The sequence below is a fragment of the Streptomyces fructofermentans genome (genome assembly GCF_014651055.1).
Classification (GTDB): Bacteria; Actinomycetota; Actinomycetes; order Streptomycetales; family Streptomycetaceae; genus Streptomyces; species Streptomyces fructofermentans.
On sequence record NZ_BMWD01000001.1, the window covers coordinates 606,635 to 720,922 of the forward strand.

The 114,288-nt window shown below is 72.5% G+C and carries 102 protein-coding genes, 1 tRNA gene and 2 pseudogenes (1 of these 105 running past the window's edge); 63 read left to right on the forward strand and 42 right to left on the reverse strand.

Annotated features, from left to right (window positions below; translation table 11 throughout):
• Positions 1-123: 123 nt before the first annotated feature.
• Positions 124-801 (reverse strand): GNAT family N-acetyltransferase, encoded by a 678-nt coding sequence (locus IE265_RS02545; RefSeq protein ID WP_190033599.1) that lies wholly within the window; start codon positions 799-801, stop codon positions 124-126.
• 174 nt (positions 802-975) lie between these two features.
• Here IE265_RS02545 and lon point away from each other — a divergent pair, with 174 nt between their 5' ends.
• Entirely contained in the window at positions 976-3,393 is a 2,418-nt protein-coding gene (gene lon, locus IE265_RS02550; protein WP_190033600.1) for an endopeptidase La, read from the forward strand.
• Positions 3,394-3,619: 226 nt separating this feature from the next.
• A complete protein-coding gene (locus tag IE265_RS02555) occupies positions 3,620-4,150 on the forward strand; it encodes a MarR family winged helix-turn-helix transcriptional regulator (protein ID WP_190033601.1) in 531 nt (176 codons plus the stop codon).
• Positions 4,151-4,433: 283 nt separating this feature from the next.
• Here the strand turns inward: IE265_RS02555 and IE265_RS02560 are convergent, their stop codons facing one another.
• Positions 4,434-5,219, reverse strand: a complete 786-nt coding sequence (locus IE265_RS02560) for a protein phosphatase 2C domain-containing protein (protein ID WP_190033602.1) — start codon at positions 5,217-5,219, stop codon at positions 4,434-4,436.
• Positions 5,220-5,576: 357 nt separating this feature from the next.
• Here IE265_RS02560 and IE265_RS02565 point away from each other — a divergent pair, with 357 nt between their 5' ends.
• The 5 genes from IE265_RS02565 to IE265_RS02585 are packed head-to-tail and all read left to right on the forward strand — an operon-like array spanning position 5,577 to position 11,415.
• Positions 5,577-8,555, forward strand: coding sequence for a nitrate- and nitrite sensing domain-containing protein (locus IE265_RS02565; RefSeq protein WP_190033603.1), 2,979 nt, complete (start codon positions 5,577-5,579; stop codon positions 8,553-8,555).
• On the forward strand, positions 8,552-9,052 hold the full coding sequence (locus tag IE265_RS02570) for a roadblock/LC7 domain-containing protein (protein WP_190033604.1): 501 nt from the start codon (positions 8,552-8,554) through the stop codon (positions 9,050-9,052). Before IE265_RS02565 ends, IE265_RS02570 begins: the two co-directional genes overlap by 4 nt.
• A gap of 5 nt (positions 9,053-9,057) precedes the next feature.
• Complete coding sequence (locus IE265_RS02575) at positions 9,058-9,459, forward strand: DUF742 domain-containing protein (RefSeq protein ID WP_190033754.1); 402 nt, start codon at positions 9,058-9,060, stop codon at positions 9,457-9,459.
• Complete coding sequence (locus tag IE265_RS02580; protein WP_373302892.1) at positions 9,440-10,111, forward strand: GTP-binding protein; 672 nt, start codon at positions 9,440-9,442, stop codon at positions 10,109-10,111. Before IE265_RS02575 ends, IE265_RS02580 begins: the two co-directional genes overlap by 20 nt.
• Before the next feature lie 50 nt (positions 10,112-10,161).
• Positions 10,162-11,415 carry a styrene monooxygenase/indole monooxygenase family protein gene (locus IE265_RS02585; protein WP_190033605.1) on the forward strand — a complete coding sequence of 418 codons (1,254 nt, stop codon included), beginning with the start codon at positions 10,162-10,164 and terminating at the stop codon, positions 11,413-11,415.
• Between the two features lie 411 nt (positions 11,416-11,826).
• Here the strand turns inward: IE265_RS02585 and IE265_RS02590 are convergent, their stop codons facing one another.
• Positions 11,827-12,420: an MBL fold metallo-hydrolase gene (locus tag IE265_RS02590; protein ID WP_190033606.1), complete on the reverse strand. Its 594-nt coding sequence runs from the start codon at positions 12,418-12,420 to the stop codon at positions 11,827-11,829.
• Positions 12,421-12,559: 139 nt separating this feature from the next.
• On the opposite strand from IE265_RS02590, the gene IE265_RS02595 reads away from it, so the two are divergent.
• Positions 12,560-13,468 (forward strand): GlxA family transcriptional regulator, encoded by a 909-nt coding sequence (locus tag IE265_RS02595; protein ID WP_190033756.1) that lies wholly within the window; start codon positions 12,560-12,562, stop codon positions 13,466-13,468.
• A gap of 13 nt (positions 13,469-13,481) precedes the next feature.
• Here the strand turns inward: IE265_RS02595 and IE265_RS02600 are convergent, their stop codons facing one another.
• The 4 genes from IE265_RS02600 to IE265_RS02615 all read right to left on the reverse strand — a co-directional run bounded on the left by IE265_RS02600 (position 13,482) and on the right by IE265_RS02615 (position 16,963).
• On the reverse strand, positions 13,482-14,654 hold the full coding sequence (locus tag IE265_RS02600) for a C40 family peptidase (RefSeq protein ID WP_190033607.1): 1,173 nt from the start codon (positions 14,652-14,654) through the stop codon (positions 13,482-13,484).
• 102 nt (positions 14,655-14,756) lie between these two features.
• Positions 14,757-15,068 (reverse strand): DUF8847 domain-containing protein, encoded by a 312-nt coding sequence (locus IE265_RS02605; protein ID WP_190033608.1) that lies wholly within the window; start codon positions 15,066-15,068, stop codon positions 14,757-14,759.
• Positions 15,069-15,117: 49 nt separating this feature from the next.
• Entirely contained in the window at positions 15,118-15,843 is a 726-nt protein-coding gene (locus tag IE265_RS02610) for a TetR/AcrR family transcriptional regulator (protein WP_190033609.1), read from the reverse strand.
• Positions 15,844-16,033: 190 nt separating this feature from the next.
• Complete coding sequence (locus IE265_RS02615) at positions 16,034-16,963, reverse strand: AurF N-oxygenase family protein (protein WP_190033610.1); 930 nt, start codon at positions 16,961-16,963, stop codon at positions 16,034-16,036.
• Positions 16,964-17,101: 138 nt separating this feature from the next.
• Here IE265_RS02615 and IE265_RS02620 point away from each other — a divergent pair, with 138 nt between their 5' ends.
• From IE265_RS02620 to IE265_RS02630, 3 genes are all read left to right on the forward strand, one after another.
• Entirely contained in the window at positions 17,102-18,208 is a 1,107-nt protein-coding gene (locus IE265_RS02620; protein ID WP_190033611.1) for a ferritin-like domain-containing protein, read from the forward strand.
• 79 nt (positions 18,209-18,287) lie between these two features.
• Entirely contained in the window at positions 18,288-19,250 is a 963-nt protein-coding gene (locus tag IE265_RS02625) for an ADP-ribosylglycohydrolase family protein (RefSeq protein WP_190033612.1), read from the forward strand.
• A 311-nt stretch (positions 19,251-19,561) separates the two neighbouring features.
• The gene (locus IE265_RS02630) at positions 19,562-20,188 is read left to right on the forward strand and encodes a hypothetical protein (RefSeq protein WP_229915975.1); all 627 of its coding nucleotides are present in this window, start codon (positions 19,562-19,564) and stop codon (positions 20,186-20,188) included.
• On the opposite strand, the gene IE265_RS02635 is transcribed toward IE265_RS02630, so the two are convergent.
• The 7 genes from IE265_RS02635 to IE265_RS02665 all read right to left on the reverse strand — a co-directional run bounded on the left by IE265_RS02635 (position 20,173) and on the right by IE265_RS02665 (position 27,107).
• Positions 20,173-20,694, reverse strand: a complete 522-nt coding sequence (locus tag IE265_RS02635) for a DUF3291 domain-containing protein (RefSeq protein WP_190033613.1) — start codon at positions 20,692-20,694, stop codon at positions 20,173-20,175. The genes IE265_RS02630 and IE265_RS02635 overlap by 16 nt on opposite strands.
• Positions 20,695-20,738: 44 nt before the next feature.
• Entirely contained in the window at positions 20,739-22,196 is a 1,458-nt protein-coding gene (locus IE265_RS02640; RefSeq protein WP_190033758.1) for a penicillin-binding transpeptidase domain-containing protein, read from the reverse strand.
• 17 nt (positions 22,197-22,213) lie between these two features.
• Positions 22,214-23,584, reverse strand: a complete 1,371-nt coding sequence (locus IE265_RS02645) for an FtsW/RodA/SpoVE family cell cycle protein (RefSeq protein WP_190033614.1) — start codon at positions 23,582-23,584, stop codon at positions 22,214-22,216.
• A gap of 46 nt (positions 23,585-23,630) precedes the next feature.
• Positions 23,631-24,074, reverse strand: coding sequence for an SH3 domain-containing protein (locus IE265_RS02650; RefSeq protein WP_190033615.1), 444 nt, complete (start codon positions 24,072-24,074; stop codon positions 23,631-23,633).
• A gap of 103 nt (positions 24,075-24,177) precedes the next feature.
• On the reverse strand, positions 24,178-25,512 hold the full coding sequence (locus IE265_RS02655; protein ID WP_190033759.1) for an ATP-binding protein: 1,335 nt from the start codon (positions 25,510-25,512) through the stop codon (positions 24,178-24,180).
• A gap of 104 nt (positions 25,513-25,616) precedes the next feature.
• Positions 25,617-26,411 (reverse strand): hypothetical protein, encoded by a 795-nt coding sequence (locus tag IE265_RS02660; RefSeq protein WP_308434766.1) that lies wholly within the window; start codon positions 26,409-26,411, stop codon positions 25,617-25,619.
• A gap of 189 nt (positions 26,412-26,600) precedes the next feature.
• A complete protein-coding gene (locus IE265_RS02665) occupies positions 26,601-27,107 on the reverse strand; it encodes a protein-tyrosine phosphatase family protein (RefSeq protein ID WP_190033616.1) in 507 nt (168 codons plus the stop codon).
• A 91-nt stretch (positions 27,108-27,198) separates the two neighbouring features.
• On the opposite strand from IE265_RS02665, the gene IE265_RS02670 reads away from it, so the two are divergent.
• Entirely contained in the window at positions 27,199-28,002 is an 804-nt protein-coding gene (locus IE265_RS02670) for a nuclease-related domain-containing protein (protein WP_190033617.1), read from the forward strand.
• A 9-nt stretch (positions 28,003-28,011) separates the two neighbouring features.
• Here the strand turns inward: IE265_RS02670 and ligD are convergent, their stop codons facing one another.
• Entirely contained in the window at positions 28,012-28,914 is a 903-nt protein-coding gene (ligD, locus tag IE265_RS02675) for a non-homologous end-joining DNA ligase (RefSeq protein ID WP_190033618.1), read from the reverse strand.
• Positions 28,915-28,966: 52 nt separating this feature from the next.
• Here ligD and ku point away from each other — a divergent pair.
• Positions 28,967-29,890: pseudogene (ku, locus tag IE265_RS02680) on the forward strand (non-homologous end joining protein Ku); the annotation flags it as partial.
• A 532-nt stretch (positions 29,891-30,422) separates the two neighbouring features.
• Here ku and IE265_RS02685 read toward each other — a convergent pair.
• Positions 30,423-31,358, reverse strand: coding sequence for an AraC family transcriptional regulator (locus tag IE265_RS02685; protein WP_268255777.1), 936 nt, complete (start codon positions 31,356-31,358; stop codon positions 30,423-30,425).
• A gap of 508 nt (positions 31,359-31,866) precedes the next feature.
• On the opposite strand from IE265_RS02685, the gene IE265_RS02690 reads away from it, so the two are divergent.
• The 5 genes from IE265_RS02690 (at position 31,867) to IE265_RS02710 (ending at position 36,196) form a co-directional block, all read left to right on the forward strand.
• The gene (locus IE265_RS02690; protein ID WP_229915976.1) at positions 31,867-33,393 is read left to right on the forward strand and encodes an ATP-binding protein; all 1,527 of its coding nucleotides are present in this window, start codon (positions 31,867-31,869) and stop codon (positions 33,391-33,393) included.
• Positions 33,390-33,803: a roadblock/LC7 domain-containing protein gene (locus tag IE265_RS02695; RefSeq protein WP_190033621.1), complete on the forward strand. Its 414-nt coding sequence runs from the start codon at positions 33,390-33,392 to the stop codon at positions 33,801-33,803. The genes IE265_RS02690 and IE265_RS02695 overlap by 4 nt, the downstream gene beginning before the upstream one ends.
• Positions 33,800-34,159: a DUF742 domain-containing protein gene (locus IE265_RS02700; protein WP_190033622.1), complete on the forward strand. Its 360-nt coding sequence runs from the start codon at positions 33,800-33,802 to the stop codon at positions 34,157-34,159. The genes IE265_RS02695 and IE265_RS02700 overlap by 4 nt, the downstream gene beginning before the upstream one ends.
• Positions 34,137-34,820 carry a GTP-binding protein gene (locus IE265_RS02705; RefSeq protein WP_190033623.1) on the forward strand — a complete coding sequence of 228 codons (684 nt, stop codon included), beginning with the start codon at positions 34,137-34,139 and terminating at the stop codon, positions 34,818-34,820. The genes IE265_RS02700 and IE265_RS02705 overlap by 23 nt, the downstream gene beginning before the upstream one ends.
• Positions 34,821-34,882: 62 nt before the next feature.
• A complete protein-coding gene (locus IE265_RS02710; protein ID WP_190033761.1) occupies positions 34,883-36,196 on the forward strand; it encodes a cytochrome P450 in 1,314 nt (437 codons plus the stop codon).
• Between the two features lie 84 nt (positions 36,197-36,280).
• On the opposite strand, the gene IE265_RS02715 is transcribed toward IE265_RS02710, so the two are convergent.
• Entirely contained in the window at positions 36,281-37,534 is a 1,254-nt protein-coding gene (locus IE265_RS02715) for a cytochrome P450 family protein (RefSeq protein ID WP_190033624.1), read from the reverse strand.
• A 197-nt stretch (positions 37,535-37,731) separates the two neighbouring features.
• Between IE265_RS02715 and IE265_RS02720 the strand changes: the two genes are divergently transcribed.
• The 6 genes from IE265_RS02720 (at position 37,732) to IE265_RS02745 (ending at position 46,109) form a co-directional block, all read left to right on the forward strand.
• A complete protein-coding gene (locus IE265_RS02720; RefSeq protein WP_190033625.1) occupies positions 37,732-38,109 on the forward strand; it encodes a hypothetical protein in 378 nt (125 codons plus the stop codon).
• 478 nt (positions 38,110-38,587) lie between these two features.
• A complete protein-coding gene (locus IE265_RS02725; RefSeq protein ID WP_190033762.1) occupies positions 38,588-39,793 on the forward strand; it encodes an MFS transporter in 1,206 nt (401 codons plus the stop codon).
• 166 nt (positions 39,794-39,959) lie between these two features.
• Positions 39,960-41,735, forward strand: a complete 1,776-nt coding sequence (locus tag IE265_RS02730; protein ID WP_190033763.1) for a glycoside hydrolase family 35 protein — start codon at positions 39,960-39,962, stop codon at positions 41,733-41,735.
• Positions 41,735-44,215, forward strand: a complete 2,481-nt coding sequence (locus IE265_RS02735; protein ID WP_190033626.1) for a beta-galactosidase — start codon at positions 41,735-41,737, stop codon at positions 44,213-44,215. The genes IE265_RS02730 and IE265_RS02735 overlap by 1 nt, the downstream gene beginning before the upstream one ends.
• Before the next feature lie 191 nt (positions 44,216-44,406).
• A complete protein-coding gene (locus IE265_RS02740) occupies positions 44,407-45,498 on the forward strand; it encodes a LacI family DNA-binding transcriptional regulator (protein WP_190033627.1) in 1,092 nt (363 codons plus the stop codon).
• 77 nt (positions 45,499-45,575) lie between these two features.
• On the forward strand, positions 45,576-46,109 hold the full coding sequence (locus IE265_RS02745; protein WP_190033628.1) for a MarR family winged helix-turn-helix transcriptional regulator: 534 nt from the start codon (positions 45,576-45,578) through the stop codon (positions 46,107-46,109).
• 101 nt (positions 46,110-46,210) lie between these two features.
• On the opposite strand, the gene IE265_RS02750 is transcribed toward IE265_RS02745, so the two are convergent.
• From IE265_RS02750 to IE265_RS02770, 5 genes are all read right to left on the reverse strand, one after another.
• Positions 46,211-46,981 carry a DUF4142 domain-containing protein gene (locus IE265_RS02750; RefSeq protein WP_190033629.1) on the reverse strand — a complete coding sequence of 257 codons (771 nt, stop codon included), beginning with the start codon at positions 46,979-46,981 and terminating at the stop codon, positions 46,211-46,213.
• 259 nt (positions 46,982-47,240) lie between these two features.
• Positions 47,241-47,648, reverse strand: a complete 408-nt coding sequence (locus IE265_RS02755) for a hypothetical protein (protein ID WP_190033630.1) — start codon at positions 47,646-47,648, stop codon at positions 47,241-47,243.
• 87 nt (positions 47,649-47,735) lie between these two features.
• Positions 47,736-49,238: a hypothetical protein gene (locus tag IE265_RS02760; protein WP_190033631.1), complete on the reverse strand. Its 1,503-nt coding sequence runs from the start codon at positions 49,236-49,238 to the stop codon at positions 47,736-47,738.
• Between the two features lie 207 nt (positions 49,239-49,445).
• On the reverse strand, positions 49,446-50,231 hold the full coding sequence (locus IE265_RS02765) for a DUF3592 domain-containing protein (protein WP_190033632.1): 786 nt from the start codon (positions 50,229-50,231) through the stop codon (positions 49,446-49,448).
• A gap of 239 nt (positions 50,232-50,470) precedes the next feature.
• Positions 50,471-50,542 (reverse strand) — tRNA-Arg (locus tag IE265_RS02770).
• Between the two features lie 177 nt (positions 50,543-50,719).
• Between IE265_RS02770 and IE265_RS02775 the strand changes: the two are divergent.
• The 25 genes and pseudogenes from IE265_RS02775 to IE265_RS02895 all read left to right on the forward strand — a co-directional run.
• Positions 50,720-51,205 (forward strand): annotated as a pseudogene (locus tag IE265_RS02775) (response regulator); the annotation flags it as partial.
• A 525-nt stretch (positions 51,206-51,730) separates the two neighbouring features.
• Positions 51,731-52,783 (forward strand): ArgS-related anticodon-binding protein NrtL, encoded by a 1,053-nt coding sequence (gene nrtL / locus IE265_RS02780; protein WP_190033633.1) that lies wholly within the window; start codon positions 51,731-51,733, stop codon positions 52,781-52,783.
• Between the two features lie 16 nt (positions 52,784-52,799).
• Positions 52,800-54,191, forward strand: coding sequence for a diaminopimelate decarboxylase (lysA, locus tag IE265_RS02785; RefSeq protein ID WP_190033634.1), 1,392 nt, complete (start codon positions 52,800-52,802; stop codon positions 54,189-54,191).
• 159 nt (positions 54,192-54,350) lie between these two features.
• On the forward strand, positions 54,351-55,649 hold the full coding sequence (locus IE265_RS02790; protein ID WP_190033764.1) for a homoserine dehydrogenase: 1,299 nt from the start codon (positions 54,351-54,353) through the stop codon (positions 55,647-55,649).
• A 6-nt stretch (positions 55,650-55,655) separates the two neighbouring features.
• Positions 55,656-56,714 carry a threonine synthase gene (thrC, locus tag IE265_RS02795; RefSeq protein WP_190033635.1) on the forward strand — a complete coding sequence of 353 codons (1,059 nt, stop codon included), beginning with the start codon at positions 55,656-55,658 and terminating at the stop codon, positions 56,712-56,714.
• A gap of 306 nt (positions 56,715-57,020) precedes the next feature.
• Positions 57,021-57,938 carry a homoserine kinase gene (gene thrB / locus IE265_RS02800; protein ID WP_190033636.1) on the forward strand — a complete coding sequence of 306 codons (918 nt, stop codon included), beginning with the start codon at positions 57,021-57,023 and terminating at the stop codon, positions 57,936-57,938.
• 387 nt (positions 57,939-58,325) lie between these two features.
• Positions 58,326-60,374: a transcription termination factor Rho gene (gene rho, locus IE265_RS02805; RefSeq protein WP_190033637.1), complete on the forward strand. Its 2,049-nt coding sequence runs from the start codon at positions 58,326-58,328 to the stop codon at positions 60,372-60,374.
• 695 nt (positions 60,375-61,069) lie between these two features.
• The gene (locus IE265_RS02810) at positions 61,070-62,206 is read left to right on the forward strand and encodes an LCP family protein (protein WP_190033638.1); all 1,137 of its coding nucleotides are present in this window, start codon (positions 61,070-61,072) and stop codon (positions 62,204-62,206) included.
• A 137-nt stretch (positions 62,207-62,343) separates the two neighbouring features.
• Positions 62,344-62,565: a 50S ribosomal protein L31 gene (gene rpmE / locus IE265_RS02815; RefSeq protein ID WP_100595864.1), complete on the forward strand. Its 222-nt coding sequence runs from the start codon at positions 62,344-62,346 to the stop codon at positions 62,563-62,565.
• Between the two features lie 173 nt (positions 62,566-62,738).
• Positions 62,739-63,815, forward strand: coding sequence for a peptide chain release factor 1 (gene prfA, locus IE265_RS02820; protein WP_190033765.1), 1,077 nt, complete (start codon positions 62,739-62,741; stop codon positions 63,813-63,815).
• Between the two features lie 57 nt (positions 63,816-63,872).
• Complete coding sequence (gene prmC, locus IE265_RS02825; RefSeq protein WP_190033639.1) at positions 63,873-64,718, forward strand: peptide chain release factor N(5)-glutamine methyltransferase; 846 nt, start codon at positions 63,873-63,875, stop codon at positions 64,716-64,718.
• 84 nt (positions 64,719-64,802) lie between these two features.
• Complete coding sequence (locus IE265_RS02830) at positions 64,803-65,450, forward strand: L-threonylcarbamoyladenylate synthase (RefSeq protein ID WP_190033640.1); 648 nt, start codon at positions 64,803-64,805, stop codon at positions 65,448-65,450.
• A gap of 52 nt (positions 65,451-65,502) precedes the next feature.
• Positions 65,503-66,147: an arsenate reductase/protein-tyrosine-phosphatase family protein gene (locus tag IE265_RS02835; RefSeq protein ID WP_190033641.1), complete on the forward strand. Its 645-nt coding sequence runs from the start codon at positions 65,503-65,505 to the stop codon at positions 66,145-66,147.
• A gap of 99 nt (positions 66,148-66,246) precedes the next feature.
• Positions 66,247-67,497: a serine hydroxymethyltransferase gene (gene glyA / locus IE265_RS02840; RefSeq protein ID WP_190033642.1), complete on the forward strand. Its 1,251-nt coding sequence runs from the start codon at positions 66,247-66,249 to the stop codon at positions 67,495-67,497.
• 229 nt (positions 67,498-67,726) lie between these two features.
• Positions 67,727-69,124 carry an MraY family glycosyltransferase gene (locus tag IE265_RS02845; RefSeq protein WP_190033643.1) on the forward strand — a complete coding sequence of 466 codons (1,398 nt, stop codon included), beginning with the start codon at positions 67,727-67,729 and terminating at the stop codon, positions 69,122-69,124.
• Positions 69,125-69,419: 295 nt separating this feature from the next.
• Positions 69,420-69,857, forward strand: a complete 438-nt coding sequence (locus tag IE265_RS02850) for a Cg1360 family ATP-synthase-associated protein (RefSeq protein ID WP_190033644.1) — start codon at positions 69,420-69,422, stop codon at positions 69,855-69,857.
• A gap of 210 nt (positions 69,858-70,067) precedes the next feature.
• Positions 70,068-70,904: a F0F1 ATP synthase subunit A gene (gene atpB / locus IE265_RS02855; RefSeq protein ID WP_190033766.1), complete on the forward strand. Its 837-nt coding sequence runs from the start codon at positions 70,068-70,070 to the stop codon at positions 70,902-70,904.
• Positions 70,905-70,979: 75 nt separating this feature from the next.
• Positions 70,980-71,219: an ATP synthase subunit C-like protein gene (locus IE265_RS02860; protein ID WP_005311859.1), complete on the forward strand. Its 240-nt coding sequence runs from the start codon at positions 70,980-70,982 to the stop codon at positions 71,217-71,219.
• 44 nt (positions 71,220-71,263) lie between these two features.
• Positions 71,264-71,815: a F0F1 ATP synthase subunit B gene (locus IE265_RS02865; protein ID WP_190033645.1), complete on the forward strand. Its 552-nt coding sequence runs from the start codon at positions 71,264-71,266 to the stop codon at positions 71,813-71,815.
• Complete coding sequence (locus IE265_RS02870) at positions 71,812-72,627, forward strand: F0F1 ATP synthase subunit delta (RefSeq protein WP_190033646.1); 816 nt, start codon at positions 71,812-71,814, stop codon at positions 72,625-72,627. Before IE265_RS02865 ends, IE265_RS02870 begins: the two co-directional genes overlap by 4 nt.
• A 127-nt stretch (positions 72,628-72,754) precedes the next feature.
• Positions 72,755-74,347: a F0F1 ATP synthase subunit alpha gene (atpA, locus tag IE265_RS02875; RefSeq protein ID WP_190033647.1), complete on the forward strand. Its 1,593-nt coding sequence runs from the start codon at positions 72,755-72,757 to the stop codon at positions 74,345-74,347.
• A gap of 20 nt (positions 74,348-74,367) precedes the next feature.
• Complete coding sequence (locus IE265_RS02880) at positions 74,368-75,285, forward strand: F0F1 ATP synthase subunit gamma (RefSeq protein ID WP_190033648.1); 918 nt, start codon at positions 74,368-74,370, stop codon at positions 75,283-75,285.
• Entirely contained in the window at positions 75,285-76,721 is a 1,437-nt protein-coding gene (atpD, locus tag IE265_RS02885) for a F0F1 ATP synthase subunit beta (protein ID WP_190033649.1), read from the forward strand. The genes IE265_RS02880 and atpD overlap by 1 nt, the downstream gene beginning before the upstream one ends.
• A gap of 112 nt (positions 76,722-76,833) precedes the next feature.
• Entirely contained in the window at positions 76,834-77,208 is a 375-nt protein-coding gene (locus IE265_RS02890) for a F0F1 ATP synthase subunit epsilon (protein WP_190033650.1), read from the forward strand.
• 129 nt (positions 77,209-77,337) lie between these two features.
• The gene (locus IE265_RS02895) at positions 77,338-77,784 is read left to right on the forward strand and encodes a DUF2550 domain-containing protein (RefSeq protein WP_190033651.1); all 447 of its coding nucleotides are present in this window, start codon (positions 77,338-77,340) and stop codon (positions 77,782-77,784) included.
• A 91-nt stretch (positions 77,785-77,875) separates the two neighbouring features.
• Here IE265_RS02895 and IE265_RS02900 read toward each other — a convergent pair whose 3' ends face one another.
• The 3 genes from IE265_RS02900 to IE265_RS02910 form a co-directional block, all read right to left on the reverse strand.
• Positions 77,876-79,699, reverse strand: a complete 1,824-nt coding sequence (locus IE265_RS02900; protein WP_190033652.1) for a glycoside hydrolase family 18 chitinase — start codon at positions 79,697-79,699, stop codon at positions 77,876-77,878.
• A gap of 106 nt (positions 79,700-79,805) precedes the next feature.
• Entirely contained in the window at positions 79,806-80,447 is a 642-nt protein-coding gene (locus IE265_RS02905) for a response regulator (protein WP_190033653.1), read from the reverse strand.
• Positions 80,444-81,619: a sensor histidine kinase gene (locus IE265_RS02910; RefSeq protein ID WP_190033654.1), complete on the reverse strand. Its 1,176-nt coding sequence runs from the start codon at positions 81,617-81,619 to the stop codon at positions 80,444-80,446. The genes IE265_RS02905 and IE265_RS02910 overlap by 4 nt, the downstream gene beginning before the upstream one ends.
• Positions 81,620-81,772: 153 nt before the next feature.
• On the opposite strand from IE265_RS02910, the gene IE265_RS02915 reads away from it, so the two are divergent.
• Positions 81,773-82,351: a hypothetical protein gene (locus tag IE265_RS02915; RefSeq protein WP_190033655.1), complete on the forward strand. Its 579-nt coding sequence runs from the start codon at positions 81,773-81,775 to the stop codon at positions 82,349-82,351.
• Between the two features lie 1,087 nt (positions 82,352-83,438).
• On the opposite strand, the gene IE265_RS02920 is transcribed toward IE265_RS02915, so the two are convergent.
• From IE265_RS02920 to IE265_RS02930, 3 genes are read right to left on the reverse strand one after another with little or no spacing between them, the layout of a single operon-like run.
• Complete coding sequence (locus tag IE265_RS02920; protein ID WP_190033656.1) at positions 83,439-84,011, reverse strand: cob(I)yrinic acid a,c-diamide adenosyltransferase; 573 nt, start codon at positions 84,009-84,011, stop codon at positions 83,439-83,441.
• Positions 84,012-84,024: 13 nt separating this feature from the next.
• The gene (locus IE265_RS02925; RefSeq protein ID WP_190033657.1) at positions 84,025-84,774 is read right to left on the reverse strand and encodes an ABC transporter permease; all 750 of its coding nucleotides are present in this window, start codon (positions 84,772-84,774) and stop codon (positions 84,025-84,027) included.
• Positions 84,775-84,781: 7 nt separating this feature from the next.
• Complete coding sequence (locus tag IE265_RS02930; RefSeq protein WP_190033658.1) at positions 84,782-85,564, reverse strand: ATP-binding cassette domain-containing protein; 783 nt, start codon at positions 85,562-85,564, stop codon at positions 84,782-84,784.
• Between the two features lie 90 nt (positions 85,565-85,654).
• Between IE265_RS02930 and IE265_RS02935 the strand changes: the two genes are divergently transcribed.
• The 4 genes from IE265_RS02935 (at position 85,655) to IE265_RS02950 (ending at position 90,486) form a co-directional block, all read left to right on the forward strand.
• Positions 85,655-86,296 (forward strand): TetR/AcrR family transcriptional regulator, encoded by a 642-nt coding sequence (locus tag IE265_RS02935; protein ID WP_190033659.1) that lies wholly within the window; start codon positions 85,655-85,657, stop codon positions 86,294-86,296.
• A gap of 125 nt (positions 86,297-86,421) precedes the next feature.
• Complete coding sequence (locus tag IE265_RS02940) at positions 86,422-87,270, forward strand: 3-hydroxyacyl-CoA dehydrogenase family protein (protein ID WP_190033660.1); 849 nt, start codon at positions 86,422-86,424, stop codon at positions 87,268-87,270.
• Positions 87,271-87,423: 153 nt separating this feature from the next.
• Positions 87,424-87,747: an STAS domain-containing protein gene (locus IE265_RS02945; RefSeq protein WP_190033661.1), complete on the forward strand. Its 324-nt coding sequence runs from the start codon at positions 87,424-87,426 to the stop codon at positions 87,745-87,747.
• 258 nt (positions 87,748-88,005) lie between these two features.
• On the forward strand, positions 88,006-90,486 hold the full coding sequence (locus tag IE265_RS02950; protein ID WP_190033662.1) for an ATP-binding protein: 2,481 nt from the start codon (positions 88,006-88,008) through the stop codon (positions 90,484-90,486).
• 84 nt (positions 90,487-90,570) lie between these two features.
• Here the strand turns inward: IE265_RS02950 and nucS are convergent, their stop codons facing one another.
• On the reverse strand, positions 90,571-91,242 hold the full coding sequence (gene nucS, locus IE265_RS02955; protein WP_190033663.1) for an endonuclease NucS: 672 nt from the start codon (positions 91,240-91,242) through the stop codon (positions 90,571-90,573).
• Between the two features lie 299 nt (positions 91,243-91,541).
• Between nucS and IE265_RS02960 the strand changes: the two genes are divergently transcribed.
• Positions 91,542-91,934 carry an SCO5389 family protein gene (locus IE265_RS02960; protein WP_190033664.1) on the forward strand — a complete coding sequence of 131 codons (393 nt, stop codon included), beginning with the start codon at positions 91,542-91,544 and terminating at the stop codon, positions 91,932-91,934.
• A 225-nt stretch (positions 91,935-92,159) separates the two neighbouring features.
• On the opposite strand, the gene IE265_RS02965 is transcribed toward IE265_RS02960, so the two are convergent.
• Positions 92,160-93,188, reverse strand: coding sequence for an LLM class flavin-dependent oxidoreductase (locus tag IE265_RS02965; protein WP_190033665.1), 1,029 nt, complete (start codon positions 93,186-93,188; stop codon positions 92,160-92,162).
• Between the two features lie 219 nt (positions 93,189-93,407).
• On the opposite strand from IE265_RS02965, the gene IE265_RS02970 reads away from it, so the two are divergent.
• Positions 93,408-93,740 carry an Rv1322 family protein gene (locus IE265_RS02970; protein WP_190033666.1) on the forward strand — a complete coding sequence of 111 codons (333 nt, stop codon included), beginning with the start codon at positions 93,408-93,410 and terminating at the stop codon, positions 93,738-93,740.
• 31 nt (positions 93,741-93,771) lie between these two features.
• Here IE265_RS02970 and IE265_RS02975 read toward each other — a convergent pair whose 3' ends face one another.
• The 7 genes from IE265_RS02975 to mce form a co-directional block, all read right to left on the reverse strand.
• Positions 93,772-94,617, reverse strand: a complete 846-nt coding sequence (locus IE265_RS02975; RefSeq protein WP_190033667.1) for an ABC transporter permease — start codon at positions 94,615-94,617, stop codon at positions 93,772-93,774.
• Complete coding sequence (locus tag IE265_RS02980) at positions 94,614-95,816, reverse strand: ABC transporter ATP-binding protein (protein ID WP_190033668.1); 1,203 nt, start codon at positions 95,814-95,816, stop codon at positions 94,614-94,616. The genes IE265_RS02975 and IE265_RS02980 overlap by 4 nt, the downstream gene beginning before the upstream one ends.
• 110 nt (positions 95,817-95,926) lie before the next feature.
• Complete coding sequence (locus tag IE265_RS02985) at positions 95,927-96,697, reverse strand: ABC transporter permease (protein ID WP_190033669.1); 771 nt, start codon at positions 96,695-96,697, stop codon at positions 95,927-95,929.
• Positions 96,698-96,702: 5 nt separating this feature from the next.
• Positions 96,703-97,773, reverse strand: coding sequence for an ABC transporter ATP-binding protein (locus IE265_RS02990; RefSeq protein WP_229915978.1), 1,071 nt, complete (start codon positions 97,771-97,773; stop codon positions 96,703-96,705).
• 134 nt (positions 97,774-97,907) lie between these two features.
• Positions 97,908-98,843 carry a coiled-coil domain-containing protein gene (locus IE265_RS02995; RefSeq protein WP_190033670.1) on the reverse strand — a complete coding sequence of 312 codons (936 nt, stop codon included), beginning with the start codon at positions 98,841-98,843 and terminating at the stop codon, positions 97,908-97,910.
• 183 nt (positions 98,844-99,026) lie between these two features.
• A complete protein-coding gene (gene scy / locus IE265_RS03000; RefSeq protein ID WP_190033671.1) occupies positions 99,027-102,875 on the reverse strand; it encodes a polarized growth protein Scy in 3,849 nt (1,282 codons plus the stop codon).
• A gap of 231 nt (positions 102,876-103,106) precedes the next feature.
• On the reverse strand, positions 103,107-103,547 hold the full coding sequence (gene mce / locus IE265_RS03005; protein ID WP_190033672.1) for a methylmalonyl-CoA epimerase: 441 nt from the start codon (positions 103,545-103,547) through the stop codon (positions 103,107-103,109).
• Between the two features lie 146 nt (positions 103,548-103,693).
• Between mce and IE265_RS03010 the strand changes: the two genes are divergently transcribed.
• Positions 103,694-104,896, forward strand: a complete 1,203-nt coding sequence (locus IE265_RS03010; protein WP_190033673.1) for an acetyl-CoA C-acetyltransferase — start codon at positions 103,694-103,696, stop codon at positions 104,894-104,896.
• 43 nt (positions 104,897-104,939) lie between these two features.
• Positions 104,940-105,896: a methylmalonyl Co-A mutase-associated GTPase MeaB gene (meaB, locus tag IE265_RS03015; protein WP_190033674.1), complete on the forward strand. Its 957-nt coding sequence runs from the start codon at positions 104,940-104,942 to the stop codon at positions 105,894-105,896.
• 226 nt (positions 105,897-106,122) lie between these two features.
• Here meaB and IE265_RS03020 read toward each other — a convergent pair whose 3' ends face one another.
• Positions 106,123-106,824 (reverse strand): PepSY domain-containing protein, encoded by a 702-nt coding sequence (locus IE265_RS03020; protein ID WP_190033675.1) that lies wholly within the window; start codon positions 106,822-106,824, stop codon positions 106,123-106,125.
• Positions 106,825-106,957: 133 nt separating this feature from the next.
• On the opposite strand from IE265_RS03020, the gene IE265_RS03025 reads away from it, so the two are divergent.
• Positions 106,958-107,620, forward strand: a complete 663-nt coding sequence (locus IE265_RS03025) for a response regulator transcription factor (RefSeq protein ID WP_190033676.1) — start codon at positions 106,958-106,960, stop codon at positions 107,618-107,620.
• Positions 107,617-109,140 carry a sensor histidine kinase gene (locus IE265_RS03030; protein ID WP_190033677.1) on the forward strand — a complete coding sequence of 508 codons (1,524 nt, stop codon included), beginning with the start codon at positions 107,617-107,619 and terminating at the stop codon, positions 109,138-109,140. The genes IE265_RS03025 and IE265_RS03030 overlap by 4 nt, the downstream gene beginning before the upstream one ends.
• Positions 109,141-109,166: 26 nt before the next feature.
• Here IE265_RS03030 and IE265_RS03035 read toward each other — a convergent pair whose 3' ends face one another.
• The 4 genes from IE265_RS03035 to IE265_RS03050 form a co-directional block, all read right to left on the reverse strand.
• Positions 109,167-109,643 (reverse strand): MarR family winged helix-turn-helix transcriptional regulator, encoded by a 477-nt coding sequence (locus IE265_RS03035; RefSeq protein ID WP_190033678.1) that lies wholly within the window; start codon positions 109,641-109,643, stop codon positions 109,167-109,169.
• Between the two features lie 92 nt (positions 109,644-109,735).
• Entirely contained in the window at positions 109,736-110,533 is a 798-nt protein-coding gene (locus tag IE265_RS03040; protein WP_190033679.1) for an AIM24 family protein, read from the reverse strand.
• A complete protein-coding gene (locus IE265_RS03045) occupies positions 110,530-111,180 on the reverse strand; it encodes an AIM24 family protein (RefSeq protein WP_190033680.1) in 651 nt (216 codons plus the stop codon). The genes IE265_RS03040 and IE265_RS03045 overlap by 4 nt, the downstream gene beginning before the upstream one ends.
• A gap of 1 nt (position 111,181) precedes the next feature.
• Positions 111,182-111,814, reverse strand: coding sequence for an AIM24 family protein (locus IE265_RS03050; RefSeq protein WP_190033767.1), 633 nt, complete (start codon positions 111,812-111,814; stop codon positions 111,182-111,184).
• Between the two features lie 197 nt (positions 111,815-112,011).
• On the opposite strand from IE265_RS03050, the gene IE265_RS03055 reads away from it, so the two are divergent.
• From IE265_RS03055 to IE265_RS03065, 3 genes are all read left to right on the forward strand, one after another.
• Positions 112,012-112,356, forward strand: coding sequence for a DUF3817 domain-containing protein (locus tag IE265_RS03055; protein ID WP_190033681.1), 345 nt, complete (start codon positions 112,012-112,014; stop codon positions 112,354-112,356).
• Positions 112,353-112,652, forward strand: coding sequence for an MTH1187 family thiamine-binding protein (locus tag IE265_RS03060; protein WP_190033682.1), 300 nt, complete (start codon positions 112,353-112,355; stop codon positions 112,650-112,652). The genes IE265_RS03055 and IE265_RS03060 overlap by 4 nt, the downstream gene beginning before the upstream one ends.
• Before the next feature lie 250 nt (positions 112,653-112,902).
• On the forward strand, positions 112,903-114,288 hold the 5' portion of the coding sequence (locus tag IE265_RS03065; protein ID WP_190033683.1) for a glycosyltransferase family 2 protein. The gene runs 429 nt beyond the window's last position; 1,386 of the gene's 1,815 nt are visible here — the first part of the coding sequence; the start codon lies at positions 112,903-112,905; the stop codon falls past the right edge of the window.

The following is a 114,288-nucleotide window of genomic DNA, read 5'->3' on the forward strand; positions in this document are numbered from 1 at the left end:
GACCGGTTCCGTCGGCAGGGGTTCTCGCGGTGCGGCCCACCCGGACGCGGGGCACCCCGGTGGGGCCGCCAGGGGCGCCCGCACCCCGGTGGGGCCGCCCGGGGCGCTGTGCTCCCGCGCGGTTCAGCCGCTGCCGTCGGCCCCCGTGCCCTCGTCGGCGGTACCCCGGTACGCGGCGCTCGTCAGTCCCGCCTCCACCGTCCAGCCCAGCGACTCGTACAGCGCCCGGCCCTCGGGGGTCCCCGCGAGGACCCCCGTCACGGCCCCCCGGGCGGCGGCCGCGTGCGCGAGCGTGCCCATCACGAAGCGGCCGAGGCCCCGGCGGCGGTGGGCGGGGGCCGTCTCGATCATGTCGGCGACCGCGGTGCCGCCCGTCGGGGCGATCTGGCCGCGCGCGGCCCACGAGCCGTCCGGCGCGGCGACCAGGACGCGGGTGACGCCCGAACGGGTCCAGACGCGCACCCGGTAGCCGGCCGGAGCGGGCGGGACGGCGCTCCCGGTGAGCGGGGCGGACATCAGGTGGCCCGGTTCGGGGTCGACCCACCAGCCCGCGCCGAGCCAGGGCGCGACCCGGGACGGCTCGTCGAACACCTTCAGCCACACGCCGGCCCCGGTCACGGCGCCGGCGACCGCCCGGACGGCGGACTCCTCGACCGCGTGCCCGGTCGCGCCCACGACGTGCCGGCTGACGTGCCGCGGCTGCCCCACGTCCACGGTGACCCCCCAGGGCGTGGCCACCGGCGGGGCGGCCCCCCGGGAGACGACCCAGCCGTCGACCCAGGCACGCACGAGTGCGTCCATCCGGACTCCTGTAATAGTTGCCATGCGTATTGAGGTGTTACCTGCCGCACTTTACGGGGCTCTCGGGGTGCCGTGTCCCGGGTGATCGCTCAGAGCGAACAGGGCCTGGGGAACATTCAGGGGCTCATGTGCATTGAGTCGGCATAGCTCAACTTGAATGCCGAAGGGGAGATCATGGCTTTGACGTCCGAACCGCTCACTCTGCCTGTGCTGCCGCTCGACGACGAGGTCGTCCTGCCCGGCATGGTGGTGCCCCTGGATCTGAACGACGCCGATGTGCGCGCCGCGGTGGAGGCCGCACAGGCCGCCGCGCGTTCCACCGGGGGAAGCAAGCCGAAGGTGCTGCTTGTTCCGCGCATCGACGGCACGTACGCGAACACCGGGGTGCTCGGCACGGTCGAGCAGGTGGGGCGCCTCGCCGACGGCGACCCGGGCGCCCTGATCCGGGGCCGCGGCCGGGTTCGCGTGGGCGCCGGCACGACCGGGCCGGGAGCCGCGCTCTGGGTGGAGGGCGTCTCGGTCGAGGAGACCGTGCCCGACCCGCTGCCCGGTGCCGTGACCGAACTGGTCAAGGAGTACAAGGCGCTGGCCACGAACTGGCTGAAGAAGCGCGCCGCCTGGCAGGTCGTGGACCGCGTCCAGGCCATCGACGACGTGTCCGCGCTCGCCGACAACTCCGGATACTCGCCGTTCCTGACGACCGCCCAGAAGGTCGAGCTGCTGGAGACCACCGACCCGGTGGCCCGGCTGAAGCTCGCCACCGAGCAGCTGCGCGAGCACCTGGCGGAGCAGGACGTCGCCGAGTCCATCGCCAAGGACGTGCAGGAGGGCGTGGACAAGCAGCAGCGGGAGTTCCTGCTGAGGCGCCAGCTCGAAGCCGTCCGCAAGGAACTGCGCGAGCTGAACGGCGAGGCCGAGGGCGAGGAGTCCGACGACTACCGCGTGCGCGTCGAGGCCGCCGACCTTCCCGAGAACGTCCGAGAGGCCGCGCTCAAGGAGGTCGAGAAGCTGGAGCGCTCCAGCGACCAGTCGCCCGAGGGCTCCTGGATCCGCACCTGGCTCGACACCGTGCTCGAACTTCCGTGGAACGAGCGCACCGAGGACGCGTACGACATCCAGGGCGCGAAGGCGGTCCTGGACGCCGAGCACGCCGGCCTGGAGGACGTGAAGGAGCGGATCACCGAGTACCTGGCGGTGCGCAAGCGGCGCAACGACCGGGGGCTCGGGGTCGTGGGCGGCCGTCGCGGCGGCGCGGTGCTCGCACTCGTCGGCCCGCCCGGTGTCGGCAAGACCTCGCTCGGCGAGTCGGTCGCCCACGCCATGGGCCGCAAGTTCGTCCGGGTCGCCCTCGGCGGTGTACGGGACGAGGCGGAGATCCGCGGCCACCGGCGCACGTACGTGGGCGCGCTGCCCGGCCGGGTCGTGCGGGCCATCAAGGAGGCCGGGTCGATGAACCCGGTGGTCCTGCTGGACGAGATCGACAAGGTGGGATCCGACTTCCGGGGCGACCCGGCCGCGGCTCTCCTGGAGGTGCTCGACCCGGCCCAGAACCACACCTTCCGCGACCACTACCTGGAGGTCGAACTCGACCTCAGCGACGTGGTGTTCCTCGCCACGGCCAACGTCCTGGAGGCCATCCCCGAGGCGCTGCTCGACCGGATGGAACTCGTGCGGCTCGACGGCTACACCGAGGACGAGAAGGTCGTCATCGCCCGGGACCACCTGCTGCCGCGGCAACTGGAGCGGGCGGGCCTGGAGAAGAGCGAGGTCGCCTTCGACGAGGGCGCACTGCGCAAGCTGGCCGGGGAGTACACCCGCGAGGCGGGCGTCCGCAACCTGGAGCGGTCCGTGGCACGGCTGCTCCGCAAGGTCGCCGCGCAGCACGAACTCGGCGAGCGGGAACTCCCGTTCACGGTCGGCTCGGACGACCTGCGCGCACTGATCGGGCGGCCGCACCACGTGCCGGAGGCCGCCCAGGACCCCGCCGAGCGCCGTACGGCGGTGCCCGGTGTGGCGACGGGCCTCGCGGTCACGGGCGCGGGCGGAGACGTGCTGTTCGTCGAGGCGTCGCTGGCCGACCCCGAGACGGGTGCGGCCGGTCTGACCCTGACGGGTCAGCTCGGCGACGTGATGAAGGAGTCGGCGCAGATCGCGCTCTCCTTCCTGCGCAGCCACGGCGCGGAGCTGGAACTGCCCGTCGGCGACCTGAAGGACCGGGGCGTGCACATCCACTTCCCGGCCGGAGCGGTTCCGAAGGACGGCCCGAGCGCCGGCGTCACGATGACGACGGCCCTGGCCTCGCTGCTGTCGGGCCGGCTGGTCCGCACGGACGTGGCGATGACCGGTGAGGTGTCCCTGACGGGACGGGTGCTGCCGATCGGCGGCGTCAAGCAGAAGCTGCTCGCCGCGCACCGGGCGGGTGTCACGACCGTCGTGATCCCCAAGCGCAACGAGGCCGACCTGGACGACGTCCCGGCCGAGGTGCTGGACAAGCTCGACGTCCACGCGGTCACCGACGTCCGCCAGGTGCTGGAGATCGCCCTGTCCCCGGCGACCGGCGCGGCCGTCCCGGAGGTTCCGGTGGCGGCGTGACGGACGCCTCCGGACGAGGAAGGCCCGGGTCCCTCCCACGAGGGGCCCGGGCCTTTCGCGTACGGGCTCCCGGCCGTGCGCTTCGCTCGGTCGGCCGTGCCGGGGCGCGCCCCGACGGGCGGGCGGAGGGGGTGGAGGCTGCCGTCGGCCCCGACCTGCGAAATACTGGCCGAGCTGCGGCGATGGCGGATCGTGGCGGAAACTTTCGGGATCGGGAATCCGGGTCATGGGTGCTGATGTGCGCGAGGGCGGAAACGCCGACGAGGGCGACGAGGGCGACGGGGGCGACGGGGGCGGGAACGCCGGCGAGCCCGGCGGGGGCGGAGTGAGCGAGGAGTTCCTCGCACTGGAGCGAGAGCTGACCGTCCTCCTGCGGCGCGCCCGCGCCTCCTCCGGCGAGATGGTCCGCGAGGTGCACCCGGACCTGGAGTCCTCCGCGTACGGCCTCCTCGTGCGCCTGGAGGAGCGGGGCCGGCAGCGTGCGACGGAGCTGGCCGCCTACATCGGTGTCGGCAAGGCGACGATGTCCCGGCAGCTGCGTGCGCTGGAGGAGCTGGGGCTCGTCGCCCGCGAGCCCGATCCCGCGGACGGGCGGGCCTGGCTGGTCCACCTCACCGAGGAGGGGCGGGAGCGGTTCGGCAGGGTGCGGGATGCGCGGCGGGCGCGGTACGTGCGGGAGTTGGGGAGCTGGGAGCACGATGACGTGGCCACGTTGGCCCGGTTGCTGTACCGGTTGAACCGGGGGGTGGAGGGGTGAGGCGGCGCCTCCGGGGTTCGGCCGGTGGGGGGTTGCCCGGTGGGGCGGGTTGTCGGGTGCGGGTTGGTGGGGGCTTGTCGCGCAGTTCCTCGCGCCCCTGAGAGGGGGTGCCTCGGGAGGTTGCTCGTCGGGTGCGGGTTGGTGGGGGCTTGTCGCGCAGTTCCTCGCGCCCCTTAGAGGGGGGTGCCCCGGGGATGGGTTGTCGGGTGCCGGTTGATCGTGGCTGGTCGCGCAGTTCCTCGCGCCCCTGAGAGGGGGGTGCCCGGTGGTTGTGCTCCGGGGGTCAGAGTTCGATGTGGACCACCGTGGCGTCGTCGTGTCGTTTCGAGCGGCCGAGGAACTCGCGGTCCGTGTCGGCGGTCTCCAGGGCCCGCACGCGGTCGATCAGCGCCTGGCCGCCCTCCTCGCGTACGAGAGCGTGCAGATCGGCCCAGTCGCCGCGGCGGAACTTCTCGACCCAGCGGGTCGCGCCGTCCGTGAGGGCGGTCAGCGAACGGACCGCCGCCCGGGGCAGGGTGCCCGTGACGGCGCGTGCCGCGACCGACGGGTCCGCCGCCGCCGTGAAGAAGCCGCCCTCCTTGTTGCGCAGGGTCGCGTCGGTGACCGCGTGCGAGGTCAGCGCGGCGCGGGGGACGAGCGACAGGCGGTCGTCCAGCACCGGGACCACCGCCCCCGAGGGGGACTCCGTGAGCAGCACCGAGTCCGAGAGCACCAGGTACTCGACGGAATCGGGCGACCAGCGGGCCAGCACCACGGTTGCCTGAGGGGTCCGCGGGTGAGAAAGGTCACAGGTGGCCCGATGGGCGTCCGCGGTGCGGGAGATGGCACGCCCCAGCACCTCCTGGAGCGTCAAATCTCGTCGTGAAACGGACAGTTCGCTCAGTGCGCCTCCGAGCCGGGCGGTGAACCACGGGACGGAATGGAGACAGCCGGCCGGCTCCGGAGGAGGCGTGACGCCGTCCAGGACGACGAGTGAACCGCCCTGCCCCGAGGCCGGAAGCCCGACCGCCGCGTAGTCCTCGTCGGGGCGGGCGGGGTCACCGGCCACCGAGATCAGTTCCGAGCGCATCCGGCCAGTCTGCACGACCCCTTCACAAGGTCCGCCAAAGGCCCGCGACCGGTGCCGCTCCGCCCCGGACCAGCAGGTCAGACGCCTGTTTTGGGAGGTAATCACCGAGTCGGGCGCCGCGTGGCGGCGCATCTTGCCACCGGTCGTCGTGGACGTCCAACCGGCCCACCGCGGCGCCGTCCCGCGAGCGCCCCCGGAACTTGCCGGTCGGCTCCCCGGCGATGTTCACTCCTTCGTGTGGCGGGTCAGGCGTTGAACGGCCCCTGCCCACCGGCACTGGGAGGGTCGGGAGCCGTACCGGGACGACGCGTGAGCTGACGGATCGTCACCCGGGCCCATGGGGAGTACGAGTCAAGAATGCGAGCACCGGTGCAGAAGATGCGGCCTCGGCGCAAAGGCAGGCAGTCGGTCTCGGACGGAGCCTCCGGGCCCACTCCGAACCCTTCGGCGGCACAAGGACCTTCGGACCCCGCGGGACGCGGTCGCCCCGCCCACGTACGCAGTCGGCTGATCATCGCCGTCGCCGTCGTGGCAGCGGCCATCGCCGCCGCGGGCGCGCCGTCCGTACTGGCCGACTCGGGACGGCTGAACGATTCCCAGAACCTGGTGACTCTCGCCGAACGGACCCAGGACGCCCTGGCGCTGGCCCATTCGCTGGCGGACGAGCGCGACGAGGTCACCTCCTACCTGGCCGCCGGGCGCCCCGAGGGCAAGGGCCCCTCCGAGCGGCGCAGCGCACGGGTCGACCGGCAGGTCGACGAACTGCGCGCGGACGCAGTGGAGGCCGACGCCCCGGAGGCGTTCCGCAGCACGCTCGACGGCATCGCCACCGTGCGCAGGGCGGCGCTCACCGGCAAGAGCACGGCCCTTGAGGCGCACCGGGCCTACTCCGCCGTACTCACCGAACTGCACGCCCTCGCCGAGGAGCTGGCCGAGCGGCTGCCGCCCCGCGCGGGCGGCGGCACGCACGCCCTCGCCGAACTCGACAGCGCGGTCCAGCAGGCCGCAGCGACCCGCGGACTGCTCCTCGCGGCCCTGAACGTCCCCACCACGACACAGACGACCACGGACCCGATCACGGGCCTGCCCGTCACCAGCACCGTGTCGACGCCCGCCGCGACCAAGCAGCGCGACGCGCTCAGCGCCGCCGCGCAGCAGGCCAACGTGCGCGAGCAGGCGGCCGTCGCCGACTTCCGCGACGCCTCGCCGGCGGCGGGCCGCGCCTCGTTCGACTCCACGGTGACCGGGCCCGACGTCACCACCGCCGAGAAGTACCTCGCGGCCCTCGCCGACGGGCCCACGCTCTCCGAGTCGGAGCGGGACACCAGCACCAAGAAGCTGGACGCGGCGCTGTCCGCCCGCATCGAGCTGATGCGCGGTGTCGAGGCCTCGCTCAACTCGGGCCGGGTCAAGGACCTCGCCGGGATGCGCGACGACGACGTCACCGCGCTGGAGCTGCAGATCGCGATCCTCGGCGCCCTGATGCTGCTGGCCGTGGGCGTCGCGACCGCCATGGCCCGGACGCTCACCCGCCCGCTGGCCGTCCTGCGGCTGGGCTCCGCCCGCCTCGCGGCCGACCCGGAGACCGCGGAACCGGTCAAGTTCACCGGCCGCAACGACGAGTTCGCCCAGGTCGTACGCTCCGTCAACGCGCTCCACGCGCACGCCCGGGCGCTCCAGGACCGGCTGTCGTCCCTTGAGGGCGACCGCAAGCACCTGATCGGCCAGCGCCAGAAGATGGCCGACGAGCGCGACGCGCTGCGCACCGGACTCACCGAGACCACCGCGCACCTGGAGCAGGTCAGGCACAGCATCCACGGCACGTTCGTCAACCTCGCCCTGCGCACTCTCGGCCTGGTCGAACGGCAGCTCGGTGTCATCGAGGGACTCGAGGAGCGCGAGCAGGACCCCGACCGGCTCGCCACCCTGTTCCGGCTCGACCACTTCGCCACCGTCATGCGCCGCCACAGCGAGAACCTGCTGGTCCTCGCCGGCGCGGAGCACGGCCACCAGCACCGCGACCCCGTACCGCTCGTCGACGTCGTCCGCGCCTCGGTCAGCGAGATCGAGCGCTACGAGCGGGTGCGGATCGCCGCGCTGCCGCCGCACGCGCACATCGCCGGGTTCGCCGCGGACGACATCAGTCACCTGGTGGCCGAACTCCTGGAGAACGCCTCGTCGTTCTCGCCCCCCGACATCCCCGTCGAGGTCTCCGGCTGGCTGCTGGAGAGCGGCGAGGTCATGCTCTCCGTCCAGGACGAGGGCATCGGCATGACGGGGGAGCGGCTCGCGCAGCTCAACGCCCGCCTCGCGGAGTTCGACCCCGAGGACGCGTACGACCAGGAGAGCGGCGAGGGCCTCGGCCTCGGCCTGTACGTCGTGGCCAGGCTCGCCCACCGGCACGGTGTGCGGGTGCAGTTGCGCGAGCAGAAGCAGGGGGGCATCACGGCGGTCGTCGTGCTGCCCAGGACGCTGCTCGCCGCCGCGCCCGCCGTCGCGGTGCCCTCGCAGAGCACGGGCCGCACGGCAGGTGGCGCCGCCGCGATGTCCCTCCCCGGAGCGGACGCCGAGGTCAACTCCAACGTGCTGTACGGCCGTCCGGGCCGTGACCCGCTGATCGCGGCGGCGGAGGACTCCCTGCGCGACGCGGGCGGGGACACCGAGCCCGAGGCGGACACCGCCCCCGCGGAGCCCGTACGGGACGACTCGCCGGCCCGTGCCTCCGGGACCGACAGTTCCGCGACCCACGACTCCGCGACCCACGACTCCGGGACCGACGACTCCGTGCCCCGTGACTCCGCGGCGGACGGCGGCCGGACCGGACAGGCGGGCCCCGGGGAGCGGGCCGCGACGCCGGCCGAGGAGTCGCCGGAGCCCGCGGCCCCCGAGGCGCCCTCGGGGCCCGAGACGACCATGGTGCTCATGGCCCCGGTGCTCCCGGACGAGCACACCCCCGACCCCGGCGGAGCCCCCGCGCCAGGGGCCGGAACCCCGCCGGCCGCGCCGCACGCCGACCCGTACGCCATCGGCCCCGACGCCCATGAGCGGACCCCCGACGCGGCACAGGCGCCGCAGGAACCCGAGGACCGGGTCACCGACAAGGGACTGCCCAAGCGGACCCCGAGGGTCAGCGCGCCCACGACGGCCGCCAGACCGCGCCAGGGCTCCGTCGACGCCGAGGCGCTGCGGCGCCGGCTCGGCGGATTCCACCGGGGCGCGAACGACGGCCGCCGCGATGTCGAAGCGGAGATCGCCGAACAGACGTCGGAGCTCCAGACGGGCGCCGGACATGCCGTAGAAACCAAGGGGGACCCTGTCGAGGAGGCAAGCAGTTGACCGCGCCCAGTACCTTCGGACTGAGCAGTGAGGCCCGCAACCTGCACTGGCTGCTGACGAACCTCGTCGAGGAGGTGCCGGGACTGCTGTCGGTCGCGGTCGTCTCCTCCGACGGTCTGCTGCTGCTCTCCTCCGACCCCGGGAGAAACGCGCAGGAACGCGGCGGTACGGAGAAACGCACCGGGCCCAAGGGCTCCGCCGCGGACCTGGCGACGATCGTCTCCGGCATCGGCAGCCTGTCCATCGGCGCCGCCAAGCTGATGGACGGCGGCGGCGTCAAGCAGACGATGGTCGCGATGGAGGACGGCGGACTGTTCGTCATGTCGATCAGCGACGGCTCGCTGCTCGGCGTGCACGGCGCCCCCGACTGCGACATGAGTGTCGTCGCGTACCACATGGCGCTCTTCGTGGGCCGTGCCGGACACGTCCTGACGCCCGAACTCCGCAGTGAGCTGCGCCAGTCACTGGAAGCCCCGACGATGGAGGCGGCCAAGTGAGCGACGTGAGCGGCACCCCGAGGCTCCCGGTCCGCGGCGGCGACCGCAAACCCGCCCGGGTCCGCCCCTACTCGCTCACCGGCGGCCGCACGCGCTTCGGGCACGTCCTGCTCGTCGAGACGTTCGTGGCCGCGCTGGAGGCCCCGCAGGAGCGTCCGGAACTGGAGAACGGTTCCCTCTCGCCCCGGGGGATGCCCGAGCTGCGGGCCATCGTCGAACTCTGCCGCCGGATGCGGACGGTGGCCGAGGTCGCCGCCCTGCTGAAGATGCCGCTCGGCGTGGTCCGGGTCCTCCTCAGCGACCTGGCGGACCAGGGAAAGATCCGCGTGTACGGAACAGGGCACGGACCGGGACAGCCGGACCGCGCCCTGCTGGAAAGGGTGCTGAGTGGACTCCGTCGTCTCTGACGCCTCCCGCGTCGCCGATGGCTCTCGATCCTCCGACTCCCCGGCATCGCCCGAAGCGGCGATACCCGAAGAGGAGTTGAAGGCCTGGCAGAAGGACCGTACGCGCGCCCCCATCGCCACGAAGATCGTGGTGGCGGGCGGCTTCGGAGTGGGCAAGACCACCCTCGTGACGGCCGTTTCGGAGATCACTCCGCTGCAGACCGAGGCGTTGATGACCCGTGCGAGCGAGGACACCGACGACCTCAGCTCGACCCCGGAGAAGCTGACCACGACCGTGGCCATGGACTTCGGGCGCATCACGCTCGACGACGACCTGGTGCTCTACCTGTTCGGCACCCCGGGCCAGCAGCGGTTCTGGTTCATGTGGGACGACCTGGTGCGCGGGGCGATAGGCGCCGTGGTGCTGGCCGACACCAGGCGTCTGAAGGACTGCTTCCCCGCCCTCGACTACTTCGAGAGCTGCGGGCTGCCGTACGTCGTCGCCGTCAACCACTTCGACGGCAGCGACCGGTTCGAGCCGGCGGATGTGCGCGAGGCCCTCACGGTGCCCCCGCACATACCTGTCATGATCATGGATGCGCGGCACAGGTTCTCGGTGATCGAGACCCTGCTGGCGCTCGTCGGCCACGCGCTCGACGTCAGTCCCGAGTAGCCCGGGCGGCCGTTCCGCCCGAGCAGCACCGAGTAGGAGACACCAGCCGTATGCGGAAGATACTCGTCGTCGGAGCCGGCCAGTCCGGACTCCAACTCGCCCTCGGACTCCAGTCGCACGGGTACGAGGTCACCCTGATGTCCAACCGGACGGCGGACGAGATCCGTACCGGCCGCGTCATGTCCACCCAGTGCATGTTCGACACCGCGCTGCAGCACGAGCGCGACCTCCAGCTCAACTTCTGGGAGTCGCAGGCCCCGAGGATCGAGGGTCTCGGCGTCTCGGTGGCCGTTCCCGGCTCGTTCGACCCGGGCCCCTCGCAGCGCGCGATCGACTGGGTCGGCAGGCTCGACGGCTACGCCCAGTCCGTGGACCAGCGGGTGAAGATGGCCGGCTGGATGGAGACGTTCGCGCAGCGCGGCGGCCAGCTCGTCATCCACGGCGCCGCGGTCTCCGACCTCGACTACTTCGCCCGTACGTACGACCTCGTCCTGGTCTCGGCGGGCAAGGGCGAACTGGTCTCCATGTTCGGCCGCGACGCCTCCCGCTCCCCGTACACGGAGCCGCAGCGCGCCCTCGCCGTCGCCTACGTCCACGGACTCGGCCCGCGCCCGGAGCACCCGGACTACGACGCCGTGCGCTGCAATCTCGTCCCCGGTGTCGGCGAGCTGTTCGTCATGCCGACCTTCACGACCTCGGGCCGTGCGGACATCCTGTTCTGGGAGGGCGTGCCCGGCGGCCCGCTGGACGTCTTCCAGGGCGTCAAGGACCCGGCGGAGCACCTCTCGCTGACCCTCGAACTCATGGAGCGGTTCACGCCCTGGGAGTACGCGCGCGCCACCAAGGTCGAACTCACCGACGCGGGCGGCACGTTGGCCGGGCGCTACGCGCCCACGGTCCGCAACCCCATCGGCCGGCTGCCGGGCGGCGGCCTGGTCCTCGGAGTGGCCGACGTGGTCGTGGCGAACGACCCGATCACCGGACAGGGCTCCAACTCGGCCGCCAAGTGCGCGGCTTCGTACCTCGACTCGATCCTCGCGCAGGGCGAGAAGGAGTTCGACGAGGCCTGGATGACCGCGACGTTCGAGCGGTACTGGGACACGGCCCAGCACGTGACCAAGTGGACGAACGCCATGCTCGGCGCGCCGCCGGAGCACGTGCTCAACCTGATCGGCGCCGCCGGCCAGCTCCCCCCGGTCGCGAACCGGTTCGCCAACGGCTTCAACGACCCGTCGGACTTCGAGAACTTCTTCTACGACCCGGAGAAGACGGGCGCCTACCTGGAGTCGGTCACGGGCGCCTGACCTCGCTCCGACCCGAGGCCGGGCTCCCGGTACCCGTCGTCGTCCGGCCTGCCGGGTCCGGCTCCCAGCGGGCCAGGGCCCCGGCAGGCCGGCGCGCGATGCGGACCCTGGAGCGAAACCCGCGTGTGCCGGCGGGTCCACTGGGGGAGGAGGGGGCCCCGTCCGCACCTTCCGTGGACTTGAACCCCTCACGGGCCCGGTTCCGCCGAAGCCTCGCTGACCGAGCATCTTCGGCGCTGCCCCACTGACCCGCGGTCGAGTCGGCCCGTGCGGGGCGGCCCGCCCCACCCGGCGCCCGCGAACCAGCCCCGACAGCCCCTCACGGACCCCGGCGGACCCGGCGGACCCGTGCGCGCAGGCTGATCCGGCGCCCGGTGACGCCGCGCCGGCGGCCGGGCCCGCAGCCCGGGGCTAGCGGGGCGTCGTGGCGGTGGGTTCGAAGGGAGCGCCGTGGCCGGGCACGACCAGGTCCGCCGCGGCCAGCACCCGCAGCCGTGAGGCCCTCAGCACCTCGCGGTCCGGGGCCACCGGGTCGTCCGCCGGGCCGTCCGCGTGCCACCACAGGTCGCCGGCGAACGCCACCACGCCCGACGGCGTGCCCGCGAGCAGCGTGATGTCCTCCGGGCTGTGGCCGGGGGTGCGGATCAGCCGCAGGGACGGCGTGAGTTCGTAGCCCTCCGCGTCCCGGTTGGTCCACTGGTCGCCCCGGTACTCCACCTTGTGGTCGTGCACCCGGGCACGGCCGAACAGGCCGACGTTCATGGTGTTGTCCGGGTGGTGGTGGCTCAGCACCACGTCGGTGATGTCGTCGGGGCCGAGCCCCAGTTCGGCGAGCGGGGCCAGGATGTCGTCGTGGCTCGCCACCATGCCCGGGTCGAAGACCACGTGCCGTCCCGCGTCGGACACGTACGAGACGGTGGCGGCGACCCCCGGGCCGGTGGATCCCACGTAACCGGTGGTCAGAACCTTGTGCACGGCGCTGCGGCCGAGCGGTGCGTCTGTCATGACCAGGATCCTTCCGGGAACGGCGGCGCCCCACGAGTGGCACGGATGCCTGTCATCGCAGGATTCGTGCCAACCGTGCGAGACTGCGCCCGTGCCCGCCTTCGGAACCGTCGCCGCGTACGTCCCTCCCGGTGTCGGCATGCTCGCCGTCGGGATCGTCGCCGAGGTGTTCGGCCCGCACGGGGCGGGGCTGCCCGGCTTCGACCTCGCCCTGTGCGCGGACCGGCCCGGAGCGGTGCCCACGGACTGCGGTGTGCCGCTCTCCGTCGCGCACGGCCTGGACCGGCTCGCGGACGCCGATCTGCTGATCGCCCTGCCCGGGGCCGGATTCCGTGAGCCCTCGGCCCCCGCCGTGCTCGACGCGCTGCGAGCGGCGCACGCGCGCGGCTCGGTGGTCGCGGCCCACTGCGTCGGGGCGTTCACGCTCGCGCGGGCCGGACTGCTCGACGGCCGGCGGGCGACCACGCACTGGCGGTTCGCCGGCCTCCTCGCCGAACGCCACCCCGAGGTCGCCGTGGAGCCCGACGCGCTCTACGTCGACGAGGGCGGTGTCGTCACGGGCGCGGGCGCCGCCGCGGGCTTCGACATGTGCCTCCACCTGCTTCGGCGGGAGCACGGCGCCGCGCTGGCCAACGCGGTCGCCCGGGACGTGGTGCTGCCCTCGCACCGGGACGGCGGGCAGGCCCAGTACCTGGCCACGCCCGTGCCCGAGGACAGCCGGGACGAACGGCTGGCCGAGGTCCTCCAGTGGGCCCGCGGGCATCTGCACGAGCCGCTGCCGGTCACGGAACTGGCCGACCGGGCCCTGATGAGCAGGCGCTCCTTCGCCCGCCGCTTCACCGCCGCGACCGGGACCACCCCGCACGCGTGGCTGCGGAACCTGCGGCTGGGCAGGGCGGAGGAACTCCTGGAGACCACGGACCTCCCGGTCGAGGAGATCGCCCGCCGGGTGGGGTACGGCAGCGCCGCCGTACTGCGCGAACAGTTCGTACGGCGCCGGGGAGTGCCGCCCAGCTCCTACCGCCGCGCCTTCACCGGCTCCCCCTGAGGCACGCCCGCCGCTACCGCGGCGCGGGCAGGCCGTACCCCTCGTCCGAACCGTCCGTTGCGCCCGGGGGGAGCTCCGGTGCCGTGTACCGGAGCAGGGGCTCACCGTCCGGGTCCGGGCGGACGGCGCCCAGGACCGGATTCGCCGCGATCGGGGAGACCTTGACCTTCGCGCCGGGGCGGGGCGCCTGCACCACCATCCCGTCGCCCAGGTAGAGGGCCACGTGCGTCGCCTCGGGGAAGTAGACGACCAGGTCGCCCGGGCGCAACTCGTCCAGTCCCACGCGGGGCAGCCGCGCCCACTGCTCCTGGCTGGTCCGGGGGATGGGCCGCCCCGCGCGGTCCCAGGCCCGCGAGGTCAGCCCCGAGCAGTCGTAGGCCTCCGGGCCCTCCGCGCCCCACTCGTACGGCTTGCCGATCTGCTCGACCGCGTCGCGCACCGCCTCCCCGCCCGCCCGTGTGGGCGGCCTGGCACTGCTGAGCGCCCCCGACGCGACGAGCTTCTCCTGCGCCTCGGCGACCCCGGCCCGCTCCAGCTCCGCGACCCGGGAGATCTGCTCCGCACTGAGCGAGGCCAGCAGTTCCTGCACGTCCCCGAGCCGCTCCCGTACGCGGTCGCGGTCCTTCGCGCGCCGCTCGGACAGCGTGAGCTGGTCGTCGAGGGCCTTGCGGGCGGCGCGTGCCAGCCCGTCGGTCCGCCGCTCGCTCCCGGCCAGGCGCCGGACGGTGCCCGCCCGCTCCGTCGCGACCTGCCGGATCACATGCCCCTGGTCGAGGGCGTGCTGCGGGTCGCGGGCGAGCAGCAGGCGTACGTACGAGGAGATCTCGCTCGTGCCCTGGTACTGCTGCCGGGCGAGGCGCCCCGCGGCGCCGCGGCTGTCCTGGAGCGAGAGCCGGGCCGTGGCCAGCCGCCCGTTGAGCCGCGCGACCTCGGCGCGCTGCCGCTTCAACTCCTCCTCCGTGGCGTTGGACGCCTCGGTGGCCTTCTCCGCCTCCCGGTACAACCGCTGGAGTTCGCCGAGCAGTTCGGCGACGGAGCGTTCGCCGGCGGGCGCGGCGGCGCCGTCCGTCTCCCGTGCGGTGTCGCCGACGGGCTCGGGCGCGGCCGTGGTGGCCGGTGCCGGAACCAGGACCGCTCCGGCCGCGATCGCCGCCGTGCAGACCAGTCGCAGTAGCCTTCCTGACACGTCATCACCTCCGGGCGGGGCGGCGGGTCCGCTCCTTACCGCGAGCATCGGACGCGCGCGAGCGGTCCGCCCGGCGACCGTGGGCGGTTCGGCCCCACGAGGTCACCCGTGGGTGTCGTCCGGCCCGCGCGGCGGCGTGGCGCCTGGCCCGGAGCGCCGCCGGGACCACGGCCGGCGGCGCCCGCGGCTGTCGCCCTCGGGGTCGTAGACGTACTTCCATCCCAGGTGCAGTCCGAGCCGTCTGCTCGTGGCCGCCTGCACACGGCGGTACACGAGCACGGTCGGCGGACCGCCCGCGTGGTCGGGCACCGGGACGCGGTAGACCTTGGGCGGGTGCCCGGTCGGGCCGAGCAGCACGGGCAGCACCCGGCCGTCCAGGGGACCGCCCTCGAAGGTGGTGTCTTCGCTCTTCACCGGCCCAGTGTCACAAACGGGGGCCGGTCCGGCGGCACGGGCCGGGCCGTCACAGCAGGTGGGCCGCGCCGCTCACGACCGGCAGCACCCTGCGCGCCAGCGCGCCCATGGGGCCGTCCGCGGACTCCATCGCCAGCGCCGCCGTGACGACCGACGCGCTCTGCGCGTCCCGGCCCGCGGTCGCCACCAGGCAGGCCACGAACTGTTCGACGAGCCAGTCCCGCAGCTCGTCCAGCGGCGGTTCCTTCTCCTCGTCGAGCCAGATCAGCGAGGCGGCCTCGACGGCCGTGATCCACATCCTGACGGTCATCCGGAGCCGGGGCCCCGGCTCCGCCACCTCCAGATGCGTGAGGATGTGCTCGGCGGCGGCCCTGCGCACACCGTCCACGATGGCGGTGGTGCGGGAGGTCTCGATGACGCTGCCGCCCTGGAGCAGCGCGCTGAACCCGGCGTCGTGCTGGTCCACGAAGGCGAGGTAGCGGTCCAGGGCGTTGGACAGCCGCAGGGTCAGGGGCCCTTCGGGCGGTTCGGCGAAGCAGTGCTCCAGCTCGTCGGCCGCCGAGCGCAGGGCGGCCTCGTACAACTGCTGCTTGCCGCCCGGGAAGTACCGGTAGACGAGGGGCCGCGAGACGCCGGCCGTCTCCGCCACGTCGTCCAGGGAGACCTCCTCGGGCGCCCGTACCGCGAAGAGCGACAGGGCCGCGTCCAGCAGTTGGCTCCGCCTCTCCTCGACGCTGAGCCGCCGGTACGCGCGTGTGGGAGCCTGCGAGGTCATGCTTTGCAGCCTAACCGCCCGGGCCCGCTCCCCGCCCCGGTGCGTCGCGCGGGCGCTCCCGTCCGCCGCCCGCGTCCCTCGCGCGCCGGGCCGGCCGGAACGGCGGCGACCGGGCAGTGCCTGCGCCCGCGCCCGGGCACACGCCTGTGCCTGTGCCCGGGAAGGCGCCCGGCCCGGGCGCAGGCGCCGCTCAGGCCAGCAGCCCCGAGGCCTTCCACAGCCGTCGGCCGACGCCCCGCAGCACGCCGATGTCGTCCAGGAAGTCCGTCAGCCGCCTGGACCCGGTCTGCATGACCTCCCGCCGGTGCCCGCTCGCCCTCACCTGCGCGAGGGCCTCGCGCTTGTCGAGGCCGACGTTCGCGTACACCTCCGGGTTGACGAACGCGACCGAGAAGACGCGCGCGAACTCACCGGACGTGACACGGGTGAACTCCTGCGACCACCGCGGCGCGGTCGCCATCTGGCGCCGGAGCTCCTCCCGCGCGTAGCGCACGTGCCGCGCCTCCTCCACGACGTGGATCCGGGTCACTCCCCGGACGAGCGGCTGGACCCGCTCGTCGGGGAACGTCAGCCGCTGCATCCAGTCGAGGACCTCCTCGCCCAGCAGGGTCGCCGTGAACGAACCCGGCGTGGTGGACACGGTCTTGAAGAGGCGCGCGAGGTTGTGGTGCGCCCGGCTCACCGGGTAGTGGGGCGTCCCGCCGCGTGTGATCAGCCGCGCGAACATCTTCGAGTGCCGGCACTCGTCCTCGATCTCGGTCAGCGCGTAGCGCACGTGCGCGCTCGTCGCCGCCTTGTCGTAGATGTGCCGCACCAGGAGCTGCATCAGGATGATCTCGAACCAGATGCCCAGCGAGGCGAGGGCCGCCGCCTCGTGCCGCGACAGCAGGATGCGCTGCTCCTCGCCCATCCGCTTCCACAGCGGTGTGCCGTAGAGCGACACCAGCTCCGGCGGCCAGAACCACTTGCCGTCCTCGAAGGGGGCGTCCCAGTCCAGCTCCTTGTCCGGGTCGAACGAGTGCTTCGCGGAGGAGTCGAGCAGCCGCTCGGCCACCTGCTCCCGGTCCTTGAGCAGACCGAGTGCGTCGCGCAGCACCTCGGCCTCCGTCACGGTCGTCATGACTGTGTCCACCTCGTCGTGCCGAAGTCATCGGGGTTACCGCTGGTCACGTTTTATGAGACTGCCTGTCAGCAAGCCCGTCAATCCCTCGCGCGCAACTTGTTGACGAGTCGTCTACCGAGTAGGAGCCTGCGGGACATGCCGACCTACGACCTGTACGCGATGGACCCCGGAGACCCCCTGTGGCAGGTGCCCGCGAACGGCGCGGCGCGATTCAGCTGGGAGTACGACGAAGGGCGCGACCGACTGCTGGCCCTGTACCAGAAGGGCAAGGACAAGCAGTGGGACGGACAGAGGCGCATCGACTGGGACCTGGAGGTGGACCCGTACGATCCGCTGGGCACCCCGGACGAGTCCTTGTCGCTGTACGGCACCCGCCACTGGGCGGCGATGACCGACCGCGACAAGGGCGAACTGCGCAAGCACTACACCTCCTGGCAGTTCAGCCAGTTCCTGCACGGCGAGCAGGGCGCGATGGTCTGCGCGGCCCGCATCGTGGAGTCCGTGCCCGACCTGGACGCCAAGTTCTACTCGGCCACCCAGACCATGGACGAGGCACGGCACGCCGAGATCTACACGCGCTTCCTGCACGACAAGATCGGGATGGTCTACCCGGTCGACGACAACCTCCGGTCGCTGCTCGGGGACACCCTGCGCGACTCCCGCTGGGACATGCCGTACCTCGGTATGCAGGTCCTCATCGAGGGCCTGGCGCTGGCCGCCTTCGGCATGATCAGGGACACCACCGACAAGCCGCTGCCCAAGCAGATCCTGGCGTACGTGATGCAGGACGAGGCCCGGCACGTGGCCTTCGGCCGCATGGCCCTGCGCGACTACTACAAGCAGCTCACGGACGCCGAACTCCGCGAGCGCGAGGAGTTCGTCATCGAGGGCTGCTACCTGATGCGCGACCGGCTGCGCGGCGTCGAGGTCCTGGAGAACTTCGGCATCCCGAGGGCGGAGGCCGAGGAGTACAGCGAGCAGTCCGAATTCCTGGCCCTCTTCAGGAAGTTGCTCTTCTCCCGGATCGTGCCCTGCGTCAAGGACATCGGCCTGTGGGGCAAGCGCCTCCAGCAGGCCTACGTCGACATGGGGGTCCTGGAGATGGGCGACTCCAGCCTCGACCTCCTCATGGCCCAGGACGAGGAGGTGGCCGAGAAGCTGGACGCCGAACGCTTCGCGGCCGAGGAGCGGGCCCGGGTCGCGGAGGTGGAGCAGGCCGTCGCCGAGGGCGGCGCGGCGTGAGGGGCCGGGGCGGCGTGAGGGGTCGGGGCGGCCGGAATCCGCTCACGGCTCCCGCCGCCCGCAGGGCATCATCGTCCCCATGACCGGACAACCCTCCGAGGCGGGCCCTCCGGCGGCCGCCGCCTCCCGTGCCGCCGGCCCGAACAGGGCGGGCGCCCGCCGCAGTCTGGAGGCGCTGGCCCTCGGGGACGCGTTCGGCGAGCGGTGGTTCCCCCTCTTCAGGGACCGGCCCCGGGCGTACGGGGAGATCCGCGCCCGGCTCACCCCCGAGGAGCCGGTGTGGCACTGGACCGACGACACGGCGATGGCCCTCGGGGTGCAGCGCGTGCTCGACCAGTACGGCGCGATCCGGCAGACCTCGCTCGCCCGGACCTTCGCCCTCGGGCACGACGCCGACCCGGCGCGCGGCTACGGGCGCGGAATGCACGAACTGCTGCCCCGTCTGCTGCAGGAGCCGGACCGCTGGCCCGAGTTGACGACCGGACTCTTCGACGGGCAGGGCAGCCTCGGCAACGGCGCGGCGATGCGGGTGGCCCCCCTGGGCTCCTGGTTCCAGCACGACCTGGGGCTCGTCGAGGAGCAGGCGGTGCTCTCCGCCCGGGTCACCCACGCCCACCCGGAGGGCGTCGCGGGCGCGGTCGCCGTGGCCGTCGCGGCGGGGCTGTCCGGCCGCCGGGAACTGCGGCTGGACGCCGTGGCGAGGGCGACACCCGACAGCGCCGTACGGGAGGGACTGTCGCGCGCCGCCCGGCTGCCGTTCACCACCGAGCCCTGGAAGGCCGCCGACCTGCTCGGCAGCGGTGCGCGTGCCCGGGCGGACGACACCGTCCCCTTCGCCGTCTGGTGCGCGGCCCGGCACCCGGACGACCTGGCGTCCGCGCTGTGGTCCACCGCGGAGGGCTTCGGCGACGTCGACACCACGTGCGCGATCACCGGCGGCGTCGTCGGCGCGCGTACGGGCGTCGGCGGCGTGCCCGAGGAATGGCTGCGGCGCCGCGAGGCGCTGCCCGACGGCACCGGTCGGCAGGCGCCGTCAGGCTGAGGCTTCCCGGTGTCACCCCTGTGGAGTACGGTGCGCGGGTGTCGAAGCCCCTTCCGCCCCAGCCGTCCCACCAGCCACAACTGCCACAACAGCAGCCCGGTGTCGTCGGCAGTGCCTCGAATCCGTACGGCCCGCCGGCGTCGCCGCCGGCCCAGCCGCCCGCCCCCGGATTCGGTCCCGCGCCCCATCCGTACCAGCCTCAGTACGGGCCCCAGTACGGCTCTCCGTACGGGCCGCCTCCCGCCGGGCCCCACGGCGGACCGTATCCGTACCAGGCACCCCCGGCTCCCGTCCCGCAGTCCGGGAGGCGGGTGAGCACGCTGGCCCTCGGCATCACGAGCGGTCTCGTCGCCGCCGTGGTGGCCGGTGCGGGCGTCGTCTGGTGGGCCGCGGGACGGGAGGCCCCCGCGGCCTTCCCGGAGGCCGAGTACGAGCTGGAACTGCCGCAGACCATGCTCAACGCCGCCTACGTGCTCGCGAAGGACCCGTCCGGCGCGAAGGGCGGCGAGGTGGCGGAGCGCGCCGCCGACGAGGGGGACGCCCGGGACGTCACGGCGGTCGTCGGCCGGTACGAGCTGTACGGCGACGAGAAGGCCGGCACCCTGGTCGTCTCCGGGATGCACGGGCGGTTCAGGGACCCGGACGCGACCCGCGAAGGCCTGCTGAAGGACGCGGCGGGCGGCGAGGTCGCGGTGGGGCCGAAGGACTTCACGCCGGAAGGCTCCGACGTCACCGTCACCTGCCAGGTGACCACCGAGGTCCGGTCGGGGACGAGGACCACCGTCCCGACGTGCGCCTGGGCCGACGGCAACACGGGCGCCACCGTCACCGAGATCGCGCAGGAGAGCCTCGCCCAGGACCCCGAGGACGTGGACCTGGAGCAGGTCGCCGCGACCACGCTCGCGGTCCGGGCCGAACTGCGTCAGCCCGCCGGCTGAGCCGCCGCCCCGCCGGCCGGGTCCACCGGCAGTGGCAGCGGCCCGGCCGCGCCCGGCGGGAACGGCGTCCGCAGGGTGAACGCGTGGGCTGTCGCCCCGTGCGCCCGCAGGTGCAGCAGCCGCTCCTCCGCCTCGGCCACCGTGGGCCGGTGCCCGGCGGGCACCCACCACAGGACCGTCATGGCCTCCCGCACGTGCTCGAACCACTCGCGCCTGCGGGCGAGGAGTTCGCGGTGCCGCCCCTGGTACATGAAGGCGGTGAGCGCGCCGGTGTCACGCCACACCGACATGTTGACGATCAGCCACTCGTCGCCGAGGACCGCCACGTCCGTCGCGTTGCCCGAGTCGCTCTGCAGCCGCCAGACGAATCCGTCCGAGGAGTCCGCGACGGCGTTCACCGGGTCCAGGGCGTCGACGAAGTCCTTCAGCAGCGGTGAATCCAGCGGAGCCCTGAGGCGCGCGATGTTGACCTGGGCGAGTTCGTGCGGTGCGGCCGGCTCAGTCATGCCCGAACGGTAGGTCGGCGGACACCGGCGCGGCACCCCCCGTCTCACGGGTCGAGCACGGCCTCCATCACGGCCCGCGCGATCGGTGCCGCGTCCCCGCCGCCGCTGATGTCGCCCCGGTCCGCCTCCGCGTCCTCGACGACGACGGCCACCGCGACCGCGGTCTCCAGCGAACGGTCCGACTGGGCCCAGGAGATGAACCAGGCGTACGGCGTACCGGAGTTGTGGATGCCGTGCTGTGCGGTGCCGGACTTGCCGCCGACCGTGGCGCCGGGAATCGCGGCGTTCGTGCCGGTTCCCTCCTCCACCACGTCCGTCATCAGCTCCCGCAGCCGCATGGCGGTGGCGGGATTCATGGCCTGGTGCAGGGTCCGCTGCCCCGTGGTGGCCACGGTGCTGCCGTCGCCCGTCGTCGTCCGCTCCACCAGGTGGGGCGTGCGCACCGCGCCGTTGTTCGCCACCGCGGCCGCGACCATCGCCATCTGGAGCGGGGTCGCCCGGGTGTTGTACTGGCCGATGGACGAGAGCGCGAGCTGCGCCTCGTCGACACGGGTGTCGAACGTGCTGGGGGAGACCCGGAAGGGGATTCTCAACTCCCGGTCGTTGAAGCCGAACCCGGACGCCGTCCCCTGCATCGCGCCCGCCCCCACGGCCACGCCCAGCTTCGCGAAGACCGTGTTGCACGACCACTGGAATGCGTACCGCAGCGACGCGCCCTCGCACCCCTCGACCTCGTTCGTCAGCCGGACCGAACTGCCCGGCAGCCGGTAGGGGTCGGGCGACCTGGTGGGTTCGTCCACGTCGCGCACCACACCCGCGTCGAGGGCCGCCGCCGCCGTGACCACCTTGAAGGTAGAGCCCGGCGGATAGGTCTGGCGCACCGCCCGGTTGAGCATCGGCTTGTCGGGGGCGCTGTTGAGCCGGGCCCAGGCACGGGCCACCGAGGCGTCCGTGCCCGAGAGTTCCGCCGGGTCGTAGGAGGGGGTCGAGACCAGGGCGAGGACGCGTCCGGTGGACGGCTCGATCGCGGCCACCGCGCCCCGCCTGGAGCCCAGCCCCGCGTACGCCGCCCGCTGCGCGACCGGGTCGAGTGTCGTGACGACGTTGCCGCCCGGGTTGCGGCCGCGCGTCAGGTCGTTCCACAGGGGCAGCGGCGAGAGCAGCGGATCGGTGCCCGCCAGCACGCCGTCCGCCGCGGCCTCCAGGAAGGCCGTCCCGTACACCTGCGAGGAGAAGCCGGTGACGGGCGCGTACAGCGGGCCGTCGCGGTAGGTCCGCTCGAAGCGGAAGCGCTGCCCGGAGTCCCTGGAGCCGGTGATCGGACCGTCACCGACGAGGATGTTCCCGCGCGGCTGCCCGTACCGGGCGATCGTGGAGCGCCGGTTGGCCGGGTTCTCGTCGTACGAGCCGCCCCGGACGATCTGGACGCGGGTGGCGTTCACCAGCAGCGCGAGCAGGAGCAGGGCGCAGAACAGCGCTGCGTGACGGATGTACCGGGCCATGGGGCGGCCGTTGCCGGTCATCGGGCGTCCTCCTCGTCGGGGCCCCGGCCGCCCTGGGCGCGCGCCGAGTCGCTGACCCGGATCAGCAGGGCCACGATGATCCAGTTGGTGACCACCGACGAGCCGCCCTGCGCGAGGAACGGCATCGCCATCCCGGTCAGCGGGATCAGGCCCGTGACCCCGCCCGCGATCACGAAGACCTGGAGCGCCACGATCGAGGAGAGGCCGACCGCCAGCAGCCGCCCGAAGGGGTCGCGCAGGCCGAGCCCCGCCCGGTAGCCGCGCTCGACCAGCAGCCCGTACAGCAGGAAGATCGCGGACAGGCCGGCCAGGCCCAGTTCCTCGCCCGCCGTCGCGAGGATGAAGTCCGACTTGACGGCGAAGCCGATGAGGCTCGAATGGCCGAGGCCGAGCCCGGTGCCGAGGAAGCCGCCCGCGGCGAACGCGAAGAGGGACTGGGCGAGTTGGTTCGGGCCGCGGCCCGCCTCGATCGAGGCGAACGGGTTCTGCCAGTCCTCGACCCGGCTGTGCACGTGCGGCTCCAGTTCGCCGACGGCGAGAGCCCCGCACAGGGCGAGCAGCAGGCCCACGGCGATCCAGCCCGTGCGGCCGGTCGCCACGTAGAGCAGGATCACGAACAGGCCGAAGAAGAGGAGGGAGGTGCCGAGGTCCCGTTCGAGGACCAGCACGCCGACGCTCAGCAGCCAGATCGCGAGGACCGGTCCGAGGACGCGTCCGGTGGGCAGTTGCAGCCGCCACAGGCGCCGGCCGGTGTGGGCGAGCGCGTTGCGGTTCGCGGCCAGGTAGCCCGCGAAGAACACGGCGAGCAGCACCTTGGCGAACTCGCCCGGCTGGATGGAGAATCCGGCGATCCTGATCCAGATGCGGGCCCCGTTCACGGCCGGGAAGAAGATCGGCAGGACGAGGAGGACCAGGGCCGCGACGACCGACACGTACGTGTAGCGCTGGAGCACCCGGTGGTCGCGCAGCAGCACCACGACCACGATGAAGAGGCCCACGCCCAGCGTCGACCAGACGAGTTGCGTGGGGGCCGCCCGGTCCGCCGGGGTCTCCAGGTCGAGCCGGTGGATCAGCACCAGGCCGAGCCCGTTGAGCAGGACGGCGATCGGCAGCAGCAGCGGATCGGCGTCCGGGGCGCGCAGCCGGACCGCGACGTGCGCGAGCAGCGCGAGCACGCCGAGCCCGGCGCCGTGACCGACGACGCCGGGCGGGACGGAGCCGTTCCTGGCGAGGCCCACGTCGCAGTAGCCGTACACGGAGAGCAGGACGGCCACGACGATGAGGGTGAACTCGACACCACGGCGCCGGGGTGGGCGGGCGACGGGAGCCGACGGGTCCGCCTGCGCTGTCGTTCCGGTCGCGGTCATGTCCGGAACGTAGCAAGCTGAAGCGCCGATATCCCGTTATGTCACCTCAGCACCAGCGGGGCGCCGGGCCGATGTTGTCGATGTAGCGTGCGGCGCCCCAGGCCCAGGTGCCGTCCGCGAGGAGGTACCAGAGAGGGTTGCCCTTGACGTTCTCGCCAGGTGTCTTGCAGAAGATGGAGACGACCTCGCCCTGCTTCGCGAAGCCGATCACGGCGCTGCCGCGGGTCGGCCTGTCGCGGAGGTTGAGTCCGCCCACCGCGGTGACGCGGCCCCGGTAGAGGGCCTCCTGGCGACTGTCCTGGCGGCCGTCCTGGTGGCCGTTGCTCCAGTTGCCCTTCCCGGCTTCCGGGCGGCTGTTGCTCCATTCGTCCTTGCGGCCGTCCTGCTTGCCCCAGTCGTCGCCCGCGAGAGCGGGACTCGCGGCTCCGACGAGGAGGGTGCCGCACGCAGCGACTATGCCGAGGTGGGTGAGAGCGGTGCGCAGAGACATGTGGTGCTCCTCCGGAACTGGGTGCAGAGCTGACTAATCGCCACATTAGGAGCACGTTTCGGGGCGCGCGCGTCGCGTTGCGCCATCGGGACGGAGTCCCTGCTCAGCGCCCTTGCCCTGAGCCCGTGTTGCCCGGGTCCGGGTCCGGGCCCGCGGCGTCCCCGGCACTCCCGGAGCCCTCGGAGCCCCCTGGCCCCTCGGCACTCCGGGGGACCCCGCCGGGCCCCTCGTCGGCGGCGTCCGTGCCGGTGACCGCCGTGCTTCCCTCCGGTGGCAGCCTCAGCTCGGCCACCGCTCCGCCGTCCGGCGCGTTCGCGAAGGAGAGCCGGGCGCCGAGTACCTCCGACTGGCCCAACGCGATGGTCAGCCCCAGCCCGTGCCCCTTGGAGCCGCCCTCCGTGCGGAACCGCTGCGGTCCGTGCTCGACGAGGTACGCCGGATAGCCGTCGCCCCGGTCCCGCACCGTGACGACCGGCCCGTCCACCGTCAGGGTCACCGGAGTCCGCCCGTGCTTGTGCGCGTTGGCGACGAGATTGCCCAGCACCCGCTCCAGCCGGCGCCGGTCGGTCTCCACCAGCGCGTCCCGCACGACCCGCACCTCCGTGGCCGTGCCCGACGCCCGGACCACGCGCTCGGCGACCGGCGACAGCCGTACCGCGTCCACGTCCAGGCGTTCGCTGCGCGCGTCCAGCCGCGAGATCTCCAGCAGGTCCTCGGTGAGGGTGCGCAGCGCGGCCACGCGGTCCCTGACCAGCTCGGTCGGCCGGCTCGGCGGCAGCAGTTCCGCCGCCGCGTGCAGGCCCGTCAGCGGGGTCCGCAGTTCGTGCGCCACGTCCGCGGTGAAGCGCTGCTCGCTCAGCAGCTTGCCCTGGAGCGAGGACGCCATCGTGTCCAGCGCCCCCGCCACCGCCGCCACCTCGTCCTGGGGGCGCCGCGGGTCGGCGGCCCGCGGGTCGTTCACCCGCGCGTCCAGGTCGCCGGCGCTGATCCGGCGGGCGACCCGGGCCGTGGCGTGCAGCCGCCGCGTCACCCGTGACACCGCGAACGTGCCCACCAGCAGCGTCACCCCGATCGCCAGGGCCGAGGAACCGACGATCGCCCGGTCGAGGCCGTCGATCGTCCTGGCCCCCTGCGAGTAGTCGATCCGCACCGCCAGCGCGCGCCCGCCGCTCGCGGGTCCCGCCGCCCACATCGTGGGGTACGGTCCGCCGTCGCCGACCATCGTGCCGCGGTCCCCGGCCTCGGCGAGCGCACGCAACTCCGCGGGCAGGCCCGGCGGGTCGACCTCCGCGCCGGGCGGCAGCCGGTCGCCCGCCTCGAACGCCGCGGTCGCCTCCGTCAGCCGGTCGAGCGCGCGGTCGCGGACCTCGCCCACGGTCTGGTTGGTGACCGAGACGTGCACCAGGGTGCCGAGGAGGGCCGCCAGGCCGCAGCACATCACGGTGATGAAGACGGCGGCCTTCCAGGTGAGGGTGGCGGTCCGGTACCGCAGCCGCCGGGGGCGGTTCGCGTCCCGGGGGAGCCCGGGCCGGGGAGCACGCCTCACCGGGGGCTCGCCTGCGGACTCGCGGACGACAGGCCCTCGGTCGGGGTGGGCTCGGCCGGGGCGGGCGCGGACGGGGAGCGCGTCGGCGACGGGGCGGCGGGCCGGGCCGTGCCGACCCGCAGGATCTCGTCCTTCGCCGCGAGCATCGCCTGCTGGCGGCGGTCCCAGGACCAGACCGTGCGGTACTCGTAGCCCGGCAGGGTCGAGGGCGAACGGATGATCAGGTCGCGGCCCGCGATCTGTACGCCGAGCGTGCTGTCCGTCGTCGCCATGACCTCGGTCAGCCGGTGGTCGATGACGGTGTACGCGCGCACGCCGAGCTGCTTCCTCGGCATCCGCAGGCCGAGCACCATGTCGTCCCTGCCGTCGCCCGTGAGGTCGCGGTAGTACGCCCGCAGGACCGGGCAGGCACGGTCGCGGCCGCCCGGCCGTCCGCACTCCGCCACCTTCTCGGCCGTCTCCCGGTAGCGCCCGCCGGCATCGGTGAACAGCTCGGGGTGGGCGGCGATCTCGGCGCGTACGACGGCGACCGGATCGACCCGGTGGATGTCGTCGTCCGGGACCTCGACGCCCTTGACCGTCTCGGTGTCCGCCTCGCCGTAGTCGACGACGGGCGAGGCCGCGGGCGGGACCTCGGGCCACAGGGCGGTCGGTCCCACGGCCGTCGCGGTCGGGCCCGCGCCGCTCAGCCCGCCCGGGTCGCCGCAGCCCGCGAGGAGCAGGGCGGCGAGGGACGGCGCGAGGGCCGCGCGCGCGAGGCGGCGGGAGCCCGCGGGCAGGTTGTGGATCACTGCGCTCCTGCGTCGGCCGGTGGGCCCCGCGGAGTGGCGCGCGGGACCGGCGTGGATCGTGGTGCCCTGGTGGGCGGTCGCCGTGCCCGTACGGTACGGCCCCGGCGACCCGTTCACCCTATTCGGGCGGGCGTCCCGCGGCGCACGGGCGCGGCCGCGGGACCGGGAGGCGGCCGCCCGCGGGTCGGGCTACTCGGCCAGTTCCTCCAGCAGCCGTGCCGTCGCCAGCCCGGTGCGCAGGTAGTCCACGAACAGCTCGTTGTGCAGGGCCCAGGGCGAGCGCCGGGCCCGGATCAGCCGGATCGACTCGTCCGCGCCGCGGCCCCCGCGGATCAGGGCGTGGGCGACGACGAGGCCGGAGCGGTTGTAGCCGTGGAAGCAGCGGACCAGGACCCGGCGGCCCTCGTTCCGGGCCTCGTCCGCCGTCCGGGCGAGCCGCATCACCCCCGCGAGCTGCGTGCCGTCCAGCGGTCCGTCGGGAATCGGCCACACATGGTGCTCGACGCCCGGGGCGGGGCCGTGGCCCGGCAGCCGCAGCAGGGTCAGTACCAGGTCGAACTCGTCGTGCACGACGGCGAACTCCGGTTCCCCCGACCGGCCCGTGTACTCGTGCCCGCCCATCCACAGGCGGGGCACGATCTCGCTCCACGGACTGTCCGGGGCCGGCACATCGGGTTGGTTCCTGCGCGTCCGCAACGGCGCCTCCCCCTCAACTGCTCCCAAAGGTAACCGGCTTCTTGCCCCTGGAGCACCCCGCCTGTTCCCATGGTGGGTGGGGTGATGCCGCATGAGCGGACTGCGCGTCGTACCGACCCGGCGGCACGGCCGGGAGCGGGTCTACGTCTGTCTCCGGGACGGCAGGAGCGTCGCCTGGTACGACAGGGACGCCGGCCGGGTCAACCTGCTCAGCGGAGACCGGCGCGAGGACGTGCTCGACGCGCTCGGACCGTTCCTGACCGGCTCGGTGACCGTCGGACCGCCGCCCGTGCCCACCCCGGCGGAGCTCGCACGGCTGTCCCTGCTCCCCGACGACGACCTCGCGCCGAACCGGCCCGGGGAGGCGCTCAGGATCGCGCTCGAACGCGAACCGGGCACCCCGAGCCGCATACGTCCCGACCCGCGGCGCCGGGCCCTCGCGGCGGAGCAGGCGGTGGGGGAGGCCCTGGACCGGCTGGACGGGGCGGGCTGGCGCGCCCTGCACTCCGTACCGCTGCCGGGCGGCGCCCGGGTCCACCATCTGGCGATCGGGCCGGGGGGACTGTTCGCGGTGCACACGCTGTACGCCCGCAAGCGGCGCGTCCTCGTCGCCGACCCCATGGTCGCGGTGGGGCGCCGCGAGGCACGCCCGGTGCTGCGGCGGGCGCGCGCCGACGCCGACCGCGCCGCGCACGCCCTCGCCGCGGAGGTGCGCCCGGTGCTGGCGCTGTTCGGGCCGGCGGACGTGGCGGTGAGCGCCCGCCCCGGCGGGGCGCTGGTCCTGGCGGACACCGAGGTGGACTCGCTGGCACGGTCCGGCGCGGTGCTCAAGCCCGCGGACGTGGAGGCGCTGCACGCGCTGGCCAGGGACCGGAACACCTGGCTGCGGGCCTGAGCCGCGCGGCTACGCGGTGCCGGGGGCGGTCCCGGGCAGCGGAGCCGCCCGGTCCCGGTCGAACAGGGGGGCGAGTAGATCCCCGTACGACTCCAGCCGGGGCACGATGTCCGCGGCACGGAAGTCCAGCTCCCCGGGAGCGACGCAGGACTCCACCTCCTCCCAGGTCAGCGGAGTGGACACGGTCGGCGCGGCGCGGGCCCGCAGGGTGTACGGAGTGGCCGTGGTCTTGCGGGCGGCGTTCTGGCTGAAGTCGACGAAGACCTTGCCCGGACGGACGCTGCGCGTCATCCGGTGGGTGACCAGTCCGGCCAGTTCGGCCTGGGCCTCCACGGCGAGGGTCCTGGCGTACGAGGTGACGTCGGCCGACGGGGCCGGGCGCAGCGCGGCCAGCAGGTGCAGCCCCTTGGAGCCCGAGGTCTTGGGGTGCGCGGTCAGCCCGTCCGCCGCGAGCCGCTCCCGCAGCCACAGCGCGACCCGGCAGCACTCGACGACCGTGGCGGGGGAGCCGGGGTCCAGGTCGAGCACCAGGCGGTCGGCGAGGCCGGGGGAGTCCGCCCGCCACTGCGGGGTGTGGAACTCGGTCACCAGGTTCGCCGCCCACATGAGTGACGCCAGGTCCTGCACCAGCACCATCCGGGCCGGGCCCTCCGAACGCGGGACCTGCGCCGTCGCGACCCAGTCGGGCGTGCCCGGCGGCACGTTCTTGGTGAAGAAGACCTGGCCGTCGGGGCCGTCCGGGTAGCGCAGGAAGGAGACCGGGCGGTCGCGGAGATGCGGCAGGACCGCCTCCGCCGTCGTCGCGTAGTAGTGCAGCAGCTCGCCCTTGGTGAAGCCCGTCGCCGGGTGCAGCACCTTCTCCAGATTGCTCAGCGCGACCTTCCGGCCCTCCACCTCCGTGATTGGCGTCATACGATGAGAATCCCACGTCAACCGGGATGAAATGACCTGAAGGGTGCCGCGTGTGAGATCCATCTGGAACGGAGCCATCTCCTTCGGTCTGGTCAGCATTCCGATCAAGGTGGTGAACGCCACGGAGAGCCACTCGGTCTCCTTCCGCCAGATCCACACCGAGGACGGCGGCCGCATCCGCTACCGCAAGGTGTGCGAGCTGGAGGACCACGAGGTGCCGTCCTCCGAGATCGGCAAGGGCTACGAGGACGCGGACGGCACGATCATCCCGATCACGGACGACGACCTGGCCGCGCTGCCGCTCCCCACCGCCCGGACGATCGAGATCGTGGCGTTCGTGCCGGCCGACCGGATCGACCCGCTCCAGATGGACACGGCGTACTACCTGGAGGCGAACGGGGTGCCGGCGGCCAAGCCGTACACCCTGCTCCGGGAGGCGCTCAAGCGCAGCCAGAAGGTCGCCGTCGCCAAGTTCGCGCTGCGGGGGCGCGAGCGGCTGGGGATGCTGCGGGTCGTCGACGACGTCATCGCCATGCACGGGCTGCTCTGGCCCGACGAGATCCGGACGCCCGAGGGCGTCGCCCCCGACGCGCGCGTGACCGTCCGCGACAAGGAGCTCGATCTCGCCGACGCGCTGATGGACACGCTGGGGGAGGTGGACCTCGGCGAGCTCCACGACGACTACCGCGAGGCGGTGGAGGAACTCGTCGCGGCGAAGGCCTCGGGCGAGGCCGCGCCGGTCGCCGCCGACGCCGACGGGGACGGCGGGAAGGTCATCGACCTGATGGCCGCGCTGGAGAGCAGTGTGCGGCGGGCGAGGGGGGCCCGGCGGGAAGGGGGCGCCGACGGCGAGGCCGGGGCGGAGGTCAAGCCCTTGCGGAAGAAGGCCGCGGCGGCTGCGGGGTCCGCCGCCAAGAAGCCGGCGAAGAAGGCCGGCGCCGCGAAGAAGGTGTCCCCGAGGAAACGCTCCCCGGCGTAACCCTCCGGGCGGGCGCGGCGCGGGATCGCCTCTGGCTGCGCAGTTCCCCGCGCCCCTGGGGGGTGGGTGCGGCTTGGGGTTGCGTTGCCCGTGCGGGTAGGCGCTGTTGCCCGCGCAGTTCCCCGCGCCCCTGGGGGGTGGGGGCTCGGGGTGCGTAGGGTGTGCGGGCCGACCTTGCCGGCACGTCAACGAACCAGCACCCGTCCACATGACCTGTGCCCTCATCAGGGGCGCGGGGAACTGCGCGCCCAGCGGCAGCGCACCCGCACCTGTCGACGAGGGCTCAGCCCTCAGTAGGGGCGCGGGGAACTGCGCGACCAGCCGCAACGGACCCGCACCCGTCGACGAGGTCCCAGCCCACCCGCCCCCGCGCAGCGGCAGCGCACCCGCACCTGTCGACGAGGGCCCGGCCCTCATCAGGGGCGCGGGGAACTGCGCGACCAGCCGCAACGGACCCGCACCCGTCGACGAGGTCCCAGCCCACCCGCCCCGCCCCGCCCAGCGGCAGCGCACCCGCACCCGCACCCCGTCACCTCCCCCCGTGCCGCATCTCCCGAGGACTCACCCCGAACCGCGCCTTGAAAGCCGTACTGAGCGCACTCGCCGAGGAGAACCCCGACGCGTAGGCCAGATCGGTGATCGTCATGTGCTCGCACTCACCGCACCGCAACCGGTCCCGGACGAGCCGCAACCGCTCCTCCCGGATCAGCTCACGCGGCGTCGTGCCGACCCGCTGCAGCGCGAGCTGGATCTGCCGCAGGGACCACCCGAGGGCCCGGGCCATCGACGTACCCGTGAGACCGGGATCGGCCGCGTGTTCGCGCACATGCCGCCGCACCACCGCCTCGACCTCCGTCAGATGACTGGGCGCGTCCGGCCGGTCGTCCCCGGACGCGAGCATGCACAGCAGTTCCACGACACGGTCGGATACGGCGTCGAACTCGGTCGTCGTGAGGCGGTCGCGCTCGTCCGCGAGGCTCCGGAGCATCGAGTGGACGACGAGACCCAGCCCCGTCGTCAGATCGAGACCGGTGGCCAGCGGGGACTTCCGGTTCAGCGGACCGTCGATCTCCCGGGCGGGGATGGAGAAGATGATCCCGCGCAGCGACGCGTCGTGCAGCAGCCGGAACGGCTCCCCGAGCGTCATGAGGCTCCCGGCACCGGGCGTCAGCCGGGTCTCCCGGCCGTCCTGCCGCAGCACCAGCTCCCCGGAGAGCGGAAGCAGGAACCGGTAGTCGGGATCGGGCGCCCGGCGCACCTGCCGCGGCGTCCGCACGTACTCGATCCGGTCGCTGCGCCAGTCGACGAGCTGGTACGTGTCCGTGCCCTGCCGGGTCAGCTCGCCCCGGAACGTCTCGGGGCTCGCGTATCTGAACTCCATCGAGGTCTGGTACGCCCCGACATGCTCGCTCCAGAAGTCGGTCCGCTCACGCGGATCCGCCGCCCCGGTCGTCCGAGACTCCACGACGTAGGTTCCCGCGGGCAATGCTCGTCCTCCGCCCGGAGGGCCCGGCCGTCGTTGGCAGGACCTCTCAACTGGCTTGGCTGCAACGGCAGTTACGGGCGGCAAGCGTAGTACAGGCAGTCCGCGCGCGGGGCCCGGGGCGCAGGCGGGGCCGGATCCCGCCCCCGTCCCGACCTTTCCCCACCCCGCCCCGGCCTCACCGACCCGCCCGCCTCCCGCCCGACCATGCCCGCCCGCCCGCGAGGCCCGGGGGCCACGCCGCCACCCGGTGCGCCTGGGGGCAACTTCCTTGCGCGCGCGGGAAAGTGCGCGCTCCGGCGCGCGAGTACCGTCGGGCGCCCCGTCGCCCCCATCCCTCCCGGCCTCCCCGACTCCCGCTCCCGCCCCGCCCGTTGCCCGCCGCCCCTCGCGCCGCCGCGCGCGGCCCCCCGGGGCCCCGATCGACCCGTACGTCCAGCCCAGCCCCAGTCCCTCCTTTCCGACTTCCCGATCCGCCGTTGAGGACTTCATGAAGGAACAGATACCGGAGGCGGTGTTCTGGAGCGTGGCCGTCGGCCTGCTCGCCGTCACCGTGCTGCTGGTGCGTCAGCGTGGGATCACCGCACGGCTGCGCCGGCGCAACGCCGAACTGGCGGAGGACGTCCTGACCAGGGAGGAGGAGGTACGGCACCTGATCGCCGTACGCCTCCCCGCCCTGGAGGACCACGGCCTCCGGCACCCCGTACCGGGCGTCGGCCCGCGCGACGCCCGCCTGGCCGGCAGCGGATTCGCCAAGTCCCTCGACCATGTGCTGGAGCGGTTCGCCACGGCGGTGGAGCGCGCCCAGGCCCGTGCCGACCAGTCCGCCAAGGCCGCGCTGAAGTCGTCGATGCGCTCGATCCAGGCGCTGGCCAACGAGCAGCAGGTCGCGATCTCCGACATGCAGGACCGGCACGACCGGCCCGACGTCCTGCGCGACCTGCTCGAAATCGACCACACCAACGCCCAGTTCGGCCGTCGCGCCCAGGCCATCGCCGTGCTCTGCGGCTCATGGCCGGGCCGGCAGCGCTCCACGTCGGCGCTGATCGAGGTGGTCCGCGGGGCCACCTCGCGGGTCCGTGACTACCGGCGCGTCCAGATCCACGGCCAGGCCGACATCGCCGTGGAGAGCCGGTCGGTCGAGCCGGTCGTCCTCACGATCGCCGAACTGCTCGACAACGCGGCCCGCCACTCGCAGCCCAACACCAAGGTCGAGGTCAACGTCCAGTCCGTGCACAACGGCGCGTGCGTGATCATCGACGACGCCGGCGTCGGCATGGACGGCCAGGCGACCGAGCGCGCCACCGGCCTGCTGTCCGGACAGCACGCGGTGGACGTCACCCGTCTCGACGACCCGCCGCAGTTCGGCTTCGCGGTCATCGGCGTGCTCGCCGCGCGCTACGGATTCAGCGTCTCCACCGACACCCGCTCCCCGTACGGAGGAGTGCGTGCCGTGGTGTTCCTGCCGTCCGCCCTGCTCAGACACCGGGACCCCGCCGAGGAACCGCCGCCCGTGACCGCACCGCCCGCCCGCGCGGCCGTGCCCGGCCCTGCGTCCGACGGCTCCCCGTCCGAGGGGGCGCGGGCGGCCGGGGCCCCGGCCGCCGCCGCGCCGGCGTCCGCGAGCCCCGCCGATCCCGCGTCGGAGGGGCCCGGGCCCGCCGGGACGCCCACCACGACGGGCGGTCTGCCCAGGCGCCGTCGCCGGGACAGGGCACGGACCGCGTCCGACGCCCCGCCCGCGACCTCGACCACGACGACCTCGGCGACGGCCACGGCGACGGAGCCGGCCCGCACCGGTGCGGCAGACCCCGCTTCCGGCCGGGGCTTCGACCTCGGCTCCGGCTTCGGCTCCGCGGCCCGGCCCCATGACGGCGGCGGTGCCCGCTCGGCCGAGGAGACCGCCCGCCGGATCGCGGCGTTCGCACGCGGCACGCTGCACGGCCGCGCCGACCGGAACGGCGTACAGAACCCGTCCGGCACCCCCCATGAAGACGAAGGGAACATCCAAGGATGATCGAGCCCGCGAAGAACGAGTTGGGCTGGATGCTCGATGAGGTCCTGAAGGTCCCCGAGGCCCGCCACGCGATCCTGCTCTCGGCCGACGGCATGCTCCGCGCCCACTCCGCGGACATCGGCAGGGACGACGCCGAGCGTCTCGCCGCCGGCCTCTCCGGCGTCCAGTCGATCAGCCGCAGCACGGCCGAGTTCTGCGGCAGCGCCGACTCGCCCTGGCAGCAGACCCTGATCGAGTTCGCGCACGGCTACGTCTTCCTCGTGGCCGCGGGCGAGGGCGCCCACCTCGCCGTGTCCACCACCGAGCACGTGGACATGGAGGCCGTCACGTACCGGATGCACAAGCTCGTCGACCGGCTCGGCAGGGAACTGACCAGCCCGGCACGTCGGGACGCCGGCAGCCCGGCATGACACCCCCCAGGCGTCCCGGAGGGAGGCTGGTGCGGCCCTACGTCGTCACGGACGGCCGCTCCCAGCCGACCCGCAACACCCTGGACCTGGTCACGCTGGTGATCGCCGCCGACGATCTGCCGCTGACCGGACTGAGCCCGGAGAAGCGGGACCTGATGGAACTGTGCGGGCCCGGCGCGCTGTCCGTCGCCGAGGTGGCCGGCCATCTGTCACTGCCGGTCAGCGTCACCAAGGTGCTGATCGCCGACCTCATGGACAGCGGCCATGTCGTCACCCGCGCCCCCGTCCCGTCCGCCCGGCCGTCCGAGACCCGCATCCTGCAGGAGGTACTGGATGGGCTCCGTGCCCGCCTCTGAAGCCGCGCCCGGCGCGGGCACCCATCTCGCGAACGGGGTGCAGACCGCCGTCAAGCTCCTGATCGTGGGGCACTTCGCGGTCGGCAAGACGACGTTCGTCGGCGCGCTCTCCGAGATCAGACCGCTGCGCACCGAGGAGGTCATGACCCAGGCGGGGGCCGTCGTCGACGACCTGGAGGGCACGAAGGACAAGACGACCACCACGGTCGCGCTCGACTTCGGCCGGCTCACCCTCAACGACAGCCTGGTGCTCTACCTCTTCGGCACCCCCGGCCAGCAGCGCTTCACCGAACTGTGGCAGGACATGACCCGGGGCGCGCTCGGCGCCCTGGTCCTCGCCGACACCCGGCGCCTCGGCCAGTCCTTCGACGTCATGGGAGTCCTGGAGGACCTCGGCCTGCCGTACGCCGTCGCGCTCAACGACTTCGACGACGGAGCCGGTCCGGGCCACGGCCTCGACGAGGTCCGCGAGGCGCTCGACCTGCTGCCGGAGACCCCCCTCGTACGCTGCGACGCCCGCGACCGGGTCTCCTCGACCCGCGCGCTGATCGCCCTCGTCGAGTACCTTCTGACCCGCACCGGACCGAACACCGGCCCCGGCGCGCGTACCGGCGACGGCACGCGCCCCGGCACCGGCGACAGCGAACTGGAGCACGCGTGACGACCCCCGACGCCCCGAGCCCCGCCCCGGCCCCGCTCGCGGCCTGCCCGCGCCACCAGCCCCTGCACGGACCCGACTTCGCCGCCGACCCGGCCGCCGTCTACCGCACGCTCCGGGCACACGGCAGCACCGCACCCGTGGAACTCGCGCCCGGCGTACACGCCACCCTCGTGACCGGATACGAGACCGCGCTGCACGTCCTGCGCAGCCCGGAGACCTTCTCCAAGGACCCCCGCCGCTGGCGCGACCTGGCCGACGGCACGGTCGCGCCCGACAGCCCCGTCGTCCCGATGATGATGTACCGGCCCAACGCCCTGTTCACCGACGGGGAGGAGCACCGCAGGCTGCGCGGCGCCATCACCGACAGCCTGGCCCGTGTCGAGCCCAACACCCTGCGCGGGTACGTCGAACGCAGCGCCGACACCCTCATCGACCTGATCGCGCCGCGCGGCACCGCGGACCTCCTCGGCGAGTACGCGCAGGTCCTGCCGCTGCTGGTGTTCAACCGCCTCTTCGGCTGCCCCCGCGACCTCGGGGAGCGGCTGGTCGAGGGCATGTCCGGGATCTTCGACGGCGTGGACGCGGAGAAGGCCAACGAACTGCTCACCGTGACCCTGCTCGACCTGATCGCGCTCAAGCGCGCGCATCCCGCCCAGGACGTGACGTCCTGGCTGATGGCGCACCCCGCCGGCCTCACCGACGAGGAGATGATCCACCAACTCGTCGTCCTGATGGGCGCGGGCACCGAACCCCAGCAGAACCTGATCGCGAACAGTCTGCGGCTGCTGCTCTCCGACGACCGCTTCGCGGGCAGCCTGGGCGGCGGCAGCCTGCCCGTCGAGGACGCCCTCGACGAGGTCCTGTGGACCGACCCGCCGATCGCCAACTACGCGGTGCACTACCCGGTCAGGGACGTCGTGCACGAGGGCCGGGCGCTGCGCGCGGGCCATCCGGTCGTCGTCAGCCTGGCCGCCGCGAACACCGACCCGGCCCTCACGGGCGACCAGAGGGCCGGCAACCGCGCGCACCTGGCGTGGAGCGCCGGTCCGCACAACTGCCCCGCGCAGGGCCCCGCCCGGCTGATCGCGGCGGTCGCCGTCGAGAAGCTGCTCGACCGGCTGCCGGACGTCGAACTGGCCGTCCCGGTCGCCGCGTTGGAGTGGCGGCCCGGCCCGTTCCACCGCGCGCTGGCCTCGCTCCCGGTCCGCTTCCCGGTGGCGCCGGTGCGCGGCGGCGACCCGGACACCGGTACGGTCCGCCGCCCGGACCCGTCCCCGGCGGGCGGGGAGGCGGGGTCCGGGCCGTCGGCAGCGCGGGACGCGGTCCGCCCGAAGGGCGGCTGGGCCCGGCTGCGGGCCTGGTGGCGCGGCGAGTAGCACCCGGCCGAGGCCTCTCGGCGGGGCCCCGGTCCGCCGCCCTCCCCGGGTCCCTCGGCGCGGCCCCGTCGCGTCCGGGGGGCGTCAGCCGCCGGTGGTGAGCCGTACGGGCAGGGAGCGGTGGCCGTTGGAGATGAAGGACGCCACCGGACTCAACTCCTCCTCGGGGACCGCGAGTTCCAGGCCGGGGAAGCGCTCGAAGAGGGCCGGGAGCGCGACCCGGGCCTCCATGCGGCCGAGCGGGGCGCCCAGGCAGAAGTGCACGCCGTGCCCGAAGGCCAGGTGCTCCTTGCCCAGCCGGGTGACGTCGAACCGGTCGGCGTCCGCCCCGTACGTCCCGGGGTCGCGCCCGGCGGCGGCGTACGCGGCGAGGATCGGCTCGCCCCGGGCGATCACCACCCGGTCCGGGTCACCCGGTTCGCCCACCTCCAGGTCCTCGACGGCGTAGCGCAGCGGGAGGCTCGCGACGGGGGCCCGTACCCGCAGGGTCTCCTCGACCACGTCGTCCCAGCCGGCCCGGCCCGCCCGGACGTGCGCGAGCTGCTCGGGGTGGGTGAGCAGTGCGTGGACGGCGTTGTCGATGAGGTTGACCGTCGTCTCGTGGCCCGCGCTGATCATCAGCACCAGGGTGTCGAGCAGTTCCTGCTCGCTCAGCCGGGTGCCGCCCTCGTCGTCGCGCGCCGAGATCAGCGCGGAGGTGAGGTCGTCGCCCGGCGACCGGCGCTTGGCGGCGACGAGTTCGCCGAGGACCGCGTACATCCGCGCGTAGGTGTCGGTCACCTCCTCCGGGGTGGCGGCCGTGTTGAACACCCCGTCCACCACGGCCCGCAGTTCGGCACCCTGCTCCTCGGGCAGCCCGAACAGCTCGCTGATCACCCGGATGGGCAGCGGGTAGCAGAACTCCTCGCGCAGATCGACGACTTCACCCCGTGCGCCCGCTTTGTCGAGCCGGTCGAGCAGCTCGCCGGTGATCTCCTCGACGCGGGGCCGCAGGGCGGCGGTGCGGCGTGCCGTGAAGGCCTTGGACACCAGTGTCCGCAGCCGCTTGTGCTCCCCGCCGTACGCCGTGAACATGTTCTGCACCGCGACCCAGGTGAACAGCGGCCACTCGGGCGAGATCCTCCCGTCGATCCACAACGGCCAGTGCCTGCGCGGGTCCTTGGACACCCGGGGGTCTGTGAGCAGCCGCCTGAGCAGGTCCGGACTGCTGACCGCCCACGCCTCCACGCCGCCGGGCAGCTCCACGCGGGCCACGGGGCCGCGCTCCCGGATCCGCGCCGCCTCACCGTGGATGTCGCGGCCGGACGGGTCGATGACGACGGAGTTCTGCTCTGGCATGGGGCCTCCCGGACTCGGAACACGGACCGCTCGAACACCGATACGGCGGGTGACGCTACGCGTCCGCCGGGCACGGCCACGAGAGCGCGCGGGGCGCACTGCGCATGTCGACAAGTTCCCTACGCGTACCGGCAAGTCGGCGGACCGCGGCCGTCCTAGGGTCGTGGTCCCGGGCGAGAGGCGGTGGGAGCAAGGCCATGCCGAGCAGCGACGCCCCCAAGTGGCTGCGACCACCCGGTCCCGAAGTGCTGACCCTTCCGGCCGGGCACTGGTGGGACGCGGTGCGGGTACCGCTCGCGGTGGGCCTGCGCATCCTGGACCACCTCGGCCCGCGCACCGGGGCCGTGATCGAGGACGGCTACGGCGGTGTCCTCTACTGGCTCGTCCCGCCGGGCAGCGCGGCCGGCTGGGACGTCCCCGCGGCGCGCGTCCTCGGCCCGGGTTCGCATGTGGCGATCCCGCCGCGGCACCGGACGTACGCCCCCGGACTGCACTGGCGGGTGCCGCCGACCCGGACGCGCCACTGGACGGACCCGGACGGCCTGCACGCGGCGCTGCGGACCACGCTCGCCTGAACCACGCGCCCCCGTCCGCGCCCCGCCCGGCCCGCCACCGACCCGGCGCGCGCCATCCGCCCCGACCCGCGCGTCCCCGCCCCGCCCCGACCCGCGCGCCCCGAGCGCACCGCGCCCGCCCGACCCTGCCGCGGCATCCCTGTCGGCGCCGGCGGCGGCATCCGCGTGGCGGAGAGCCCACCCACGCGGCCCTGGCACCCGCACCCAGCCCTGGCAACCCCCGCACAGCCCCGGCAACCCCACCCGGTCATCGCCCGCGCCCGCCGGACATCCCGTACGACGGAGATCTTGACGCGTTGAGTTACCGGTAACATCATGGTCCGGCGGAGCGCACGAACACGTCCTTCGCCCACCGCCGCGTGGGCCGTCCACTGGAGTCCGCGTGAGCGACCACGTGATCGACCCCGCGACCGGACCGCCGGCCGCGCATCCGGCCGCCGGGCCGGCGTCCGGTCCCCGAACCGCCCCGGAACCACGGGTGTTCAGCACCCCGGCCGTGGTCGCCTCCTGCGCCGGCTTCGTCCTCATCGGCGCGCTCCAGGCCGTCTACGGACCGGCGGTACCCGCCTTCCGTACGGAGTTCGGGCTCTCGCCCTCCGGCGCCGGGCTCGGCCTGAGCGCGCACTTCGTCGGCGGTGTCGCCGGAGTGCTGCTCTTCGACCGGCTGTACGGCCGGCTGGGCAACCGGCGGATCCTCGGCGCCTCGTACCTGCTGATGGCCCTCGGCGCGGCGGGCTTCGCGCTGGCGCCCTCCTGGCCCGCCGCGCTGGCCGCGGCCCTGCTCGCCGGGCTCGGCTTCGGCGGCATCGACTACGGCCTCAACCAGCTCTTCGCCGTCGGCTTCGGCCACCGCTCCACCGCGATGCTCAACATCCTCAACGCGCACTTCGGCGTCGGCGCGATCCTCGGCCCCGCCCTGGTCGGCGTCGTCGGCTCCGAGCACTATCCGGCCGTCTTCCTCGTCCTCGCGGCCGCCAACCTGCCGCTGCTGCTGTGCCTGCGGGGCGTACGGGACCGGGTGCCGCACCCCGCGGTCGGGCCGGAGCCGGGCCGTGCCGGACCGGTACTCGGGCGGAGCCTGGGCTCCGTGCTCGCCGTGTTCGTCACGCTCTACGTCCTGCACGTGGGCGTCGAGGCGGGCGTCGGAGGGTGGGAGCCCACGCATCTGGAGGCCGTCGGACACGGCGCGGGAGCCGCCGCCACCGCCACCTCCGCGTACTGGCTGATGATGACCGTCGGCCGTTTCCTGGTGGCCCCGCTCGCGCTGCGCCACTCGGCGCAGACGATCATCACCGTCTCGTGCGCGGGCATGACCTGCTGCCTGCTCCTCGCCTCCGTACCGGCCCTCGCCCCCTTCGCGTACGCGGGTGTCGGCCTGTTCATCGCACCGATCTTCCCCACCGGGCTGCCCTGGCTCGCCAGGGCGGCTCCGCGGACCCGCCGGGCGGGCGCGCTGGTCATCGCCGCGTCCATGGCCGGCGGGGTCGCCGCAGGACCCGCGCTCGGCGCGGCCATCGAATGGTCCGGGGTCCGCGCGGTGCCGCTCCTGCTGGCGGCGGTCTCGGCGCTGTGCCTGGCCGCCACGCTCTGGCTGATCCGCGCCACCCGCCCGCCGTCCGACCCGCGGCGGCGTCCGGGCGCCACCCCGGCCCCTCCCGCCGCCGGTTCCGCGACCGCCCCGTGAACAGGGCCGGTTCCGGCGCGGCGGACCTCCTCCGCCGCTCCCGGGGGACGCGGGGAACCGCCCGCCCCACGGGACGCCGAAGCCTCCGCGACCGTACGCCCGAGCCGGCCCGGCTCCCGCCCGCACCGCATCCGATCCGAAGGGAAGCAGCCACCCCATGCCCGCAATGCCCGCACTGACCACGTCGTCCGACGGATTCCTGCTGCACGGCGAGCCGTTCCGGATCATCTCCGGCGCGATGCACTACTTCCGCATCCACCCCGACCAGTGGGCCGACCGACTGCGCAAGGCCCGCCTGATGGGGCTCAACACGGTGGAGACGTACGTACCGTGGAACCTGCACGAGCCCGAGCCCGGGACGCTCGTCCTCGACGGCATCCTCGACCTGCCGCGCTATCTGTCGCTGGCCCGCGCCGAGGGGCTGCACGTCCTGCTGCGCCCCGGTCCCTACATCTGCGCCGAGTGGGACGGCGGCGGCCTGCCCTCCTGGCTCACCGCGGACCCCGGCATCCGGCTGCGCACCGGCGACCCCCGCTTCACCGGCGCCCTCGACCGCTACCTCGACCTCCTGCTGCCCCCGCTCCTGCCGCACCTCGCGGAGTCGGGCGGGCCGGTGATCGCGGTCCAGGTGGAGAACGAGTACGGGGCCTACGGCGACGACAGGGCCTACCTCGAACACCTCGCCGAGGCCCTGCGCTCACGCGGTGTCGGGGAACTGCTCTTCACCTGCGACCAGGCCGACCCCGAACACCTGGCGGCGGGCAGCCTGCCCGGCGTCCTCGCCACCGGCACGTTCGGCGGCAGGATCGGCACGTCCCTCGACCGGCTGCGCGCCCACCGGCCCGAAGGGCCCCTGATGTGCGCCGAGTTCTGGATCGGATGGTTCGACCACTGGGGCGAGCCGCACCACGTGCGGGACGCCGCGGACGCCGCGGCCGACCTGGACCGGCTGCTCGCGGCCGGCGCCTCCGTCAACATCTACATGTTCCACGGCGGCACCAACTTCGGCTTCACCAACGGGGCGAACCACGACCACGCCTACGCCCCGATCGTCACCTCGTACGACTACGACGCGGCACTCACCGAGAGCGGCGACCCCGGCCCCAAGTACCACGCCTTCCGTGAGGTGATCGCCCGCCACGCGCCCGTGCCCGGGGAGCCCGTCCCGGAACCGGCGCCCAAACTCCCGCCCGCCACCGTGCGGTTGGAGCGCGGAGTGCCCCTTCTCCCGTACGCGGCCGCCCTGTCCGAACCGGTACGCGCGCAGGCCGGTCCGCCGACGATGGACGAACTGGGCCTGCGGGCCGGGTACGTGCTCTACCGCACCACCGCGCCCGTCGCCGGGGACGGCCCGCTGCGCTTCACCGGCGGCGTCGGCGACCGCGCCCAGGTCTTCGTGGACGGCGCGCCCGTCGGCGTGCTGGAGCGCGAACGCCACGAGGAGGTCCTGCCCGTCCGCATCCCCTTCGCGGGGGCCGTGGTCGAGGTACTGGTCGAGAACATGGGCGGCGTCAACTACGGCAAGCGCATCGGCGCCCCCAAGGGGCTGCTCGGGCCTGTCACCTTCGACGGCACGGCCCTGCACGGCTGGGACTGCCACCCGCTGGCCCTGGACCTACCGCCCGCCCCGGACCACCAGGTGGCGGTGCCCCTCACCCCGGGCGCCCACGACGCCGGGCCCGCCTTCCACCGGGGGACCTTCGACGTCGGCACCCCCGCCGACACCTTCCTGTCCCTGCCCGGCTGGACCAAGGGGCAGGCCTGGGTCAACGGATTCCACCTCGGCCGCTACTGGAACAGGGGACCGCAGCGCACGCTGTACGTCCCGGCGCCCGTCCTGCGCCCCGGCTCCAACGACCTCGTCCTGCTGGAACTCCAGGGCACGACCGGCGCGACGGCCCTGCTCACCGACACCCCCGACCTCGGCCCGGTGGCGCCCTGATGCCCCTCCACCTGCGGGTCCCCGCCGCCGGGCCGCCCGCGGCCGCGCACCCGGGGTTCGCCGACGCCCCGGGCGTCCCCGACCCGATCGAGGTGACCGACCGGTACCTCCGCCGCGGCGGACGCCCCTGGTTCCCGGTCTCCGGCGAGTTCCACTACAGCCGCCACCCGGCCCGGCACTGGGAGGAGGAACTGCTGAAGACGAAGGCGGGCGGCGTCACGGCCGTCTCCTCGTACGTCATCTGGATCCACCACGAGGAGACCGAGGGGCGCGTGCGCTTCGACGGCGACCGCGACCTGCGCCGATTCGCCTCCCTCTGCGCCCGCCACGGCCTGGACCTCGTCCTGCGCATCGGCCCCTGGTGCCACGCCGAGGTGCGCAACGGGGGCCTCCCCGACTGGCTCCTGGCCCGCCCCTGCGCACCGCGCACCGACGACCCCGGCTACCTCGCGCCCGTACGCGCCTGGTTCGCCGCGGTCGCCCGACAGCTCGACGGCCTCGACCGCGCGCACGGCGGCCCCGTCGTCGCGATCCAGGTGGAGAACGAGCTGTACGACGGGCCCGGCCACCTCCTGACCCTCAAACGCATGGCGCGCGAGGCCGGTCTGAGCGCCCCGCTGTGGACCGCGACGGCGTGGGGCGGCGTCCGGCTCCCGCCGGGCGAGCTGCTGCCGCTGTACGGCGGCTACCCCGAGGCCTTCTGGACCGAGGCCGACGGCGGCTGGCCCGACACCTGCCGCAAGCACTACTTCTTCACCCACCAGCGCGACGACGAGGGCATCGGCGCCGACCTGCGCCCCACGGCCCCGCGGGGCGGCGAACCGGACCGCCCCGCCGACCGCTTCCCCTGGGCCACCTGCGAACTCGGTGCCGGCATGGCGGTGTCGTACCACCGCAGACCGCGCGTCGACGCCGCCGACGTGGGCGCGCTCGGCCTCACCAAGATCGGCTGCGGCTCGGTGTGGCAGGGCCACTACATGTTCCACGGCGGTACGAACCCGTCCGGCGGACCGACGGGCCTCCAGGAGTCGCACGCCACCGGCTACCCCAACGACCTGCCCGTCCTCACCTACGACTTCCAGGCCCCGCTGGGCGAGTACGGCCAGTACCGGCCCTCGTACGGCGAACTGCGGCTCCAGCACCTGCTGCTGGCCGGATTCGGCGAGCTGATCGCGCCGATGCCCTCCGTCCTCCCGGAGCGGCTCCCGGCGGGCCAGGACGACCGGGACACCCTGCGCTGGGCGGTCCGGGCCGAGGACGGCTCCGGATTCCTCTTCGTCAACAACCACCAGCCGCACGAACCCCTGCCGCCCCACCCGGACACGACGTTCACCGTCGCGTTCCCGGCTGGGGACGCCCTCACCCTGCCCAGCGCCCCCGTCACCGTGCCGGCCGGCGCCTACTTCTGCTGGCCGCTGCGCCTCGACGTGGCCGGGCTGCTCCTGGACTGGGCCACCGCCCAGCCGGTGTGCACCGTCGACGACCGGGGGCGCACGCTGCTGGTGCTGGCCGCCACCGACGGCGTCCCGGCCGAACTCGCCCTCGCGGCGGACACCGTGGCCTCCGTACGCACCCCCTCGGGCCAGGTCTCCCGGCGCGACGGGCGTCTCCTGGTCACGGGGGTGCGGCCCGGCACCGGCGCCCTCGTCGAGGTCGACACGGCGGACGGCGCCAGGGTCGGCCTCCTGGTCCTGGACGCGGCGACGGCCCGTACCGCCTACCGGGGACCCGCCTGGGGCGCCGAGCGGCTGGTGCTCTGCGCCGACGGCGTGGTCTTCGACGAGCACGCGCGGGAGGTACGGGTCCACAGCACCGCCGCGGAGCCCTCGTTCGCCGTGCTCCCCGCGCCGGAGCGGCCCCCGGTGGCGGCGGACGCGCGCGTACGGGAGACGGCGGACGGCGTGCTGACCCGCTACACGCTGACCTCCACCGCGCCGCCCGCCGCCCACCCTCCCGCCACCGCGGTCCTGCTCCGGCCTGCGGGCCCGGCGCCCGAACCGGTGACGGGGGTGCGGGGCCGCGCGAGCGCCCCGGCCGACAACTGCTTCGACACGGTGGCCGCCGAGTACGCCGTCCCCGTGCCCGACGAACTGCCGCGTACGGGCGCCCTGTTGCGGGTGCGGTGGAGCGGGGACGTGGCGCGGGCGTACGCGGCGGACGACCGGGTGGCCGCGCTGCCGGGTCCGACGCCGGTGGCCGGTCCGACGCCGGCGGCGGGGCAGGGGCCGGCGGCGGGGGATGGCCCGGGGCCGGGGGAGTGGCCGGTGGCGGACCAGTTCCACGCGGGACGGGTCTGGGACATCGGGCTCGACCGGCTGCCCGCGACGGCACGGGCACTGCTCCTGAGAGTGCTGCCCCGGCACCCCGACGCCCGGGTGCACCTCCCGGCGGGGACGCGGGACGACGGAGGGGCAGCCGCGGTCCGGCACGTCGAGTGGGCGGTGTCCCGGGCCTGGGTGACGCGCGAGGACGAGGGCTGAGGAGGACGGGGGAAGGACGGTAGGAGGAGCGCGGTGGTGGACGCGAGCGGGAGCGTCCGGGCGGACGGAGGAGGGGCGCGGGCGTGACGGAGGAGGGGCGCGGGCGTGACACCCCTTCCGCCCGGCGGCCTATCCTGTGGGCCTGCCGGGCGGGCAGGACCGCCGGGACGAGTCCGAAGGAAGCACCCTCCATGACCCGAAGTGCCGGTGGCGGCGCCGTTCCCAAGGGCCGCAGCCGTCGAAACTTCGCGGGAGCCCGCCCGGTGATGGACGACGTGGCGCGCCTGGCGGGTGTCTCCAAGCAGACCGTCTCCCGGGTGCTGAACGACAACCCGGCCGTGAGGCCCGAGACCCGCGAGGCGGTCCTCGCCGCGATGAGCACGCTCGGCTACCGCCCCAGCCGCAGCGCGCGCTCCCTGGCCAGTGGCCGGACCCGGATGCTCGGGGTCATCTCCTTCGACGCGGCCCGCTTCGGGCCCGCCTCCATCCTGACCGCCATCAACACCGCGGCCCAGGAAGCCGGCTACCTGGTGAGCTCCATCGCGCTGGACACCGCGGACCGGGCGACGGTCGTACGCGCCGTGGACACGCTCTCCGCCGAGGGCGCGGACGGGGTCATCGCCATCGCCCCCCAGCGCTGGGTCGGCAGGGCACTGGCCGAGGCACGGCTCGACACCCCGCTGATGGTGCTGGAGAACGACCTCGGCAAGGACGCCTCCTTCGTCACGGCGGACAACCACGCGGGCGCCCGCATGGCCACCGAACACCTCCTCGCCCACGGTCACGCCACCGTCCGGCACATCGCGGGCCCGACGGGCTGGCTGTCCGCGGACCGCCGGGTCGAGGCCTGGCGGGCCACGCTGGAGGCCGCCGGCGCCGAGGTCCACGAGCCGCTCGTCGGCGACTGGAGCGCTGACTCCGGCTACGAACTCGGCCGCCGCCTCGCCGCCCGCCCCGAGGTCACCGCGGTCTTCGCCTCGAACGACCAGATGGCCCTCGGCGTGCTGCGCGCCCTGCACGAGGCGGGCCGCCGCGTCCCCGACGACGTCAGTGTCGTCGGCTACGACGACATCCCCGAGGCCGCTCACCTGCTGCCCCCGCTCACCACGGTCCGCACGGACTTCCCGGAGATCGGCACCCGCTCACTGCGCCTGCTCCTCTCCCAGTTGGAAGGCGCGCCGGGCGGGCCGGGCGGGCCGGGCGGGCCGGAACAGGCACTCGACCACGTGGTGCCCGTCGAACTGATCGTCCGCCGGAGCACGGGCCCCGCCCCGGGTCGCTGACGCCCGAGGCCGCTCGTACCCGCGGCCGTCGGGACTCCCGGCGCGGGCGGCCGCGCGCGACGCGATAGAAATGACGCATGCCGGAGCGAGAGAACCCCGTCGGGGGTACGGACGATGTCGAGGCGGTGGCACGCGCGGTGCTCACCGCCTCCCGCCTGCTGGTCGCGGTCTCCGCGCGCTCACTCGCCGTCGTCGAGGAACGGGTGACGCTGCCGCAGTTCCGGATGCTCGTGGTGCTCTCCATGCACGGGGCCACCAAACTGGTCACGCTCGCCGAGCAGCTGCAGGTCGCGCCGTCGACGGCCATGCGCATGCTTGACCGGCTCATCGCCGCGGGCCTCGCGGACCGCCGGACCAACCCCGACAGCCGCCGCGAGACCGTACTGCAGCTCACGGAGGAGGGCCGCCGCGCCGTCGCCGACGTCATGGCGCGGCGGCGGGCCGAGATCTCCGTGATCGTCGAACGCCTCTCCCCGGAGCAGCGCGTGTCCCTGATCGAGGCGCTGAACGCCTTCAGCGAGGCGGGCGCCGAGGCACCGGTTCCCGACCTGGCGGACACGGAGCCGTTCCCGCTGGGCTGGGTGGACGCGGCACCGGCGGGTGACGGGTGACGGGTGACGGGTGACGGGTGACGGGTGAGCGTCACCCCTTGAGCCATCGCTCCGCGACCCGTCGGCCGCGGTGACCCGTCACCGCGTCGCGGAGCGGACCGTCATCCGCCGGACGAGCCGTAGGCGGAGGCGATCGTCGGGGAGGCGGCGGGGGTCGGCGCGGCCGTGTCGACGTCCACCCCCTTGGGCTGGAGCAGCGTCAGGACGGGCGCGCCCGGCTGGGGCGGCGGCGGGGTCGTCTGGTCCTTGGGCATCTTCGGCGGGCTGGTCTGCTGGAAGTTGACCTGGTCGTAGTTGACCAGGTCGGTCTTCTCCAGCACGGTGATGTGGTCCAGGACGGTGTCGTTGGCCTGGTCGGCCAGCTGGCGGACCAGGGTGTTCCTGGTCGTGGCGCGGATCTTGGCGATCGCCGGGAAGATCTGGCCGTGCGTCACCCGCATGATGTTCACCGCGGTCGTGTCGAACTGCTTCCCGTCGCTGCCGTCCACGGTCGCCACGAACTGCTGCTGCTGGGGCGAGGCCTGGTTGGGCAGGGTGATGCCCAGCTCGGGGGCGATCCTGCGGCAGCTGGCGTCGAGCCGGGAGTGGCCGACGACGAGGTGCGTACCGGCCTCCTTCATCGCCGGGGTCGTACCCCGCTCCATGGCCATCAGCCCGAGCGGATGCTCCCAGAGTCCGGCCGCCCGCACCTTCACGACGAAGTCCCGGTCGGCCTCGGTCAGCGGCCCGTAACGGGTGTTGGCGATGATCCGCTCCGGGTCGGTGGTCGTCTTCTGGACGCCGATCAGGGCGGGATACGCGAGCGCGGCGAGTGTCAGAACCATTCCGCCGATCACGAACACGGTTCCTGCTGAGCGTTGCGATACGCGCATGGTGCCTCCTGTGGGGGTCGAACGGCACGGAGGTGGGGGCCGGGCCTACGGAGGAGTACGCAAAAGAAGCATGATGCAATCATTGTTCTGACTAAATTTTGCACTCAGTGCGATCAGCCACGCTCCACCGCGGGCGCAAAACCGGCCGGTCCCGGGCAGACCGGCAAACTCCGCCCGGACGCGGACGCGGACGCCGACGCCGACGCGGCCCGCGCACGGAGGAGTCGCCGTACGGTGCCGTCCGTCCGCGGCGCAGGCGTCACCAGTCGCGCCAACGGTCCGTGATCGCCGACGGATCGATGCCCTGCCTCGCCGCGAGGGCGTCCACGTCCACACCGCTCGCGACCAGGGTCCGGTCGATGTACGCGCACAACTGCTCCCGCTCCTCCGTGCAGAAGCCGGCGCCACCGTGTCCCGCGTCCCCGTCGACCGCGTTCAGTTCGAGAACCACCCGTTCGACAGCGGCGAGGACAGCGCCGTCGCAGGGCTCCCGCAACGCACGGACCTCGACCTCGAACGACTCCAGGGCGGTGTCCGTCGCCCGCAGCAACGACTCGGGGTAGAGGTCCGCGGAGTCGGCGCACTCCGGGTCCAGGGTCCCGGCCGCCACCTCACGAGCCGTCTCGGCCATCCAGGCACGCCAGTCGTCGGTCGGTCTGCTCGTCATGGCGGGAGGGTAGGTGCGGGCACTGACAGAGTCCCCGTCGGCCCGGAACACGGGCATCGATCGCGCCGCCCGGAGACAGGCGTGGCGTCATTGCCCGCCGCGGGGGAGACCGGCCCGGTCCAGCAGTTCGTGGAGGCGCTCGGCGGACAGCCCGGGGTTGGCGGCCGCTCCCTCCGCGGTGGCGGGCCGGTCGAGAAGCGTCGCGATCAGGTCCGCGGGCAGGAGCGGGTTGGCGGCGGCGGCGCGCCGCACACCGGCATCGGTGTCGGTGAGCAGGTCGACGGGTGGCCCGCCCAGCGTGGGGTCCCCGGCGGCCAGCCCACGTACCTCCGGGTCCCCGTGGCCGAGGAGGTGCCGCAGACCGGTGCGCGGCAGACGGGACAGCGTCAGCAGATACGGACGCCCGCGGGGAATCGCGACGAAGGCGTCCAGGACGATCCGGGGCGGCGCGAGAGGGTGGTTGCAGGCGAGCAGGTGCCGCACCTGCTCGTCGGGGTCGTCGGCCAGGCGCCGCACCAGGTGCTCCGGAAGCCCGGGGCAGGTGGCGGCGACCCGGCGGAGCAAGGGGTGCTCGGACGCGGCGCAGGTGCCGTACCATTCGCTGTCCGGCTCCACCCGCATCTCGCCGAACGGCCCGATGTCCTCCGTGGCGAGCCCGAAGACCCGGTCCAGGGCGTGGCGTTGGGGCCAGGTGCGAGGCAGGGGATGCGCCCGGGCCCGGGTCCGCACGGCGTCGTCCGGATCCCTGGCGAGCTCGTCCAGCAGCGGCCGACCGAGGTCGGCCCGGCCTGCCACGCAGGCGCGTACACGGGGGTCGGGATCGTGTGCGAGGCGCGCCACGACGTCCGCGGGAGTGTGGCGGTTGTGCGCCAGCGACCACAGGTCCCGTCCCTGGGCGAGGCACGCCTCGGCCACGGCGTGGGACACGGCGTACTCGAGGAGCATGAGCGACCGCATGTGGCCGTCGGCCTCCGGCAGTTCGGCCTCCATGGCTGCGGGGTCCAGCACACGGCTGTGCCTGCGTGCCGCATCGCGCACCGAGGGTTCCGGATCGGCCAGCAGGGCCTCGCGCTGCCCGGGCGTGAGCCAGAGCCACCGGCCGGCCGCCTGCACCCGAAGCCCGGGGTTCCGGTGGGCCGGCATCGCACGGTGGTAGGACACGGATATCTGCCGGGAGTACACCAGGTCGTGCCGGATGTCGTCGGCCGTGGCGAACGGTCGGCCGCCGGCGGGGTCGTCCTGCCTCGTCAGCAGCGTCTCGACGACGTCGTCGGGCAGCGGTTCGACCCGCTCCCTCCGCGGTTGGGGTCCGGAGGCGAGGTCGCTGAGGACGAAGGCGTCCGGGTCGTCGACCAGCGGGCTGCGCTGGGCTGCGGTGGCGTAGTGGCTGCGGGCGAACGCCCGGCGGAGCGCGGGCTCCGGATGCGCGATCACCGCGTCGACGACGGCCGAGGGCAGCGCACGCTCCCGGCACAGGACCTGCCAGGCCGCGCGTGCGGCCGGGTGCAGCAGACGCAGCAGGACGCCGGAGGGCGCGGCCGCGTTGGCCGCGACACCGCGAAGCCACGGTTCGGTGAGCGAGGAGGACATCGGAGCATCGTGGCAGTGATCAACTGACCGTGTCGACGCACTTCGTACGTGGGGATCGAGCCCGTGGCAGGTGCGGAGGTCCCGCTGAACGGGACGGTGCCTAGGCGGCGTCGGCGCGATTCGACGAACTCGCCGGTCTCGGGGACGGGCCGAACCGCACGGCGGGAAACGGCGGGAACCCGAGTCGCCGTGTTGCGTTCAGGGCGTTCAGGCCGCGGGGTGGGGTGTGTCCGGCGTCCTGCCCACTGCGGTCCGCTGCCTGGCGCGCACCACCTCGCGGCAGGTCCCCACGAGGAACCCCGCCGCGAGCACACTGAACACCACGGAACCATGTCGAATCCCGTCGGCCTCCCGCCCGTCCAGCCGGTCGACGTGGCGGACCACCGCGGGGTCGGACGGGTCGTGGACGACGGGTACGCGCGTTCCGGGCGTCGGGTCGGCTCCCGAGCCGCCCTCGACGTCGATGTCCGCCCGCACACTGCCGGACGAGGCGTCGAAGCGCACGGTCAAGGAGTTCGCCGAGCCCTCCTCGGACCGGCCGGAGACGGCGACCACGGTCGCGTCGGTCCGGTGCCCGTGCTCCCGGAGCCCCCGCAGAATCCGGTCCTCGGCGCGGGCTTCCCACCCCATGAACCCGGCGGGCACGCCGAACAACAGGAACCCCACGGCGGCCAGTCGGGCCCGGCCCCAGGGCGAGGGCGACTGCGCCGATGTCCCGCCGTGCCGGGAGAACAGCCGGGCGGCGAGACGGCCGGGCGGAGGAATCCGGCCGGTCCAGCGAGGAGCGCGCTCCCACCGACCCAGCAGCAGGTTCACCCCGGCGACGCCGACGGAGAGCACGACCGCGCCGCCGAAGACCTGGCCGGCAGTGAGCCCGAAAGGATTGACCAGCAGCAACACCACGAAGGCAACGACACCCACCGGGGAGGCCCACCCATTGAGAGCGCGATACGGCCCCCGACCGCCCCTGCCCACGGACTTGCGCTCACTCATGTGCGACTCCTCGCCCGGTTACGAGCCAGGACACACGGGTCGGGGTGGAGGTTGCACGGTGAGCCTCCGCGGCACGGGCGGCTGCGCGGGGAGAACGACCCGGCGACGGGGCTTACACGGCAGCCATGCCCGGGGCCCGGGTCCAAGCCCCCGGACGCGTGGAACGGCCAGCAGATACGCGAAGACCCCGGCCTCAGCGTTTCCGCTGGTGACGGGGTCTTTGGGCACCTCATAAGGGGTGCCCCCGGCAGGATTCGAACCTGCGCACACGGCTCCGGAGGCCGTTGCTCTATCCCCTGAGCTACGGGGGCGTGTCGGTCGCGGTGTTCGCGGCGACGGGTTGAACCCTACCAGCTCTTTCGGGGTCGTCATGAACGGGTTTCGCCGGTGGCGCGGAGGGTGTCGGGGCGCGCGGCCGGGGTCCCCCGCACGGGGTGGAAGTGGGGAAAAGCCGGACGCGGTCGTCGGTGCGGACCTACTCTCGAGTTGTGCCAGGCGCGTCGGGTCGGGTGCTTGTTGTGGACGACAACAAGGTCATCCGGCAACTGATCAGGGTCAACCTCGAGCTGGAGGGTCTCGAGGTCGTGACCGCGGCCGACGGTGTCGAGTGCCTGGACGTGATTCACCAGGTCAGGCCGGATGTCGTCACCCTCGACGTGGTCATGCCCCGGCTGGACGGGCTGCGTACCGCCGCCCGTCTCCGCGCCGATCCGCGTACCCGTCACCTGCCCGTCGCCATCGTCAGCGCCTGTACGCAGTACGAGGTGGAGAGCGGCCTCGACGTCGGTGTGGACGCCTTCCTCGCCAAGCCCTTCGAGCCCGTCGAACTCGTCCGGCTCGTACGCCAGTTGATCGAGCGTGCGCGCGGCGACGGCGTCCCTCGCGGTGGTGTACCCGCAGCACCCGGTGTCCCCGCAGTTCCCGCAGTGCCCGTCCTGGGTGCGGCCGGCTCCCACTCGGCCGGTGCATCCCATCCGGCCGGTGCATCCCACTCGGCCCACTCGGCCCACTCCTCCGGCGGCTCCGGCTCCGCCATCCCCGGCAGCGGAAGCGGCAGCCCGGCGAGTGCCGCCGACAGTTCCGCCCCCGGCAGTGCCTCCGGTGCATCCAGTACATCCAGCACCTCCGGCACGGCCGGTTCCGTCACCGCGACCGAACCCGGCCCTTCGTACGAGAACGCCGAGCACGCCGGCAGCTGACGCCCGCGTTCGGGCCCGCGCCCGCGGCTCCGCCACCTCGCTTCCCCCGGTGCGCTGCCACCCCACAGCGCCCCCCAGCCACCGCGGCTGACTACAAGCACCAGCCGCGAGCCACCCGCCACCAGCCGCGAGCCACCAGCCGCGGGCCGCGAGCCACCCGCCGCAGCGCACCGAACCGCCGCCGCCCCCGGCCGCCCCGACCGCCGGGTCGCTCGCCACCCGTCGTCGGGCCGTCCACATGCCGGACCCGAGTCCAAATCGGTTCGCCTACCCACCCCCCTCCTCCCCTAGGCTTGCCCCGTGACCCCCGTCGAGCTCTCCCGTACCGTCCTGTGTGCCGTCCGGCGCGCTGTGGACGCGGGGCAGCTCGTGGCACCCGTGCCCGAGCGGGCGCAGGTCTCGCCGCCCGGGCCAGGCGGGCGCGGCGACTACGCCACGAACGTCGCGCTGCAACTGGCCCGCCCCGCCGGACGCCCGCCCCGCCAGGTCGCCGAGATCCTCCGGCCGCACCTCGCGGACGCCGAGGGCGTCTCCCGCGTCGACATCACCGGGCCCGGCTTCCTCAACATCACCCTCGACGGCGCCGAGCGGGAGCGCGCGCTCGTCGCCGAGATCCTGCGTCGGGCCGAGCGGTACGGGTTCGTGGACGAGCCGACCGGTGAACTCGTACGGCTGCACACGCCCCGCGAGGTGCGTGCCGTCGTCACCGGGCAGACCGTGGCCCGGCTCCTGCGGTCGCAGGGCGTCCTGGTCCGCACGTCCTGCGAGGGCGAACCCGACCCGGCGTGGGCGCTGTCCCTCGGCGCGGCAGTCGACGCCCACGGAAGTCCCGGCGCCGCGGCCCCGGCGAGCGCCGGACTCCGCCCCGTACCCGCCCCGGAGGACCCCACCCCGCTCGGCCGGGACGCAGGGCGCTGGGCGCTGCTGCACCCCGCGGCCCACGACCGGCCCCGGATCGGCGCGGAGCACCTGGCGCAGCGCGAGAGCAACCCGCTGTTCCGGGTCCGCTACGCGCACGCCCGTGCCCGGGCCCTCAGCCGCAACGCCGCCGCGCTCGGGTTCACCGGCGCCCCGCTCCAGGGCGGCGGGGAGGCGGGTCCCCTCCTCGACGCGCTCGCCGCCCACCCCCGTACCCTCGCCGCCGCGGCGCGCCATCGCGCGCCCGACCGGCTGGCCCGGCAGCTCGTCACCACCGCCGACGCCCTGCTCGCCGTCCAGCACACCGTGCTCCCGCTCGGCGACGAGAAACCCTCGGCCGCCCACCGTTCCCGGCTCGCGCTCGCCGAAGCCGCCGGGACGGTGCTGGCCGGCGGCCTTTCCCTGCTCGGCATCGACGCACCAGAACATCTCTGAGGAAGTCCACACAGACATGAGCCGTTCCGCACACCCCGCCGGGCCCCGCCACGCCGACGTCCTGCCCGAGGGCCACTACTCCGCCCCGCCGACCGACCTGAACGCCCTCGACCCGAAGGTGTGGGCCGAGACGGTCACCCGTACCGAGAGCGGCGCGGTCAGCGTCGGCGGGCTCGACGTGACGCGGCTCGCAGAGGAGTTCGGCACCCCCGCCTACTTCGTCGACGAGACCGACTTCCGCGCCCGGGCCCGCGCCTGGCGCACCGCGTTCGGGCACGACGCCGACGTGTTCTACGCGGGCAAGGCCTTCCTCTCGCGCGCGGTCGTGCGCTGGCTGTACGAGGAGGGGCTCAACCTCGACGTCTGCTCCGGCGGCGAACTCACCACCGCGCTGTCCGCCGGCATGCCCGCCGACCGCATCGCGTTCCACGGCAACAACAAGTCCGAGGCGGAGATCACCCGGGCCGTCGAGGCGGGCGTCGGGCGGATCGTGCTCGACTCCTTCCAGGAGATCGTGCGGGTCGCGCACATCGCGCAGGGCCTGGGCAGGCGGCAGCGCGTGCAGATCCGCGTGACCGTCGGCGTCGAGGCCCACACGCACGAGTTCATCGCCACCGCGCACGAGGACCAGAAGTTCGGTATCGCGCTGGCCGGCGGCCGGGCCGCGGAGGCCGTACGGCGGGCCCTCTCCCTCGACGGGCTCGAACTCGTGGGCATCCACTCCCACATCGGCTCGCAGATCTTCGACATGGCCGGCTTCGAGGTCGCGGCGCGCCGTGTCGTGTCCCTGCTCGCCCAGGTCCGTGACGAGCACGGGGTGGAACTGCCGGAGATCGACCTCGGCGGCGGCCTCGGCATCGCCTACACCAGCGACGACGACCCCCGCGAACCGCACGAGATCGCCAAGGCGCTGGGCGAGATCGTCACCCGCGAGTGCGAGGCCGCCCGGTTGCGCACGCCCCGGATCTCGGTCGAGCCCGGCCGGGCCATCGTCGGCCCCACCGCCTTCACGCTCTACGAGGTCGGCACGGTCAAGCCGCTCGAAGGGCTCCGTACGTACGTCTCCGTCGACGGCGGCATGTCCGACAACATCCGTACGGCGCTGTACGACGCCGAGTACAGCGTGGCCCTCGTCTCCCGTACGAGTGACGCCGAGCCGATGCTCGTACGGGTCGTCGGCAAGCACTGCGAGAGCGGCGACATCGTCGTGAAGGACGCCTTCCTGCCGGCCGACCTGGCCACCGGCGACCTCATCGCGGTGCCCGCCACCGGCGCGTACTGCCGCTCGATGGCCAGCAACTACAACCACGCGCTGCGGCCGCCGGTCGTGGCGGTCAGGGACGGCGAGGCGCGTGTGATCGTCCGGCGGGAGACGGAGGACGACCTGCTGCGGCTCGACGTGGGCTGACACGGCCGGGCCGCCGGCCGGTACGGGGTGGAAGATCTTCGGTCTGCCACCCGCCTGAAAATGAAATAGTCGTCTCACGATCCGGACGAGGGGCAGAAACCCCCGTCCGGTGAGTGAGACTGGACCCACCGTGACGGTATGAGGAAACGAGGTCGGATGATGCGTAAGCGTCCGCTGAAGGTGGCGCTGCTGGGCTGTGGGGTAGTCGGCTCAGAGGTGGCGCGCATCATGACGACGCACGCCGACGATCTCGCCGCACGCATCGGAGCCCCCGTCGAGCTGGCCGGTGTGGCCGTCCGGCGGCCCTCGAAGGTGCGCGAGGGCATCGACCCCGCGCTCGTCACGACCGACGCGACCGCCCTCGTCAAACGCGGCGACATCGACGTGGTCGTCGAGGTCATCGGCGGCATCGAGCCCGCCCGCACACTCATCACCACCGCGTTCGAGCACGGCGCGTCCGTCGTCTCCGCGAACAAGGCGCTCCTCGCCCAGGACGGCGAGGCGCTGCACGCCCTCGCCGAGGACAAGGACAGGGACCTCTACTACGAGGCCGCCGTCGCCGGCGCCATCCCGCTGATCCGGCCGCTGCGCGAGTCGCTCGCCGGTGACAAGGTCAACCGGGTGCTGGGCATCGTCAACGGGACGACGAACTTCATCCTCGACAAGATGGACTCCACGGGCGCGGGCTACCAGGAGGCCCTCGACGAGGCCACCGCCCTCGGGTACGCCGAGGCGGACCCGACCGCCGACGTGGAGGGCTTCGACGCCGCCGCGAAGGCCGCGATCCTCGCCGGCATCGCCTTCCACACCCGGGTACGGCTCGACGACGTGTACCGCGAGGGCATGACCGAGGTCACCGCGGCCGACTTCGCCTCGGCGAAGCGGATGGGCTGCACCATCAAGCTGCTCGCCATCTGCGAGCGGGCCGCGGACGGCGGATCGGTCACCGCCCGGGTGCATCCGGCGATGATTCCGCTGAGCCATCCGCTCGCCTCGGTACGCGGCGCGTACAACGCGGTCTTCGTCGAGTCGGACGCCGCCGGACAGCTGATGTTCTACGGGCCCGGCGCGGGCGGTGCCCCGACGGCCTCCGCGGTCCTCGGCGACCTCGTCGCGGTCTGCCGGAACAAGCTCAGCGGTGCCACCGGCCCCGGCGACTCGGCCTACACGCAGCTGCCGGTGAGTCCGATGGGCGAGGTCGTGACCCGGTACCACATCAGTCTCGACGTCGCGGACAAGCCGGGTGTCCTCGCCCAGGTGGCCACCGTGTTCGCCGAGCACGGGGTGTCCATCGACACCGTGCGCCAGCAGGGCCGGCAGGACGGGGGCGGCGAGGCCTCCCTCGTCGTCGTCACGCACCGCGCGTCCGACGCGTCCCTCGGCGGGACCGTCGAGGCGCTGCGCAACCTCGACACCGTGCGGGGTGTCGCCAGCATCATGCGGGTTGAAGGAGAGTAACGAGCAATGACCCACCAGTGGCGCGGAATCATCGAGGAGTACCGGGACCGGCTGCCGGTCTCCGACTCCACGCAGGTCGTGACGCTCCGTGAGGGCGGTACGCCGCTCGTGCCCGCGCAGGTGCTCTCCGAGCGCACGGGCTGCGAGGTCCATCTCAAGGTCGAGGGCGCGAACCCGACCGGGTCCTTCAAGGACCGCGGGATGACCATGGCCATCACGCGGGCCAAGGAGGAGGGCGCGAAGGCCGTCATCTGCGCCTCCACCGGCAACACCTCCGCCTCCGCGGCGGCCTACGCCGTACGGGCCGGGATGGTCTGCGCCGTCCTCGTGCCGCAGGGCAAGATCGCCCTCGGCAAGATGGGCCAGGCCCTCGTGCACGGCGCGAAGATCCTCCAGGTCGACGGAAACTTCGACGACTGCCTGACGCTCGCGCGCAGCCTGTCCGACAACTACCCGGTGGCACTGGTCAATTCGGTGAACCCGGTACGGATCGAGGGCCAGAAGACCGCCGCCTTCGAGATCGTGGACATGCTGGGCGACGCGCCCGACATCCACGTCCTGCCGGTGGGCAACGCGGGCAACATCACCGCGTACTGGAAGGGCTACACGGAGTACGCGGCCGACGGCGTCGCCGCCCGGAAGCCCCGCATGTGGGGGTACCAGGCGTCGGGCTCCGCGCCGATCGTGCGCGGCGAGGTCGTCAAGGACCCCTCGACGATCGCCACGGCGATCCGGATCGGCAACCCGGCCTCGTGGAAGTTCGCGCTGGCCGCGCGCGACGAGTCGGGCGGCCTCATCGACGAGGTGACGGACCGTGAGATCCTGCGCGCCTACCGCCTGTTGGCCGCACAGGAGGGCGTGTTCGTCGAGCCCGCGTCCGCCGCGTCCGTCGCCGGTCTGCTGAAGGCCGCCGAGCAGGGCCTGGTCGACCCGGGCCAGCGCATCGTCTGCACGGTGACCGGAAACGGCCTCAAGGACCCCGACTGGGCCGTGGCCGGCGCCCCGCAGCCCGTGACGGTCCCGGTCGACGCCGCCACGGCCGCCGAGCGCCTGGGTCTCGCGTAACGAGGGACCCCGTCCTCCGACGGCCGCAGCGAGTGAGCCGAAGGGGCGCGCCTGCCGTGGCGCCCCGGAGGCGGACCGAGGTCCGGCCGAAAGGGGGTGCACAAGGGGCTTGCGACACGCATCGTGCGCCTCCTGTGCGCCCTATGTCGCCACGGAACCTTCCTTCGATAGGCTGTACCGAACCCACCCGCCGCATATGCCGCGGTGCCGTGCAGTCCTCGCGGCCCTTGGGTCTCCCGCAATTTCCGTACGTCTCGCAGGATTTCGACAATCTCGCAGCTCAAGCTCAAGGAGAGTCATCGAGCGATGGCCGGTCCAGCGTTCCGCGCCGCCGCCGTCCGGGTGCGCGTCCCCGCCACCAGTGCCAACCTCGGCCCGGGCTTCGACGCCTTCGGCCTGTCACTGGGGCTGTACGACGACGTGGTCGTCCGGGTGGCCGACTCCGGCCTGAACATCGACATCGCGGGCGAGGGCGGCGAGACTCTCCCGCGCGACGAGAACCACCTGCTCGTACGGTCCCTGCGCACCGCCTTCGACCTGCTCGGCGGGCAGCCGCGCGGCCTGGAGATCGTCTGCGCCAACCGCATCCCGCACGGACGGGGTCTCGGCTCCTCGTCCGCCGCGATCTGCGCCGGCATCGTCGCCGCACGCGCGGTGACGATAGGCGGCGACAGCAGGCTCGACGACGAGGCGCTCCTGGAGCTCGCGACCGAGATCGAGGGGCACCCCGACAACGTCGCCGCGTGCCTGCTCGGCGGCTTCACCCTGTCCTGGATGGAGGGCGGTTCGGCGCGCGCGATCAGGATGGACCCCGCCCGGTCCGTCGTGCCCGTGGTGTTCGTACCGGGCAAGCCCGTACTCACGGAGACCGCCCGCGGACTGCTCCCGCGCAGCGTCCCGCACGTCGACGCCGCGGCCAACGCGGGCCGCGCGGCACTGCTCGTCGAGGCGCTGACCAGGCGCCCCGAGCTGCTGCTGCCCGCCACCGAGGACCGGCTCCACCAGGAGTACCGCGCACCGGCCATGCCGGAGAGCGCCGCGCTCGTGGAGCGGCTGCGGACCGACGGGATTCCCGCGGTGATCTCCGGTGCCGGACCCACCGTGCTCGCGCTCGCCGACGAGGCATCGGCCGACAAGGTCGCACGGCTCGCCGGAGAGGGCTGGGCGGCCAATCGGCTGGGCCTCGACGCCACGGGAGCGAGCGTGCTGCCGCTTGCTCCGTGACACACGGTTGCCGGATTTCGAGAGGGGGAATGTTTGTTGGATCCGGTAGTGTTAACCTCAAGTCTGCACCCGACCCCACCATGGCGAGGTGCTTCGTGTCCCCGTCCGGGACAACCATTCTTCCGGGAGCCTCCCAAACTGCTTTGTGCCATGCATTGGGTGCTACGCGCTGAGCGGTGCTGAGCACGCTCCGGAACCGGTGTGACCGAGCCGCCTGACACAGAACCTCAAGTGACACGGCTCCGGGAAACGCCATCCCAGAAATTCCCTCCGCCTTCGTGGCGGACCACCGCCCCGGCACGGTCCACACAGCAAGGACCACTGTCGGACAGCACAACCGGTCGCCGAGCCAGACAGGCCGACGTCCGCTCCAGGGAAGGACCCTTCGTGAGCGACACCACCGATCTGATGGGCGCACGTGTCGAGGAGACCGCTGCCGCGCCCGCCACGGACGCCTCCGCGCCTGCCACCGGTGCCGGCTCCCGTCGACGCCGCGGTACCGGCCTCGAGGGCATGGTGCTGGCCGAGCTGCAGCAGGTCGCGTCCGGCCTCGGCATCAGGGGCACCGCGCGGATGCGCAAGAGCCAGCTGATCGAGGTCATCAAGGAGGCGCAGGCGGGCGGGGGCGCGTCGGCCAAGGCCGAGGCCGCCACCGAGACCAAGCCGAAGCGCCGGACCACCTCGAAGGCGCGTACGAGCGACGAGGCCGCTCCCGCCGACAAGCCCGCCGAGGCCAAGGCCGAGAAGGCCGTCGCCCAGCAGCAGATCGAGATCCCCGGCCAGCCCGCCGGAGGCCCGTCCCGCGCGAGCGACGCCGAGCGTGGCGGAGAGGACGCCCCGGCCGAGCGCCGCAGGCGCCGCGCCACCTCCGACGCCGGCAGCCCCGAGACGATCGCCGCCGAGGCGAAGAGCGAGCCGAAGTCCGAGACGTCCGCCGCGCAGAACGACGCCGGCGACGGCGCCGAGGGCCGGCAGGGACGCCGCGACCGCCGCGACCGCGACCGTGACCGCGGCGGCCGTGACCGCGACCGCCGGGGCAAGGGCGACGAGCAGCAGGGCGGCCAGGGCGGACAGGGGGGCCAGGGCGGCAACCAGCAGCGCCAGGACCGCCAGGACCGTCAGCAGCAGGGCGGCGGCCGTCAGGACCGCCAGGACCGCCAGCGCGACAACGGCCCGCAGGACGACGACGACTTCGAGGGCGGCCGCCGCGGCCGCCGGGGCCGCTACCGCGACCGCCGGGGCCGTCGTGGACGCGACGAGTTCGCGACCAACGAGCCGCAGCTCGCCGACGACGACGTCCTGATCCCGGTCGCGGGCATCCTCGACATCCTCGACAACTACGCGTTCATCCGCACGTCGGGCTACCTGCCCGGCCCGAACGACGTGTACGTCTCCCTCGCCCAGGTCCGCAAGAACGGCCTGCGCAAGGGCGACCACGTCACCGGTGCCGTGCGCCAGCCCAAGGACGGCGAGCGCCGCGAGAAGTTCAACGCGCTGGTCCGCCTCGACTCCGCGAACGGCATGGCGGCCGAATCCGGCCGCGGGCGCCCGGAGTTCAACAAGCTGACGCCTCTCTACCCGCAGGACCGGCTCCGCCTGGAGACCGACCCGGGCGTGCTGACCACGCGGATCATCGACCTCGTGTCGCCGATCGGCAAGGGCCAGCGCGGTCTGATCGTGGCCCCGCCGAAGACCGGCAAGACCATGATCATGCAGGCGATCGCCAACGCGATCACGCACAACAACCCCGAGTGCCACCTGATGGTCGTCCTGGTCGACGAGCGTCCGGAAGAGGTCACCGACATGCAGCGGTCGGTGAAGGGCGAGGTCATCTCCTCGACCTTCGACCGTCCCGCCGAGGACCACACCACGGTCGCCGAGCTCGCCATCGAGCGTGCCAAGCGCCTGGTGGAGCTGGGCCACGACGTCGTCGTGCTGCTCGACTCGATCACGCGTCTGGGCCGTGCGTACAACCTCGCGGCGCCCGCCTCCGGCCGCATCCTCTCCGGTGGTGTCGACTCGACCGCGCTGTACCCGCCGAAGCGCTTCTTCGGTGCCGCGCGCAACATCGAGGACGGCGGCTCGCTGACCATCCTCGCGACCGCGCTCGTCGACACCGGGTCCCGCATGGACGAGGTGATCTTCGAGGAGTTCAAGGGCACCGGCAACATGGAGCTCAAGCTCGACCGGAAGCTCGCCGACAAGCGCATCTTCCCGGCGGTGGACGTCGACGCGTCCGGCACCCGCAAGGAGGAGATCCTCCTCGGCAGCGACGAGCTCGCCGTCACCTGGAAGCTGCGTCGCGTGCTGCACGCGCTCGACCAGCAGCAGGCGATCGAGCTGCTGCTGGACAAGATGAAGCAGACGAAGTCCAACGGTGAGTTCCTGCTCCAGATCCAGAAGACGACTCCGTCGGCGGGCAACAACAACGACTGACGTCCGCAGGGCTTGAAGCACCGGGGCCGCCCCCGTCACATCGGTGACGGGGGCGGCCCCTTGCCGTTGCCGGTGCGCGTGTCCGTCCGTGCCTTCGCACTCCGTCGGTACGGAACCGAACTGCGCACTCCGATACGGGACTTGGGTGGTGGCCCGCCGCGGGTACGGGGTCGCGCCGAGTGCGCCGTCGGCCGCGGGGGCGGTCCACCGGCAGCGGGCGCGGGTCCTCCGGAGCCACCTCCCTGCGTGCCCCGACCTCGCGGTCGCGCCACCTCTGGCTGCACCTCCCCGCGTGGCCTCCCCGCCGCCACCACCTCCGGACGGCCCCCTCCGAGCCGCCCCACAGGCCAGGCTCGTGCCGTTCGGTCGGCGTCCGGCCGGCGGCGCGGCGTGGAGCGGATGTCACCGGCAGTGGCGCCGGGCGAGACTTTCGCCACGGGCATCGGGGCCGGCCCCGGACGCGGCCGGTACGGCGTTCCCGGCCGACGTCGCAGGTGAGCGCCCCGCCGCCGGCGTCCACCGATCACGCAACGTGCCCGCCGCGCTACGTGGTGCCCGCGTCGCGCCGTGCGAACCTTCCAGGGTTTCCCCGTCCGACCGTACGGAGTGACCATGGAACGGAACGCCTCGTCACGACCGGACGGGCCTAGCCCTTGAAACAGGGGGTAACCGACCGCAGAGAGATCGAGGAGCACATGTCAGCCGAGAGCACACCGGAACCCGGCACCCCGGGCGAATCCGGGACCACGGGCCCCCACGACGGGGGCAGCGGCCGCCGCACCCCGCGGAGCGGCCGCCGCAAGGCGCTGCTCGCCACGGCCTGGGCCGCGGCCGGCGTCCTCGTGCTGGGCGGCACCGGGCTCGGATACCTGTACTTCCGGCTCAACGACAACATCGCGAGTGTCGACATCAACCAGGCCCTCGGCAGCGACCGGCCCCTGGACGTCGACAACGGCTCGCAGGACATCCTCGTGCTCGGCTCCGACAGCCGCTCCGGCGGCAACAAGAAGCTCGGCGGCGGCGCCGACGACGGCAGTGCCCGCTCGGACACCGCGATGATCCTGCACGTCCACGAGGGCCACAAGAAGGCCAGTGTCGTCTCCATACCCCGTGACACGCTCGTCGAGAGGCCCGCCTGCACGGACGCCGAGGGCGTCAAGCACGCCGCCGCCGACGGGGTCATGTTCAACTCGGCGTACGCGACCGGGGGCGCGGCCTGCGCCGTGAAGACCGTCGAGTCGATCACCGGCATCCGCATGGACCACTACATCGAGGTCGACTTCAAGGGCTTCAGGAAGCTCATCGACGGCCTCGGGGGTGTCGAGGTCACCACGACCGAGGACATCAGCGACAAGGAGAGCCACCTCGAGCTGGAGGCCGGCACGCACCGGCTCACCGGCGAGGAGTCGCTCGCCCTGGTCCGCACCCGGCACGGTGTCGGCGACGGCTCCGACCTCGGCCGGATCCAGCTCCAGCAGGCGTTCCTCAAGGCACTGGTCGACCAGGTCGAGGAGATCGGCGTACTGACCAGCCCGAAGAAGCTGTTCGACCTGGCCGACACCGCGACCAACGCCGTCACCACCGACTCCGAGCTCGACTCGGTCGACGGCCTCGCCTCGTTCGCCAACGGCCTCAAGCGCATCGGCTCCTCGAACATGAGCCTGGTCACCATGCCGGTCCAGTACGACCCGGCGGACGGCAACCGCGTCCTGCTCGACAAGGACAAGGCGCGACTGGTCTGGGACGCCCTCAAGGACGACCGGGCCATCCCGAAGGCGGCCGGGAAGGGCACCGCCACGGGTGACGCGAAGGACGTCGTCGGCCCGGGCTGACCCCTCGGGAATAGATCACCGCCGTCCCCGGTTTTGGGGGATGCGGCCAGTCCTGGCAGACTGGTACGTCGGCTCCGGTTCACGCACCCGCATCCCGCGGTGGCGACCCGGCGCCCTCCCGAAACTAGGAGACACCCTTGAAGCGCGACATCCACCCCGAGTACGTCGAGACGCAGGTCAGCTGCACCTGTGGCGCGTCGTTCACCACCCGCAGCACGATCTCCAGCGGCACCGTCCGTGCCGAGGTCTGCTCCGAGTGCCACCCGTTCTACACGGGCAAGCAGAAGATCCTCGACACCGGTGGCCGTGTGGCCCGCTTCGAGGCCCGCTTCGGCAAGGCTGCGGCTGCCAACAAGTAGCGAGCACACAGCGCCGGTCTCCGGCGCCCCCGCGCAGGGGGCGCCGGGACCGGCGCTTTGCGGTGCAGCCCCCTCCCCGCGCGCCCGACGCAGTTCGAGCGGGGGAGACCCCCATGCCGTACCTACGTCCCCGTGCCCGAGAGGCGACCGGGGGCAGCCCATTGGAGCCGGAGATGTTCGAGGCGGTCGAGGAACTCATCGGCGAGCACGCCGATCTGGAGACGAAGCTCGCTGACCCGTCGGTCCACGCCGACCAGGCCAACGCGCGCAAGCTCAACAAGCGCTATGCCGAGCTGACTCCGATCGTCGCGACCTACCGCTCGTGGAAGCAGACCGGGGACGACATCGGGACGGCGAAGGAGTTCGCCGCCTCGGACCCCGATTTCGCCGCCGAGGTCAAGGAGCTGGAGAAGCAGCGCGAGGAGCTCACCGAGAAGCTCCGGCTGCTGCTCGTCCCCCGTGACCCCAGCGACGACAAGGACGTCATCCTGGAGATCAAGGCGGGCGCCGGCGGCGACGAGTCCGCCCTGTTCGCCGGTGACCTGCTGCGCATGTACCTGCGGTACGCCGAGCGCGTCGGCTGGAAGACCGAGATCATCGACTCCACCGAGTCCGAGCTCGGCGGCTACAAGGACGTCCAGGTCGCCGTGAAGACGAAGGGCGGCCAGGGCGCCACCGAGCCCGGCCAGGGAGTCTGGGCGCGCATGAAGTACGAGGGCGGGGTGCACCGCGTGCAGCGGGTGCCCTCGACCGAGTCGCAGGGCCGCATCCACACCTCCGCCGCCGGAGTCCTCGTCACGCCCGAGGCCGAGGAGGTCGACGTCGAGATCCACGCGAACGACCTGCGGATCGACGTCTACCGCTCCTCCGGGCCCGGCGGCCAGTCCGTCAACACCACCGACTCCGCGGTGCGCATCACGCACATTCCCACCGGAGTCGTCGCCTCCTGCCAGAACGAGAAGAGCCAGTTGCAGAACAAGGAGCAGGCGATGCGTATCCTGCGCTCCAGGCTCCTGGCCGCGGCGCAGGAGGAGGCCGAGCGGGAGGCGGCGGACGCCCGCCGCAGCCAGGTCCGCACCGTCGACCGCTCCGAGAAGATCCGTACGTACAACTTCCCGGAGAACCGCATCTCGGACCACCGCGTCGGCTTCAAGGCGTACAACTTGGACCAGGTGCTCGACGGAGAGCTCGACGCCGTGATCCAGGCGTGCGTCGACGCGGACTCGGCGGCCAAGCTCGCCGCGGCGTAAGCCACGCCCCGGCACCCACCCGTACGACGGACAACAGCTCAGTCCCGGAGGACCAGCGTGAACCTGCTGCTCGCGGAAGTGGCCCAGGCCACCCAGCGGCTGGCCGACGCCGGCGTGCCCTCGCCGCGCAACGACGCCGAGGAGCTCGCGGCCTTCGTGCACGGCGTGAAACGGGGCGAGCTGCACACCGTCAAGGACACGGACTTCGACGCCCGCTACTGGGAGGTGATCGCGCGCCGCGAGGCCCGCGAGCCGCTCCAGCACATCACCGGCCGGGCCTTCTTCCGGTACCTGGAGCTCCAGGTCGGGCCGGGCGTCTTCGTACCGCGCCCGGAGACCGAGTCGGTCGTCGGGTGGGCCATAGACGCCGTCCGCGCGATGGACGTCGTCGAGCCGCTCATCGTCGACCTCTGCACCGGTTCCGGCGCCATCGCCCTCGCCATGGCGCAGGAGGTGCCGCGCTCGCGCGTGCACGCGGTGGAGCTGTCCGAGGACGCCCTGCGGTGGACCCGCAGGAACGTCGAGGGGTCCAGGGTCGACCTGCGCCAGGGCAACGCGCTGGACGCCTTCCCCGACCTCGACGGCCAGGTCGACCTCGTCATCACCAACCCGCCGTACATCCCGCTCACCGAGTGGGAGTACGTGGCGCCCGAGGCCCGGGACTACGACCCGGAACTCGCCCTGTTCTCCGGCGAGGACGGCCTCGAACTGATCCGCGGCCTGGAGCGCACCGCGCACCGGCTGCTGCGGCCCGGCGGCGTGGTCGTCGTCGAGCACGCCGACACCCAGGGCGGGCAGGTGCCGTGGATCTTCACCGAGGAGCGCGGCTGGGCCGACGCCGCCGACCACCCCGACCTCAACAACCGGCCGCGGTTCGCGACCGCCCGCAGGGCGATGCCATGAGCGCGGCGACTTCTTGCGTGGACGACGTGGACATCGTTAATGGCGCGGCCGACGGGGCCCGCGTGTTCGAGGAGGCTTGCTGACATGGCACGGCGATACGACACCAACGACGCGACCGACCGCGCCACCGGTCTGCGCGAGGCCGCGTCCGCCGTCCGCCGCGGCGAGCTGGTGGTGCTGCCGACCGACACCGTCTACGGGATCGGCGCCGACGCGTTCACCTCGGAGGCCGTCTCCGACCTCCTGGAGGCCAAGGGCCGCGGCCGCAACATGCCCACGCCCGTCCTCATCGGCTCGCCGAACACGCTGCACGGCCTGGTCACCGACTTCTCCGAGATGGCCTGGGAACTGGTCGACGCCTTCTGGCCGGGTGCCCTCACCCTCGTCGCCCGCCACCAGCCGTCGCTCCAGTGGGACCTCGGGGACACCCGCGGCACCGTCGCCGTGCGGATGCCGCTGCACCCGGTCGCCATCGAGCTGCTGACCGAGGTCGGCCCGATGGCCGTCTCCTCGGCGAACCTCACGGGACACCCGGCTCCCGAGGACTGCGACGCCGCACAGGGCATGCTCGGCGACTCCGTCTCCGTCTACCTCGACGGCGGCCCGACCCCCGGCATCGTCCCGTCCTCGATCGTGGACGTGACGGGAAAGGTCCCCGTCCTGCTGCGGGCGGGTGCCCTGACGGCCGAGGAGCTGCGCAAGGTCGTACCCGACCTCGAGGTGGCGAATTGACAGCCCCTGACTCCTCCAGGCCGCCCGCCTCGCCCGACCGGGGGGCAGCCCCATGCGTGGCATAGGCACGGGGGCCTACGGCGACGGCGTCACGGGGGACTCCTTCCGCATCCTCCACGTCAGCACCGGCAACGTGTGCCGTTCGCCCATCACCGAGCGGCTGACCCGGCATGCCCTCGCGGACCGGCTCGGCGACCCCCTGTGGGGCGGTCTGATCGTGGAGAGCGCCGGCACCTGGGGGCACGAGGGCGCCCCGATGGAGGCCAACGCGGAGACGGTCCTCGCCGACTTCGGGGCGGACCCCGCCGGGTTCGTCGGCCGCGAACTCCTCGACGAGCACGTCATCAGGGCCGACCTGGTGCTGACGGCCACCCGCGACCACCGCGCCCAGGTCATCTCGATGGGCCACTCCGCGGGGCTGCGCACCTTCACGCTGAAGGAGTTCACCCGCCTGGTCAGGGCCATAGACCCGGCCACACTGCCCCCGCTGGACGACGGCATGGTCGGCAGGGCCCGCGCGCTGGTGCGCGCCGCGGCGGCGCTGCGCGGATGGCTCCTGGCCCCGACGGCCGAGGCGGACGAGGTCTACGACCCGTACGGCGCACCGCTGCCGTTCTTCCGCTCGGTGGGGGACGAGATCCAGCAGGCGATCGATCCCGTGGTCACCGCGCTGACGGGTGTGCCGGCCCGCACCTGAGCCGGACGGTCGCGGGCGCGGCCCGGACGCAACACCGGGCGCGGCGGGGGACACGGTTCTACATTGGACGTAGCGTCCCCCCGAGGCCCGGAGTCCGCCATGCCGGTCACACCCATGCTTGAGAGCCCGCTGTCGGCCGACGTGCTCGGCCGGCAGGATCCGGAGCTGGCCGAGATCCTCCTCGCGGAGCGGGAACGGCAGTCGACGACGCTCCAGCTGATCGCCGCGGAGAACTTCACCTCGCCCGCCGTGCTCGCCGCGCTGGGCTCCCCGCTGGCGAACAAGTACGCCGAGGGCTACCCCGGAGCCCGGCACCACGGCGGCTGCGAGCTGGTCGACGTCGCCGAGCGGACCGCCGTCCGGCGCGCCCAGGCGCTCTTCGGTGCCGAGCACGCCAACGTGCAGTCCCACTCGGGGAGTTCGGCCGTGCTGGCCGCGTACGCCGCCCTGCTGCGGCCGGGGGACACCGTCCTCGCGATGGGCCTGCCGTACGGCGGCCACCTCACCCATGGCTCACCCGCGAACTTCTCCGGCCGCTGGTTCGACTTCGTCGGGTACGGCGTCGACCCCGAGAGCGGGCTCATCGACCACGAGGAGGTCCGCGCCCTGGCCAGGAAGCACCGGCCGAAGGCGGTGGTGTGCGGTTCGATCTCCTACCCGCGCAACATCGACTACGCGGCCTTCCGCGAGGTGGCGGACGAGGTCGGGGCGTACCTGATCGCCGACGCCGCGCACCCCATCGGGCTGGTCGCCGGGGGAGCGGCCCCGAGTCCGGTGCCGTACGCCGACGTCGTGTGCGCGACGACCCACAAGGTGCTGCGCGGTCCGCGCGGCGGAATGCTGCTGTGCGGGAGCGGGCTGGCGGAGCGGGTGGACCGCGCGGTGTTCCCCTTCACGCAGAGCGGCGCGCAGATGCACACGGTGGCCGCGAAGGCCGTCGCGTTCGGCGAGGCGGCGACGCCGGCGTTCACCGCGTACGCGCATCAGGTGGTCGCGAACGCGCGGACGCTCGCGCGCGCCCTGGCCGCGGAGGGACTCGGCATCACCACCGGGGGCACCGACACCCATCTGCTGACCGTCGATCCCGGGCCGCTCGGAGTCGACGGGCGCACCGCCCGCGGACGTCTCGCCGCCGCGGGCATGGTGCTCGACACCTGCGGGCTGCCGCAGCCGGGCGGACGGGGCCTGCGCCTCGGCACGGCGGCGGTCACCACCCAGGGGATGGGGGAGAGCGAGATGGCGCGGATCGCCGTGCTGTTCGCCACGGCCCTGCGGGACGAGTCCGCCGGTCGCGGGGTACGTGAAGAAGTGCGGGACCTCACGGGGAGATTTCCGCCCTACCCCGGCTGAGGGCCGTCCCGGTACGGGTCGAATTCGGGCGGTCCGGCGGTGCGGCGGGGTGCCGCGGCGGTCGTCCTGAGCCCGCCGGGGACCACGGGGCAGCACCCGGGGGAGGGTGCGGGGGCGGGCGGGCACAGCCACTCGTGCAACCATCGGCCCTACCCGGAAGTCCCCAACCGTATGCACACGAAGCTAGGGTGTGGGGCTGAGATGGCCAGCGAGACCTGTGGGGAAGCCTGTGCGTGAATACCTCCTGACGCTCTGCATCACGGCCGCGGTGACGTACCTGCTGACCGGGCCGGTGCGGAAGTTCGCGATCGTGGCCGGGGCGATGCCGGAGATCCGGGCACGTGACGTGCACCGGGAGCCCACACCGCGCCTCGGCGGGATCGCCATGTTCTTCGGGCTGTGCGCCGGGCTGCTGGTCGCGGACCACCTGACGAACCTCAACGAGGTCTTCGCGAACTCCAACGAGCCGCGGGCCCTGCTCTCCGGGGCGGCCCTGATCTGGCTGATCGGCGTCCTGGACGACAAGTTCGAGATCGACGCCCTGATCAAGCTCGGCGGGCAGATGATCGCCGCGGGCGTCATGGTCATGCAGGGTCTGACGATCCTGTGGCTGCCCATCCCCGGTGTCGGCTCGGTCTCGCTGACCCAGTGGCAGGGCACGCTGCTGACCGTCGCGCTGGTCGTGATCACCATCAACGCCGTGAACTTCGTCGACGGCCTCGACGGCCTGGCCGCCGGCATGGTGTGCATCGCGTCCGCCGCGTTCTTCATGTACGCCTACCGCATCTGGTACGGCTACGGACTGGAGTCCGCGGCGCCCGCGACGCTGTTCTCCGCGATCCTCATGGGCATGTGCCTCGGCTTCCTGCCGCACAACATCCATCCCGCCCGCATCTTCATGGGCGACTCGGGATCGATGCTCATCGGCCTGGTCCTCGCGGCCGGCGCCATCTCCATCACGGGCCAGATCGACCCCGACGCGATGAACCTGTTCGCCGGGTCCGAGAAGGAGGCCGTGCACCAGACGGTGCCCGTCTACATCCCGCTGCTGCTGCCGCTGACCATCATCGCCGTGCCGGCGGCCGACCTGGTGCTCGCCATCGTGCGGCGCACCTGGCGCGGACAGTCGCCGTTCGCGGCCGACCGCGGGCACCTGCACCACCGGCTGCTGGAGATCGGGCACTCGCACAGCCGGGCCGTCCTCATCATGTACTTCTGGTCGGCGCTGATCGCCTTCGGCGCCCTCGGCTACTCGGTGAACTCCGGGGCCATGTGGATCGTGCTGGGCATCGTGGCGCTCAGCGCGGTGGGCCTGGTCCTCCTCCTGCTGCCGCGCTTCACACCGCGCGCCCCGCGCTGGGCCGAGCACTTCGTGCCGCCGCGCTACCGGCGCCGCAGGGGCGCCCAGGCTCCGGCTGAGGCCGAGGCGTCCACCGCGTACGCGGCGGGCGGCGACGGGACGGGTGAGGGGCGGGACGACGGCACGGAGGCGGGGTCGGGCGAGGCCGCGCGGAGTGAGGAACACCGCACTCCGGTCGCCGTCGGCGTCTCCGGCGCCAACGGCGCGACCGCCGTGGGCCCCCGTTCACGCCTCCTGGAGGGCCGCGAGGCGGGCCAGTCGCGCTGACGCAGGTAAGGATTCGGCAAGGACCGGCGCGGGAGCCCCGCTCTTATACCAGCCCATTGCGCGACATTCCGTCCAACTGCCCGCGCAGACGCGCGCGTTCACTCTCATGTGTGACAGCCGGCACACCAACCAGGTAAAGACCTCATCAAATAGTTTGTGATACGGTTCACGAGACCCGGGGACGGAGCCGCAGGACCGCAGTGAGACGGTCCAACGGCGTGAGGTTCTCTCTCGACCCGGGACTACGCTCGTCCATGACGACACCCTGCCCCCTTCAGTAAGCGGAGTTGCCGCCATGCCCTCCAATGACGTCCGGATCCTTCTTCAGGCCGCCGTACCCACAGCTGCCGTCGGCGCACTCGCGGCCGTCGTCAGCGCAGTGGTCGCCGGGGGCGAAGGGGCGATCGGGGCGCTTGTGGCGACGCTGGTCGTGATCCTCTTCATGGGTATCGGGCTGTACGTTCTGCAGCGCACCGCGAAGTCGCTTCCGCACCTGTTCCAGGCGATGGGTCTGATGCTCTACACGGCACAGATCCTCCTGCTGTTCATCTTCGTCGCCGCCTTCAAGAACACGACGCTGTTCAACCCCAAGGCGTTCGCGATCACCCTGGTCGCCACCACGCTCGCGTGGATCGGCGCACAGGCGCGTGCCCACATGAAGGCCAAGATCCTTTACGTCGAACCCGACTCCTCGAAGGGCGACAAGCCCGAAAAGTCGGGGCACTCGTCGTGAGGGGTAGGGCCGGTATAAGGGCGCGTGGGAGATCCTGCTATCGTCCGGTGCCAACTGCGGCATCGCGGGCGCGGGCATCCGAGCTGACGCCTGTTCTAGCGCGAGGCTCAATGCCCTCTTGCCGCCCCCACATCCGTAACACCAGTCCAGTGCCGAACCGCGGCCGTGCGCCGCGCCGACACAACGAGGTTGCCGTACCCATGCGCCACGCTGAAGGAGCCCGCGGTGAGTGCTGACCCGACGCAGGTGCTCGCCTTCGAGACCGACTGCCACATCTTCGACGGCTGTGGCTTCCCGGCTCCCGGCCTGCACTCGTTCCTGTTCGAGCCCATCTGGGGCCACCAGGACGATGCCGTCTATTTCAACAAGACGATGCTGCTGGCGCTGCTCGGCTCCGTCATCATCATCGGTTTCTTCTGGGCCGCCTTCCGTAAGCCGCAGGTGGTCCCGGGCAAGCTGCAGATGGTGGCCGAGGCGGGCTACGACTTCATCCGACGCGGCATCGTGTACGAGACGATCGGAAAGAAGGAGGGCGAGAAGTACGTACCTCTCATCGTCTCGCTGTTCTTCTTCATCTGGATGATGAACCTCTGGTCGATCATCCCCGTCGCCCAGTTCCCGGTGACGTCGATCATCTCGTACCCGCTGGTCCTGGCCCTGATCGTCTACGTCCTGTGGGTCTCGCTGACCTTCAAGCGGCACGGATTCGTCGGCGCCTTCAAGAACTTCACGGGCTACAACAAGGAGCTCGGCGCGGTTCTTCCGCTCGCGATGGTCATCGAGTTCTTCTCGAACCTGCTGGTCCGTCCGTTCACCCACGCGGTGCGACTCTTCGCGAACATGTTCGCGGGCCACACGCTGCTGCTGCTCTTCACGATCGCCAGCTGGTACCTGCTCAACGGCATCGGCATCGCCTACGCAGGTGTCTCTTTCATCATGGTCATCGTGATGACGGCCTTCGAGCTCTTCGTTCAGGCCCTTCAGGCGTACGTCTTCGTCCTCCTGACCTGCACCTTCATCCAGGGCGCGCTCGCCGAGCACCACTGAGCACCGCCCCACAAAACCCCGCAGACGTCCGGTGGCCAACCCCCACCGGTCCTTGAAAGAGAAGGAAGAACTGGCATGTCCCAGACTCTCGCCGCTGTCACCGGTGACCTCAAGGCTCTCGGCTCCATCGGCTACGGTCTCGCCGCCATCGGCCCCGGCGTCGGCGTCGGCATCATCTTCGGCAACGGCACCCAGGCCCTGGCCCGCCAGCCCGAGGCCGCCGGCCTGATCCGCGCCAACCAGATCCTCGGCTTCGCCTTCTGTGAGGCGCTCGCCCTCATCGGTCTGGTCATGCCGTTCGTCTACGGCTCCTGATCTCTTCAGGCTGACGACCAGCAACCCAGACGAAAGGCAACGATATGAGCCAGCTGCTCATTCTGGCGGCCGCTGAGGGGGAGGCAGAGAACCCCCTCATCCCGCCGATCCCCGAGCTCGTCATCGGCCTGCTCGCCTTCGTCATCGTCTTCGGCTTCCTCGCCTGGAAGCTCCTCCCGAACATCAACAAGGTTCTGGAGCAGCGCCGCGAGGCCATCGAGGGCGGTATCGAAAAGGCCGAGGCCGCGCAGACCGAGGCCCAGAGCGTTCTTGAGCAGTACAAGGCTCAGCTCGCCGAGGCCCGTCACGAGGCCGCGCGCCTGCGCCAGGAGGCGCAGGAGCAGGGCGCCACGCTCATCGCCGAGATGCGCGCGGAAGGCCAGCGGCAGCGTGAGGAAATCATCGCCGCCGGTCACTCGCAGCTCGACGCCGACCGCAAGGCCGCCGCGTCCGCGCTGCGCCAGGACGTGGGCCAGCTGGCCACCGAACTGGCCGGCAAGCTCGTCGGTGAGTCCCTCGAGGACCACGCCCGGCAGAGCCGCACCATCGACCGGTTCCTCGACGACCTCGAGGAGAAGGCCGAGGCCACGCGATGAACGGAGCGAGCCGCGAGGCCCTGGCTGCCGCACGTGAGCGTCTCGACGCGCTGACGGACTCGACGTCCGTGGACGCGACGCAGCTCGCCGACGAGCTGGCCGCCGTCACCGCGCTGCTCGACCGCGAGGTGTCGCTGCGTCGGGTCCTCACCGACCCGGCGCAGGCCGCCGAGGGCAAGGCCGAGCTGGCCGGACGCCTTCTCGCCGGCCAGGTCGGCGGGACGACCGCGGACCTCGTGTCCGGTCTGGTGCGCTCGCGCTGGTCGCAGTCGCGTGACCTGGTGGACACCGTCGAGGAACTGGCGATCATCGCCGACCTCACGGCCGCCCAGCAGTCGAACGTGCTCGACGACGTGGAGGACGAGCTGTTCCGGTTCGGCCGCATCGTCGCGTCGAACACCGGGCTGCGGTCCGCGCTGACCGATCACGCCGCAGGTGCCGGACCCAAGAGCGAGCTGCTGCGCAGCCTGCTCGGCGGCCGGGCCGACGCCGTGACCGAGCGACTGGTCGCACGCCTTGTGACCGCGCCCCGGGGACGTAGCCTGGAAGCGGGACTCGAGTCCCTGTCCAAGCTCGCCGCCGAGCGTCGCAACCGCATGGTCGCCGTCGTCACCTCGGCGGTTCCGCTGAGCGACCCGCAGAAGCAGCGCCTGGGCGACGCCCTCGCGAAGCTCTACGGCCGTCCGATGCACCTCAACCTCGACGTGGACCCCGAGGTCCTCGGCGGGATCCGGGTGCAGGTCGGCGACGAGGTCATCAACGGTTCCATCGCGGACCGGCTGGAAGACGTCGCCCGCCGCATGGCGAGCTAGCAGTAATTCAATACGCGTTACCACGTAGTGCATACGGCCCTGGTTGGGCCGTGCAGAGGATTCCTGGGGGCTGACCCCAGACCCCCCAAGAAAACTTCGGGCCCAACAAGGAGAGCAGGGAACCCAGATGGCGGAGCTCACGATCCGGCCGGAGGAGATCCGGGATGCGCTGGAGAACTTTGTCCAGTCGTACAAGCCGGACGCGGCCTCGCGCGAGGAGGTCGGTACGGTCACCCTTGCCGGCGACGGCATCGCGAAGGTCGAGGGCCTTCCCTCGGCCATGGCCAACGAACTGCTGAAGTTCGAGGACGGCACCCTCGGCCTCGCGCTCAACCTGGAAGAGCGCGAGATCGGCGCCATCGTCCTCGGCGAGTTCAGCAACATCGAGGAGGGCCAGCCGGTCACCCGCACCGGTGAGGTCCTGTCCGTCGCCGTCGGCGAGGGCTACCTCGGCCGCGTTGTCGACCCGCTCGGCAACCCGATCGACGGCCTCGGCGAGATCGAGACGTCCGGCCGCCGCGCCCTCGAGCTGCAGGCCCCGGGCGTCATGGCCCGCAAGTCGGTGCACGAGCCGATGGAGACCGGCTACAAGGCCGTCGACGCGATGACCCCGATCGGCCGCGGCCAGCGTCAGCTGATCATCGGTGACCGCCAGACCGGCAAGACCGCCCTGGCCGTCGACACGATCATCAACCAGCGCGACAACTGGCGCACGGGCGACGTGAACAAGCAGGTCCGCTGCGTGTACGTCGCCATCGGCCAGAAGGGCTCGACCATCGCCTCCGTGCGTGGCGCCCTCGAAGAGGCCGGCGCGCTGGAGTACACGACCATCGTCGCCGCCCCGGCGTCCGACCCGGCCGGCTTCAAGTACCTGGCGCCGTACACCGGTTCGGCCATCGGCCAGCAGTGGATGTACGAGGGCAAGCACGTCCTCATCATCTTCGACGACCTGTCGAAGCAGGCCGACGCCTACCGCGCCGTGTCCCTGCTCCTGCGCCGCCCGCCGGGGCGCGAGGCCTACCCCGGTGACGTCTTCTACCTGCACTCCCGTCTGCTGGAGCGCTGCGCGAAGCTCTCCGACGAGCTGGGCGCGGGTTCGATGACCGGTCTGCCGATCGTCGAGACGAAGGCCAACGACGTCTCGGCGTTCATCCCGACCAACGTCATCTCCATCACCGACGGCCAGTGCTTCCTGGAGTCGGACCTCTTCAACGCCGGTCAGCGCCCCGCGCTGAACGTCGGTATCTCCGTCTCCCGAGTCGGTGGTTCCGCGCAGCACAAGGCGATGAAGCAGGTCTCCGGCCGACTGCGCGTGGACCTCGCCCAGTTCCGTGAGCTGGAGGCGTTCGCCGCCTTCGGTTCCGACCTGGACGCCGCGTCGAAGTCGCAGCTGGAGCGCGGTCAGCGCATGGTCGAGCTGCTCAAGCAGGCTCAGTACCAGCCGATGGCCACCGAGGACCAGGTCGTCTCCGTCTGGGCCGGCACCACCGGCAAGATGGACGACGTGCCGGTCAACGACATCCGCCGCTTCGAGAAGGAGCTCCTCGAGTACCTGCACCGCAAGGAGCAGGGCCTCATGACCTCCATCAAGGAGGGCGGCAAGATGTCCGACGACACCCTGCAGGCCATCGCCGACGCGATCGCGGACTTCAAGAAGCAGTTCGAGACGTCGGACGGCAAGCTGCTCGGCGAGGACACCCCTGCCGCTGCGGGCAAGTGACGACGGAAGGGACCTGACTCATGGGAGCGCAGCTCCGGGTCTACAAGCGTCGCATCAAATCCGTCACCGCGACCAAGAAGATCACCAAGGCGATGGAGATGATCGCCGCCTCGCGCGTCGTCAAGGCGCAGCGCAAGGTGGCGGCCTCCACGCCGTACGCGACCGAGCTCACGCGCGCGGTCACGGCGGTCGGCACGGGCTCCAACACCCAGCACCCGCTGACCACGGAGGCGGAGACGGCGACCCGTTCCGCGGTGCTGCTCCTCACGAGCGACCGCGGACTGGCCGGCGCCTTCAACTCCAACGCCATCAAGGCGGCGGAGCAGTTGACCGCCCGCCTGGAGGCGGAGGGCAAGGAGATCGACGTCTACATCGTCGGTCGCCGCGGTCTCGCCCACTACAACTTCCGTGAGCGCAAGGTCATGGAGTCGTGGTCGGGCTTCACCGACGAGCCCACGTACGCGGACGCGAAGAAGGTCGCCGTTCCGCTCATCGAGGCCATCGAGAAGGACACGGCGGACGGCGGAGTGGACGAACTCCACATCGTCTACACCGAGTTCGTCTCGATGATGACGCAGACGGCGGTCGACAGCCGCCTGCTGCCGCTCAGCCTCGACGAGGTGGCGGAGGAGCAGTCCAGCAAGGACGAGATCCTTCCGCTGTACGACTTCGAGCCGTCGGCGGAGGACGTCCTGGACGCCCTTCTGCCGCGGTACGTCGAGAGCCGTATCTACAACGCGCTGCTCCAGTCGGCTGCTTCCAAGCACGCCGCCACGCGCCGCGCGATGAAGTCGGCGACCGACAACGCGGGAGACCTGATCACTTCGCTCTCCCGACTTGCCAACGCGGCCCGCCAGGCCGAAATCACCCAGGAAATCAGCGAGATCGTCGGTGGCTCCGCAGCCCTCGCCGACGCGACCGCGGGGAGTGACAGGTAATGACGACGACAGTTGAGACGGCCGTTGCCACGGGCCGCGTCGCCCGGGTCATCGGCCCGGTCGTCGACGTGGAATTCCCCGTCGACGCGATGCCCGAGATCTACAACGCCCTTCACGTCGAGGTGGCCGACCCGGCCAACGCCGGCGAGAAGAAGACGCTGACCCTCGAGGTCGCCCAGCACCTGGGCGGCGGTCTGGTCCGCACCATCTCGATGCAGCCCACCGACGGTCTGGTCCGCCAGGCCGCGGTGACCGACACGGGTACGGGCATCAGCGTCCCGGTCGGCGACTTCACCAAGGGCAAGGTGTTCAACACCCTCGGTGAGGTGCTGAACGTCGACGAGTCCTACGACGGTGAGCGCTGGACGATCCACCGCAAGGCCCCGGCGTTCGACCAGCTCGAGTCGAAGACCGAGATGTTCGAGACGGGTCTGAAGGTCGTCGACCTCCTCACCCCGTACGTCAAGGGCGGCAAGATCGGTCTGTTCGGTGGTGCCGGTGTCGGCAAGACCGTGCTGATCCAGGAAATGATCATGCGTGTCGCCAACCTCCACGAGGGCGTCTCCGTCTTCGCGGGTGTCGGTGAGCGCACCCGTGAGGGCAACGACCTCATCGGGGAGATGGAGGAGTCCGGCGTTCTGGAGAAGACCGCGCTGGTCTTCGGCCAGATGGACGAGCCCCCGGGCACCCGTCTGCGCGTGGCCCTCGCCGGTCTGACCATGGCGGAGTACTTCCGCGATGTGCAGAAGCAGGACGTGCTGTTCTTCATCGACAACATCTTCCGCTTCACGCAGGCCGGTTCCGAGGTCTCCACGCTGCTCGGCCGCATGCCGTCCGCGGTGGGCTACCAGCCGAACCTCGCCGACGAGATGGGTCAGCTCCAGGAGCGGATCACCTCGACGCGTGGTCACTCGATCACGTCGATGCAGGCGATCTACGTCCCCGCGGACGACCTGACCGACCCGGCCCCGGCCACCACGTTCGCCCACCTCGACGCGACGACGGTTCTCTCCCGTCCGATCTCCGAGAAGGGCATCTACCCGGCCGTGGACCCGCTGGACTCCACGTCCCGCATCCTGGACCCGCGCTACATCGCGCAGGATCACTACGACGCCGCCATGCGCGTCAAGACGATCCTGCAGAAGTACAAGGACCTCCAGGACATCATCGCGATCCTCGGTATCGACGAGCTCGGCGAGGAGGACAAGCTCGTCGTCCACCGCGCCCGTCGCGTGGAGCGCTTCCTGTCCCAGAACACCCACGCCGCCAAGCAGTTCACCGGCGTGGACGGTTCGGACGTGCCGCTGGAGGAGTCGATCGCGGCGTTCAACGCGATCTGCGACGGCGAGTACGACCACTTCCCGGAGCAGGCGTTCTTCATGTGCGGTGGCCTGGAGGACCTCAAGGCCAACGCCAAGGAGCTCGGCGTCTCCTGAACCCCGTGTTCACGGTGAGGGGGCGGGTGCGTCCCGCCCCCTCGTCCACGCCTACTAGACTTTGACCCAACACCCGGCGGCAACGGCCGGGTGGTGACCCGAGGAGCCCACCTTGGCTGCTGAGCTGCACGTCGAGCTCGTCGCCGCGGACCGCAGTGTCTGGTCCGGCGAGGCCACCCTGGTCGTCGCGCGTACCACGTCCGGCGACATCGGCGTCATGCCCGGTCACCAGCCGCTTCTCGGTGTGCTGGAGTCGGGCCCGGTGACCATTCGTACGAGTGATGGTGGAACGGTCGTCGCCGCGGTGCACGGCGGTTTCATCTCGTTCGCCGACAACAAGCTGTCGCTGCTGGCCGAGATCGCCGAGCTGTCGGACGAGATCGACGTCCAGCGTGCGGAGCGGGCGCTCGAGCGCGCGAAGTCGGACGCGGACGCGTTCGCCGAGCGTCGTGCGGACGTCCGTCTGCGTGCGGTGGCGGCGCGCTGAACCCAGCGCGCCACAGGAAGTGACTCAGCCGCGGCCAGGACCGGAGAATTTTCCGGACCGGGTCGCGGCTGAGGCGATGCGGGTGCTTTTTTCCTTTCCGTTACCTAGGAGACGAGGAGGTCGGTGCCGATGGTCCTCGCTCTGACTGTGTGCGGTTCGGTAGTCGCCCTGGTGGTGGTCGGACTCTTCGTCTTCGGTCTGCGCCGCAGGGTGATCCAGCGCTCCGGAGGCACCTTCGACTGCAGCCTCCGGTGGAACGTCCCGGAGCAGGGCGACACCAGCGGAAAGGGCTGGGGCTACGGCATCGCCCGCTACAGCGGCGACCGCATCGAGTGGTTCCGCGTCTTCTCGTACGCCCTCCGCCCCCGCCGCGTCCTCGAGCGCTCGGCGATCGAGGTGGCCGGCCGGCGCGCGCCGGAGGGCGAGGAGGAACTCGCGCTGCTCTCCGACGCGATCATCCTCGCCTGCGTCCACCGCGGTACGCGGCTGGAACTGGCCATGAGCGAGGACGCGCTGACCGGCTTCCTCGCCTGGCTGGAGGCGGCACCGCCCGGCCAGCGGGTCAATGTGGCGTAGCCGTCCTCACCCGTCGCACGACTCTGCCCCCGGGCCTCAGGTCCGGGGGCAGAGTCGTGATCGCCGGTGGTGACCGGGTGGTGCCCGCGGGCTAGTTCAGTCCGCTGTTGATCGCTCCGACGAGTTCACCGTTGCCGGTGTCGCCGCTGAACTCCCAGAAGAACGCTCCGCCGAGGCCCTGGTTCTTGGCCCACGTCATCTTGCCCGCGATCGTCGCCGGGGTGTCGTAGGACCACCAGTTGCTGCCGCAGTGGGCGTAGGCCGTGCCGGCGATCGTGCCGGTGACCGGGCAGGAGTTCTTGAGGATCTTGTAGTCCTCGATGCCGGCCTCGTAGGTGCCGGGTGCCGCGCCGGTCGCCGAGCCGCCGGGGGCCGACTGGGTGACGCCGGTCCAGCCGCGGCCGTAGAAGCCGATGCCGAGCAGCAGCTTGGCGGACGGGACGCCCTGCGCCTTGAGCTTGGCGATCGCGTCGGCGGAGTTGAAGCCCGCCTGCGGGATGCCGGAGTACGACGTCAGCGGCGAGTGCGGGGCGGTCGGGCCCTGGGCCGCGAAGGCGCCGAAGTAGTCGTACGTCATCACGTTGTACCAGTCGAGGTACGCGGAGGCGCCGCCGTAGTCGGCCGCGTCGATCTTGCCGCCGTTGGAGCCGTCGGCGGTGATGGCCGCGGTGACCAGGTAGTTCGAGCCGAACTCGGTGCGCAGCGCCTGGGAGAGGTTCTTGAAGGCGGTGCGGCCGGAGGAGTCGCAGCTCAGGCCGCAGGCGTTCGGGTACTCCCAGTCGATGTCGATGCCGTCGAAGACGTCGGCCCAGCGCGGGTCCTCCACGACGGCCTTGCAGGACTTGGCGAAGGCGGTCGGGTTGGCCGCGGCCTGGGTGAAGCCGCCGGAGTAGGTCCAGCCGCCGAAGGAGTACAGCACCTTGATGTGCGGGTACTTGGCCTTGAGCTGGCGGAGCTGGTTGAAGTTGCCGCGCAGGGACTGGTCCCAGGTGTCGGCGGTGCCGCTGACGGACTGGTCGGCGGTGTAGGCCTTGTCGTAGGCGGCGTAGGTGTCGTCGACGACGCACTGGCCGTTCTTGACGTTGCCGAAGGCGTAGTTGATGTGCGTGATCTTCGACGCGGAGCCGGAGGTCACCAGGTTCTTGACGTGGTAGTTGCGGCCGTAGACGCCCCACTCGGTGAAGTAGCCGAGCTTGATCTTGTCGCCGGTGGGCGGCGGGTCGGTGGTGCCGCCGGTCGTGCGCACCGCGACGGCGCCGCTCGCGGGACCGGTCTGGTCGCCGGTGTCACGGGCCTGGACGGTGTAGGAGTACGAGGTGCCGGCGGTGAGACCGGTGTCGCTGTACGAGGTGCCCGTCACCGTGGCGACCTTGGCGCCGTCGCGCAGGACGTCGTAGTTCTTGACGCCCTTGTCGTCGGTGGCCGCGCTCCAGGCGAGCTTCACCGAGGTGTTGGTGATGTCGGACGCGGTCGGCTTGCCGGGGGCCGAGGGCGGGTTGTCGCCGGGCACGGTGCCGCCGTCACAACTGCCGCCGTTGAGCTTGCAGTTGGTGGGGGAGCCGGAACCGGCGCCGTTGAACCCGAAGGAGAGGGAGGCGCCCGGGGCGATGCTGCCGTTCCAGGACTTGTTCTTGGCGGTCCAGTGGGTGCCCGAGCTGGTGACGTCGGCGTCCCAGGCGGAGGTGACCGAGGTGCCCGAGGGGAAGTCCCACTCGACGGTCCAGGAGCTGATGGTCGTGGTGCCGGTGTTCTTGACGGTCCACTTGCCCTCGAAGCCGGTTCCCCAGTCCTGGGTCTTGGCGTACGTGGCGGTCGCCGACGTGGCGGCGGAGGCGGGGCTCGCGAGCCCGACCAGGGCGGCGAAGGGCAGCAGCAGGGTGGTGAGACCTGCCACGGCTCGTTGTCTGAGGCGCATCCGCGTCTCCTTGGGGGGAGTTTTATGAGGTGCGCAGGACAATAGAAAGGTCTGGACCATAGGTCAATAGGTCCAGACCACTGAGGCGGTGTCGTGAGCGCAGTTGTTACACGCCCAACTCCTGTGCCAGTACCGCTGCTTGGACCCGGCTGCGCAGCGAGAGCTTCCCCAGTAGGCGGCTGACGTGGGTCTTCACCGTCGCCTCCGCCATGTCGAGGCGTACACCGATCTCCGCGTTGGACAACCCCTTGCCGAGGCACGAGAGGACCTCGCGCTCGCGGCGTGTCAGCGCGTCGAGCACGGCCGGGTCCGCCGACGGCACGCGGTCGGACCGCGTCGCGAACTCGGCGATCAGCCGACGGGTTACGGCGGGCGAGATCAAGCCCTCGCCGCCCGCCACCGTCCGCACCGCGTCCAGCAGTTGACGGGCTTCGGTGTTCTTCAGCAGGAACCCCGACGCGCCCGCGCGCAGGGCCCCGAAGACGTAGTCGTCGTGGTCGAAGGTGGTCAGCACCAGCACGTCGGCCAGTCCCTCGCCGACCACCACGCGCGTTGCGGCGACACCGTCGAGCCGTGGCATCTGAATGTCCATCAGGACGACGTCGGGCCTCAACTCCCGTGCCAGTGCGACCGCCTGCTCGCCGTCCGCGGCCTCGCCGACCACCTCGACGTCGGGGGCGCTGCGCAGGATGAGGACCAGACCGGCGCGTACGGCGGACTGGTCCTCGGCGACGAGCACGCGGATCATTCGGACTCTCCTTCGGTGATCGGCAGGGTGGCGCGCACGGTCCAGGCCGGTCCGTCGGCGGACGGTTCGGGTCCGGCCGCGAACGTGCCGTGCAGCAGCGCCACACGCTCGCGCATCCCGACCAGTCCCGCGCCGGAGCCCGGCGCCCGCGGACCCTCGCCCCGGGCGCCCCCGTACGGGCTGCTCACCCGTACGTCGAGGGCGTGGTCGCGCCGCGCCAGACGGACGCGGACCCGGCCGGGGGAGGCGTGCTTGAGGGCGTTCGTGAGCGACTCCTGGACGATGCGGTAGGCGGCCAGCCCGACCGGGGCCGGCAGGGCCGTGTGCGCGTGCTGGAGGTCCACGTCGAGGCCGTTGGCCCGGGCCTGGTCCACGAGGGCGCCGAGCCCGTCGAGCGTCGGGGCGGCGGCGGGTTCCGTGTCGCCGCTGCTGTCGCGCAGGATGCCGATGAGCCGCCGCATCTCGGCCAGCCCCTCGACGCTGTTCTCGCGGATGACGCCGAGCGCCTCCTTGGACGTGTCCGGGTCGTCGAGGGAGAGCGCGGCCGTCGAGTGGATGGCGATCGCCGAGAGGTGGTTGGCGACCATGTCGTGCAACTCCCTCGCCATCCGCGAGCGTTCGGCGGTCACCGCCTGGGAGCGGTCGATCTCGGCGAGCAGGGCGGTCTGTTCGGCGCGCAGCCGGGCCGCCTCGGCGGCGTCGCGGTGGTTGCGGACCAGGGCGCCCGTCGCGGCCGGACCGAACGCCACGATGCCGGTGGCCACACCGACGAGCAGGGCCTGCGGTTCGCGCCACCAGATCAGGAAGCCGAGCGTCGTCGCCACGGTGACCAGTCCGGTGGTGACGGGGATGCGGCGGGCCGCGGCGGGGGTGCCGTACAGGACGGAGGCGTAGGCGAGGTCGGTGAACATCAGGATCGTCACCGCGTTGCCCGGGGTGAACTGGTCGGCGACCAGGGCGAGGGTTCCCACGCACAGCGCGGTCCGCGGCATCGTGCGGCGCACGAGCTCCAGGGCCGACATCACGACGAGCGGGATCAGTCCCCAGGCCGCCGGGAGCAGGCCGCCGCCCTGGGTGTGCAGTCCGAGGGTCCAGAACAGCAGCCCGCAGAGCAGCCCGCCGACGCCGAGGAACACGTCGAAGCGGTGGGGGCGGGGAAGCGTGCGGGCCATGGCTCCCATCCAACACGCGGCGCGCTCCCGGCGCCTGATGCCCGGGGAGGGTCCTCGGCTACATCGAAGGATGCAGTGCGGATTCGTCACCGGTGACGAGGCCCGCGGCCCGGTGTGCCGGGAGCCTGGAAGGGTGAACGAGAGGAGCGAGCCGTGATCGTCACGCTGATCGTCGTCTGCGAGGTCGGCTTCTGGGTGCTGCTGGCCGCCGGACTGGCCTTCCGCTACCTGTTCCGGATGCCGCGCACGGGCCTGGCCCTGCTGCTGTGCGAGCCGCTGCTGGAGGTCGTCCTGCTGGTGGTCACCGCGCTGGACCTGAAGGACGGCGCCGAGCCGAGCTGGAGGCACGGCCTGGCCGCCGTGTACATCGGCTTCACCGTCGGCCACGGCCACCGGACGGTGAAGTGGCTGGACGGCCACGCCGCCCACCGCCTGGCCGGCGCCCCGCGCCCGGCCGGACCGCCGAGGTACGGCATGGCCAGGGCCCGCCACGAGGGAAGGGTGTGGCTGGGCACGGTGGTGGCCGCCGCGGTCGCGACCGTGCTGCTCCGGCTCGCGATGTGGTACGTCGGCGACCCCGGCCGCACCGGCTCGCTGGAGAACTGGCAGTACGTGGCCTGGCGGGCGGCCGGCATCCACGGCCTGGTCGCCCTGACCTACGTGGTCCTGCCGAAGAAGGCGCCCGCGGACGTCCGGCCGGAGGAGCGGTCCCGGCCCCCGGCGAAGCTCTAGGCGACTCGGCGGGGTCCCGCCCCGGGCTGCTTCGATCGGGGAGCCGCCACCCGCCGCACCGGCCGTGGAGCGGAGCACTCCGTCACGATGGCGTGCGCCGCGCGTCCCGGGAGCACGTACCGCGCGCCACCGCGCCGCGGTTCCATGGGCCGCCGCCGCCGCCGCCGCGCTCGGTCGGGCCGTGCCGCGGTCCCACGCGCCCGGCGGCCGGTCGGGCCGTGCCGCGGTCCCACGCGCCCGGCGGCCGGTCGGGCCGTGCCGCGGTCCCACGCGCCCGGCGGCCGGGCCGGCCGTGCCGCGGTCCTACAGGGACTGAGGTCGGTGCGCAGGCGGGTCCCGTGGATCCGGGCCGATTCCGCCGGGCTGATGCGCGGGCCGCTCCGGCCGGCCCGGCCGGCAGTCCCGCCCGGCAGCGCAGTCCCGCCCGACCGCCACCCTGCCCACCCGACCGGCCGGCAGTCCGGCCCGGTGCGACCGGGCGGACTCGCAGTCCAACCGGGCTCGACCGGGCCCGACCGGCTTACCGGCCCCCCGGGCTCGATCGGGCTCGACCGGCATACCGGCCCCCCCGGCTCGACCGGGCTCGACCGGCCCACCGGCCCAACCTGGCCACCGGCCTCCCGGGCCCGACGGGGCCACCGGGGTCAACCCGCCCGCCGGGCTCCGCCGGACTCAACCGGCCCACCGGCCCACCGGGCTCGACCGGGCCGCCCGGACCTGGCCCATTCGGGCTCGACGGGGTCACCGGGCCCGGCCGGTCCGCCGGGACCTCGGCCCATTCGGGTCGGGACACTTTTCCGGGTCGGGACCCCCGACCGGGCCACCGGCCTCAACCGGCCCACGGGGCCAGACCGGCCCACGGGGCCAGACCGGCCCACGGGGCCAGACCGGCCCACCGGGACCTGGCCCATTCGGGCTCGACCGGCCCACCGGGCCAGACCGGCCCACCGGGACCTGGGCCCATTCGGTCCGGGAGATCTGTCCGGGGCGGGGCGCGCCCAAGCCCGAGGCACCCGTCCCGAGCCCGGGCCACCCGCCCCGAGCCCGGGCAACCCCCGTCGGCCCGGCACGGGCCGACGGTCGGCGGCTAGCGCTCGCCCCCCGGGACCCACAGCACGTCCCCGACCTCCTTGTTGGCCGTCCTGGCCAGGATGAACAGGAGGTCGGAGAGCCGGTTCAGATAGGTCGCCGTGAGCGGGTTCATGACCTCGCCGTGCGCCTCGAGGGCCGCCCAGGTCGAGCGCTCGGCCCGGCGGACCACCGTGCAGGCCTGGTGCAGCAGGGCCGCGCCCGCGGTGCCGCCGGGAAGGATGAAGGAGCGCAGCTTCTCCAGCCGCTCGTTGAAGCGGTCGCAGTCCGCCTCCAGCTTGTCCACGTAGAACTGCTCGACCCGCAGGGGCGGGAACTCGGGGTTCTCCGCCACCGGCGTGGAGAGGTCGGCCCCCACGTCGAACAGGTCGTTCTGGACGCGGACGAGGACCTCGACGACCTCCTCGTCGAGCCCGCCGAGGGCGATCGCGGTGCCGATGACTGCGTTCGCCTCGTTGGCGTCGGCGTACGCCGAGATCCGCAGATCCGTCTTGGCGGTGCGGCTCATGTCGCCGAGGGCGGTGGTGCCCCGGTCGCCGGTCCTGGTGTAGATGCGCGTCAGATTGACCATGCGACCAGCGTAGTTACGCCCCGGCCCGGACGAACACCCGTGTGCCCACCGTCACGGCGACCGCGGCGAGCCCGAGGGCCACCAGGGCGCCGTACAGCATGGAGCCGGTGGCGTAGGCGCCGACGTACGCGTCCCGCATCGCGTCGACGAGGTACCGGAACGGCACGGCGTGCGACAGGACGTCCAGCCAGCGCGGGCCCAGTGACATCGGCAGCATCAGGCCCGACAGCAGCATCGACGGCATGATCAGCGCGTTGACCGCCGGGCCGAACTCCTGCGGGGTGCGGACCCGCATGGCGGCCGCGTACGACAGTGAGGCCAGCGAGAGGGCCAGCAGCGCGACGAAGGCGAAGCCGGCCAGGATGCCCCAGATCGGCGCGCGCAGTCCCATGACCAGCGCGGCGACGACCAGCAGCACGCTCTGGACGACGAGGACGGCCGTGTCGCGCAGGACCCGGCCGAGGAGGAGGGCGAGCCGGCTCACGGGCGTGACGCGCATCCGCTCCACGATCCCGAGGTTCTTCTCGACGATGATCATGAATCCGGCGAACGCGGCTCCGAACAGGGCGAGTTGCAGCAGCAGGCCCGGAACGAGGATCTGCCAGGAGCTGCCCCGCCCGCCGAGCGGCAGACCGGTCAGCAGCGGTCCGAAGAACAACAGGTGCAGGAGGGGCATCAGCAGGCCGAGGAGCACGGCGAACCTGGAGCGCAGGGTCTGGCGGGCGTAGCGGCCGAAGACCAGCGCGGTGTCGTGGAGAAGCATCGGACTCCTATACGGATACGGGGGCGGAGCCGGCCGGAGCGGGCCCGCGGCCGGTGATGGCGAGGAACGTCTCCTGGAGCGTCGCGTCGATCGAGCCGCCGTGGCGGAGCTTGAGCGCTCCGGGAGTGCCCTCGGCCACCACCACGCCGCCGTCGACCACCACGAGCCGGTCGGCCAGCGCGTCCGCCTCGTCCAGGTAGTGCGTGGTGAGGAAGACGGTCGTGCCGTGCTCGTCGCGCAGCCGGCGCACGAGGTCCCACAGGTCGGCGCGGCTCGCCGGGTCGAGGCCCGTGGTGGGCTCGTCGAGGAACAGCACCTTCGGGCGGTGGGTGAGGCCGAGGGCGATGTCCAGGCGCCGCCGCTGCCCTCCGGAGAGCGTGGAGGTCCTCCGGTCGAGCAGCCCGGTCAGGCCCAGGTCCTCCGCCAGCTCCGCGGCCCGCCGTACCGCCTGATCCCTCGTCAGCCGGTAGAGGCGCCCCTGGGTGACCAGCTCCTCGCGCACCGGGACCTGGGGGTCGACACCGCCCGACTGCGCCACGTACCCGACGGCGCGGCGGACTCCCGCAGGATCGCCGACGAGGTCGTGGCCCGCGACGGTCGCCGCGCCGCCGGTGGGCCTGAGCAGGGTGGTGAGCATCCGGAGCGTGGTCGTCTTGCCCGCCCCGTTCGGGCCGAGGAAGCCGAGGATCTCGCCCTCGCGGACGGTGAGGTCGATGCCGCGCACCGCCTCGACGGGGCCGTTCCCGGTGCGGAAGGTACGGGCCAGACCGGCCGTACTGATGATTGCCATGCGCCCAGAAAAACAGAGTCACTTAAATTTTGCAACGCCACCAAAATTTCATCCATCTCAAGAAGTTGCCGTCCGTCCTACGATGAGGCCATGGCAGAAGGGCTCAGGGAGCGGAAGAAGCGCGAGACCAGGCAGCGCATCTCGGACATCGCCACGGGCCTGTTCCTGGAGCACGGGTTCGTCACGGTGACGATGGCCGAGGTCGCGGACGCCGCCGACGTCTCCGTGAACACCGTGTACAACTACTTCCCGGCCAAGGAGGACCTCTTCTTCGACCGGAGCAGGGGCATCGTCGACCGGCTCTCGCGCTGGGTGCGCGGCCGTCGCGCCGGGGAGTCGGCCGCCGCGGCCGTCCTGCGGGAGCTGCGCGGGGAGGTCGAGGCGGTCTCGCCGGGCGTCGGGCTGATGGAGGGGTACGACCGCTTCATGCGGGTCATCCACGACGCGCCCGCGCTCCGGTCCCGGCTGTGGAGCCTCCAGCAGGAGGTGCACGACGACCTGGAGGCGACCCTGCGCGGGGAGACGGGTGCCGCGCCCGACGACCCGGTGCCCGGCCTGATGGCCGGCCAGATCGGCTGGATCCACCAGACGGTCATGAGTGCCGTGGGCCGCGGGATGATGGCCGGCCGCAAACCGGGCGAAGTGTCCCGCGAGGTGCTCGTCCTGCTCGACGGGATGGAGGACCTTTTGAGCGAGAAGGTACTCAACTACGCCGTACGGGCGGCGGAATGAGCCGGTCGGTGTGATGTCCGTCAGATGAGACGTGACGCGCGTTACTTACCGGTCACACAGCCCCTGCCGACCGCTAGTGTCCGCCGGAAAGAAGACATCGGACAGTGTTGCAGGGGAGTCGGACAGTGGCACGGAAGCTTGCCGTCATCGGAGCCGGACTCATGGGTTCCGGAATTGCCCAGGTCTCCGCGCAGGCCGGCTGGGACGTCGTCCTGCGCGATGTCACCGACGCGGCGCTGACCCGTGGCACCGACGGCATCAAGGCCTCGTACGACAGGTTCGTGGGCAAGGGGAAGCTGGACGCCGGCGCGGCCGAGGAGGCGCTGGGCCGCATCACCACGACCACGGACCTGGACGCCGTCGCGGACGCCGACATCGTCGTCGAGGCGGTGTTCGAGAAGCTGGAGGTCAAGCACGAGATCTTCCGCACGCTCGACAGGCTGGTGAAGGACGAGACCGTGCTCGCCTCCAACACCTCCGCCATTCCGATCACCAAGATCGCGGCGGCCACCGAGCGCCCGGAGCGGGTCGTCGGCGTGCACTTCTTCTCGCCGGTCCCGATGATGCAGCTCTGCGAGCTGGTGCGCGGCTACAAGACGAGCGACGAGACGCTCGCCTCCGCCCGCTCCTTCGCCGAGTCGGTCGGCAAGACCTGCATCGTGGTCAACCGCGACGTGGCCGGCTTCGTGACCACCCGGCTCATCTCGGCGCTCGTCGTCGAGGCGGCCAAGTTGTACGAGTCCGGCGTGGCCAGCGCCGAGGACATCGACCTCGCGTGCAAGCTGGGCTTCGGTCATGCGATGGGACCGCTCGCCACCGCCGATCTGACGGGCGTCGACATCCTCCTGCACGCGACCGGCAACATCTACACCGAGTCCCAGGACGAGAAGTTCGCGCCGCCGGAGCTGATGCGCCGGATGGTTGACGCCGGTGACATCGGGCGCAAGAGCGGGCAGGGCTTCTACACGTACTGACTCTGCGGTGATCCCGGACCGGTCACTCCTCAGGGTGAATTCGGTATCGGTTCGCTTACAGAGGGCAACTTCTGCCCCGGTACGGCAGTCAGTCCTGACGACACAGGGCACGACGAAGACGCTGAGTTCGACACGCACTCTCGGGGAGCGCATATGTACATCAGGGGCGACCACGCCGAGCTGGTCGTCGGGGGCCGCCTCGACGTCCGCAGCGCGGCGGACGCCCGTACGGTCCTGCACTCGGCCGTCGACGACGGAGTCGACGATCTTGTGCTGGACCTGTCAGAGCTGGACTCCTGGGACGCCACCGGACTCGGTGTCATCATGGGGGCCCACCGGAGGGCGGGGCGGTGCGGACGACGGCTTGTGCTGCGCGGCGTCCCGCCGCAGATGCAGCGCCTCCTCGTCGCCACGCGGCTCCACCGCATCCTCGCGATCGAAGGCGGCATCGGGGTCGAATCGCTGCCCCGCGTATGACCCCGCGTCACTGTCGCAAACGGTGAAGATCGGGTAGGAAGCGGCGTACGAAACGCACCTCGCGCACAATCCTCACGAAGCTGTGACGTCTCGGGCGGCGCGGTACCCCGTGTGTTCGTAGATACTGTGCGAAGGTTTAGGGTTCGGCTGCCCGCCCATGAAGAACCCGCGAGCGGGCGCCGGACCAGAAGCGACAGCGCAGTGTGCGGCAAGGCCGGGAGGGGCTCGGCACACGACGCTTTTGGGGGGCTTGGACCTATGGACCCGACGAACACGGGACCCGATGAGTACGGCCACGACGACCAGGGGCCGCGACAGCGTCCGCCGCGCGACGCCCTGACGCCGGATTTCGGTCAGCACACACCCGCACTGGCCCGCACCGTCCAGCTCGTGTCGGGCGACCACCTGCTCACCGTCAATCCCGTCGACGGCAGCGAGATCGAACTCTGCCCGCCCGGCGAACTGCCGCCGCGGCCCGCGAAGCGCGGCGCGGCGGACCGCGCCGAGGACGCCCGCGCCGCCCGGCCGCCGGTACCGCCCGGGCCCGCACAGACCAGACTTCCCCTCCTGGAGCGCCAGGAGGAACGCGAGCGGCTCGTACGGCTGCTGGCGCGCGGACGTTCCGTACGGCTCACCGGCCCCTCCGGCTCGGGCCGCAGCGTGCTCCTCGACGCCGTCGCCGACGACTGCGCGGAGCTGGCTCCCGACGGAGTCGTCCGCCTCAGCGGCTACGGCCGCACGGCCGACGACCTGCTCCACGACCTCTTCGCCGCCGTTTACGACGCGCCGCTGCACCGGCCCGAACGGGACGAGCTGCTCACCCTCGTCCACGAGGTCGGCGCGGTCGTCGTCGTGGACGACGTCGAGTTCGGCGGCGGCGCGCTGGAGGACCTGCTCGACGCGACCCCCGAGTGCGCCTTCCTGGTCTCCGCCACCCCCGACATCCCCGCCCCCGTCGCCGACTCGCTCCTGGAGGAGGTCTTCCTCGGCGGCCTCGGCCGGGGCGGCGGCCTCGAACTGCTGGAGCGCGCCGTCGGCCGCGTCCTGACCGAGGACGAGGCGAACTGGGCGGGCGACCTCTGGTTCGAGTCCGAGGGGCTGCCCCTGCGGTTCGTGCAGGCCGGAGCCCTGCTGCGGCAGCGCGACCAGCTGCGCGCCGACCCGAACGCCTTCGACGAGTTCGGCTACTACGAGGACGCGCCCGTGGACGCGCCCTTCGACGCCGAGGACGGGCACGACGTACCGCTGCCCTCGCTCGCCGAGGGCGCCGCGCCCGCCGCGCTGCTCGCGTCCCGGCTCAGCGAGTCGGCCCGCGCCACACTGCGCTTCGCCGTGGCCCTGGGCGGCGAGGTGCCGCACCAGGCGCACCTGCCGGCCCTCGTCGGGGACACGCACGCCGACGCGGCGCTCGCGGAACTGCTCGGCTGCGCGCTCGTCACCCCCGTCGGCGCCCACTTCCGGCTCGCGACCGGCGTGCTGACCCAGTTGGAGACCGCCGGGTACGCCGACGAGGCCGAGGCCAACGCGCGCGCCGCCGCCGAGCACTACGCGTGGTGGACCGGGCATCCCTCGGTCACCCCGGAGCGCGTCTGCGCCGAGGCGGACGCCGTGCTCGCCGCCCTCGCCGTCCTGGTGCCGGCCACCGTGCCGCCGCAGGAGGACGAGGAGAGCGCCATCGCCGTGCGGCTGGCCCGCACCGCCGCGCCCGCGTTCGCCGCGGGACTGCACTGGAGCGCCTGGGAGCGGGCGCTGCGGTCGGGCGCCGAGGCGGCCACGCTCTCCGGCGAGGTCTCGGATCAAGCCTATTTCCACCACGAGTTGGGCATCCTCGCGGTCTGCGTCGGGCAGTTCGACCGGGCCCGCGCCGAGCTGGAGGCCTCCATCGGGCTGCGCGGCGCCCTGGCCGAGAAGCGCGGCACCGTGGCGGGCCGGCGAGCCCTCGCACTGGTCGCCGACCGCACCGGGACCACCCCCGCGGCCGGCATCGGCCCGACGGCGGGCGAGGAACTGTCCGACGCCCGGCACGAGGAGTCCGCGTCGCCCCCGGGCGGCGTACCGGCCGCGTTCCCCGCGGTGTCCTCGCTCCAGCAGCCCGGCGAACCCGCCACCCTGCTCACGAACAGGACCGGGGCCGCCGCCGCGGCGAAGGGCGGACGCGTCAAGGGCCTCGTCACCGGCACCCGGCGCAATCTGGTGGCCGCCGGCGCGGGCGCGCTCCTCGCCGCCGTGCTCGGCACGGTGGTGACGCTCGGCGCGACCTCCAACCCCGACGACCGGACGCCCTCGGAGAAGGTCGGCGTGAATCCGTCGGCCAGCGCGGACGACGAGGGCAGCGACCTCGGCGCCGACCGGCCCAAGAAGGGCGACTCGGACTCGACGAGCCGCCCGACCGACCCGGGTGACGACGGAGTCCTCGGCACCTCCGACGACCCGGAGCCGAGCGGGAGCGCCGAGCCCTCGGACGAGCCGAGCGGGTCGAAGGAGCCGAGCCCGAGCAAGTCCTCGCCGAAGCCGTCGGCGAGCACGAAGCCGCCGACCTCGCCGAAGCCGCCGACCAGCCCGTCGTCGACGCCCAGCGCCACGCCGTCGGAGACGGAGACCGGGCCGACCGAGGAGCCGAGCGGGAGTCCGACCACGCCCGAGACCTCCGACTCGGCCGGCGGCCCCGAGTCCAGCCCGGCGCAGGGCACCAGCTCCGCCAGCAGCACGGCGGACCCGGGCGGGACGCCGGTGATCTGAGCCGCGTACGGCACGGCAGTGGGCCGGGACCCGTCGAACGGGTCCCGGCCCACTGCCGTGCCCTGCCGGGCGGCGTCCCGGCGGTCAGAACAGCCGCAGCTTGTCGTCCTCGATGCCGCGCAGCGCGTTGTAGTCCAGGACCGCGCAGCCGATGCCCCGGTCCGTGGCGAGGACCCGGGCCTGCGGCTTGATCTCCTGGGCCGCGAAGATGCCGCGGACCGGCGCGAGGTGCGGGTCGCGGTTCAACAGCTCCAGGTAGCGGGTGAGTTGCTCCACGCCGTCGATCTCGCCACGCCGCTTGATCTCCACGGCCACGGTCTTCCCGTCGGCGTCGCGGCACAGGATGTCGACGGGGCCGATGGCCGTCATGTACTCGCGGCGGATCAGCGAGTAGCCCTCGCCGAGGGTCTCGATGCGGTCGGCCAGCAGTTCCTGGAGGTGCGCCTCCACCCCGTCCTTGATCAGACCGGGGTCCACGCCGAGTTCGTGGGAGGAGTCGTGGAGGACCTCCTCCATGGTGATGATGAGCTTCTCGCCCGCCTTGTTGACGACGGTCCAGACGCCCGCGTCGTCCCCCGAACCCTCCTTCAGGGTGCAGGGCGGCGACATCCAGTTGAGGGGCTTGTAGGCCCGGTCGTCCGCGTGGATCGAGACGCTGCCGTCCGCCTTCACCAGGATGAGGCGGGGGGCCGACGGGAGATGGGCGGTGAGCCGGCCCGCGTAGTCAACGGAGCAACGGGCAATGACGAGACGCATGGTCGGCAACGCTACTCGACCGGCGCCGGTCCACGCGATTCTCCCCCCGATCTCCCTCCGGGACCGCCGACGGGAGCGGAATCAGGCCGTCCCTGTTACCCGGGTCGGGTCCTGCTCGAATGTGGCTGGTTGTGTGCACGTTGAGTCTTCCCTGTGTTCCCAATGTCCTGGTGCGGCCACGAGCAGTTGCCTACCGTATAAACGGGAGGTCGCGACACGTGTACTGAGCGTGGTCGACGTCGCGGTCTCCTTCCCTGTCCGTCAACCCCCTCCACCGAGGGGGTGCGAGAGGAGAACCCATGTCGCTGGACGTCTCACCGGCCCTACTCGAAAAGGCCGAGCGAGGCGAGGTCGACGAAGCGGAATTCGTCGACTGCGTCCGGACTTCCCTGCCCTACGCATGGGAGATGATCAGCTCCCTGGTGGCCCAGCTGAAGGTGGACGGCGGCCAGTTCGCCGACAACCAGACGCCCCCGCCGGACGAGCAGGCGCGTGGCCAGCTGCTTCGTGCGCTCGCGAGCGACGCGATACGCGGTGCGCTGCAGCGGCACTTCGGGGTGCGGCTGGCCTTCCAGAACTGCCACCGGGTGGCGGTGTTCCCGCTGGACGACGCGGTGGACGGCAGCCTGGCCCGCTTCACCTCGGTGCGCAGTCAGCTGCTGAACCAGTCGCCGGAGTTCCGGGACTGCTGAGGCGGCGGTATCGCACAGCTTGCCGCTCCGTACGCGGGAGGTGCTTTTGTACCGGGGCGGCAAGCTCCCCGTGAACCGGTCCGGTCGGGCAAGGACGTGACCGCTCCCGACGGGACCGGGACCTTCCCCGGCCGGACGCGCGCCCTTCGTGATCGGACGCGCGATCGTCCGGTGACCGGGGCCGCGCCCGCCGGCCGGTCCGTCCGGTCCGGGCGCGGCCCCGGTTCAGCACAGCCGCGGCAGTACCTCGCCACCGAGCCGCCGTACGTTCTCCTCGGTCGCCGCGAGGTCGCCCGAGCCCTCCGTCAGCAGTGCGAAGCGCGTGATCCCGGTGCGCTCGGAGGTCGCCGCGAGGCGGTCGGCGCAGAGGCGGGGCGTGCCCACCGGGTGGAGCCCGCAGAGCAGTTCCGTGTAGGCCACCGGGTCCCGCATCGAACGCGCGCGGCCGTCGACCGTCACATGGGCGTCCAGCCCCTGCTTCAGCCAGCCCGGCATCGCCTTCAGGAGCGTCTCGACCGCGTCCGTGCGCCGGTCCGCGATCTGCGCGACGCCGGCGGAGACGTGGGGCGCCCCGGAGACCTCCTCGGGCGTGAAGCCCGCGGCGCGCGCCTGTGTGCGCCACAGCGCGACCATCTCCGCCTTCTCCTCGTCGCCGACGTGCATGCCGAGCAGCATCGGCAGCCCGCGCGCGGCCGCGAGCCGCACGCTCGCGGGCGAGGTGCAGGCGACCACGACCTCGGGTCCCGCGCCGCCCGTGAGGGCCTCCGACGGCCGGGGCACGACGGGGACTTCGCGGAAGGCGAAGCGCTCGGAGGCGCCCGCGACGACGGGGTCGCGCAGCCACCGCACCAGCAGGTCGAGCGATTCCGGGAACCCGGTCTCGTAGGCCTCCAGGCCCGCTCCGAAGACCTCCAGGTCGACCCACGGGCCACCGCGGCCGACGCCGAGCGAGAAGCGCCCGCCCGACGTCACGTGCAGCAGCGCCGCCTGCTCCCCGAGCGCCACCGGGTGCACCGTGGGCAGCACGCTGACCGCGGTGCCGACCCGGATCCTGCGGGTGCGCCCCAGCAGCAGCGCGGCGAGCGTCACGGCCGACGGGCAGGTCCCGTACGGCACGAAATGGTGCTCGGCCAGCCAGACGGCGTCGAGCCCCGCCTCCTCCGCGACCTCCGCCGACCGCACCGCGCGGTGCAGGGCCTCCCCCTGGCCCTGTCCCGGGAACTGGGCCGCCAGTACAAAACTTCCTACGCGCATCGCACTCCTGCCTCCTTGGCGCCGACGCGGCTCCCCCAATCCGCATAACTGTCTGACACGTGCCAAAGACACGGCTTGGCAGGGAGATTGGCGGATTGTCTGCAGAACGGGTCGGCCGTGCGGGGGGTCTGTGGGGATTGGCGCCGTACGCGTACCCAGGGGCACTCCGCGTAGGCTGGACACAGCCCGTGCTCCCTGTATAGCTCCGTGAGGTGTCCTGTGTCCCCGCGTCGCAACCGTCCCATCGATGCCGGCGGCGCCGGCCGGAGCGCGGAGGACGATCCGTCCGGCCGCTACGGCGGCTGGCAGTCCACGGAGACCTGGCAGGGCGAGGCGTGGAGCGTACGGCACGTGGCGGGCGCCGGGGCGCAGGGCAAGACCTACCGCTGCCCCGGCTGCGACCAGCAGATCCCGTCCGGCATGCCCCACGTGGTGGCGTGGCCCGAGCACTCGGGCGTGGACGAGCGCAGGCACTGGCACAAGGCGTGCTGGAACGCGAAGGACCGCCGCACCACACGGGTGCAGCGGTCCCGGAACGCGCCGAGGTTCTGAGGGCCCGTCCGCCGGGGCGGGGACCCCGGGACTACACGTCCCGCTTCTCCAGCAGGGCGTAGGCGCCCGCGATGGCCGCGGCGGTCACCCCGGCGAGCAGGGCCAACTGGGAGCCCCCGGTGCCGCTGTCGGTGTCCAGCTCGAAGATCCGCGCGAGCGCGTTCGGGGCGTTGTACTCCATCATCTTCTCGCCGATCGTCCGCATGCTGTCGGACAGCATCAGGAACGCGGGCAGGATCGCGGGCACGAGGACCACGCCGAGCATCGTCGTGATGGCGCCCGCGGAGTGCCGCAGCATGGAGCCGACCGCCAGGGCGAGGACGCCGAGGAGCGACACGTACAGCGCGCCCATCAGGACGCTCCTGCCCCACGGGGTGCCGGACTCGCCGTCGTGCAGGCTCGACGTGAACAGCCCGACCAGGCCGATCGCGAAGGCCGAGACGGCGAACGCGACGACGAAGAAGATGATCAGCTTCGCGGTGAGCACGCGGTAGCGCTGCGGCGACGCCGTGAACGTCGTACGGATCATGCCGGTGCCGTACTCCGAGGAGACCACGAGCACGCCCAGCGTGATCAGGCAGATCTGCCCGAGGATCAGGCCGAAGAAGGCCGGGATCGTGTACGGGACCTCCGTGTAGTCCTCGGTGGTGGTGTTGACGGCCACGAGGAGGCCGACGCCGACGACCAGGAGCAGGAAGACGCCGAGCGTCCACATCGTCGAGCGCACGGACTTGATCTTCGTCCACTCGGACGCGAGCGCGTGCCCGAGATGCGTGCGGGTGATCGGGATCGGTGAGACGTACGACGTCCCGGGCGCGGCCTGCCAGTTCGGGGCGGGAGCGGCCTGCTGGTGCGTCGGGGGCTGCGGCGTGCTCATCGGGCGTCCTCGGGCTTGGTCAGGTCGGGGGCGGCGGCGGGCGCGGGCTGCGCGGGTGCGGGGGAGGGCTGGGCGTACGGGTTGGGCTCTCCGGCGCCGGGGACGGCCGGGGCGCCGTACGGGCCCGCGGGCGGCTGTCCCTGCGGCATCGCGAAGGGGTGCCCGCCCTGCTGCGGCGGCGGCGGGGCGTACCAGCCCGGCTGGCCCTGGCCCGGCACCGGCATCTGCGGCGGCGGCACGGCACCCGGCGGCAGTTCCTGCAGGAACCCCGCCCGCTGGTCGACGGTGGAGCGGTAGTCGACGGCGCCCTGCGTCATCCGCATGTACGCCTCCTCCAGCGAGGCCTGGTGCGGCGAGAGCTCCCACAGGCGCACGTCGGCGTCGTGCGCGAGGTCGCTGATGCGCGGCAGCGGCAGGCCCATGACACGCAGAGCGCCGTCCTGCTCGGGCAGCACCTGGCCGCCCGCCTCGGTGAGCGACGCCGTCAGCTTCTCGCGTTGCTGGGGCTCGGTGTCGGGGGTGCGCACCCGCGCGAAGTCGGCGGAGTTGTGCGAGATGAAGTCCCGGACGCTCATGTCGGCGAGGAGCTGGCCGCGGCCGATCACGATGAGGTGGTCGGCGGTGAGCGCCATCTCGCTCATGAGGTGGGACGAGACGAAGACGGTCCGGCCCTCGGCGGCCAGCGACTTCATCAGGTTGCGCACCCACAGGATGCCCTCGGGGTCGAGGCCGTTGACCGGCTCGTCGAAGAGCAGCACCTGCGGGTCGCCGAGGAGCGCGGCGGCGATGCCCAGGCGCTGGCCCATGCCGAGCGAGAAGCCCTTGGAGCGCCTCTTCGCCACGTCCTGGAGCCCGACGACGCCCAGCACCTCGTCCACCCTGCGGGCCGGGATGCCCGACAACTGGGCGAGGCACAGCAGGTGGTTGCGCGCGTGCCGGCCGCCGTGCACGGCCTTGGCGTCCAGCAGCGCGCCGACCTGGCGGGGCGCGTTGGGCAGCTTGCGGTACGGGTGGCCGCCGATCGTCACCTGGCCGGCGGTGGGGTCGTCCAGCCCGAGGATCATCCGCATCGTGGTCGACTTGCCCGACCCGTTGGGTCCGAGGAAGCCGGTGACGGCACCCGGCCTCACCTGGAAGGAAAGGTTGTACACGGCTGTCTTGTCGCCGTAGCGCTTCGTCAGGCCGACTGCCTCGATCATGCTCCGCACCCATCGAAAGGTTCAGGACGTCGGGGCACACGCCCCCGTAAGGGTTAGGAGGATATAGGTGCGCCGACGGTTCCCCCCAAGACCGAGCAAAATCGTTGCTGCTACGCGTCGCGCCGCTTCAGCAGGACATAGCCGCCGACCACCGCCACCAGCACCCACAGCACCATGATGCCCAGGCCGCCCCACGGCCCGTACGGCACGTCGTCGTCGACCGGTGTCACCACCTGCATGATCTTGCTGCCCGCCTGGTCGGGCAGGAACTGGCCGAACTTCTTCGTCGCGGAGACATTGCCGAGGATGGCGGAGATGAGGAAGAAGAACGGCATCAGGATGCCGAGCGAGAGCATCGGGCTGCGGAGCATCGTGGCGACGCCCATCGAGAACACGGCGATGAGGGTCATGTAGAGGCCGCCGCCGATGACCGCGCGCAGGACACCGGAGTCGCCGATCGACGCCTTGTGCACACCGAGGACCGACTGGCCGAGGAAGAAGGCGACGAAGCTGGTGATCAGGCCGACCGCGAAGGCCAGGCAGGTCGCCACCGCCATCTTGCTGAACAGGAACGTGCCGCGCTGCGGCACGGCGGCGAGCGAGGTGCGGATCATGCCGGTGCTGTACTCGTTCGAGACCACCAGCACGCCGAACACGATCAGCGCGAGCTGCCCGAGGCTCATCCCCGCGAAGCTGATGAAGGTCGGGTCGAAGGACAGCTTCTCGTTGTCGCTCAGCTTGTCGAACTCGTTCTTCGAGAACCACGAGATGAGCACGCCGAGCGCGACGGTGACCACCGCGGCGAGACCGAGCGTCCACACCGTGGACGCCACGGAGCGGATCTTGGTCCACTCGGACCTGACGACCTGGGTCGCGGCCATGGGGTTCAGCCCTTCTTCCAGTCGCTGCCCCACGAGGAGGACCCCGGGGGCGGCGGCGGGCTCTGCGGGGGCCCGGGCGGCCGGGACGCGCCCTCCGCGGGCCCGGTGCCCCATGCGCCGGGAGCGCCGGGAGCGCCGGGAGCACCGTCGGCGCCAGGGTCGTCGACCGTGCCGGAGTGCGCGTGGTACTCCACCGACTCCGCCGTGAGCTGCATGAACGCCTCCTCCAGCGAGGCCTGCTGAGGACTCAGCTCGTGCAGCACGATCCCGTGCTCCGCCGCCAGCTCGCCGAGGTACTCCGACTTGCTGCCGTCCACCTCCAGCGTGCCGCCGCCCGCCTCCACCGCGGTGACGCCCGCCCCGTGCAGCACGTCCAGCAGCCGTTCGCGCTGCGGGGACCGCAGGCGCACGTACGACCGGGAGTTCTGGCGGATGAAGTCCGCCATCGAGGTGTCGGCGAGCAGCCTGCCCTGGCCGATCACCACGAGATGGTCGGCCGTCAGCGCCATCTCGCTCATGAGGTGGGAGGAGACGAAGACCGTGCGGCCCTGGGCCGCGAGGGACTTCATCAGATTGCGGATCCAGTGGATGCCCTCGGGGTCGAGGCCGTTGACCGGCTCGTCGAACATCAGGATCCGGGGGTCGCCGAGGAGCGCGCCCGCGATCCCCAGGCGCTGCCCCATGCCCAGCGAGAACCCCTTCGCCTTCTTCCGGGCCACCGACGTCAGTCCGACCGTGTCGAGGACCTCGTCGACGCGGCCGCGCGGGATGCCGTTGCTCTGGGCGAGGCACAGCAGGTGGTTGAAGGCGCTGCGCCCGCCGTGCATGGCCTTGGCGTCGAGAAGGGCGCCGATGTACCGCAGCGGGTCCTTGAGGCGGTCGTAGTGCTGTCCGTCGATGCGGACGTCCCCCGCGGTCGGCCGGTCGAGTCCGAGCATCATCCGCATCGTCGTGGACTTGCCGGCGCCGTTCGGCCCCAGGAACCCGGTGACGATGCCCGGCCGCACGGTGAACGTGAGATGGTTCACGGCCATCTTCTCGCCGTACCGCTTGGTCAGCCCCTCGAGCTCGATCATGCGCCCACGCTAGAACGGGACAAAGCCCCCTGCCACTTCAGCGGCAGAGGGCTCTGGAGAGCGAGCGCACCCGTCAGGAGCGCGGAGAACCGCCTCCGGCCGCGGCCGGAACGCGAGGACCCCGCACGCCCCGACTACCGGGACTGCTGCGCCGGAACCCCGCGGGAGATCGGCTCGTCCTCGGCCGGCGAACCGGCGGCGGCGACGGCCGCGCCCGTGAGCGTGGCGAGCATCTCGCGCACGTTCGTGAGCTGGGCGTTGATCGAGTCGCGGCGGTTCGTGAGAGCCGCCAGCTCGCGCTCGGACTCCGAACGGATGCGGTCTGCCTTCGCGTTCGCGTCGGCCACGATGTCCTCCGCCTGGCGCTGAGCGGTCTCCACCGTCTGGCGCGCGCGGCGCTCGGCGTCCGTACGCAGCTTCTCGGCCTCCAGGCGGAGCTGCTCCGCGCGGTGCTCGATCTCCGCGAGACGCTTCTCCGCCTTGGCCTGACGCGACGCGAGGTCCCGCTCGGACTGCTCGCGGCGCTTGGCGAGGTTCGTCTCGAAGTCGGCGGCGGCCTGGGCGGCCTTCGCACGGGTCTCCTCGAAGAGGGCGTCCGCCTCCTCACGCTTGGACTGCGCGTCCTTCTGCGCCTCGGAGCGAAGCTGCGACGCGTCGGACTTGGCCTTCTCGACGATCCGGACGCCCTCGTCCTCCGCCTTGGACTTGCGGTCCGCGGCGAACGATTCCGCGTCGTTGCGCACCTGCTGGGCCGCCGACTCGGCGAGCTCACGGTGCTGCTCCGCCGCGCGACGGGCCTCCTCGCGCAGGTCCTTCGCCTCCTCCTCGGCGAGGCGGAGGATCTTCTCGACCCGCGCGCCGAGACCCGCGTACGACGGCTCGGCGTCGCTGACCTGGGCCTGGGCGTTCTGCGTTTCGAGGTGGAGTTCCTCAATGCGCTTTTCGAGAGCAGTGATTCGAGCCAGAGCGCTGTCACGGTCGGAGACGAGCTTCGAAATGCGTTCGTCCACCTGAGCGCGGTCGTACCCACGCCGCACAAGCTCGAAGCCGTAGGGGGAAGTGTCGCTCATGGGGTTCCTGTCGAATGAGACCGGTGAGGTGATAGAGGGAATCCTAGGGGTCAAAGCGGTGTGTCATCGAGCGGATACGTGTTTGATCTGGAGAATGACACTCCTTTTGGGTGGCTAGCTGTCGGATTGCTTGCCAGGGCCTGTGCCGAAGGCCCCGTTAGAGCACGGAATGGGTGCTTCTGGCTAGCTCTCCGACGTCTTGCCACTCGAACGGGTCGCGCCCGCGGCGGCGCCCGCCTTGACCCCGCCGTCCTTGCCGCCGGTCGGGGCCTCGAAGGACTCCAACGCCTCCAGGACGTCCTGGACACGGGAGATCTCGGCGTTGATGTCCTCGCGGCGGCGCACCAGCACCTCCAGCTCGCGCTTGCCCTCCTCGACGGCGGCCCGCGCCTCGCGCACCGCCTCCTGCCGGATGCCCTCGGCCTCCGCGATGAGCGCGGCCTTCTTCTGCTCGGCCTCCTTGAGGAGCCCCTCGGCCTTGCGCACGGCGGCGATCCGGACCTTGCTCGCCTCGGAACTGGCCTCCGACACCAGGTCCTTCTTCTTGGCCTCGGCCTCCTTGAGCTGGTCCTCGGCCGCCTTGATCAGCGCGTCGCAGCGGTCGCCCGCCGCCTTCATCGTCTCCGCGGACTCACGACGGGCCCGCTCGTGCAGGTCCTCGATCTCGCCCGTGATGCGGTCCCGCAGTTCCTCGGCCCGCTCCCTTATGGCCGTGGCGTCCCGGCGCGCGCCGACGAGCAGCTCGTCCGCGTCCGTACGGGCGCGCTCCACCAGGGAGTTGCCCTCGACCGTGGCCTCGGAGACCAGCCGCTCCGCCTCGTTGCGCGCGGCACCGACCATGGTGTCGGCCTGCGCCTCGGCGTCCGCGGTGGTCTTGTGCGCGGTCTGCTGCGACTCCGAGAGCAGCTTGTCGGCCTCGGCGGCCGTCTCCGTGATGAGGGTGTCGACCTGCTCGGCCGCCTCCGAGCGCCGCTTGTTCGCGTCCTTGCGCGCCTCGTCGAGCGTGCGCTCGGCCTCCTCGCGCGCGGCCGTCGTGACCCGCTCGGCCTCGTCGGCCGCCTCGGACCTGAGCCGCTGTGCCTCGGAGCGGACGCGCTCCGCGTGCTGCTGCGCCGAGCCCACGGTGTCCGAGGCCTCGGCGCGCAGCCGCTCCGCGTCGCCCTTCGCGTCCGAGATCAGCTGCTCGGCCTTCGACACGGACTCCGAACGGACCCGCTCGGCCTCCGCGTTCGTCTCCGCCGCGAGCCGCTCCGCCTCGGAGCGCGCCTCGCTGATGAGGTTGTCCGCCTGCGTCGCCGCGTCGGACCGGAGGCGGTTGGCGTCCTCGCGGGCCTCGGCGCGGGTGCGCGAGGCGTCGTCCTCGGCCGTGGCGGTGGCTTCCGACGCCTCGGTACGGACGCGCTGGGCGAACTCCGACGCGTCCGAACGCAGGCGCTCCGACTCCGAGATGGCCTCCGAGACCGTGCGCTCGGCGAGGGCCTTGGCGGCCTCCGACTCCTGCTGCGCCTCACGGCGGACGCGATTGCCGTCCTCGGCGGCCCGCTCCCGCTCCGCGTACGCGTCGGCGCGGACCCGGTCCGCCTCCTCCTGCGCCTCGGTACGGGTGCGGTCGGCCGCGTGCTCCGCGGCACTGCGCAGACCGCTGATCTCGTCCTGGGCCTGCTCGTGCAGTCCGGACACCGCGTCGCGCACCTGCTGGGCGGTCTGCTCGGCGGCCGACACCATCTCGGTGGCCCGGCGGTCCGCCTCCTCGACCAGCCGTACGGCCTCGGTCTGGGCCTCCTCCACGCGCTTGCGCGCCGAGGCCAGCAGCTCCTCGCTCTGCTCGCGTGCCCGCTCGCGCTCCTGGTCGGCCTCCTGGCGGGCCGCGCCGAGGAGTTCCTCGGCCTCGCGGCGGCGCCGGACGGCCTCCTCCTGGGCGGCGGCCAGCGCCTCGGCGGCCTCCGTGGCGAGCCGCTCGGCGGCGGCCTGCGCCTCCGACCGGACGCGGTCCGCGGTGTCCTGGGCCTCCGACTTCAGCCGCTCCGCCTCGGCGGCGGCCTCCGAACGCAGCCGTACGGCGAGGGACTCGCCCTCGGCGCGTGAGGCGGACGCGTCCGCGGCGGCCTCCGTGCGCAGGCGCTCGGCCTCCGCCTCGGCCTGCGCCTGGAGCGTACGGATCCGCTCGGCGGCCTCGCCGCGCAGCCGGTCCGTCTCCTCGGCGGCCTCGCGGCGGATCCGCTGGGCCTCCGCACGCGCGTCCGTCAGCGCCTGCTCCGCGGAGGCGAGACGCTCCTCCGCCTCCGTGTGCAGCCGGGTCAGCTCGTCGGCCGCCTCGGCGTGCCGGGCGGCTATGGCGCGCTCGGCGTCCTCGTGCAGCTCGCGGACGGCGCGCTCGGCGTCCGCCTTGATGCCCTCGACCTGCTCGACGGCCTCCTCGCGGTTCCGCTCGGCCTCGGCCCGCGTGCGCTCCAGCGTCTCCTCGGCCTGGCGGCGCAGGGACGTGGCGCGCTCGATGGCCTCCGTACGGACGCGCTGGCTCTCCGTCGTCGCGTTCGAGCGCAGCTCGTCCGCGTCCGCCTTGGCCTTGCCGAGCAGCTCCTCGGCGGTCCTGGCCGCCTCCTCGATCTGCTGGACGGCCTCGCGCCGCGCCTCGGAACGGATCCGCTCGCCCTCGGAGACCGCGTCCGCGCGCAGCTGCTCGGCCTCGCCGCGCAGCCGGCGCGCCTCCTCCTGCAGCTCGACCGTCTTGGCCCGGTACTCCTTGGTGTCGTCCTTCGCCGCGCCCTTGAGCTCCTCGGCGATGTCGTGCGCCTGGGCGCGCAGCCGGTCCGCCTCGGCCTCGGCCTCCGAGCGGATCCGCTCGGCCTCCTCGGCCGCCGCGCGCGTGGTCGACTTCGCCTCCTCGGAGGCCTTGTCCAGCACGTCCTCGGCCGTACGGGCCGCCTTCGCGAGCTGGGACGCGGTCTCCTCCGCGGTGAGGCTGCGGGCGCTGTCCCCGGCCTCCGCGACGATCTTCTCCGCGGCGGCCTTGGCGTCCGCCAAGGACTGCTCGGCCTCGGCCTTGACGGCCTCGGCCTCCTTGGTGGCCTCGCTGACCAGCCGGGCGACCTGCTCCTTGGCCGTGCGGGTGCGCTGCTCGTTGACCGATTCCGCGCCGGCGAGGGCCTTGGCGGCGCTCTCCTTCGCCTCGGCGAGGACCTTCTCCGCCTCGGCGCGCGCCTCGCGCAGGGCCGTCTCGGCCTCGCTGGCGCGCTGCTCGGCGGCCCGGCTCAGCTCGGTGGCCTGGCGGCGCGCGCTGTCCGACTCCGTCGCGGTCGAGTTGCGCAGCTGCTCGGCGTGGTCGGTGGCCTCCTGGGCCTGGCTCGACGCCGCGTTCAGCAGCCGCTCGGCGTCGGTGCGGGCGCGGCGCAGCAGCGCCTCGGCCTCGGACCTGGCCCGCTCGGCGTCGCTCTGCAGCCGCTGGCGTGCCTCGGAGGCCACGCGCTCGGCCTCGGAGCGGGCGGCGGCCAGCGCCTGGTCGGCCTCACCGCGCGACTCCTCCAGGAGACGGCGGGCCTGCTGCTCGCTGCGGGCGCGGAGCTGCTCGGCCCACGCCACGTTCTCGTTGACGTGCGCCTCGACGGTCTGCCGGCGCTCCGACAGCTCCTGGTCGAGCTGCTGGCGACGGGTGACCGCCTCCTGGTGCAGCTCCGCCTGGAGGCGGGCCGCCTGCTCGGCGTGCTCCTGGAGGATGCGCTGCGTCTGCGCGCGGGTCTGGCTCAGCTCCCGCTCGGCGTCCTGGCGCAGCTGATCCGCCTGCATCTGGGCATTGCGGAGCATCTGCTCGGCCTGGTAGCCCATGTCGGCACTGTCGTAGGCAGGCCGGGTCGCCAGATTGCGGCGCGCCTCGTGCAGCTTGGCGCGCAGCACCTCGACCTGATAGCCGAGATCCTCGGCGTGCTGGACGGCCTTCTCCCGCTCGGTCTTCAGCCGTTCCATCTCGGCCTCGAACCGAGAGAGGTGGTCGACGTCAGCCGCCGGCTCTCGCTCCTGGCGTTCGTAGCCCCGCACTGCGCGGTCCCATCCGTCCCCTGGTCGCAAGTCTCTCCAAACGAGCACCGTCCATCCGCCGGACGGGGCCCCCGGGGAATGGTGTCAGATCAACGGCGGAGCACGGGGTGCTGCCCCGACGCTCGTCCCCCGAAACCTGGACCCCGGCCCTCGGATCCTGACGAAGAGGACCCGGACCGCCCCGAAGAGGCGACGGCCGTGCCCAACCCTACCGGCCCAGATATACGGAGGTCAGTGCTCAGGTGACTCAACGGGTGCCGAAGTGACCAGTTCTGTCAGGACACCGTGGCAATCCTTCGGGTGCAGGAACGTGATCCGGGAGCCCATCGAACCCGTGCGCGGCTCGTCGTACAGCACCCGTACGCCCTTCTCCCGGATGTCGGCCGCGTCCCCGTCGACGTCCGCCGTGCCGAAGGCGATGTGATGCACGCCCTCGCCGTTCTTCGCCAGCCACTTCCCGACGGCGGAGTCCTCGCGGGTGGGCTCCAGGAGCTGGAGGTAGGAGGCGCCGCCGTCGGAGGTCCCGTTGATCCTGAGCATGGCCTCCCGCACGCCCTGCTCCTCGTTGACCTCGGAGTGGTGCACCTCGAAGCCGTACGTGGCCCGGTAGAACTCGACGGTGGCGTCGAGGTCGAAACAGGCGATCCCGATGTGGTCGATTCGCGTCAGCATGGTGTCAGTGCAGCGCTCCCGACGTGGTTACGCAACGTGCGCGCGATCACACTCCGCGCCGGATGACTGCCGGCGTACCGCTCAGTACATTCGAGTAAACCCTCGTTCACTCCTCAGCTGTGCAAGCTGGAAGGGGATCGCTCCTCATGTCTGGAACGAACAGCACCACCTCCGTCGTCGTCGCGGGTGCACGCACCCCGATGGGACGGCTGCTCGGCTCACTGAAGTCATTCTCCGGAGCCGACCTCGGTGGTTTCGCGATCAAGGCCGCCCTCGACCGTGCGGGGATCGGCGGCGACCAGGTGCAGTACGTGATCATGGGCCAGGTCCTGCAGGCCGGGGCGGGGCAGATCCCGGCCCGCCAGGCCGCGGTCAAGGCCGGCATCCCGATGAGCGTCCCGGCGCTCACGATCAACAAGGTCTGCCTGTCGGGCCTGGACGCCATCGCCCTCGCGGACCAGCTCATCCGCGCGGGTGAGTTCGACATCGTCGTCGCCGGTGGCCAGGAGTCCATGACCAACGCGCCGCACCTGCTCCCCAAGTCCCGGGAGGGCTACAAGTACGGCGCGATCGAGATGCTCGACGCCATGGCGTACGACGGTCTCACCGACGCGTTCGAGAACATCGCCATGGGCGAGTCCACCGAGAAGCACAACACGCGGCTCGGCATCCGGCGGCCCGAGCAGGACGAGTTCTCCGCCCTGTCGCACCAGCGGGCGGCCGCCGCGCAGAAGAACGGCGTCTTCGAGGCCGAGATCACGCCCGTGGAGATTCCGCAGCGGCGCGGCGACGCCGTCGTCCTCAGCAAGGACGAGGGCATCCGCGCCGAGACGACCGCCGAGTCGCTCGGCAAGCTGCGGCCCGCGTTCGCGAAGGACGGCACCATCACCGCCGGCTCCGCCTCGCAGATCTCCGACGGCGCGGCCGCCGTGGTCGTCATGAGCAAGGCCAAGGCGCAGGAGCTCGGACTGGAGTGGATCGCCGAGATCGGCGCCCACGGGAACGTCGCCGGACCGGACAACTCTTTGCAGTCGCAGCCGTCGAACGCGATCCAGCACGCGCTGAAGAAGGAGGGCATCGGCGTCGAGGATCTTGACCTGATCGAGATCAACGAGGCCTTCGCCGCCGTCGCCGTCCAGTCGATGAACGACCTCGGCGTCACCACGGAAAAGGTGAACGTCAACGGCGGCGCCATCGCCCTCGGCCACCCGATCGGCATGTCCGGCGCGCGGCTCGTGCTGCACCTCGCGCTGGAGCTGAAGCGCCGGGGCGGCGGGGTGGGCGCCGCCGCACTGTGCGGCGGCGGCGGGCAGGGCGACGCGCTGATCCTGCGGGTCCCCAGGGCCTGACACCCTTTTTCCCCACGCACAAGAACGAGTGAACGGAGTCGTGATGCAGGACGTCGCCTCGCTGGTGGCCCAGGCCAGGGAAGGCCGGCCGCGTGCCGTGGCCCGGCTGATCTCCCTGGTGGAGGGGGCGTCCGAGCAGCTCCGCGAGGTCATGGCCGCGCTGGCCCCGCTCGCGGGGAACGCGTACGTCGTGGGGCTCACGGGGTCGCCCGGAGTCGGCAAGTCGACGTCGACGTCGGCGCTCGTGTCCGCCTACCGGCGGCAGGGGAAGCGGGTCGGGGTGCTCGCCGTCGACCCCTCCTCGCCGTTCTCCGGCGGGGCGCTGCTCGGTGACCGGGTCCGGATGTCGGAGCACGCCTCCGACCCCGGCGTCTACATCCGGTCGATGGCGACCCGGGGCCACCTGGGCGGGCTCGCCTGGTCGGCTCCGCAGGCCATCCGCGTCCTGGACGCGGCCGGCTGCGACGTCGTGCTGGTCGAGACCGTGGGCGTCGGGCAGTCCGAGGTCGAGATCGCCTCGCAGGCGGACACCTCGGTGGTGCTGCTCGCGCCGGGCATGGGTGACGGGATCCAGGCGGCCAAGGCCGGAATCCTGGAGATCGGCGACGTGTACGTGGTCAACAAGGCCGACCGCGACGGCGCGGACGCGACCGCGCGCGAGCTGAACCACATGCTGGGGCTCGGCGAGTCCCGGGGCGCCGGCGACTGGCGGCCGCCGATCGTGAAGACGGTCGCCGCACGCGGCGAGGGCATCGACGAGGTCGTGGAGGCCCTGGAGAAGCACCGCGCCTGGATGGAGGAGCGCGGGGTGCTCGCCGAGCGGCGGCTCGCCCGTGCCTCGCACGAGGTCGAGACCATCGCGGTCACGGCCCTGCGGGAGCGGATCGGCGACCTCCACGGGGACCGTCGGCTGAGCGCCCTGGCCGAACGGATCACCGCGGGCGAACTCGACCCCTACCGGGCCGCCGACGAGCTCGTGGCCGGGCTGACCCGGGGCTGAGGCCCGGCGGTCCGGGTCCGGCCGCGCCACCCCGGCAGGCGTCGCCACCCCGGCAGGCGTACGACGATCCGCTCCCGGACGGCGGGAGCGGATCGTCGTACGCCTGCCGGGCCCGGGAGCCTGGACCCGGTGGCATTCAGCCGTTGTGCCGTTGTGCCGTTGTGCCGTTGTGCCGTTGTGCCGTCGGGCCGTGGGCCGTCGGGCGTCAGCCGTGAGGCGTGGGCCGTCAGTCGTCGGTGTCGGTGTCGGTGTCGGTGTCGGGTGCCGAGGCGTCCGCCGTCACCTTCGCGGTCCTCAGGTCCACCGTCCAGTCGCGCTCGGTGCCGTCGGCCCCGGTCGTCTCGGCCTCCCACCCTGCGGCGCGGTCGTCGTCGAGGTCGACGGAGACGACCGTGCCCTTCGCGGCGGCGGCCTCCGCGGCCTCCGCGGCGGTGACGGACGCGTCCTTCAACGCGGCCCGCGCCCGGGAGTCGTCGGCGGCGTCGTCGGCGTCGTCGGCGGTGTCGGCGTGCGATCCCAGCACCTTGCCGTTCCCCGGGTCGACCTGGACACTGTGCCGGTTCCCGCCCTGGGTCAGCACGTCCACGTCCCACACGAGGCTGGAGCCCTCGTCGTCGAGCTCGGCGGAGACCGCCGTGCCCCGGACGCTCTTGAGTGCCGCCGTGATCGCGTCCGCCGCGGTCACCTTCGCGGCCTTCGCCTCGGCGGCGTTCTCGGCCCGGTCGTCGGTCCCGTCGCGGTCCTCGGCGCGGTCGGTGCCGTCGCCGTCGCGGTCGTCGCGGTCGTCCGTCCGGTCGTCGTCCGCGACCCGTACGCTCGACTGCTTCACCCCCGCGTCGTCGTCACCCGTGACCGCGAGTGCCGTCGCGGTCCCGCCCCCGACGAGAGCCGCCGCCGCGATGGTGGCGATGACGATGTTCCGCTTCATGGTGTTCCTCCGGGATGGTCTGCTTCGGCTTCGTCCGTCGTGGTTCGACGTGGACCAATCTCGCGGAACGACGCTGAAGGCAGCCTGAAGCGGCCTGAAGGGTTCTTCAGCTTCGGTTTGGGAGTCTTGACGCATGCGCCTGTTGATCGTGGAGGACGAGAAGCGGCTCGCCCTGTCGCTCGCCAAGGGCCTGACGGCCGAGGGGTACGCGGTCGACGTGGTCCACGACGGACTCGAGGGCCTGCACAGGGCCGGCGAGGGCTCGTACGACCTCGTCGTCCTCGACATCATGCTGCCCGGCATGAACGGCTACCGGGTGTGCGGGGCGCTGCGCGCCGCGGGGCACGACGTGCCGATCCTGATGCTCACCGCCAAGGACGGCGAGTACGACGAGGCCGAGGGCCTCGACACCGGGGCGGACGACTACCTGACGAAGCCGTTCTCGTACGTCGTGCTGGTGGCCAGGGTCAAGGCGCTGCTGAGGCGGCGCGGCACCTCGGGGGCCTCGCCCGTGCACGTGCTCGGCGACCTGCGGGTGGACACGGCGGCCCGGCGCGTGTTCCGGGCCGACGAGGAGATCGCCCTCACGGCCAAGGAGTTCGCGGTCCTCGAACAGCTCGTGGTGCGGCCCGGCGAGGTCGTGTCCAAGGGCGAGATCCTGGAGCACGTCTGGGACTTCGCGTACGAGGGGGACCCCAACATCGTCGAGGTCTACGTCAGCACGCTGCGCCGCAAGCTCGGAGCCGCGCTGATCAGGACCGTACGCGGCGCGGGTTACCGCCTGGAGGCCCGATGAGCCGCTTCCTCGGGTCCGTACGGGCCAGGGCCACGCTCGGCGCGAGTGTCGTCGTCGCCGTGGCGCTCGCGGCGGCGGGCGCGGCCGTCCTGCTGTCGCTGTGGTCGAACCTGAGCGGACAGGCGGGCACCCAGGCGGAGCGCACCGCGCGGGAGGTGGCGGCCGAACTCGCCGCAGGGCGCGGATACGCGGACCTCTCCCTGGACGACGAGGACCAGCCCGTGCAGGTCGTCGACGGCGCCGGCCGGCTGGTCGCGGTCACCGAGGACCTGGAGCGGATCAGCGGCACCGGTGTCGCGCGGGTGAAGCCGCAGGCCCCGGCACCCGTAGGGGCCGACGCGGCGGACGGCCGGCAGAAGGGCGGGACCGGAGGACCGGGGGAGCGGGAGGCCCCGGAGGAGCGCGACGACGCCGGGGACCGCGACGACGCCGGGGACCGCGACGAGCCCGAGGAGCCCGAGGAGTCGGACGACGACTCCCTCGAAGTGGGCGAGATCGGCGACGCGTCCTTCGGCGACGGATCGGCCACGGTCGACGGCGAGACGGCCGACTACCGCTTCGCCACCGTCCCGGTGGAGGTCGACGGCAGGGGGACGCTCACCGTCCACGCGGGCGCTCCGCTGACCGCGGAGCAGGAGGCCGTCAGCACCGCGCTGACCGTGATGCTGATCGGGTTCCCCCTGCTCCTGGCCGTGGTGGCCCTGGTGACCTGGCTCGTCACCCGCAGGGCGCTGCGCCCCGTCGAGGGCATCCGCCGGGAGATGGCCGCGATCACCGCGTCCGAGGACCTCACGCGGCGGGTGCCCGTCCCGGACACCCACGACGAGGTCGCGATGCTGGCGCGCACGACCAACGAGACGCTTGCCGCGCTGGAGCACTCCGTGGAGCGGCAGCGGCGTTTCGTGGCCGACGCCTCGCACGAACTGCGCAGCCCCATCGCCTCCCTGCGCACGCAGCTCGAAGTGGGGGCCGCGCACCCCGGACTGCTCGATGTGGACGGGGCGGTGGAGGACACCGTACGGCTGCAGCGGCTGGCCGCAGACCTGCTGCTGCTCGCGCGACTGGACGCGGGGGAGAGGCCCGCGGACGCGCGTTTCGACCTGGCCGCGCTGGTCCGGGCGGAGGCCGCCCAGCGAGGTGGGGACCGGGTGCCGGTGTCCGTCGACGCGGAGAGCGTCCCGGTTGCCGGCTCGCGCGGCCAACTGGCGCGGGTGCTGGGCAATCTGCTCGACAACGCCCAGCGGCACACGCGTACGTCGGTCGCCGTGACCGTGCGGCGGGAGGGGCGCTGGGCGGTCGTCGAGGTCGCCGACGACGGGGCGGGTGTGCCCGCCGGGGAGCGCGAGCGGGTCTTCGAGCGCTTCGTACGGCTCGATGAGGCCCGGACGCGTGACGACGGCGGGGCCGGCCTGGGCCTGGCCATCGCGCGGGACGTGGCGGTCGGGCACGGTGGTTCGCTCACCGTGCGGGAGGCGGCGGCGGGCGGAGCCCTGTTCGAACTCCGCCTGCCCTCCGCCTGAGCGCCGGCCCGCCGGGGCCGGTCGCGCTACGGACGCCCCCGCTGCCCCCGCAGGTGCTCCGCGATCGGGGTCAGGGACTTGTGGAGCTCTTCCAGGGCCTCGGGCCGCAGCAGGTCGATGAAGTGCCGCCGAACCGAGGAGACGTGGTGCGGCGAGACCTTCCGCATGGTTTCGAGGCCGTGGTCCGTGAGAACCGCGTACAGCCCGCGGCGGTCGGACTCGCAGTTCTCCCGCCGGACCAGGTCCGCGTTCTCCATGCGGGTGATCTGGTGCGAGAGCCTGCTCTTGGACTGGAGGGTGGCGGAGGCGAGGTCGCTCATCCGCATCCGCACGCCCTCCGACTCGGAGAGGTTCACCAGGATCTCGTAGTCGTTCATCGTCAGTCCGAACGGCTGGAGGTCCCGTTCGAGCTGGTACGTCAACAGCCTGTTGACCTCCAGGTGGGTGCGCCAGGCGCACTGCTCCGCATCGGTCAGCCAGCGCGTGGCCGTCTCGGTCTCCATGAATGAATTCTACCTAAGATGTTGAAAGGCGAACTAGTGAGGGTGGCGTGACGGCGCGCACACGTTCGACGTCACACTCCGCAGACTACCGCTCACAGCCCGAAGCGACGCTGGAGGTCCCCCAGCTGTCCGGGAAGACGCGGTGTGCCGCCTTGCCCCGGTCCGTGGCCGGGTGCCCCGCCTCCGCCGGGCACCCCGGGCTGGTGCGGGACCGTGCCCGCCGGCTGCTCCGCCATCAGTGCCTCGCTGGACTGGAGGAGCACCGTACCGGCCCCCACGAACTCGAACTGGTGCTCCTCGCCGGAGGCCCCGCCGAGGCCCGTAAGCGCACGTAGACCGCCCATCACGCCGGTCATGTAGCCGTGGTCGTAGTGGTGGCACGGCGAGGGGCAGTCGGCCCAGCCCACGAGCGCCTGCGGGTCGACCCGGATCGGCGGTTCCATGAACACCACGGGACCGTTCGACGCGGCCACGAAGGTGCCGGTCCCGATCAGGGTCAGGAAGCCGGGCACGATCGACTGCTTGAGCGCGAGAGTTGGCTGAAAAGCGAGGAGGTTGCCCGAGCGAATGGTCAGGTTGCCCTTGTCCAGGTCGTACGAATTCACATCGAACGCCCGGTCGGCGAGGAGCATCCTGCCCGTGCCCGAGGCCACCACCCAGTCGCTCGCGTGCAACGGCGAATGGAACGAGGTCCGCACGAGACGGTCGAGACGGCCGTGCCCGATGCCGTTGAAGTCCATCGAGCCGTAGTAGGCGATCATCTTGCCCTTCTGCAGGAACCACTCGCTTCCCCTGAGTTCCACGCAGAAGGTGTACGCGTTGACGTTGTCGTCGACGGGCAGGGTGGTCGGGTCGTGCACGACGGGGCCCGCGCCCGGGTGGGTGGTCACAGCTTCTCCTCCGACGCCTGGACGTACACCGCTCCGTGGCCGCTCAGTTCGAGCTGGAAGGCCTCGCCCGAGCCGCGGCCCACCAGGTCGCGCAGACCGAGCGCGGCGGACAGTTTGTTGCGCACGTCCCCGTGGTGGGCGACGTACGCCTGGGGGTCGACGTGCACCGGGCGCTGCGGGGTGATCGGGATCTCGACGACCCCGCCGTGCGCCATGACGGCCACGGCGCCGTGGCCCTTGAGGGTCGTGGTGAACAGGCCCTGCCCGGTGACCTGCCCGCGGACCATGCCCATGACCCCGCCCTGCGAGCCCATGAACATCGTCCCCTGCTCCAGCGTGCCGTCGAAGGCGAGCAGCCGGTCCGCCTCCACGTACAAGGTGTCGCCCGTGAGGTTGATCACCTGGATGTGGTGGCCGCCGTGCCCGAACAGGACCGTGCCGGAGCCCTCCACGGTCATCAGGGGCGTCGCCTCGTCCGCGACCCGGCGGCCGATCATCGACATCAGCCCGCCCTGGCCGCCCTGCATGTTGGGGGTGAAGGAGACCTCGCCCTTGTACGCGAGCATCGCGCCGCGCTGGCTGAACAGCCGGGCGCCCGGCAGCACCGTCGCCTCGATCATCTTGGAATTGACCTCACGGAACGGCATCTCACACGTCTCCCGCGATCGAATTGCGCTCACTGGGCTGCACGTAGACGATCCCGTCGCCCTCGAAGCGGATCTGGAAGGCCTCGCCGCCGCCCTCGCCCAGGAAGGTGCGGAACGTCACACCGGACTGGAACGACTGCCGCAGGTTCCCCTGGTGCGCGACGTACGCGCCCGGGTCGACCGTCAGCGGGTACTGGCCGCTGACCCGCAGCACCACCGCGGGGCCCTCGGACATGATCGCCGCCTGGCCGTGGCCCTCGACCGTCGTTGTGAAGAGCCCGTTGCCCTGGGAGGCGCCGCGCAGGCCGGTGAACGAGGTGCCCGTGCGCAGGCCCGAGTCCGTCGCGAGCAGGTTGCTCGACTCGACGAAGAGCTTGTCGCCGCGGAGGTCCACGAGATTGATCTCACTGGCCCGGTCCGCGAACCAGCACGTCCCGTGCCCCTTCACCTCCATGAGGGTCATCTGCTCCCCGGTGATCCGGCGCGTCACCATGCCGCGGATCCCCTCGCCGCCGCCGGTGAGCTTCTTGAAGTCCATCCGGCCGTCGTACGCGACCATGGAGCCGTTCTTCGCCTTCACGGCGTCCCCGGTCATGTCGACGGCCAGCACCTTGCTGCCTTGGAGTCGGAACATCGCCACGCTGCGACGGTAGCCGCCGGGGGCATCCGCCGACAGGTCCTCCGGGAGGATCCGACCCCGGACGCCACCCCGAGACCCGCCGCCCGGGAGGCCGCCGCCGGATGCTTCAATGGGAAATCGCTTGTGCTTGCGTTCACAAAGCGGCTGTTCCCTCCGAGCCACTCCCGACCGTTCTCCACCGAAGGTGACCCGTGGACATCAAGACCGCCTCCGCCCTCCGCCGCCTCCGTCTCGTCTCCGCGCCGGAGGCCGTCTCGTTCCTTCTGCTGCTCGTGTCGTCGGTGCTGAAGCGGACGACGGAGTTCAACGCGGTGCCCGTGATGGGCTGGGTCCACGCCATCCTCTTCATCCTCTACGTGGTCTTCTGGGCCGACGCCTGGAACCGCGCGAGGTGGGACCTGAAGGCCGCGGCCCTCTACTTCGCCCTCTCCGTGCTGCCGACGGGCGGCTTCTTCGCCGAGCGGATGCTCAAGCGCGAGGCCGAGAGCGCGGTCATCGCGTCCCGTGCCCGCAAGGAAGGGGTGGTGGGCGCATGATCGTCGCCTTCTCCGTGACCCCGCTGGGTGTCGGTGAGGACGTGGGGGAGTACGTCGCCGACGCCGTCCGGGTCGTGCGGGAGTCGGGGCTGCCGAACCGTACGGACGCGATGTTCACGTCCGTCGAGGGCGAGTGGGACGAGGTGATGGCCGTCGTCAGGCGGGCCGTGGCCGTGGTGGAGGCGAGGGCGCCCCGGGTGTCGCTCGTCCTCAAGGCGGACATCCGGCCCGGGGTCGTCGACGGGCTGTCGTCCAAGGTCGCCACGGTCGAGCGGCATCTGGGGGCGGAGGGCTAGGCGGGGCCCTTGGCGGGAGCTTCCGTCCCCGTCCGCCGTTGCGGGTCGCGTGCCCCGGGGTGTCGTGCCTCGGGGTTTCGTGTGTCCGGGGGTCCGTTGTGGACGTTCGCGCGGTTCCCCGCGCCCCTGAGGGGGTGTTGGCCGCGGGGGTCCACTCTCCTGGACCCGTTCGGTTCGACAGGCCGGGCAAATGCGCTTTTCGTGTGGGTATCGGCTCGTTCGATCACTGGACCGAACCCTGGAGGGCGCTGTGCGGCCGGAGGGCTACGACTACGACACCCACAGCAGACTCGCCGGACCGCTCACGGAGCCGTCCGGCTCTCCCTACCGGGTGCAGTACACCAAGCTCCTCGCCCTCGAACCGCACCGAATACGAGCCGTCCTCCTCATGACGCTCGCCCCCCTCCTCACCGGTCTGCTCCTCGTCTACCTGGTGTGGCCCACCCACTGGGTGGCCCGTGAGGGCGGCACGGACTGGCTGGTCGCGCTGGACGTCGCGATGCTCATATCGATCGGGCTGATCGAGCTGTTCATGCTCGTCAACGTGGCGTCGATCTCCCACGCCACCATGGTCGCCAGGGACCCCGTGCCCGTCTTCCCGGAGCAGGGGACGCGCGTCGCGTTCCTCACCACGTACGTCCCGGGCAAGGAACCGCTCGCGATGGTCCGGGCCACCCTCGAAGGCGCCGTCCGCGTCACCCACGCCGGCCCCGTCGACGTGTGGCTCCTGGACGAGGGGGACGACGAGCAGGCCAGAGCCATGTGCGCGGAACTCGGCGTGGGCCACTTCACGCGCCGCGGCGTCCCCGAGTGGAACCGGGCCAAAGGCGTCCACAAGGCCCGCACGAAGCACGGCAACTACAACGCGTGGATCGCGATGCACGGCGGAGCCTACGAGTTCTTCGCCTCCGTGGACACGGACCACGTACCGCTGCCCGAGTTCCTGGAACGGATGCTGGGCTACTTCCGCGACCCGGACGTGGCCTTCGTCGTCGGCCCGCAGGTGTACGGCAACTACACCGCCCCCGTCACCAAGGCCGCCGAGTCCCAGCAGTTCCTCTTCCACGCCCTGATCCAGCGCGCCGGCAACCGCTACCGCGCCCCCATGTTCGTCGGCACCAACAACGTCGTACGCATCGCCGCCGTCCAGCAGATCGGCGGACTCTGCGACTCCATCACCGAGGACATGGCCACGGGCTTCGAACTGCACCGGCGCAGGAACCCGGTGACCGGACGCCACTGGCAGTCCGTCTACACCCCGGACGTCCTGGCCGTCGGCGAGGGACCCGTGTCCTGGACCGACTTCTTCACCCAGCAGACGCGCTGGTCCCGCGGAACGTACGAGACGCTGTTCAAGCAGTACTGGAAGGCCCCGTTCACGATGCCGCCGGGCCGGTTCTTCTCGTACACGCTGATGCTCGTCTACTACCCGATGACGGCCGTCAACTGGCTGCTGGGCATCCTGAGCTGCGTCCTGTTCCTGTGCTTCGGCGCCTCCGGCACCCAGGTCAGCGCGTCCGTGTGGCTGATGCTCTACAGCGACGCCGCCGCGCTGCAGATCGGCCTCTACCTCTGGAACCGGCGGCACAACGTGTCGCCGCACGAGCCCGAGGGGTCCGGCGGTCTCGCCGGCATG

Coding starts and splice junctions, on each gene's coding strand:
- lon (WP_190033600.1), top strand. CDS start 976: ATGGCTTTGACGTCCGAACCGCTCACTCTGCCTGTGCTGCCGCTCGAC.
- IE265_RS02950 (WP_190033662.1), top strand. CDS start 88,006: ATGGACCCGACGAACACGGGACCCGATGAGTACGGCCACGACGACCAG.
- IE265_RS02555 (WP_190033601.1), top strand. CDS start 3,620: ATGGGTGCTGATGTGCGCGAGGGCGGAAACGCCGACGAGGGCGACGAG.
- IE265_RS03030 (WP_190033677.1), top strand. CDS start 107,617: ATGAGCCGCTTCCTCGGGTCCGTACGGGCCAGGGCCACGCTCGGCGCG.
- IE265_RS02995 (WP_190033670.1), bottom strand. CDS start 98,843: ATGAGCGACACTTCCCCCTACGGCTTCGAGCTTGTGCGGCGTGGGTAC.
- IE265_RS02830 (WP_190033640.1), top strand. CDS start 64,803: ATGGCACGGCGATACGACACCAACGACGCGACCGACCGCGCCACCGGT.
- nucS (WP_190033663.1), bottom strand. CDS start 91,242: ATGCGTCTCGTCATTGCCCGTTGCTCCGTTGACTACGCGGGCCGGCTC.
- IE265_RS02790 (WP_190033764.1), top strand. CDS start 54,351: ATGCGTAAGCGTCCGCTGAAGGTGGCGCTGCTGGGCTGTGGGGTAGTC.
- IE265_RS02895 (WP_190033651.1), top strand. CDS start 77,338: ATGGTCCTCGCTCTGACTGTGTGCGGTTCGGTAGTCGCCCTGGTGGTG.
- atpA (WP_190033647.1), top strand. CDS start 72,755: ATGGCGGAGCTCACGATCCGGCCGGAGGAGATCCGGGATGCGCTGGAG.
- IE265_RS02715 (WP_190033624.1), bottom strand. CDS start 37,534: ATGCCAGAGCAGAACTCCGTCGTCATCGACCCGTCCGGCCGCGACATC.
- IE265_RS02735 (WP_190033626.1), top strand. CDS start 41,735: ATGCCCCTCCACCTGCGGGTCCCCGCCGCCGGGCCGCCCGCGGCCGCG.
- IE265_RS02745 (WP_190033628.1), top strand. CDS start 45,576: ATGCCGGAGCGAGAGAACCCCGTCGGGGGTACGGACGATGTCGAGGCG.
- IE265_RS03045 (WP_190033680.1), bottom strand. CDS start 111,180: ATGCCGTTCCGTGAGGTCAATTCCAAGATGATCGAGGCGACGGTGCTG.
- IE265_RS02595 (WP_190033756.1), top strand. CDS start 12,560: ATGCTCGCCGTCGGGATCGTCGCCGAGGTGTTCGGCCCGCACGGGGCG.
- IE265_RS02965 (WP_190033665.1), bottom strand. CDS start 93,188: ATGCGCGTAGGAAGTTTTGTACTGGCGGCCCAGTTCCCGGGACAGGGC.
- IE265_RS03010 (WP_190033673.1), top strand. CDS start 103,694: ATGTCTGGAACGAACAGCACCACCTCCGTCGTCGTCGCGGGTGCACGC.
- thrC (WP_190033635.1), top strand. CDS start 55,656: ATGACCCACCAGTGGCGCGGAATCATCGAGGAGTACCGGGACCGGCTG.
- IE265_RS02705 (WP_190033623.1), top strand. CDS start 34,137: ATGGGCTCCGTGCCCGCCTCTGAAGCCGCGCCCGGCGCGGGCACCCAT.
- IE265_RS02545 (WP_190033599.1), bottom strand. CDS start 801: ATGGACGCACTCGTGCGTGCCTGGGTCGACGGCTGGGTCGTCTCCCGG.
- IE265_RS02635 (WP_190033613.1), bottom strand. CDS start 20,694: ATGACTGAGCCGGCCGCACCGCACGAACTCGCCCAGGTCAACATCGCG.
- IE265_RS02930 (WP_190033658.1), bottom strand. CDS start 85,564: ATGGCAATCATCAGTACGGCCGGTCTGGCCCGTACCTTCCGCACCGGG.
- prfA (WP_190033765.1), top strand. CDS start 62,739: ATGTTCGAGGCGGTCGAGGAACTCATCGGCGAGCACGCCGATCTGGAG.
- IE265_RS02560 (WP_190033602.1), bottom strand. CDS start 5,219: ATGCGCTCGGAACTGATCTCGGTGGCCGGTGACCCCGCCCGCCCCGAC.
- meaB (WP_190033674.1), top strand. CDS start 104,940: ATGCAGGACGTCGCCTCGCTGGTGGCCCAGGCCAGGGAAGGCCGGCCG.
- IE265_RS02565 (WP_190033603.1), top strand. CDS start 5,577: ATGCGAGCACCGGTGCAGAAGATGCGGCCTCGGCGCAAAGGCAGGCAG.
- IE265_RS02670 (WP_190033617.1), top strand. CDS start 27,199: ATGAGCGGACTGCGCGTCGTACCGACCCGGCGGCACGGCCGGGAGCGG.
- IE265_RS02695 (WP_190033621.1), top strand. CDS start 33,390: ATGATCGAGCCCGCGAAGAACGAGTTGGGCTGGATGCTCGATGAGGTC.
- IE265_RS02620 (WP_190033611.1), top strand. CDS start 17,102: ATGCCGACCTACGACCTGTACGCGATGGACCCCGGAGACCCCCTGTGG.
- IE265_RS02865 (WP_190033645.1), top strand. CDS start 71,264: ATGAGCCAGCTGCTCATTCTGGCGGCCGCTGAGGGGGAGGCAGAGAAC.
- IE265_RS02590 (WP_190033606.1), bottom strand. CDS start 12,420: ATGACAGACGCACCGCTCGGCCGCAGCGCCGTGCACAAGGTTCTGACC.
- IE265_RS02645 (WP_190033614.1), bottom strand. CDS start 23,584: ATGACCGCGACCGGAACGACAGCGCAGGCGGACCCGTCGGCTCCCGTC.
- IE265_RS02980 (WP_190033668.1), bottom strand. CDS start 95,816: ATGATCGAGGCAGTCGGCCTGACGAAGCGCTACGGCGACAAGACAGCC.
- IE265_RS02945 (WP_190033661.1), top strand. CDS start 87,424: ATGTACATCAGGGGCGACCACGCCGAGCTGGTCGTCGGGGGCCGCCTC.
- IE265_RS02880 (WP_190033648.1), top strand. CDS start 74,368: ATGGGAGCGCAGCTCCGGGTCTACAAGCGTCGCATCAAATCCGTCACC.
- IE265_RS02905 (WP_190033653.1), bottom strand. CDS start 80,447: ATGATCCGCGTGCTCGTCGCCGAGGACCAGTCCGCCGTACGCGCCGGT.
- IE265_RS02740 (WP_190033627.1), top strand. CDS start 44,407: ATGACCCGAAGTGCCGGTGGCGGCGCCGTTCCCAAGGGCCGCAGCCGT.
- glyA (WP_190033642.1), top strand. CDS start 66,247: ATGCCGGTCACACCCATGCTTGAGAGCCCGCTGTCGGCCGACGTGCTC.
- IE265_RS02625 (WP_190033612.1), top strand. CDS start 18,288: ATGACCGGACAACCCTCCGAGGCGGGCCCTCCGGCGGCCGCCGCCTCC.
- IE265_RS02755 (WP_190033630.1), bottom strand. CDS start 47,648: ATGACGAGCAGACCGACCGACGACTGGCGTGCCTGGATGGCCGAGACG.
- ligD (WP_190033618.1), bottom strand. CDS start 28,914: ATGACGCCAATCACGGAGGTGGAGGGCCGGAAGGTCGCGCTGAGCAAT.
- IE265_RS02760 (WP_190033631.1), bottom strand. CDS start 49,238: ATGTCCTCCTCGCTCACCGAACCGTGGCTTCGCGGTGTCGCGGCCAAC.
- IE265_RS02990 (WP_229915978.1), bottom strand. CDS start 97,773: ATGATCGAGCTCGAGGGGCTGACCAAGCGGTACGGCGAGAAGATGGCC.
- thrB (WP_190033636.1), top strand. CDS start 57,021: ATGGCCGGTCCAGCGTTCCGCGCCGCCGCCGTCCGGGTGCGCGTCCCC.
- IE265_RS02700 (WP_190033622.1), top strand. CDS start 33,800: ATGACACCCCCCAGGCGTCCCGGAGGGAGGCTGGTGCGGCCCTACGTC.
- IE265_RS02585 (WP_190033605.1), top strand. CDS start 10,162: ATGCGGAAGATACTCGTCGTCGGAGCCGGCCAGTCCGGACTCCAACTC.
- IE265_RS03035 (WP_190033678.1), bottom strand. CDS start 109,643: ATGGAGACCGAGACGGCCACGCGCTGGCTGACCGATGCGGAGCAGTGC.
- IE265_RS02960 (WP_190033664.1), top strand. CDS start 91,542: ATGTCGCTGGACGTCTCACCGGCCCTACTCGAAAAGGCCGAGCGAGGC.
- IE265_RS02765 (WP_190033632.1), bottom strand. CDS start 50,231: ATGAGTGAGCGCAAGTCCGTGGGCAGGGGCGGTCGGGGGCCGTATCGC.
- IE265_RS02850 (WP_190033644.1), top strand. CDS start 69,420: ATGCCCTCCAATGACGTCCGGATCCTTCTTCAGGCCGCCGTACCCACA.
- IE265_RS02835 (WP_190033641.1), top strand. CDS start 65,503: ATGCGTGGCATAGGCACGGGGGCCTACGGCGACGGCGTCACGGGGGAC.
- IE265_RS03025 (WP_190033676.1), top strand. CDS start 106,958: ATGCGCCTGTTGATCGTGGAGGACGAGAAGCGGCTCGCCCTGTCGCTC.
- atpD (WP_190033649.1), top strand. CDS start 75,285: ATGACGACGACAGTTGAGACGGCCGTTGCCACGGGCCGCGTCGCCCGG.
- IE265_RS02925 (WP_190033657.1), bottom strand. CDS start 84,774: ATGCTTCTCCACGACACCGCGCTGGTCTTCGGCCGCTACGCCCGCCAG.
- IE265_RS02655 (WP_190033759.1), bottom strand. CDS start 25,512: ATGTGCTGCGGCCTGGCGGCCCTCCTCGGCACCCTGGTGCACGTCTCG.
- IE265_RS02985 (WP_190033669.1), bottom strand. CDS start 96,697: ATGGCCGCGACCCAGGTCGTCAGGTCCGAGTGGACCAAGATCCGCTCC.
- IE265_RS02640 (WP_190033758.1), bottom strand. CDS start 22,196: ATGGCCCGGTACATCCGTCACGCAGCGCTGTTCTGCGCCCTGCTCCTG.
- IE265_RS03050 (WP_190033767.1), bottom strand. CDS start 111,814: ATGTTCCGACTCCAAGGCAGCAAGGTGCTGGCCGTCGACATGACCGGG.
- IE265_RS02730 (WP_190033763.1), top strand. CDS start 39,960: ATGCCCGCACTGACCACGTCGTCCGACGGATTCCTGCTGCACGGCGAG.
- IE265_RS03060 (WP_190033682.1), top strand. CDS start 112,353: ATGATCGTCGCCTTCTCCGTGACCCCGCTGGGTGTCGGTGAGGACGTG.
- IE265_RS02810 (WP_190033638.1), top strand. CDS start 61,070: ATGTCAGCCGAGAGCACACCGGAACCCGGCACCCCGGGCGAATCCGGG.
- lysA (WP_190033634.1), top strand. CDS start 52,800: ATGAGCCGTTCCGCACACCCCGCCGGGCCCCGCCACGCCGACGTCCTG.
- IE265_RS02975 (WP_190033667.1), bottom strand. CDS start 94,617: ATGAGCACGCCGCAGCCCCCGACGCACCAGCAGGCCGCTCCCGCCCCG.
- IE265_RS02935 (WP_190033659.1), top strand. CDS start 85,655: ATGGCAGAAGGGCTCAGGGAGCGGAAGAAGCGCGAGACCAGGCAGCGC.
- IE265_RS02610 (WP_190033609.1), bottom strand. CDS start 15,843: ATGACCTCGCAGGCTCCCACACGCGCGTACCGGCGGCTCAGCGTCGAG.
- IE265_RS02750 (WP_190033629.1), bottom strand. CDS start 46,981: ATGCGCGTATCGCAACGCTCAGCAGGAACCGTGTTCGTGATCGGCGGA.
- IE265_RS02910 (WP_190033654.1), bottom strand. CDS start 81,619: ATGGCCCGCACGCTTCCCCGCCCCCACCGCTTCGACGTGTTCCTCGGC.
- IE265_RS02900 (WP_190033652.1), bottom strand. CDS start 79,699: ATGCGCCTCAGACAACGAGCCGTGGCAGGTCTCACCACCCTGCTGCTG.
- IE265_RS02870 (WP_190033646.1), top strand. CDS start 71,812: ATGAACGGAGCGAGCCGCGAGGCCCTGGCTGCCGCACGTGAGCGTCTC.
- mce (WP_190033672.1), bottom strand. CDS start 103,547: ATGCTGACGCGAATCGACCACATCGGGATCGCCTGTTTCGACCTCGAC.
- IE265_RS02650 (WP_190033615.1), bottom strand. CDS start 24,074: ATGTCTCTGCGCACCGCTCTCACCCACCTCGGCATAGTCGCTGCGTGC.
- IE265_RS02615 (WP_190033610.1), bottom strand. CDS start 16,963: ATGACGACCGTGACGGAGGCCGAGGTGCTGCGCGACGCACTCGGTCTG.
- IE265_RS02920 (WP_190033656.1), bottom strand. CDS start 84,011: ATGGTCAATCTGACGCGCATCTACACCAGGACCGGCGACCGGGGCACC.
- IE265_RS02860 (WP_005311859.1), top strand. CDS start 70,980: ATGTCCCAGACTCTCGCCGCTGTCACCGGTGACCTCAAGGCTCTCGGC.
- IE265_RS02720 (WP_190033625.1), top strand. CDS start 37,732: ATGCCGAGCAGCGACGCCCCCAAGTGGCTGCGACCACCCGGTCCCGAA.
- IE265_RS03020 (WP_190033675.1), bottom strand. CDS start 106,824: ATGAAGCGGAACATCGTCATCGCCACCATCGCGGCGGCGGCTCTCGTC.
- IE265_RS02690 (WP_229915976.1), top strand. CDS start 31,867: ATGAAGGAACAGATACCGGAGGCGGTGTTCTGGAGCGTGGCCGTCGGC.